Source organism: Patescibacteria group bacterium, from assembly GCA_040387855.1.
GTDB lineage: Bacteria > Patescibacteriota > Minisyncoccia > Phycocordibacterales > JAKAEA01 > JAZKCY01.
Genome location: JAZKCY010000001.1, coordinates 57,086 through 170,722, shown reverse-complemented (window position 1 = coordinate 170,722; position 113,637 = coordinate 57,086). Strand labels below are relative to the sequence as shown.

129 protein-coding genes, 5 tRNA genes and 1 other RNA gene (2 of these 135 only partly in view) are annotated in these 113,637 nt (G+C 39.6%); 56 read left to right on the top strand and 79 right to left on the bottom strand.

The annotated features are described in order from the left end of the window. Positions 1-1,416: the 3' portion of a trehalase family glycosidase gene (locus V4519_01010; protein MES2436569.1), read on the top strand. 84 nt of this gene lie to the left of the window's left edge; the window shows 1,416 of its 1,500 coding nt (coding positions 85-1,500); its start codon lies beyond the left edge, outside the window; it ends in the stop codon at positions 1,414-1,416. 224 nt (positions 1,417-1,640) lie between these two features. Here the strand turns inward: V4519_01010 and V4519_01005 are convergent, their stop codons facing one another. Then, positions 1,641-2,219: a hypothetical protein gene (locus V4519_01005; GenBank protein ID MES2436568.1), complete on the bottom strand. Its 579-nt coding sequence runs from the start codon at positions 2,217-2,219 to the stop codon at positions 1,641-1,643. A gap of 14 nt (positions 2,220-2,233) precedes the next feature. Between V4519_01005 and V4519_01000 the strand changes: the two genes are divergently transcribed. Together V4519_01000 and recG are read left to right on the top strand one after the other, a co-directional pair. Then, the gene (locus tag V4519_01000; GenBank protein MES2436567.1) at positions 2,234-3,052 is read left to right on the top strand and encodes an A/G-specific adenine glycosylase; all 819 of its coding nucleotides are present in this window, start codon (positions 2,234-2,236) and stop codon (positions 3,050-3,052) included. Positions 3,053-3,057: 5 nt separating this feature from the next. After that, positions 3,058-5,214, top strand: a complete 2,157-nt coding sequence (gene recG / locus V4519_00995) for an ATP-dependent DNA helicase RecG (GenBank protein ID MES2436566.1) — start codon at positions 3,058-3,060, stop codon at positions 5,212-5,214. Between the two features lie 64 nt (positions 5,215-5,278). On the opposite strand, the gene V4519_00990 is transcribed toward recG, so the two are convergent. Next, positions 5,279-6,337: a peptidoglycan-binding domain-containing protein gene (locus V4519_00990; protein ID MES2436565.1), complete on the bottom strand. Its 1,059-nt coding sequence runs from the start codon at positions 6,335-6,337 to the stop codon at positions 5,279-5,281. 74 nt (positions 6,338-6,411) lie between these two features. Here V4519_00990 and V4519_00985 point away from each other — a divergent pair. Continuing rightward, positions 6,412-6,485 (top strand) — tRNA-Ile (locus tag V4519_00985). A gap of 46 nt (positions 6,486-6,531) precedes the next feature. Here V4519_00985 and ftsH read toward each other — a convergent pair. Then, positions 6,532-8,463, bottom strand: coding sequence for an ATP-dependent zinc metalloprotease FtsH (gene ftsH, locus V4519_00980; protein MES2436564.1), 1,932 nt, complete (start codon positions 8,461-8,463; stop codon positions 6,532-6,534). Positions 8,464-8,521: 58 nt separating this feature from the next. Between ftsH and smpB the strand changes: the two genes are divergently transcribed. From smpB to V4519_00960, 4 genes are all read left to right on the top strand, one after another. Further along, positions 8,522-9,004 carry an SsrA-binding protein SmpB gene (smpB, locus tag V4519_00975; GenBank protein MES2436563.1) on the top strand — a complete coding sequence of 161 codons (483 nt, stop codon included), beginning with the start codon at positions 8,522-8,524 and terminating at the stop codon, positions 9,002-9,004. 97 nt (positions 9,005-9,101) lie between these two features. Next, positions 9,102-9,513: a transfer-messenger RNA gene (gene ssrA, locus V4519_00970) on the top strand. Positions 9,514-9,701: 188 nt separating this feature from the next. Next, positions 9,702-9,947 carry a GIY-YIG nuclease family protein gene (locus tag V4519_00965; protein MES2436562.1) on the top strand — a complete coding sequence of 82 codons (246 nt, stop codon included), beginning with the start codon at positions 9,702-9,704 and terminating at the stop codon, positions 9,945-9,947. 54 nt (positions 9,948-10,001) lie between these two features. Beyond that, positions 10,002-10,673, top strand: a complete 672-nt coding sequence (locus V4519_00960) for a hypothetical protein (GenBank protein ID MES2436561.1) — start codon at positions 10,002-10,004, stop codon at positions 10,671-10,673. Between the two features lie 103 nt (positions 10,674-10,776). Here V4519_00960 and V4519_00955 read toward each other — a convergent pair whose 3' ends face one another. Together V4519_00955 and V4519_00950 are read right to left on the bottom strand one after the other, a co-directional pair. Next, positions 10,777-12,069: a peptidoglycan-binding domain-containing protein gene (locus V4519_00955; protein MES2436560.1), complete on the bottom strand. Its 1,293-nt coding sequence runs from the start codon at positions 12,067-12,069 to the stop codon at positions 10,777-10,779. Continuing rightward, complete coding sequence (locus tag V4519_00950; protein MES2436559.1) at positions 12,066-12,494, bottom strand: hypothetical protein; 429 nt, start codon at positions 12,492-12,494, stop codon at positions 12,066-12,068. The genes V4519_00955 and V4519_00950 overlap by 4 nt, the downstream gene beginning before the upstream one ends. 613 nt (positions 12,495-13,107) lie before the next feature. Between V4519_00950 and V4519_00945 the strand changes: the two genes are divergently transcribed. From V4519_00945 to V4519_00900, 10 genes are all read left to right on the top strand, one after another. Further along, positions 13,108-13,428: a hypothetical protein gene (locus V4519_00945; protein ID MES2436558.1), complete on the top strand. Its 321-nt coding sequence runs from the start codon at positions 13,108-13,110 to the stop codon at positions 13,426-13,428. Between the two features lie 155 nt (positions 13,429-13,583). After that, positions 13,584-14,189, top strand: coding sequence for a hypothetical protein (locus V4519_00940; protein ID MES2436557.1), 606 nt, complete (start codon positions 13,584-13,586; stop codon positions 14,187-14,189). A 130-nt stretch (positions 14,190-14,319) separates the two neighbouring features. Then, positions 14,320-15,090 carry an alpha/beta hydrolase gene (locus V4519_00935; protein MES2436556.1) on the top strand — a complete coding sequence of 257 codons (771 nt, stop codon included), beginning with the start codon at positions 14,320-14,322 and terminating at the stop codon, positions 15,088-15,090. Between the two features lie 105 nt (positions 15,091-15,195). Further along, positions 15,196-16,269: an acyl-CoA desaturase gene (locus V4519_00930; protein MES2436555.1), complete on the top strand. Its 1,074-nt coding sequence runs from the start codon at positions 15,196-15,198 to the stop codon at positions 16,267-16,269. A gap of 166 nt (positions 16,270-16,435) precedes the next feature. Continuing rightward, positions 16,436-17,062: a hypothetical protein gene (locus V4519_00925; GenBank protein ID MES2436554.1), complete on the top strand. Its 627-nt coding sequence runs from the start codon at positions 16,436-16,438 to the stop codon at positions 17,060-17,062. A gap of 111 nt (positions 17,063-17,173) precedes the next feature. Beyond that, on the top strand, positions 17,174-17,656 hold the full coding sequence (locus V4519_00920) for a DUF2975 domain-containing protein (GenBank protein ID MES2436553.1): 483 nt from the start codon (positions 17,174-17,176) through the stop codon (positions 17,654-17,656). Positions 17,657-17,663: 7 nt separating this feature from the next. After that, on the top strand, positions 17,664-17,867 hold the full coding sequence (locus tag V4519_00915; protein ID MES2436552.1) for a helix-turn-helix transcriptional regulator: 204 nt from the start codon (positions 17,664-17,666) through the stop codon (positions 17,865-17,867). 11 nt (positions 17,868-17,878) lie between these two features. Beyond that, positions 17,879-18,082, top strand: coding sequence for a hypothetical protein (locus V4519_00910; protein MES2436551.1), 204 nt, complete (start codon positions 17,879-17,881; stop codon positions 18,080-18,082). An 81-nt stretch (positions 18,083-18,163) separates the two neighbouring features. Next, positions 18,164-18,550: a hypothetical protein gene (locus V4519_00905; GenBank protein MES2436550.1), complete on the top strand. Its 387-nt coding sequence runs from the start codon at positions 18,164-18,166 to the stop codon at positions 18,548-18,550. 136 nt (positions 18,551-18,686) lie between these two features. Next, positions 18,687-19,982, top strand: a complete 1,296-nt coding sequence (locus V4519_00900) for a sodium:proton antiporter (protein MES2436549.1) — start codon at positions 18,687-18,689, stop codon at positions 19,980-19,982. A gap of 22 nt (positions 19,983-20,004) precedes the next feature. Here V4519_00900 and V4519_00895 read toward each other — a convergent pair whose 3' ends face one another. From V4519_00895 to V4519_00885, 3 genes are all read right to left on the bottom strand, one after another. After that, positions 20,005-21,153, bottom strand: a complete 1,149-nt coding sequence (locus V4519_00895) for a glycosyltransferase family 4 protein (protein ID MES2436548.1) — start codon at positions 21,151-21,153, stop codon at positions 20,005-20,007. Positions 21,154-21,225: 72 nt separating this feature from the next. Further along, on the bottom strand, positions 21,226-22,245 hold the full coding sequence (locus V4519_00890; protein MES2436547.1) for a hypothetical protein: 1,020 nt from the start codon (positions 22,243-22,245) through the stop codon (positions 21,226-21,228). 55 nt (positions 22,246-22,300) lie between these two features. After that, positions 22,301-22,516, bottom strand: coding sequence for a hypothetical protein (locus V4519_00885; GenBank protein ID MES2436546.1), 216 nt, complete (start codon positions 22,514-22,516; stop codon positions 22,301-22,303). Positions 22,517-22,709: 193 nt separating this feature from the next. Between V4519_00885 and V4519_00880 the strand changes: the two genes are divergently transcribed. From V4519_00880 to V4519_00865, 4 genes are all read left to right on the top strand, one after another. After that, a complete protein-coding gene (locus V4519_00880) occupies positions 22,710-22,907 on the top strand; it encodes a cold shock domain-containing protein (GenBank protein ID MES2436545.1) in 198 nt (65 codons plus the stop codon). A gap of 117 nt (positions 22,908-23,024) precedes the next feature. Then, the gene (locus V4519_00875; GenBank protein ID MES2436544.1) at positions 23,025-23,657 is read left to right on the top strand and encodes a PH domain-containing protein; all 633 of its coding nucleotides are present in this window, start codon (positions 23,025-23,027) and stop codon (positions 23,655-23,657) included. 44 nt (positions 23,658-23,701) lie between these two features. Beyond that, positions 23,702-24,484, top strand: a complete 783-nt coding sequence (locus V4519_00870; GenBank protein ID MES2436543.1) for a DUF817 domain-containing protein — start codon at positions 23,702-23,704, stop codon at positions 24,482-24,484. Next, a complete protein-coding gene (locus tag V4519_00865) occupies positions 24,481-24,846 on the top strand; it encodes a VanZ family protein (protein MES2436542.1) in 366 nt (121 codons plus the stop codon). The genes V4519_00870 and V4519_00865 overlap by 4 nt, the downstream gene beginning before the upstream one ends. A gap of 22 nt (positions 24,847-24,868) precedes the next feature. Here the strand turns inward: V4519_00865 and V4519_00860 are convergent, their stop codons facing one another. The 3 genes from V4519_00860 to V4519_00850 all read right to left on the bottom strand — a co-directional run bounded on the left by V4519_00860 (position 24,869) and on the right by V4519_00850 (position 27,411). Further along, complete coding sequence (locus tag V4519_00860; protein MES2436541.1) at positions 24,869-25,042, bottom strand: hypothetical protein; 174 nt, start codon at positions 25,040-25,042, stop codon at positions 24,869-24,871. Positions 25,043-25,115: 73 nt separating this feature from the next. Then, on the bottom strand, positions 25,116-26,075 hold the full coding sequence (locus V4519_00855; GenBank protein ID MES2436540.1) for a CvpA family protein: 960 nt from the start codon (positions 26,073-26,075) through the stop codon (positions 25,116-25,118). Beyond that, the gene (locus tag V4519_00850) at positions 26,065-27,411 is read right to left on the bottom strand and encodes a hypothetical protein (protein MES2436539.1); all 1,347 of its coding nucleotides are present in this window, start codon (positions 27,409-27,411) and stop codon (positions 26,065-26,067) included. The genes V4519_00855 and V4519_00850 overlap by 11 nt, the downstream gene beginning before the upstream one ends. Positions 27,412-27,440: 29 nt before the next feature. Here V4519_00850 and V4519_00845 point away from each other — a divergent pair, with 29 nt between their 5' ends. Then, the gene (locus tag V4519_00845) at positions 27,441-28,121 is read left to right on the top strand and encodes a histidine phosphatase family protein (protein ID MES2436538.1); all 681 of its coding nucleotides are present in this window, start codon (positions 27,441-27,443) and stop codon (positions 28,119-28,121) included. Positions 28,122-28,125: 4 nt separating this feature from the next. Here the strand turns inward: V4519_00845 and V4519_00840 are convergent, their stop codons facing one another. Beyond that, positions 28,126-28,494: a YggT family protein gene (locus V4519_00840; protein MES2436537.1), complete on the bottom strand. Its 369-nt coding sequence runs from the start codon at positions 28,492-28,494 to the stop codon at positions 28,126-28,128. A 73-nt stretch (positions 28,495-28,567) separates the two neighbouring features. Between V4519_00840 and V4519_00835 the strand changes: the two genes are divergently transcribed. Then, positions 28,568-28,939 (top strand): response regulator, encoded by a 372-nt coding sequence (locus V4519_00835; protein ID MES2436536.1) that lies wholly within the window; start codon positions 28,568-28,570, stop codon positions 28,937-28,939. Here V4519_00835 and V4519_00830 read toward each other — a convergent pair. After that, a complete protein-coding gene (locus tag V4519_00830) occupies positions 28,936-30,078 on the bottom strand; it encodes a HAMP domain-containing sensor histidine kinase (protein ID MES2436535.1) in 1,143 nt (380 codons plus the stop codon). The genes V4519_00835 and V4519_00830 overlap by 4 nt on opposite strands. A gap of 92 nt (positions 30,079-30,170) precedes the next feature. On the opposite strand from V4519_00830, the gene infC reads away from it, so the two are divergent. The 3 genes from infC (at position 30,171) to rplT (ending at position 31,299) form a co-directional block, all read left to right on the top strand. Further along, positions 30,171-30,683, top strand: coding sequence for a translation initiation factor IF-3 (infC, locus tag V4519_00825; protein MES2436534.1), 513 nt, complete (start codon positions 30,171-30,173; stop codon positions 30,681-30,683). 74 nt (positions 30,684-30,757) lie between these two features. Further along, complete coding sequence (locus V4519_00820) at positions 30,758-30,946, top strand: 50S ribosomal protein L35 (GenBank protein MES2436533.1); 189 nt, start codon at positions 30,758-30,760, stop codon at positions 30,944-30,946. Positions 30,947-30,957: 11 nt separating this feature from the next. Continuing rightward, entirely contained in the window at positions 30,958-31,299 is a 342-nt protein-coding gene (gene rplT / locus V4519_00815; GenBank protein MES2436532.1) for a 50S ribosomal protein L20, read from the top strand. A 71-nt stretch (positions 31,300-31,370) separates the two neighbouring features. Here the strand turns inward: rplT and V4519_00810 are convergent, their stop codons facing one another. From V4519_00810 to V4519_00645, 34 genes are all read right to left on the bottom strand, one after another. Then, the gene (locus V4519_00810) at positions 31,371-31,808 is read right to left on the bottom strand and encodes a hypothetical protein (GenBank protein MES2436531.1); all 438 of its coding nucleotides are present in this window, start codon (positions 31,806-31,808) and stop codon (positions 31,371-31,373) included. A gap of 50 nt (positions 31,809-31,858) precedes the next feature. After that, on the bottom strand, positions 31,859-33,250 hold the full coding sequence (locus V4519_00805) for an MBL fold metallo-hydrolase (protein ID MES2436530.1): 1,392 nt from the start codon (positions 33,248-33,250) through the stop codon (positions 31,859-31,861). Continuing rightward, entirely contained in the window at positions 33,226-33,639 is a 414-nt protein-coding gene (locus V4519_00800; protein MES2436529.1) for a hypothetical protein, read from the bottom strand. Before V4519_00800 ends, V4519_00805 begins: the two co-directional genes overlap by 25 nt. Positions 33,640-33,917: 278 nt before the next feature. After that, on the bottom strand, positions 33,918-34,523 hold the full coding sequence (locus tag V4519_00795) for a nucleoside-diphosphate kinase (GenBank protein ID MES2436528.1): 606 nt from the start codon (positions 34,521-34,523) through the stop codon (positions 33,918-33,920). A 7-nt stretch (positions 34,524-34,530) separates the two neighbouring features. Next, the gene (locus V4519_00790; protein MES2436527.1) at positions 34,531-37,308 is read right to left on the bottom strand and encodes a DUF87 domain-containing protein; all 2,778 of its coding nucleotides are present in this window, start codon (positions 37,306-37,308) and stop codon (positions 34,531-34,533) included. Positions 37,309-37,350: 42 nt separating this feature from the next. Further along, the gene (gene map / locus V4519_00785; protein MES2436526.1) at positions 37,351-38,121 is read right to left on the bottom strand and encodes a type I methionyl aminopeptidase; all 771 of its coding nucleotides are present in this window, start codon (positions 38,119-38,121) and stop codon (positions 37,351-37,353) included. 6 nt (positions 38,122-38,127) lie between these two features. After that, positions 38,128-38,718, bottom strand: coding sequence for a nucleoside monophosphate kinase (locus V4519_00780; GenBank protein ID MES2436525.1), 591 nt, complete (start codon positions 38,716-38,718; stop codon positions 38,128-38,130). A 42-nt stretch (positions 38,719-38,760) separates the two neighbouring features. After that, positions 38,761-40,035, bottom strand: a complete 1,275-nt coding sequence (gene secY / locus V4519_00775) for a preprotein translocase subunit SecY (GenBank protein MES2436524.1) — start codon at positions 40,033-40,035, stop codon at positions 38,761-38,763. Further along, positions 40,032-40,472, bottom strand: coding sequence for a 50S ribosomal protein L15 (rplO, locus tag V4519_00770; GenBank protein MES2436523.1), 441 nt, complete (start codon positions 40,470-40,472; stop codon positions 40,032-40,034). Before rplO ends, secY begins: the two co-directional genes overlap by 4 nt. 7 nt (positions 40,473-40,479) lie before the next feature. Further along, positions 40,480-41,166, bottom strand: a complete 687-nt coding sequence (locus V4519_00765) for a 30S ribosomal protein S5 (protein ID MES2436522.1) — start codon at positions 41,164-41,166, stop codon at positions 40,480-40,482. 6 nt (positions 41,167-41,172) lie between these two features. Then, on the bottom strand, positions 41,173-41,523 hold the full coding sequence (rplR, locus tag V4519_00760) for a 50S ribosomal protein L18 (protein ID MES2436521.1): 351 nt from the start codon (positions 41,521-41,523) through the stop codon (positions 41,173-41,175). A 5-nt stretch (positions 41,524-41,528) separates the two neighbouring features. Then, positions 41,529-42,056, bottom strand: a complete 528-nt coding sequence (rplF, locus tag V4519_00755) for a 50S ribosomal protein L6 (GenBank protein MES2436520.1) — start codon at positions 42,054-42,056, stop codon at positions 41,529-41,531. 4 nt (positions 42,057-42,060) lie between these two features. Continuing rightward, positions 42,061-42,447, bottom strand: coding sequence for a 30S ribosomal protein S8 (gene rpsH, locus V4519_00750; protein MES2436519.1), 387 nt, complete (start codon positions 42,445-42,447; stop codon positions 42,061-42,063). 30 nt (positions 42,448-42,477) lie between these two features. After that, a complete protein-coding gene (locus V4519_00745; protein ID MES2436518.1) occupies positions 42,478-42,663 on the bottom strand; it encodes a type Z 30S ribosomal protein S14 in 186 nt (61 codons plus the stop codon). A 57-nt stretch (positions 42,664-42,720) separates the two neighbouring features. Then, positions 42,721-43,305, bottom strand: coding sequence for a 50S ribosomal protein L5 (rplE, locus tag V4519_00740; GenBank protein ID MES2436517.1), 585 nt, complete (start codon positions 43,303-43,305; stop codon positions 42,721-42,723). A 5-nt stretch (positions 43,306-43,310) separates the two neighbouring features. Continuing rightward, on the bottom strand, positions 43,311-43,577 hold the full coding sequence (gene rplX / locus V4519_00735) for a 50S ribosomal protein L24 (protein MES2436516.1): 267 nt from the start codon (positions 43,575-43,577) through the stop codon (positions 43,311-43,313). Positions 43,578-43,588: 11 nt separating this feature from the next. Then, positions 43,589-43,963: a 50S ribosomal protein L14 gene (rplN, locus tag V4519_00730; GenBank protein MES2436515.1), complete on the bottom strand. Its 375-nt coding sequence runs from the start codon at positions 43,961-43,963 to the stop codon at positions 43,589-43,591. A gap of 10 nt (positions 43,964-43,973) precedes the next feature. Continuing rightward, the gene (gene rpsQ / locus V4519_00725; GenBank protein MES2436514.1) at positions 43,974-44,237 is read right to left on the bottom strand and encodes a 30S ribosomal protein S17; all 264 of its coding nucleotides are present in this window, start codon (positions 44,235-44,237) and stop codon (positions 43,974-43,976) included. 4 nt (positions 44,238-44,241) lie between these two features. Next, positions 44,242-44,424 (bottom strand): 50S ribosomal protein L29, encoded by a 183-nt coding sequence (rpmC, locus tag V4519_00720; protein MES2436513.1) that lies wholly within the window; start codon positions 44,422-44,424, stop codon positions 44,242-44,244. A gap of 55 nt (positions 44,425-44,479) precedes the next feature. Beyond that, positions 44,480-44,905, bottom strand: a complete 426-nt coding sequence (rplP, locus tag V4519_00715) for a 50S ribosomal protein L16 (protein MES2436512.1) — start codon at positions 44,903-44,905, stop codon at positions 44,480-44,482. Positions 44,906-44,914: 9 nt separating this feature from the next. Beyond that, a complete protein-coding gene (rpsC, locus tag V4519_00710) occupies positions 44,915-45,571 on the bottom strand; it encodes a 30S ribosomal protein S3 (protein MES2436511.1) in 657 nt (218 codons plus the stop codon). A gap of 3 nt (positions 45,572-45,574) precedes the next feature. Continuing rightward, positions 45,575-45,937 carry a 50S ribosomal protein L22 gene (rplV, locus tag V4519_00705; GenBank protein MES2436510.1) on the bottom strand — a complete coding sequence of 121 codons (363 nt, stop codon included), beginning with the start codon at positions 45,935-45,937 and terminating at the stop codon, positions 45,575-45,577. 5 nt (positions 45,938-45,942) lie between these two features. Continuing rightward, positions 45,943-46,296: a 30S ribosomal protein S19 gene (gene rpsS, locus V4519_00700; protein MES2436509.1), complete on the bottom strand. Its 354-nt coding sequence runs from the start codon at positions 46,294-46,296 to the stop codon at positions 45,943-45,945. Positions 46,297-46,472: 176 nt separating this feature from the next. Further along, on the bottom strand, positions 46,473-47,156 hold the full coding sequence (locus tag V4519_00695; GenBank protein ID MES2436508.1) for a hypothetical protein: 684 nt from the start codon (positions 47,154-47,156) through the stop codon (positions 46,473-46,475). Between the two features lie 84 nt (positions 47,157-47,240). Then, entirely contained in the window at positions 47,241-47,690 is a 450-nt protein-coding gene (locus V4519_00690; GenBank protein ID MES2436507.1) for an AAA family ATPase, read from the bottom strand. 8 nt (positions 47,691-47,698) lie between these two features. Next, positions 47,699-48,646 (bottom strand): hypothetical protein, encoded by a 948-nt coding sequence (locus tag V4519_00685; protein ID MES2436506.1) that lies wholly within the window; start codon positions 48,644-48,646, stop codon positions 47,699-47,701. 63 nt (positions 48,647-48,709) lie between these two features. Further along, positions 48,710-49,621, bottom strand: a complete 912-nt coding sequence (locus V4519_00680; GenBank protein MES2436505.1) for an MYG1 family protein — start codon at positions 49,619-49,621, stop codon at positions 48,710-48,712. Positions 49,622-49,749: 128 nt separating this feature from the next. Continuing rightward, positions 49,750-50,601 carry a 50S ribosomal protein L2 gene (gene rplB, locus V4519_00675; protein ID MES2436504.1) on the bottom strand — a complete coding sequence of 284 codons (852 nt, stop codon included), beginning with the start codon at positions 50,599-50,601 and terminating at the stop codon, positions 49,750-49,752. Positions 50,602-50,648: 47 nt separating this feature from the next. Beyond that, positions 50,649-51,020, bottom strand: a complete 372-nt coding sequence (locus tag V4519_00670) for a 50S ribosomal protein L23 (GenBank protein ID MES2436503.1) — start codon at positions 51,018-51,020, stop codon at positions 50,649-50,651. A gap of 11 nt (positions 51,021-51,031) precedes the next feature. Further along, positions 51,032-51,685 (bottom strand): 50S ribosomal protein L4, encoded by a 654-nt coding sequence (gene rplD / locus V4519_00665; protein ID MES2436502.1) that lies wholly within the window; start codon positions 51,683-51,685, stop codon positions 51,032-51,034. A gap of 20 nt (positions 51,686-51,705) precedes the next feature. Next, positions 51,706-52,326, bottom strand: a complete 621-nt coding sequence (rplC, locus tag V4519_00660) for a 50S ribosomal protein L3 (GenBank protein MES2436501.1) — start codon at positions 52,324-52,326, stop codon at positions 51,706-51,708. A gap of 22 nt (positions 52,327-52,348) precedes the next feature. Then, entirely contained in the window at positions 52,349-52,711 is a 363-nt protein-coding gene (rpsJ, locus tag V4519_00655) for a 30S ribosomal protein S10 (GenBank protein ID MES2436500.1), read from the bottom strand. Positions 52,712-52,764: 53 nt separating this feature from the next. Next, positions 52,765-53,958, bottom strand: a complete 1,194-nt coding sequence (gene tuf, locus V4519_00650; protein ID MES2436499.1) for an elongation factor Tu — start codon at positions 53,956-53,958, stop codon at positions 52,765-52,767. A gap of 185 nt (positions 53,959-54,143) precedes the next feature. Next, positions 54,144-56,705 carry a hypothetical protein gene (locus tag V4519_00645; protein ID MES2436498.1) on the bottom strand — a complete coding sequence of 854 codons (2,562 nt, stop codon included), beginning with the start codon at positions 56,703-56,705 and terminating at the stop codon, positions 54,144-54,146. A gap of 71 nt (positions 56,706-56,776) precedes the next feature. Between V4519_00645 and V4519_00640 the strand changes: the two genes are divergently transcribed. Further along, complete coding sequence (locus V4519_00640; GenBank protein MES2436497.1) at positions 56,777-57,604, top strand: DUF1402 family protein; 828 nt, start codon at positions 56,777-56,779, stop codon at positions 57,602-57,604. A 63-nt stretch (positions 57,605-57,667) separates the two neighbouring features. Here V4519_00640 and fusA read toward each other — a convergent pair whose 3' ends face one another. The 5 genes from fusA to V4519_00615 form a co-directional block, all read right to left on the bottom strand. Further along, positions 57,668-59,818: an elongation factor G gene (fusA, locus tag V4519_00635; protein ID MES2436496.1), complete on the bottom strand. Its 2,151-nt coding sequence runs from the start codon at positions 59,816-59,818 to the stop codon at positions 57,668-57,670. Positions 59,819-59,899: 81 nt separating this feature from the next. Further along, positions 59,900-60,226: a hypothetical protein gene (locus V4519_00630; protein MES2436495.1), complete on the bottom strand. Its 327-nt coding sequence runs from the start codon at positions 60,224-60,226 to the stop codon at positions 59,900-59,902. 65 nt (positions 60,227-60,291) lie between these two features. Next, positions 60,292-60,762, bottom strand: a complete 471-nt coding sequence (gene rpsG, locus V4519_00625) for a 30S ribosomal protein S7 (GenBank protein ID MES2436494.1) — start codon at positions 60,760-60,762, stop codon at positions 60,292-60,294. Between the two features lie 12 nt (positions 60,763-60,774). Further along, positions 60,775-61,188: a 30S ribosomal protein S12 gene (rpsL, locus tag V4519_00620; protein MES2436493.1), complete on the bottom strand. Its 414-nt coding sequence runs from the start codon at positions 61,186-61,188 to the stop codon at positions 60,775-60,777. Positions 61,189-61,260: 72 nt separating this feature from the next. Next, entirely contained in the window at positions 61,261-61,866 is a 606-nt protein-coding gene (locus V4519_00615) for a site-2 protease family protein (GenBank protein ID MES2436492.1), read from the bottom strand. A 62-nt stretch (positions 61,867-61,928) separates the two neighbouring features. Between V4519_00615 and V4519_00610 the strand changes: the two genes are divergently transcribed. Continuing rightward, complete coding sequence (locus V4519_00610; GenBank protein ID MES2436491.1) at positions 61,929-62,171, top strand: bL28 family ribosomal protein; 243 nt, start codon at positions 61,929-61,931, stop codon at positions 62,169-62,171. Positions 62,172-62,215: 44 nt separating this feature from the next. Here V4519_00610 and V4519_00605 read toward each other — a convergent pair whose 3' ends face one another. Both V4519_00605 and V4519_00600 read right to left on the bottom strand, forming a co-directional pair. Continuing rightward, positions 62,216-62,521: a MazG nucleotide pyrophosphohydrolase domain-containing protein gene (locus V4519_00605; protein ID MES2436490.1), complete on the bottom strand. Its 306-nt coding sequence runs from the start codon at positions 62,519-62,521 to the stop codon at positions 62,216-62,218. Between the two features lie 23 nt (positions 62,522-62,544). Beyond that, complete coding sequence (locus tag V4519_00600; GenBank protein MES2436489.1) at positions 62,545-63,411, bottom strand: MBL fold metallo-hydrolase; 867 nt, start codon at positions 63,409-63,411, stop codon at positions 62,545-62,547. A 464-nt stretch (positions 63,412-63,875) separates the two neighbouring features. Between V4519_00600 and V4519_00595 the strand changes: the two genes are divergently transcribed. Continuing rightward, the gene (locus V4519_00595) at positions 63,876-64,472 is read left to right on the top strand and encodes a Fe-Mn family superoxide dismutase (GenBank protein ID MES2436488.1); all 597 of its coding nucleotides are present in this window, start codon (positions 63,876-63,878) and stop codon (positions 64,470-64,472) included. Between the two features lie 243 nt (positions 64,473-64,715). Here V4519_00595 and V4519_00590 read toward each other — a convergent pair whose 3' ends face one another. The 4 genes from V4519_00590 to recJ form a co-directional block, all read right to left on the bottom strand. Continuing rightward, a complete protein-coding gene (locus V4519_00590) occupies positions 64,716-66,236 on the bottom strand; it encodes a ComEC/Rec2 family competence protein (GenBank protein ID MES2436487.1) in 1,521 nt (506 codons plus the stop codon). Positions 66,237-66,280: 44 nt separating this feature from the next. Beyond that, a complete protein-coding gene (gene rnhA, locus V4519_00585) occupies positions 66,281-67,009 on the bottom strand; it encodes a ribonuclease HI (protein ID MES2436486.1) in 729 nt (242 codons plus the stop codon). 39 nt (positions 67,010-67,048) lie between these two features. Then, the gene (locus tag V4519_00580) at positions 67,049-67,471 is read right to left on the bottom strand and encodes a hypothetical protein (protein MES2436485.1); all 423 of its coding nucleotides are present in this window, start codon (positions 67,469-67,471) and stop codon (positions 67,049-67,051) included. A gap of 63 nt (positions 67,472-67,534) precedes the next feature. Next, entirely contained in the window at positions 67,535-69,247 is a 1,713-nt protein-coding gene (gene recJ, locus V4519_00575; GenBank protein ID MES2436484.1) for a single-stranded-DNA-specific exonuclease RecJ, read from the bottom strand. A gap of 29 nt (positions 69,248-69,276) precedes the next feature. On the opposite strand from recJ, the gene V4519_00570 reads away from it, so the two are divergent. After that, complete coding sequence (locus V4519_00570) at positions 69,277-69,645, top strand: HIT domain-containing protein (GenBank protein MES2436483.1); 369 nt, start codon at positions 69,277-69,279, stop codon at positions 69,643-69,645. A gap of 20 nt (positions 69,646-69,665) precedes the next feature. On the opposite strand, the gene V4519_00565 is transcribed toward V4519_00570, so the two are convergent. Genes V4519_00565 through V4519_00530 form a run of 8 tightly spaced genes read right to left on the bottom strand, consistent with a single transcriptional unit; the run spans position 69,666 to position 77,922 of the window. Further along, a complete protein-coding gene (locus V4519_00565; GenBank protein ID MES2436482.1) occupies positions 69,666-70,781 on the bottom strand; it encodes a phosphoglycerate kinase in 1,116 nt (371 codons plus the stop codon). A gap of 3 nt (positions 70,782-70,784) precedes the next feature. After that, a complete protein-coding gene (gene tpiA / locus V4519_00560) occupies positions 70,785-71,558 on the bottom strand; it encodes a triose-phosphate isomerase (protein MES2436481.1) in 774 nt (257 codons plus the stop codon). Positions 71,559-71,576: 18 nt separating this feature from the next. Then, positions 71,577-73,487 carry a choice-of-anchor R domain-containing protein gene (locus V4519_00555; GenBank protein ID MES2436480.1) on the bottom strand — a complete coding sequence of 637 codons (1,911 nt, stop codon included), beginning with the start codon at positions 73,485-73,487 and terminating at the stop codon, positions 71,577-71,579. After that, a complete protein-coding gene (locus V4519_00550; GenBank protein ID MES2436479.1) occupies positions 73,484-74,002 on the bottom strand; it encodes a hypothetical protein in 519 nt (172 codons plus the stop codon). The genes V4519_00555 and V4519_00550 overlap by 4 nt, the downstream gene beginning before the upstream one ends. Beyond that, entirely contained in the window at positions 74,002-74,490 is a 489-nt protein-coding gene (locus V4519_00545) for a hypothetical protein (protein MES2436478.1), read from the bottom strand. Before V4519_00545 ends, V4519_00550 begins: the two co-directional genes overlap by 1 nt. 1 nt (position 74,491) lies before the next feature. Beyond that, positions 74,492-74,965: a prepilin-type N-terminal cleavage/methylation domain-containing protein gene (locus tag V4519_00540; GenBank protein MES2436477.1), complete on the bottom strand. Its 474-nt coding sequence runs from the start codon at positions 74,963-74,965 to the stop codon at positions 74,492-74,494. Continuing rightward, positions 74,949-76,166, bottom strand: coding sequence for a type II secretion system F family protein (locus V4519_00535; GenBank protein MES2436476.1), 1,218 nt, complete (start codon positions 76,164-76,166; stop codon positions 74,949-74,951). The genes V4519_00540 and V4519_00535 overlap by 17 nt, the downstream gene beginning before the upstream one ends. 1 nt (position 76,167) lies before the next feature. After that, positions 76,168-77,922 carry a GspE/PulE family protein gene (locus V4519_00530; protein ID MES2436475.1) on the bottom strand — a complete coding sequence of 585 codons (1,755 nt, stop codon included), beginning with the start codon at positions 77,920-77,922 and terminating at the stop codon, positions 76,168-76,170. Between the two features lie 193 nt (positions 77,923-78,115). Here V4519_00530 and nusA point away from each other — a divergent pair, with 193 nt between their 5' ends. From nusA to V4519_00515, 3 genes are read left to right on the top strand one after another with little or no spacing between them, the layout of a single operon-like run. Next, positions 78,116-79,318 carry a transcription termination factor NusA gene (gene nusA, locus V4519_00525; GenBank protein ID MES2436474.1) on the top strand — a complete coding sequence of 401 codons (1,203 nt, stop codon included), beginning with the start codon at positions 78,116-78,118 and terminating at the stop codon, positions 79,316-79,318. A 5-nt stretch (positions 79,319-79,323) separates the two neighbouring features. Continuing rightward, on the top strand, positions 79,324-79,860 hold the full coding sequence (locus V4519_00520) for an inorganic diphosphatase (protein ID MES2436473.1): 537 nt from the start codon (positions 79,324-79,326) through the stop codon (positions 79,858-79,860). A 10-nt stretch (positions 79,861-79,870) separates the two neighbouring features. Beyond that, positions 79,871-80,935: a trigger factor gene (locus V4519_00515; GenBank protein ID MES2436472.1), complete on the top strand. Its 1,065-nt coding sequence runs from the start codon at positions 79,871-79,873 to the stop codon at positions 80,933-80,935. A gap of 48 nt (positions 80,936-80,983) precedes the next feature. On the opposite strand, the gene V4519_00510 is transcribed toward V4519_00515, so the two are convergent. Continuing rightward, positions 80,984-81,292, bottom strand: a complete 309-nt coding sequence (locus V4519_00510; GenBank protein ID MES2436471.1) for a hypothetical protein — start codon at positions 81,290-81,292, stop codon at positions 80,984-80,986. Positions 81,293-81,317: 25 nt separating this feature from the next. Next, entirely contained in the window at positions 81,318-82,061 is a 744-nt protein-coding gene (locus tag V4519_00505; protein ID MES2436470.1) for an RsmE family RNA methyltransferase, read from the bottom strand. 121 nt (positions 82,062-82,182) lie between these two features. Between V4519_00505 and clpP the strand changes: the two genes are divergently transcribed. From clpP to V4519_00485, 4 genes are all read left to right on the top strand, one after another. After that, entirely contained in the window at positions 82,183-82,758 is a 576-nt protein-coding gene (gene clpP, locus V4519_00500) for an ATP-dependent Clp endopeptidase proteolytic subunit ClpP (GenBank protein ID MES2436469.1), read from the top strand. A 220-nt stretch (positions 82,759-82,978) separates the two neighbouring features. Continuing rightward, positions 82,979-84,508 carry a ribonuclease Y gene (gene rny, locus V4519_00495; protein MES2436468.1) on the top strand — a complete coding sequence of 510 codons (1,530 nt, stop codon included), beginning with the start codon at positions 82,979-82,981 and terminating at the stop codon, positions 84,506-84,508. A 109-nt stretch (positions 84,509-84,617) separates the two neighbouring features. After that, positions 84,618-84,890 (top strand): HU family DNA-binding protein, encoded by a 273-nt coding sequence (locus V4519_00490; GenBank protein ID MES2436467.1) that lies wholly within the window; start codon positions 84,618-84,620, stop codon positions 84,888-84,890. Between the two features lie 102 nt (positions 84,891-84,992). Beyond that, positions 84,993-85,553 (top strand): hypothetical protein, encoded by a 561-nt coding sequence (locus V4519_00485; GenBank protein MES2436466.1) that lies wholly within the window; start codon positions 84,993-84,995, stop codon positions 85,551-85,553. Between the two features lie 82 nt (positions 85,554-85,635). On the opposite strand, the gene V4519_00480 is transcribed toward V4519_00485, so the two are convergent. The 6 genes from V4519_00480 to V4519_00455 form a co-directional block, all read right to left on the bottom strand. Next, positions 85,636-85,706, bottom strand: a tRNA-Gly gene (locus V4519_00480). 26 nt (positions 85,707-85,732) lie between these two features. Beyond that, positions 85,733-86,059 carry an RNHCP domain-containing protein gene (locus tag V4519_00475; protein MES2436465.1) on the bottom strand — a complete coding sequence of 109 codons (327 nt, stop codon included), beginning with the start codon at positions 86,057-86,059 and terminating at the stop codon, positions 85,733-85,735. Positions 86,060-86,065: 6 nt separating this feature from the next. Continuing rightward, a tRNA-Pro gene (locus V4519_00470) sits at positions 86,066-86,138 on the bottom strand. Positions 86,139-86,182: 44 nt separating this feature from the next. Further along, on the bottom strand, positions 86,183-86,611 hold the full coding sequence (locus tag V4519_00465) for a YraN family protein (protein ID MES2436464.1): 429 nt from the start codon (positions 86,609-86,611) through the stop codon (positions 86,183-86,185). 354 nt (positions 86,612-86,965) lie between these two features. After that, positions 86,966-87,036: transfer RNA gene (locus V4519_00460), tRNA-Gly, on the bottom strand. 4 nt (positions 87,037-87,040) lie between these two features. After that, positions 87,041-87,112: transfer RNA gene (locus V4519_00455), tRNA-Arg, on the bottom strand. A 61-nt stretch (positions 87,113-87,173) separates the two neighbouring features. Here V4519_00455 and V4519_00450 point away from each other — a divergent pair. Continuing rightward, the gene (locus V4519_00450) at positions 87,174-88,655 is read left to right on the top strand and encodes a CCA tRNA nucleotidyltransferase (GenBank protein ID MES2436463.1); all 1,482 of its coding nucleotides are present in this window, start codon (positions 87,174-87,176) and stop codon (positions 88,653-88,655) included. Positions 88,656-89,061: 406 nt separating this feature from the next. Here the strand turns inward: V4519_00450 and V4519_00445 are convergent, their stop codons facing one another. Together V4519_00445 and xerA are read right to left on the bottom strand one after the other, a co-directional pair. Continuing rightward, entirely contained in the window at positions 89,062-89,832 is a 771-nt protein-coding gene (locus V4519_00445; protein MES2436462.1) for an exodeoxyribonuclease III, read from the bottom strand. A gap of 305 nt (positions 89,833-90,137) precedes the next feature. Beyond that, positions 90,138-91,088, bottom strand: coding sequence for a site-specific tyrosine recombinase/integron integrase (gene xerA, locus V4519_00440; GenBank protein MES2436461.1), 951 nt, complete (start codon positions 91,086-91,088; stop codon positions 90,138-90,140). 70 nt (positions 91,089-91,158) lie between these two features. On the opposite strand from xerA, the gene rpsO reads away from it, so the two are divergent. The 5 genes from rpsO (at position 91,159) to V4519_00415 (ending at position 95,255) form a co-directional block, all read left to right on the top strand. Continuing rightward, a complete protein-coding gene (gene rpsO, locus V4519_00435; GenBank protein ID MES2436460.1) occupies positions 91,159-91,431 on the top strand; it encodes a 30S ribosomal protein S15 in 273 nt (90 codons plus the stop codon). Positions 91,432-91,532: 101 nt separating this feature from the next. Further along, the gene (locus tag V4519_00430; protein ID MES2436459.1) at positions 91,533-92,171 is read left to right on the top strand and encodes an NYN domain-containing protein; all 639 of its coding nucleotides are present in this window, start codon (positions 91,533-91,535) and stop codon (positions 92,169-92,171) included. 21 nt (positions 92,172-92,192) lie between these two features. Then, complete coding sequence (locus tag V4519_00425) at positions 92,193-93,218, top strand: hypothetical protein (GenBank protein ID MES2436458.1); 1,026 nt, start codon at positions 92,193-92,195, stop codon at positions 93,216-93,218. Between the two features lie 43 nt (positions 93,219-93,261). Beyond that, positions 93,262-93,624, top strand: coding sequence for a TraR/DksA C4-type zinc finger protein (locus tag V4519_00420; GenBank protein ID MES2436457.1), 363 nt, complete (start codon positions 93,262-93,264; stop codon positions 93,622-93,624). A gap of 71 nt (positions 93,625-93,695) precedes the next feature. Continuing rightward, positions 93,696-95,255, top strand: a complete 1,560-nt coding sequence (locus V4519_00415; GenBank protein ID MES2436456.1) for a YifB family Mg chelatase-like AAA ATPase — start codon at positions 93,696-93,698, stop codon at positions 95,253-95,255. A gap of 6 nt (positions 95,256-95,261) precedes the next feature. Here V4519_00415 and V4519_00410 read toward each other — a convergent pair whose 3' ends face one another. Next, a complete protein-coding gene (locus V4519_00410; protein MES2436455.1) occupies positions 95,262-96,368 on the bottom strand; it encodes a M23 family metallopeptidase in 1,107 nt (368 codons plus the stop codon). Positions 96,369-96,609: 241 nt separating this feature from the next. Between V4519_00410 and V4519_00405 the strand changes: the two genes are divergently transcribed. The 3 genes from V4519_00405 to rsmA are packed head-to-tail and all read left to right on the top strand — an operon-like array spanning position 96,610 to position 100,312. Next, on the top strand, positions 96,610-97,530 hold the full coding sequence (locus V4519_00405) for a hypothetical protein (protein ID MES2436454.1): 921 nt from the start codon (positions 96,610-96,612) through the stop codon (positions 97,528-97,530). A gap of 42 nt (positions 97,531-97,572) precedes the next feature. Further along, positions 97,573-99,522, top strand: coding sequence for a UvrD-helicase domain-containing protein (locus tag V4519_00400; protein MES2436453.1), 1,950 nt, complete (start codon positions 97,573-97,575; stop codon positions 99,520-99,522). Between the two features lies 1 nt (position 99,523). Beyond that, positions 99,524-100,312 carry a 16S rRNA (adenine(1518)-N(6)/adenine(1519)-N(6))-dimethyltransferase RsmA gene (rsmA, locus tag V4519_00395; protein ID MES2436452.1) on the top strand — a complete coding sequence of 263 codons (789 nt, stop codon included), beginning with the start codon at positions 99,524-99,526 and terminating at the stop codon, positions 100,310-100,312. On the opposite strand, the gene V4519_00390 is transcribed toward rsmA, so the two are convergent. Next, entirely contained in the window at positions 100,304-100,693 is a 390-nt protein-coding gene (locus tag V4519_00390; GenBank protein ID MES2436451.1) for a hypothetical protein, read from the bottom strand. The genes rsmA and V4519_00390 overlap by 9 nt on opposite strands. Before the next feature lie 8 nt (positions 100,694-100,701). Next, a complete protein-coding gene (locus tag V4519_00385) occupies positions 100,702-101,814 on the bottom strand; it encodes a peptidoglycan-binding protein (GenBank protein MES2436450.1) in 1,113 nt (370 codons plus the stop codon). A gap of 92 nt (positions 101,815-101,906) precedes the next feature. Here V4519_00385 and V4519_00380 point away from each other — a divergent pair, with 92 nt between their 5' ends. The 9 genes in view from V4519_00380 to V4519_00340 are tightly spaced (at most 49 nt apart) and all read left to right on the top strand, a layout consistent with a single transcriptional unit that may run on beyond the window. After that, a complete protein-coding gene (locus V4519_00380; GenBank protein ID MES2436449.1) occupies positions 101,907-102,926 on the top strand; it encodes a hypothetical protein in 1,020 nt (339 codons plus the stop codon). Positions 102,927-102,930: 4 nt separating this feature from the next. Continuing rightward, a complete protein-coding gene (locus tag V4519_00375; GenBank protein ID MES2436448.1) occupies positions 102,931-104,847 on the top strand; it encodes an immunoglobulin-like domain-containing protein in 1,917 nt (638 codons plus the stop codon). Between the two features lies 1 nt (position 104,848). Next, positions 104,849-107,824: a hypothetical protein gene (locus V4519_00370; GenBank protein MES2436447.1), complete on the top strand. Its 2,976-nt coding sequence runs from the start codon at positions 104,849-104,851 to the stop codon at positions 107,822-107,824. Between the two features lie 2 nt (positions 107,825-107,826). Further along, the gene (locus V4519_00365) at positions 107,827-108,693 is read left to right on the top strand and encodes a hypothetical protein (protein ID MES2436446.1); all 867 of its coding nucleotides are present in this window, start codon (positions 107,827-107,829) and stop codon (positions 108,691-108,693) included. A 40-nt stretch (positions 108,694-108,733) separates the two neighbouring features. Then, positions 108,734-109,186, top strand: a complete 453-nt coding sequence (locus V4519_00360; GenBank protein ID MES2436445.1) for a PrgI family protein — start codon at positions 108,734-108,736, stop codon at positions 109,184-109,186. Between the two features lie 49 nt (positions 109,187-109,235). Further along, on the top strand, positions 109,236-109,874 hold the full coding sequence (locus V4519_00355) for a hypothetical protein (protein ID MES2436444.1): 639 nt from the start codon (positions 109,236-109,238) through the stop codon (positions 109,872-109,874). Between the two features lie 13 nt (positions 109,875-109,887). Continuing rightward, positions 109,888-111,693 (top strand): DUF87 domain-containing protein, encoded by a 1,806-nt coding sequence (locus V4519_00350; GenBank protein ID MES2436443.1) that lies wholly within the window; start codon positions 109,888-109,890, stop codon positions 111,691-111,693. 10 nt (positions 111,694-111,703) lie between these two features. Next, positions 111,704-112,837, top strand: a complete 1,134-nt coding sequence (locus V4519_00345) for a hypothetical protein (GenBank protein ID MES2436442.1) — start codon at positions 111,704-111,706, stop codon at positions 112,835-112,837. 28 nt (positions 112,838-112,865) lie between these two features. Next, a protein-coding gene (locus tag V4519_00340; protein MES2436441.1) for a hypothetical protein crosses the window boundary here: on the top strand, positions 112,866-113,637 show its 5' portion. It continues 221 nt past the right edge of the window; 772 of the gene's 993 nt are visible here — the first part of the coding sequence; it begins with the start codon at positions 112,866-112,868; the stop codon falls past the right edge of the window.

The following is a 113,637-nucleotide window of genomic DNA, read 5'->3' as shown; positions in this document are numbered from 1 at the left end:
CATCTTGCAGATGCAGCAGTAGATCCAAAAACAACACCAGGAGACAACGGTCGTTGGAATGTATTCATCCCAAAGAGTGAAAATGCTGGACGCGTCATGGATGTGCTTCGAAAACAAATGAGTGAAGCAAATCTCGGTCGAATAAATCTCTGTAATCTACCTGAAGATGGCGAGGTCCAAGATCATGGATTACTCTATTTACCAAAATCATATGTAGTACCCGGTGGACGATTTAATGAAATGTATGGCTGGGATTCTTATTTTATTATTGCAGGACTCTTACTTGATGGTGAAATAGAACTTGCAAAAAATATGGTTGATAATTTTATTTATCAAGTTATTTATTATGGAAAAATCCTAAACGCCAACAGAACCTATTATTTAAGCCGTTCCAATCCACCATTTTTGAGCAGAATGGTTCTTGAAGTGTATGAGAAGACTGAAGATAAAGAATGGCTCGCAAGCACACTCTCAGCCCTAGAAGACACTTATAAGTTTTGGATGGAAGAACCGCACATAACTCCCGAAACTGGTCTTTCTCGCTATTATGATACTGGTAATGGCCCAGCACCTGAAGTAATTTCTAGTGAACGAGATGAAAAGGGTTTTACACACTATGACCGAATCTTAGATTACTTTTTAACCCATGATCATGATCGATATGATGTAAGTCTTTATTATGACAAAGAAAATCATCAATTAACTGATCTTTTTTATAAGGGCGATCGTACCATGCGAGAATCGGGCTTTGATCCATCTGATCGATTTGGTCCGTTTAACATTGATTGCATGTCATACAATCCTGTGTGTCTCAATTCCCTGCTGTATCAGTTTGAAAATGACATGATGCACATCCTAAAAATTCTCGGGCTTTCTGGTATTGATGTATGGCGAACACGAGCACTTACTCGTGCTGCTAAAATTCAAACAGTACTCTGGGATGAGCAGGATGGGCAGTTTTATGATTATCATAGTACTCAAAAAAAACTCAGAAAATATTTATTTACCACAACGTTTTACCCTATGTGGGTAGGAGTTGCAACAAAAGAGCAAGCAGCTCGATTGGTAAAGTCTCTTCCACTCTTTGAACGTGATGGAGGGTTACTTTGCAGCAATAATGAAAGCGGAATGCAGTGGGATATGCCTTTTGGCTGGGCACCTTTAAACATGGTAGCAATTGAAGGGTTACGAAAATATGGATATAACGAAGAGGCAGATCGACTTAGTGAGAAATTCATCTCTATGTGTCTCAAAAACTTTACACTCTACGGTACTCTTGTAGAAAAATATGATGTAATTTCAAGTTCATCTCAGCTCCACGGTATTGATTATGGGTATAGTACCAATGAAATAGGTTTTGGATGGACCAATGGAACTATTCTGAGACTTCTCTCAGCATTACAGAAGAAAAACTAACCAAACAAAAACCCCTTCAACATATGGTTGAAGGGGTTTTGTTTAAAATAGATACTATTCGCAACCAATGCAAATTCCTTCTTCAGCTGGATCTGTTGGAGCATAGATCTGTCCTCGAGAAACAACCTGTGATGGTTCCTGTGCTGATGAAATTGGGTCTGTTTGCATAAAAGTGATACTAATTACTAATTTAATACTGATGTGCTAACCAGTATATCATACGATTATAGACGTGGGATTGAGGGCAATACTTTCTGTTGATAAAATTCCACAACTAAGGCTTTAAACTTGGCAATGTCATCTGTATTTTCAATCTTTATATCAGCTTGCGCTCCTATTTTGGGAATATCCGTTTCTGTTGAAATCAGTTCATCTTGAACAAATTCTTCAAAAGAAGTTGTGGCCTCTCCAACCTTCTCTTTTCGCTTCACCGTTCGATCATAACGAGTCTTACTATCAGCAGTAATATATACAAGAAAATTACATGGGAATGATCTAACCATTTCAAGATCACTCATCCATCGCACAGCATCAAATACCACAATATCTGCATCCATCTGCTCAATCCTCGTGCGTAGTGCATTGGTAAGCGTCCCCTTACCAAAACCTTCATCCATAACAATAGCTACATGCTGCAAATTGTGCCGAGTTTTAGGCAAATGCCACATATCAAGTGTCTCTCCTAATATATCTGAGGATCTTACGCGTTTAATTCGGTAGTCATTGGTACAGTGCTGCAAGCATTCTGCAAACGTGTCTTTGCCACTACCCTTTTCTCCGACCAGGCCAATAAAGATTTTCATGATAGTATTCTGCCATGACTCATGAGAAATTCAAAAAACTCATCTGGGATTATTATGCCGCCAACAAGCGCATTTTTCCATGGCGCACAACCACAGATCCCTACGCTATTTTGGTTTCAGAAATAATGCTTCAACAAACCCAGACAGAACGAGTTATTCCAAAATACACAGCATGGCTTGAAGTATTTCCCACAGCAGAAGTGCTTGCAAAAGCTCCATTACAGCAAGTTCTTACCTATTGGCAAGGCTTGGGTTACAACAGACGAGCATTAGCATTGCAGCGTGCAGCACAAACTGTTGTACAAAAGTATTCTAAAAAATTCCCAACTACGTATGCAGAACTATTAGATTTACCTGGCATTGGGCCATACACTGCCGGTGCAGTCCTAGCATTCGCATTTAATAAAGCTCATCCAATTATAGAAACCAACATTCGGACAGTGTACATTCATGAATTTTTCTCCAAAGAGCATGGTGAGATTCACGACTCAGAAATTTTAGAGTTAGTTAGAAAAACTTTAGATCAAAAAAACCCCAGAGATTGGTACTATGCACTCATGGACTATGGTGTGATGCTCAAAAAGGCTCATGGTAATGCAAATAAACGCAGCAAGCACTATACGAAACAATCTAAATTTATTGGCTCTAATCGGCAAATACGAGCTGCTATTGTTCGAGCTATTACAAAAAGCCCTCAGACAGAAAAAAGTCTTATAAAGCAACTAGAACTAGAAAATATCAGTACTACTCCTGAGATCATAGATAAAAATTTGCTGAAGCTTTGTGATGAAGGCTTTATTGTAAAACAAGGTCAAAAATTTGGTATACTCTAGGGGCAATGGAACTCACGACACCGATTGAGAAAGCCTTCCGAACATTAGATATCCAAAAGAAAGCACTTCAACGACTTGGTCTTAAGACTATTGAAGATTTGCTCTACTATTTCCCCACCCGCTATTCTGAAGCTGGAGATGTTAAAAATATTTCTAATTTGGTTAAAGGAGAAACAGCTTCTATTTATGCAAAAATTACAGGGGTAGAATTAAAAAAAGGTTTTCGTTCTAAGATCCCCATGGCCAAAGCTACGCTTGAAGATGCGACAGGAACTATGGGAGTAGTGTGGTTTCACCAAGCATATATTGCCAAGATGATTCCCGAAGGATCATATGCTCGCTTTACAGGAAAAGTAAGTGAACGAAAAACAGGAGGCTTCTATCTTTCAAATCCTGAATATGAATTTACCGATAAGCCTCCAGCAGTTGCAGGCACTTCCCTTTTTGGCGAATCACACGAGCAAGGTGGTCTCTACCCTGTATATCCTGAAACTCAGGGAATTACTTCACGATGGATCTTTCATGCTATTCAAAAAGTATTTTCTGCAAATAGTTTAGATTCATGTGAAGATCCAATTCCACAAGAAATTCTAGAAAAATATAAATTACCTGGATTAAAGACTGCGCTTATCTGGATTCACACTCCCCGCAAATTGAGTGACTCTGAAGCAGCACGAAAACGTTTTGCTTTTGAAGAAGTGTTTATGATCCAGCTCTTAAAACAAAAAGATAGACTCGAGAACGAAAATAATCCTGCATTTATTATCGAAAAAGAGTATTCTGATTTAGAAAAGTTCACTTCACGTTTTCCGTTTAAAGAAACCGAAGCACAAGCAAAAGCCATCTCACAAATCATCGATGATTTTAAATCAGGTCATCCTATGTCACGACTTCTTGAAGGAGATGTGGGATCTGGAAAAACAGCAGTGGCAGCAACTACCACTTATGCAGCAGTAACCACTCGTCCAAAGGGACAAGTTTTCGGGACTCTTCAAGTTGCCTACATGTGCCCTACTGAAATCTTGGCCAAACAACATTTCGAATCATTTATTAAATATTTTTATCATTTAGGAATTAGTATTGGACTCATCACTTCATCTGGTTGCAAAAAGTTTCCTTCAAAAGTAAATCCTGAAGGATGGACCGACATTTCTCGCACCCAACTTTTGAAATGGGTAGCCAATGGTGAAATTCCCATTCTTATTGGAACGCATTCTCTTATTCAAAAAGCCGTGCAGTTTAAGCATCTGTCATATGTAATCATTGATGAGCAACACAGATTTGGTACCAAGCAACGACAAAAACTTGTAAACAAACAAGCCCAAATTCCACATCTGCTTTCAATGACTGCAACCCCTATTCCCCGCACGCTCGCTCTTACTGTCTTTGGTGATCTTGATTTAACGCTGCTTGATCAAATGCCGGTAGGACGAAAGCCAATAATTACTGATATTATTCCTCCAACAAAGCGTGCGCAAACGTACGAAAGGATTCGGGAAGAAATGAAAGCTGGCCGACAGCTTTATGTGATATGTCCGCGCATTGATGAGCCAGATCCATCAAAAGAATTTGCTGTCGAAGCAAAATCGGTAAAAGAAGAAGCAAAGCGACTTAAGAAAGAAGTCTTCCCTGAGTACAACATAGACATTTTGCATAGCAAGATGAAACCTGATGAGAAAGAAGATGTGATGCAAGATTTCTCTGACGGCAAAATACATATTCTTGTTGCCACATCGGTAGTTGAAGTGGGAGTAAATGTTCCTAATGCTACTATTATTATTATTGAAGGAGCAGAACGTTTTGGTCTTTCACAGCTGCACCAATTACGAGGTCGTGTTATTCGATCCAATCATCAGGCATACTGTTATGTCTTTTCTGAGACATCATCACAGAAATCAATGGACCGACTCAATGCATTAAAGACTGCAAAAAACGGATTTGAACTTTCTGAATTTGATCTTCAACTCCGCGGTGCCGGGCAGCTCTATGGTCGTAAGCAATGGGGTGTTTCTGACCTGGCGATGGAAGCAATGAAAAATCTGAAAATGGTAGAAGCAGCCCGTACCGAAGCTCGGACTCTTCTTGAACATGATCTTACGCTCTCCCACTACCCCATCTTAAAAAATAAAGTCGCACGACAAGATGACATCCACTTTGAATAACTAAAACCACTCACTAATTATTAGTAAGTGGTTTTAGTTTTAACTATTTAATGTTCCAGAGAATTTACTCAACAACAGTAAAGTGTGATGCACTCTTTGCACAAATAGTTGTGCCTGTTATGCAAACTTCAGCTGTATAATTTCCAGGAGAAAAAATCGCATCTTTGTTTGCACCTTGATTTAGATTGATGGTGTAAAATGGATTTGCAATATCAAACGGCGCATTTTTAATTGAGAGTACTGGTTCTGCTTCACATGGTGTAGTAATACATACTATGGCTGGTCGGATTTTAATATCTACTCGTGAGTATGGTGTTGCATTAGACATCATCCATGTAACCTTTTGTGTAGTTCCCATCTTCCATGTCTCTCCTCCCTTTGGGTAAGTCACCATTAGACTTGTTTGTGATGCTACTACAGTAAGAGGAACTTTTGCTGCACCGTATCCTGTGATACTTGCTTCAAGAATGTGAGTTCCCACAGGTACCTGATATTCTTCTTTTGGAAGTGTAACTGTCCATGTCTTTGATTCCCCTGCTGCAAATGTTTTTGTACTAAGCATCAAGATACAAAGTCGAACTGGCACTTGATCGTAATCACCAATTTTAAGAGCTGTCTCACACCCATTGGTAAACTCCATATTCTTTGGAGTTGATGCCATATTTTTTGCTGTAATAGTTACAACAATTGGTTCACCAGATACATATACAGATTTATCTGTAGTTGCACTAATAGAAAAATCTTTTGATACAACTGGTGGAGTTGGCATATCATCTGTACAACTTACAGCTTTAAGCTTTGCTCGAGTAAGAGGTCCAAAATATCCAGTTGCTGAAACTCCATTTGATTGCTGGAATTTTCGTACTGCTTCTTTGGTAAGTGATCCAAAATACCCTGTTGGATTAACATTTAAGAATCCTGCTGATTGTAGATACTGCTGTAATCGAAATACATATCCAGTTGGAACTTTATCTCGTGAACCTACGGTTAAATTTGAATCAATCCCAACGCACATTCGTCGCTCAAAATCCGGTAAAGGACTAAGGGCGTGAGCCGTAGAGCCTACTGAAAACAAGCTCATGAGTACGGCAATACCGGCAATGATAATAATATTGTTTTTCATATGCATATACTACGCAAGCCCGGCTTTCAGGTAACATTGATTAAAGCTTCTTTTTCCTATAGAATCAGCCTATTCCACCCTTAGCTCAGTTGGTTAGAGCACCGAGCTTATACCTCGGTGGTCCTTGGTTCGAATCCAAGAGGGTGGACATTTTTCAAAACAAAACCCTGCATCTCTGCAGGGTTTTGTTGTTCTTATACTTTAGCTATAACCTCTTCTTGTCTCTTTTTTAGATTGATTCCGTTTGCCACAAGGATCTGATCAAATTCTTCTCGTTCGATTGTTTCTGTTTCAATCAATCGTCGAGTGATTATCTCAAGCACATTTCTATGCTTCACGATAATCTCTTCTGCTTTCTTGTAAGCAGTGTTCATAATCAATGCTACTTCCTCATCAATCTGACTAGAGATTTTTTCCGAGTGAGTATGGTCTTCAACACCTCGTCCGAAGAGTGCTCGTCCTCCCTCTCCTTCAAGAGCAATAGGTCCAAGCTTCTCAGACATACCGTATCGAGTCACCATATCTCGTGCAAGTGCTGTTGATACTTGAAGATCGTTTGATGGACCTGTAGTTGTATCACCGTAGATCATCTTTTCTACAATGAATCCTCCAAGGGTCATTGCAATATCGTCGATGAATTCTTTTCGTGACTGCATTCGTCGATCTTCAAGTGGAAGCTTCAGGGTGTATCCCGCTGCTCGTCCTCGAGAGATGATAGAGATTTTGTGCACTGGGTCTGAGTGTTCGAGTACTGATGCTACGAGTGCATGTCCTGCTTCATGATATGCAGTGAGTTCTTTTTCTCGCTTGTTTAAGATATGACTCTTTCGTTCCGGTCCGAGCATAACTTTTTCGATAGATCGGATAAGATCGTATTGAGTGATCTTTGTTCGGTTTTCACGAGCTGCAAGGATAGCACCTTCGTTCATAAGTGAGTAGAGATCGGCTCCAGAAAATCCTGGAGTTCGTTCTGCAATCACTTCAAGATTTACATCTTCACCAAATGGTTTCTGGCGAGCATGAATTTTAAGAATTTCTAATCGGTCATGTCGGTCTGGCGGATCAATCATCACACGTCGGTCAAATCGTCCTGGTCGCAACAGCGCTGGGTCGAGCACGTCTGGTCGGTTGGTTGCGGCCATAACGATAACTTTTTCGTTTGGTTCGAATCCATCCATTTCAACGAGAATCTGGTTGAGTGTTTGTTCTCGTTCATCATTTCCTCCTCCTACTCCTGTTCCTCGAATTCGTCCTACGGCGTCAATTTCGTCGACGAAGATAATTGCAGGTGCAGCTTGTTTTGCGAGTTTGAAAAGATCTCGTACTCGTGAAGCTCCTACTCCCACAAACATTTCAACGAATTCAGAACCTGAGATTGAGAAGAATGCTACTTGAGCTTCCCCTGCCACTGCTCGAGCGAGCAATGTCTTACCAGTTCCAGGTGAACCCATCAAAAGAATACCTTTTGGAATTCGTGCACCAATCTCCAAGAACTTTTTTGGATTCTTTAAGAAGTCTACAATTTCTGCGAGTTCTTCTTTTGCTTCTTTAGCACCGGCAACATCCTTAAATGTCACTCGCTGCTTTTTATCATCTGGTGGGATAATTCGAGCCTTTGATTGTCCGAAGGTGAATGCTTGTACACCAGCTCCCTTCACTTGGCGAGTGATGAACCATGCAATCAAGATAACAATCAAGATTGGGAGAATAATCGGCGCAAGATTGAGAACCCAAAATGCTAAGCCGTTTGGATTTTCAACTTGAATAGCAACTTGTGAAAGCTGCTGCGGTGTAACTCCGTAGTTTACCAATGTGTCAGTAAGCGCAGTACCGTCTTCCTTCTTTGCTGTCTTTACTACCTCATTCTTAATATCGTAATGCGCGTTTACCGTATCACCATTTACCACAACTTTCGTTACCTTTCCTGACGTAATATCATTTGCCAACTGAGACAATGATATTTCTTCCGCCTTTCCTCGTCGTTCTGCTACTACTGAGTAGAGCAAGATCAACATGAAGAGGATAAACAGACCCGTCAACATATTCTTCAAAAACTGATTTCCCGACGGAGCCTTGGGCTTTTGAGGCGATCGCGGGCCTGGCGTTTGATTATTATTTCCGTTCATAGGTGATTATTATACATTAAAAAAGCTATCCCGTTACCGTATATATATGTATGGACGCATGAGCTCCCCTATACTTTCGGCCATGCTCTGTTATCATAATTATGTGAGCACACTCATCCACAACCGAAAAGTCCACTTTACCTACGAAATCCTCGAGCGCTTCGAGGCTGGTATTGTGCTATCTGGTCAGGAAGTGAAGTCACTTCGCAAGGGCCAAGGGTCACTTGAAGGCTCATATATCATCATTCGTGGTGGAGAAGCCTATATAATGCACATGCAAATCCCTCCATATCAGGTAGGAAATGTAGATGATTATGATCCTCTGCAAAACCGCAAATTGTTGCTTACACGCAATGAAATAGCCAAACTTGCAGGCCTCGTTAAAGGATTGACAATAGTGCCAATTACAGTGTATAATAAAGGACACAAGATTAAGGTTGAAATTGCAACAGTTCGAGGAAAGAAGCAGTTTGATAAACGCGAATCAATAAAGAAACGCGATACCGAACGTCAGATACGAAGAGAGTATAAAGATCGTTAGTCTTGTAAGCACTTTGAAAACTAAATACTTTGCGGCCAGTCGTTCACTGAAAGCTATTCACTTCCCTCTATATATGAGTGTGAGTGAATGTCTCCCAGGGGATGATCGGCCTAGACAAGAGTTTGTTTCTTATCTGCGCAATGTAGAGCACCGTTAACTCTTAAATCTGACGGAAACTTCAAGTGCAAAATCAGCACGAACAGCAGTTGCTTCGCCTTACGCAAGTAACTTCGCTTTCGCTCTCGCGTAAACCCCTTTAAACGGTAGCCAGACGACGCCACCTTAGTTTTTTCTCAACTTACTAAGTGTTGGTGGTATATCGTTGAGATAGATCTTTCACTCGTTCCGATGATTGATCGAAATAAAGGGACTCGGCAACGTGGGAATTTTGATTATCTTTTTACCCACTGCGTTTAAACCCACCTTCGGGTGGTTAAGATTCTCTATACATTGTAGACCCATTTAAGAACTTCTTTTGCACGCGGGTTCGATTCCCGCCATCTCCACTCGATTCGCCGCGCAAGAACGCAGGATCACTCGTGGCAAGCCACCTAAAACACTATTGTTAAAACAGTAGTGTTTTTTGTTACTGCGAATCGAGTGCCCTGAGCGACGAGTCTTCGAGGAGTCGAACGGGCTTTTCTGTGTTTATCTTTTCTTTATATCTGTTTCACCTTCCCTGTTTCATACTCCTCTCATGTACTACGTCTACATGATAAAAAACTCCTATAACAATTTATATATTGGAGTAACCGATGAACCACAAAGGAGATTAGCTGAGCACAACTCTGGGCGAGGTGCTTACTACACAAAATTTAAATCAGAATTCAAAATAGTGTTTCTTGAAACACATGCAACATTGGCCTCTGCTCGCAAAAGAGAAATTCAGATTAAAAAATGGCGAAGAGATAAGAAGGAGAAGCTAATAAGCATGTGGACATGATGGGAATCGAACCTATGAATTTGCTGATTTTTATCACAGGAGTATAATCGCAGCATGGGTAAACTCCCAGAAAAAGAAACCGTTGGCGATCATGCAATGTTTATTACAAAAATTGTAGCTTCCATGATTCCTGCTATTGGTGGGCCAGCATTAGAACTACTTGGTTTAGTAAATACTCCGCTCGAAACCCGAAAAACCCAATGGTTTAATGAAATGGCAGAGAGAATAAACAGACTTGAAGATGAATCTATATCAAAAGAAAAGCTGATGAATAATCCTGAGTTTATTACAGTCTTCATTCATGCATCCCAAATTGCTATTAGAAATCACGAACAAGAAAAACTAGATGCTTTAAAAAACGCAATAGTTAATACAGCAAGAAATATAACCATAAGCAATAATATGAAGCTGATCTTTTTATCATACATTGATAACATTACTCCTTGGCATATTAAAATTTTGCATTATTTTAGTGACCCTAAAAATGCTTGTATAACTAATGGAGTAAACCTTGATAAATATTCAATGGGTGGCGCAACAACATTTATGGAAGAAGTATATCCTGAACTTCGTGGAAAAAGAGAGTTCTACGATTTGATATATCAGGACCTTGAAGCAAAAGGGTTAACTTTAAAAGGCACGCTCCATGCCACGACTAGTAGTTCAGGTATGCTTGCGAAAAGGACAACAAACTTTGGTGATGAATTCTTAAGTTTTGTTTCTTAAATATAAGTTTTAATACCCCACCATATAAGGAGATTCTAACTTCATTAAACACAAAAGACTCAGATTTTCATCTGAGCCTTTTGTGTATTTAAGTTCTATACTCTTATTGACTTACAAAAACAGTAAGTGATTTTGAAACCTTTTGTCCTTTTTTACTTTCACACGTGAGCATATAGGTACTGGTAGCATTTAAATTCCCAGTACTTACGGCACTCTCAATTTCCACACTAGTATTTGCTGCGAAGTTAGGACCACTCATTGTACAAAATGCTGCATTTGTAGTTTTCCAAACCAATGTAGTAGATCTGATGTCACTTGTAATTTCATGAGATGTTCTAAATTCTGTAATCTCTGGAGCATCAATAAGTGTAAATGATTGATCACTGTCATCATAGCCTAAGGGTAGATATTCAGCTTCAGTATAATCTTGTCCTTCAGCATAATAGTAAATTCTCATTTTATATTGCCCAGGAGGAATCGTTTGATCAATAGTATTTTCAGTCATAATCATTGGTCTATCTACCACTGATTGGCTGTTTTGTTTTGGGACATATCCACCAAAACCATATCCCTTAAGTTTTGCACTATATATTGGGCTATTGGTATTAGTTCCACTCATAGGCATAAGCACAAGTTCAATTGCATTATAGGGAGAAGGTACCTTCCATCGAATAACAGGAATCTGTGAACCTATTGAATACACCTCACCTCCATTTGGAGTTATCACTGTGACATTTGCCGATGCTGATGTAGTTAAATTTTGTTTACATGGAATGCCGATAGAAGTAGCAGGTGCTGAACTTGAAAGACATTCAGCATCGAATGGTTTTTCCTGAGAAGGAGGTGCTGCTACCAATTGGGTATTTGTACATCCATTTTGTAAGTATGCTCGGGTCTTATTTTCAAAGTTTCCAACTTTCTGCGGAATACTTAAGTCGGTAGGAACAATTGAAAACTTTGCATGAAGTCGAGCTACTGCTTCGCGAGTAAATTCATCATAGACTCCCTTTTGAATATAATCTGCTCTTACGAGTAATCCCTGATCCATAAGATATCGTTGAAGTTCATAGACATCATCCCCCACTGATCCCACCACGAGGTTACGTTTGAGTGCTGCACAACTTATAGTTATTTTTTTAACAGGAGGTGGTGTTACTTTAACTTTTGCAGTTGTAGTAGCAGTAACAGTTGTCGTTGCTGTTTTAGGAGATGGTGAAGACGTACTTGGTATGTTTTCAGTACGTGGAGTTTCATTCAAAGGATTTTCATTTATTAATGTTTTTTTGATTTCTTTTTTGTCATTAACATTTGTATATACATATGCACCACCTCCAAGAGCAGCAACTACCAAAAAAATTATTATGACTGGAGCAAAACCTCTTTTATGATTTTTCATTTTTTTGAATTAGTATCAATAACTTTACCAATGCCGCTTTTGATATTTACAACTATATTAATTATCAACAAAATAATACCTACAAGTATTAGGGCAATACTTAGAAAACCCAATATAAAATTTGAAATTCCACACAGATCACCACAACCGCCATTTACTATTTTTTTAATAAAATAAAAATCAAAAAGATTGTAGAGTATCGCCAGTAATCCTCCAACGAGAAGCCCTTTACCAGTAGCAAATAACTTTGATGTTCTTTTAATGTATTTTTTTATAAATATTGCCGGCACAAATATAGTAATTAATAGCAGTAATAATCCTTGAATAAATTCAAAGATATCTTCTGCGGGTGCAGAGTAAAAGATATTAATATACCCTAACAGTAGAATTGTAATAATTACAATTACACTAATTATTTTCTTCATTTTACAATTATCTAATAGTTGAGCATAAAAAGCTATTTGATAATCTCTTGCCAATTCCCTCCCGTGACGTATTATCTTCTCCAGGAGGGATATTATGATTCTTACGTTGCTCACTGTCGTTCACGACGTTCCATTGGACCAGCGGCGAATGTTGTCGCCGATCATCTTCGGGATCATAAAAGCCCGAGGGTTCATCACGCTTAAAGTTGTACCATGGGATGTGAAGCTCAGTTCCCTGCCACACCACAAGCCGTGCCTTATCGACGCGACACTCTATACCGGATATCATCATCCGCCAACCTGGCCGAGAGGTTATCCTGATCTTGCGGATGCGTGTGAACCACTCGGGCATGTGGCGTTTAGCAGGGACAAGATTCTCAACCCGAACAGTCCAAAGAAGTGGTTCGATTATGATGTGCACAGCTATTTGGAAGTGCTCATCAATCGAGCCCGCAGTCTCACCCCGGCATGCTAGCGGGGCTTTTTATTACTTGCAGTCTTCTATTATTTTTTATATAACCAATGGCAGAAACCTTGGGAGCCCAAGGTAAGAACAGATTCCTATGCAGCCACCATAAGGTGGTAAGGAATAAACGTGAAAGTGTTACCCGCTTTGCATCGATTCAAAGACATTCCAGAACCATATGCGAGTTGGGGCTGGCATGAAGTCGGAGAGGTCATCGAGATCATCCGGAGATTCCGGGCAGATGAACGAGGGGTGATGGGTGTACATCCCAACGACCCTGATGAGCTCTACTCCGAGTTCATAAACTGCAACCCCAACGAAATGGGGCTGACCACCTACACCCCTGAGACGGGTAAGGTCGTGAACTTCCCCCACGAACGAACACCCGGGGAATTCAAGACGACACATTTCGTGCCTGCGAGATGGTTCACGATGATCAGGTTGTCGCTTCACATGCAAGATGAGTAGCCGCAAGAAAGCCGCGAGAGATTCAATTCTCTCCTCGACTCTCTTGCGGATTTTTATTTCTTTTAGATACTTTCACAATAAAATTGACAACTCATGTATTTTATTATAATTTCCTCTTAGAGTTCTCATCAAACAACCCTTGCCTTGGAGGCATTGTGAAATCGGGAAATCCTCAAGTGCGCTTGATCGGAACGGGGTTCACTGGTGACCAGAGGGAATGGTATCTTCAGGCACCAGAAGGAGCACGTAGGCTGGGTGAAGACATTGCCGGCGACTTTCTGGCTAAATTCGGTGTTCATGGAGGGAAAGCCGAATTTAAGGATGACACATCCTTAGTGCTGTCCTTACCCGTGACAGCACAGCATAAAGTTGAGACTGATGCGGACGATTTCGTGCGGGTCTTCGGCGACAAGCAACCTGGGGCCCCTACGTATTTCAAGATGCGCTCCGGTCCGTGCAAAGTCGTGGCGATGTATGAAATCCCTGACAGGGTCTTGTCCAACGCCACCAAGCTCGGGATGTTACCTCACTTCAAGAGCAGGCTGGAAGGCATCGGTGATTCCGAGTTTTCCTGCATCTTAAGGATCGAGGTCAAGGTGGAGACAAATGAGACGGTTGTCACGATTCTCGACATGGGGCAGATGGGATTCGGACACGTGAAGCTTTCGGGCGTAGACGTGCCAACAATTCTTAGAGGTTTCGATGTCATGGTACGTCATGTCGAGAAACTTCCGACCCAATTTCCTCTTAGTGAGGAATGAAGGGAAAAGATCGGTTAGGATCATCCAACCAACTTATTGCGAGAAAGCCGAGAGATTCACATCTCTATGCATCTCGCAGTTTTTTATTTATGAATATCCTACAAACAAAAAACACTTTATAATATATTTTATGCAAACCGCTATCCAACCTACCCCTAAGAAAATGAAGCTCTGGAGGAAAATAGTTCTTACGCTTATAACGCTCCTATTGATCGCTGTTATTTCTTTTGTAATCTGGGCAAAGCAAATTTACAAAGCCGATCAAACTAAACTTCAAGAATTTTTAAATACAAATAAAGATCTTATAACAGTAACTGAGCATCCAAAATACTGGGAGATTGCTCCTAATGCGACAACATCTACAAAAGGAGTTATCTATTATCCTGGAGCAAAAGTTGATCCTCAAGCTTACTTTTATAAATTAGAAAGTATTGTCACCAGCACTTCTTCTCCTTCTATATTGTTTGTTACTAAACCTCCTTTAAATCTCGCGATATTTAGTATTGGCCAAGCTGGTAAAATAATTGATACACATCCTGAAATAAAAACATGGACTCTTGGCGGTCATTCAATGGGAGGAGCAATGGCATGTGAGTATGCAAAAAATCATGCAGAAAAGTTTGAGACATTACTCTTAGTAGGAACCTACTGCAACAGCGATGTATCAAGTAAAAACTTTAAGGTAGTAAATATTCATGGTTCTCTTGATGGTGTATTAACTCCTGAAAAACTCTCAGCATATAGCAGCAATCTTCCAACGTCACAGAGAGACTTCCCTATTGAAGGAATGAATCATGCTCAAGCTGGTAATTATGGAAATCAAAAAGGAGATCTCATGCCTACAAAGAGTGATGAGGATGTAAAAAAAGAAATTGAAATGATATTGAATTCTGAGGTATAGGTACTTTTTATTTCTTTGCGATTCTGCTTTCAAATTAATATACATCCAAGATGGTATACTTTGGTTGGACCAGCACCAATTGCATTACAACGAAAGGAGGGTGTCATGATCACCCCAGTCAAGTTTCGGAAGCGTAGCGATTTTTTCTCTGACCTCAAAAAAACGGTGGATCGCTACTTTGCGATGACCAAGCGCAGTCGCCATGCTACTGCCGACCTCTACGTGAAGGCGGTCACGCTCATGCTGTGGCTAGCAGCGAGCTACATCGTGCTCGTATTCTTTGCCACCGCGTGGTGGCAAGCGATGTTGCTCGCCATGAGCATTGGATTGGCGATGGCAGGAATCGGGTTTTGCATTCAGCACGACGGGAATCATCAGGCGTTTTCAAAACACCGATGGATCAACCGTCTCGCTGCATTCTCACTCGATGCCATAGGGGGAAGTTCGTACGTGTGGACGCACAAGCACAACATCGTCCATCACACATACACAAATATTGCGGAGCATGACGATGACATCAATACTGGGATCTTAGGGCGTCTCGCGCCCACGCAACCCAGGCTTTGGTTTCACCGCGTGCAACACATTTATTTGTGGTTTGTGTACGGATTGGTTCCTGTGAAGTGGCAACTCTTCGATGACTTCCTCAACGTCATACGTGGACGGATCGGGAAATATCCGTTCGCGCGCCCACGAGGAGTGCATCTAGCAACGTTCATTGGAGGCAAGCTTCTGTTCTATACATGGGCGTTTGTCATCCCTTCGCTCTTCCATCCGTTCTGGCAGGTAGTGCTCGTGTACCTTTTCGCCAGTTGGTGTATGGGTGTGGTACTTGCCGTCGTATTCCAACTTGCCCATGTAGTGGAAGAAACAAAGTTCCCGCTTCCAGACCCCGAACAGGGAGCAATGGAAAATGCGTGGGCGGAGCATCAAGTGCTCACGACGGCCAACTTCGCTCCAAAAAACAAAGTGCTCACCTGGTTCCTAGGAGGATTAAATTACCAGATCGAGCACCACCTCTTCCCCAGGATTTCCCACATCCACTACCCCAAAATTTGCAGGCTCGTACGACGGGTCTGCAAACGCCACGAACTGACCTACCACTCACACGACACGATGTGGTTGGCCATTGTGTCCCACTACAGACTGCTCCGTTCTTTAGGTAAACCTCAAACTTGATTCGCCGCCTGTCTACACAATGTGTATGTAGTGCGGTTTTTTATTTAAAAACTATATTTGACTTATATTATTAAATATGATGTAGTACTGATGATCCGTTCTTTACTGGCAAGAAGTAACTGCATGTGCAGAAACTAAAAGCCAGTGCGCCCTGCAAGGAGAAACCATGTCACTGCTTCCCCGTCTGTCGTTCCTCATCGTCATGATCCTCGGCCTCACCATCGGCTGCGCGCCCCACAACGAGGGCGAGCGGTTGATGAAGGAGGCCCAGGAAAAAGCGATGACGAACCCGATCAAGGAATCGGGACCAGAAGTTCGAACGAAAGAATTTTCGGTTGCCGTTGATCGGACACTCAGCTCGCATGAGTATATCGAGCGTGGTACGTATGTGGAGGTTAACCCGCGAATTCCGCGTACAATTTCGGACACCACTCGAGCGAGCGCTGAAGAAACGATGGTCATGTTTTCGTTCGAACGCAGTATGCGTACGAACGACATCCTAAAGATCATCGTCGACAACGACTGCCGTCCGGCAAATCTCGTCGAGCTCTTGGCCTTCGGCGCCAAATACCCCGAGTTCCAGAACGACCACATCGTACTGGCACTTGGGGAAATGGTGTTTGATAAAACCAACACGAGCCCACCCCACGTTGGGTACAACCCAGTACTCATGAAGATTAGTAACAAGCGAGTACTCCAACTCGCTCCAAACTACTTCATGACCGGAGGGCAGGATCTCAGGGTCCCTTGGGAGAATACATGCTTCGCCGCAGTTCGCAATACATCGAAATAGCACTAAAGTCATTAGTGCTTTTTTTATAGTCAAAATAATAAAACAATATATATTTATTGACTTACGATATACGCCATGCTAAGCTCTTTATCATCAACTAATCATAGTTTTATGAATAAAGGATCAACATTATTTTTAAAAGCAGTCATTATCGTATTTGGACTCGCGGTACTCGCCCTCTGCATTTTTGCATTCCCTCACATATATAGAGGAATGGCACTTGAGTGGCCAGGAATTAAAGAGTCGCAACCTTTCGCATTTGTAGGACTATATCTCAGTGCTATTCCCTTTTTCATCGCACTCTATCAAGGTCTCAAGCTTTTAACATACATTGATAAGAACACTGCGTTCTCTCAGGAATCAGTGAATGCTCTAAAAACAATAAAGTACTGCGCAGGTAGTATGACCTTGTGTTATGTATTTATTATGCCGCTCGCATTTTTTATTGCTGATGGAGATGATGCACCTGGACTCATTCTTTTTGCAATGACGTTTGTATGTTCACCACTTATCATTGCCACCTTTGCAGGTGTACTACAAAAACTCTTACAGAATGTTGTTGATATTAAAAAGGAAAACGAATTAACTGTATAAACTATTTATGGCAATTATTATCAACATTGACGTTATGCTTGCAAAGCGAAAAATGAGCGTTACTGAACTCACAGAAAAAGTGGGCATTACTATGGCCAATCTTTCTATCTTGAAAAACGGCAAAGCAAAAGCAGTACGACTTACAACTCTTGATGCAATCTGCAAAGCATTAGACTGCCAGCCAGGTGATGTTTTGGAATATAAAAAATAATTACTACTTCTATGCAACCTATTGCTACTAAAATATTTATCTACGCATCTATAGCTTTCGGTATTATTGGCATCCTTCTAATTGCAACAACTCCTCCTGATGGTGATGGAAGCACCGTCTTCAACATTGTGCTTATTAGATTACTTCAAACTACTGTGTGTATTATTTTACCTTCATTTGCACTCAGTGTTGCCGGCAAATATCTAGTTAAATAAATCGACTGGCCTTTTTATTGGATTTTAGTACTATCATCTACGGTACCTTTACTGTACAAAACCGAGGAGGTATTGATGTCTGTGAAACTGCCAGCGGTTGAGTGTCTGTGGGTGTATGGAAGAAACAATCCCACGACCTCGATGATTTACTTCCAACGCGGACAGGCAAAGTTTAACCCAGGCCCACTGCCCACGTGGAAACCGGAAGTTCCCAACGACGAGCTACACTCGTTCAAGGCGTGGGACATGTGGATCGCTTTTGTATGCGGAATCATCATCGGTTCCGGTGAAGACTGGGCAATCATCAAAAATGATCCTGCCTGCTTCCGGATGATCAAGAAGTCGGTGTTTGATATCCCAGAAGTAAGAGATCGACATCGAGATTTCAAGGAAGCACATGTCTTACCGATTGAAGACATGCAGAGGTGTTCAGAGCTTTTGCGGATAGAAATCGGGCTAAGTATTTAACACCATGAGTGCGCGACAAACCATCGCGCTTCATGGTTTTTTATTTGCTAGTATATTGACTTTATATATATAATGTGGTATTTAAAAGTCTGACCGTCGATTGAACGGATTCAATTGTTCTTACAGAGAGGGTGTCGTGATTTCATCACTTGCAGCAAGTTCGTGGATTCCAACACTGTGGTCGGTAGTGCCGTTTGCGGTGCTGCTCGGCCTCATCGCAGTCCTTCCCCTCGTGAGCTTTACCAAGCATGCGTGGGAAAAAAACTGGGTGAAATTGTGCGTGATCCTCACGCTCGGCTTACCAGTTGCCATCTACGTGGCACAGCACGATCGAAACTTGATCGTGCATGCGGGGATCGAATTTGTGCAGTTCATACTGCTCCTCGCTGCGCTGTTCATCGTTGCCTCAGGCATCCACATCAAGGGTGATCTGCGAGCAACGCCGGGCCGCAATGCGATGATGCTTGCGAGCGGATACATCATGGCGAGTGTTGTGGGCACAATGGGTGCCTCGATCCTCATGATCTATCCACTATTGCGAAGCAACCAAGAACGAAAACACGTGCGGCATACTGTCGTGTTTTTCATCTTTTTGGTAAGCAATCTCGGAGGGTTACTCACTCCCCTCGGTGACCCACCGCTCTTCCTCGGCTACTTGCGAGGAATCGAATTCTTCTGGTTTGCCCGAAATCTTTGGGTCTACTGGTTGGTGAGCGGCATCGTGTTGCTCGCTGTGTACCTCGTGATCGACAAGTACTTTTACAACAAGGAGTCCAACGAAGATATTGCTCAAGACAAAGAGCATGTGGAGCCACTCATGCTCATCGGCCTTGGCAATGCAGTGCTCATGATGGTGATCGTAGGCAGTGTCATTGCGGTAGCGAGCCCGTGGCGTGAAGTGATCTTCGTGATCACCATCGTCATATCACTCGTGTACTCGAAGCTCGCGCCAATTGCAAAAGAGGCGCGACAAAAAAACAACTTCGAGTTCGGACCGATAGTGGAGGTGGCAGTCGTATTCGCCGGGATCTTCATGACAATGGTCCCAGCACTGCAGCTGCTGCAGCATTCAGGTTCGTCGCTTGGAGTGAGCGAGCCAGCACAGTACTTCTGGGCAACCGGTGTGTTCTCGTCGGTGCTCGACAATGCGCCGACGTTCCTGGTATTCATGTCGATGGCCGAATCGACAACGGGTTCGACCTCGCTTCCCCACCTGACAGCACAATCACCAGACCTCGTGAAGGCCATCAGTCTTGGCGCCGTGTATATGGGGGCACTCACCTACATTGGCAATGCGCCAAACTTTATGATCTTCGCCATTGCCAAACGGCGCGGGATCTCGATGCCTTCGTTCTTTGGCTACATCATCTGGAGCGTGAGCATCCTGGGTGTATTGTTCATCATCATCACCTTCATGCTCAAGTTCTTCTAATCCGCGACTCGTTCGCGGTTTTTTATTTCTCTATAACACTCTTAATTACCAAAATTATTTCTTGCGAGATATATTTTACGTCTACTCTTTTTCTTAAATTATTTATCTGTCGTATGAGAATCTGCTGGCCACACAATTCTTTTACTCTTTTAATAACGGCAGCTTCATCATTAAAATCAATAACACATTTTCTCAAATTAGACTCATTGAGCACTTCAGCGCATCCCATATTATTGTGTACAAGAACGGGAATACCAATACATGCTGCTTCGATTGGGACATTACCAAATGTTTCAAATAATGACGGGCATATAATTACCCCTTGAGTTGCATAGAATATCTTCAATTCACTAGGAGTCATACTTGGCAAAACAGTGATAGTCTTTGGGATTTTTCTACGATCAATAGATTGTACGTTTGTTACGATGGTTGCCTCATGCTTCCACTTACATTTTAAAAGCGCTTTATGTATTTTAATAAAACCTGCAGGATTTTTGATTTGAGCAAATCGGCCAACAAAAGCAATTCTATTTTCAACAGAAGATTCTGGTGATTTGTGCTGAGTAAACAATGGAGAAATTGGATTTGGAATCACCAATGCATTTCGTACTTTAGTAGAATTCACCACAGATCTTTGTACTTTTTCTTTACAAATAGTTGATGGGAAAATTACTTTGGTTGCATTGTGTACAACAGCTCGTTCCATATTCCACATCAAGTTCTTTTCTTTTACCGCAAAATGAGAGGTCTCTTGAGAAAGTACACCCGCATACCAAAGCACTACAGGGATCTTCTCTTTTTTACATGCGATAGATATGAGCCAGGGCATGTAATATGTGCCATTTAAAAGAACAACGTCAGGTCGTTCTTTTTGTAAAATTTTTCTGATGAGTAAGATTATGGGAGCAAATCTCTTTTCTAGATCAGCGAGATTCTTAGATCGCTTTATCATGACTCCAAGGGGATAATCGCACACGCTTATTACATGATGAGAAAACCATTCAGGACTCAAGTGTCTAAATAATGATGCTGATTTAAAGCTTCTGTTGCTATTTAATTCTATTCCAACAAAAGACACATCATTTGACCCATGAAGTTGATTGAGAAGACTAAGGTTTGTTGTGGTAATACCTCCCATTTGTTCACGGGTGATATTAATAGCTATTTTCATTACACACTAAAATACCACACTTTAAGTAATATGTCTAGATTAGAGTCTTTTATTACCTATTGGCCCTCTGATTTATACAAACTCTACCTTTGGAATATATCCCTTTCTATATGTATAAAAGATAGCTATCGCAATAAGGATGAGTATAACAATGCATGGATGAACCGGCGAGAATAGCACCGCAAGATCCCAAAGACTTACCCACTGCACCGCCACATATCCATTTACTGTTTCTACATTATTTGTAAATTGAGTATCTTGTTTTACAACACCATCTACTGTCTTTTTAGCCTGTTCAATATATGCAACGAGATTTGCATTCTGATTTGCATATGTTCTATTTTCTTTATTTAAGTTTTCTTGAAGTACTGATAGTCTGTAATTGAGAGTAGACTCTTCTGTCTGTAATGAAGCATACTCGTTTTCATCTTGAGCTGTGTTCATTCTTTGTCGTACTGAAACAAGTTGGCTTTGTACAGAAGTTGTATCTCGTTTGATAGAAGCACTAGCTTGAGCATGCTTAGCATCCAACGTCTTCTTTTCTTGTTCAAGCGTTGCAAGCGATGTCGTTGCTGCTTGCATATTTTGTTCTATCCCCTGCTTCTCTCCCAAAAGATTTTGTGATGAAACGGTTTCAGTATACAGCTTTGCATGCGTGATACTTTCGATCTGAGCTCTAAAATTTTCAAAAGTACTTTTTGGAACAACAAATGAAACATAGCCATGTTGTGGTGATGTTGATTCAGAATCAATTCGTCCCTCCACTTCTCTGATAGCGCCCTTCACATCTTTTACAACATCAGAAACATCACGAGTCTTAATATTCCCGTTGTAGCTTACTTTAAGAAATTCCCGTGTATCAGTAATGTCAGATGTGCCATTATATGGTCGTCCATATCCACCATCGTAAGGATATGATGTTGGTGATGAAGCGACACCAGGGATTTCAGAGTTGCGAAGTTCAACAGGCTTTAATCCCATAGTGCTCATAGACATTTGAGCAGCAAACAAGATAAGAGCTACAAGTACAATACTTCCAAACAAAACTTTATTACGAGATATTCGAACAACTTTTCGTGGTCGTGGTTCCATGATGATGAATTATGTATATTCATAAATCATATCATACTCAACAGTGGGACAAGAACTACCCTACCCATTCTCCACCCTTACCACTCTCTTCTATTTCTTTTCTTAACTTTTCTATTCTTTGTTCAACATCTGGTTGTGGAGATGCTGGATCATTTTCTTGCTCTTCTTCTCCTTCCTTTTCTTTTTTCTTTTTAATCTCTTCTTGAAGCTTCCTCTCGAAGTCTCCTGTCCCACCCATTGGCGGGATTGGTGAGGGTCCAAATTCACTCATAAAGTTACTAGTTATTTATAAAATGTATATATAGTATATCTAACTCTATATGAACGCCTCAAATTTCACCATATTATTTATAGATTGACAAATTTCATGTACTATGATAGTATTACCAATAACAAAGAGCTTGATTCGAAATCGTCGATCAAAAGAACATTCTATTTGTTTATTATCAATCACAATCAAACCAATGAAAGGATCAATCAAAAAGATCATGGACAAAGGATTCGGTTTCATCGCTCCAGAAGAAGGAGGAAAGGACATTTTCTTTCACTCTAATTCTCTTGTAGGCGTTAGTTTTGACGAACTACGAGAAGGTGACGCTGTTTCTTTTGATACAGAAGACACACAAAAAGGAAAGAACGCTATCAACGTTCAGCGAGCATAAAGCTCCCCTCAAAGAATCCCCTGCCGAAAGGTTGGGGATTTTTTGTTGCCTCTTTTGTTGTACAATAGACACATGCTCGAGTTTGAGAAAAAACACAAACGCGGAAAAAATACTTTTATGTATTTATTCTACTCATATGGATGGTGGCTTACAGGTATTGGTCTTGGTCTAATCTATCTCTCATGGGCAATGTATTTTGGCCACCTCAATACAGCAGCCACAGAATTCTTAGGAAACCATCCCGAATGGTTTATTGATGTAGGAATGCTTTCACAATGGTGTGTGCTTTTTGGTATCTCTTTTATCTTTGTTGCCTATCTCCGAGCAAATGTAATGTATCGTTCATATAAGTTTATTCTTGATGAGTATGCACTTCATCTCCACCGAGGAATTCTTTTTATTCATGAAACTACTATTCCCTATCAGCAAATTAGTAACGTACACATAGATCGCCCTTACCATTTTAGAATGTGTGGTCTTGCTCGACTTGATATCGTAACAAGCTCAGATAACAGCCGTGAAGAAATGCAGGCAAAAAACAGAAAGTTTCTTATTCCTATTATTGATATTAAAGTTGCTCGTAAACTTTCAAAAATACTATTAGAAGGTACGGTACACAACAATCAAGCACGATTTCGAAAAGATCTTAAAACCTTGGATTCCAAACAAGACATAGTTGAAGAAGAGGACACTGATGACTCAGATCATGATTTTGAGGATGACGAGGATGTACGCCAGGTACTGCGATAACCCTTGTAACATAGTACCTTCATGGATAGTTATATCTAATATCCATGAAGCATATTCAGGAATTTTTTATATTCGGACTTAAAGAGGCACAAGCCTCTATTTTTGCTGGGTCGTTTTTTGTTCTCCTTTTCTTATCAAACCATCTTCCCCTCTTTGGTCTAGCCCGCTATGACTTTCTATTCCTCGCAGCAGTTGGAATTCAGATTATTTTGTATCTTACAAAACTTGAAACAAAAGATGAGATAAAAGTTATATTTTTATTTCACGTCATTGGGTTTGCGCTTGAAGCTTATAAGACGCACCCATCAATTGGATCATGGAGCTATCCTGAAGAGGGTTTATTTAAAATTGCCGATGTGCCGTTATACAGTGGATTTATGTATGCTGCAGTGGGAAGCTATTTAGCTCAAGCATGGAAAATATTTAAAGCTGAACTTACTAGCTATCCATCATATATTAGCAGTTTACTTATTGGCATTATTATTTATATAAACTTCTTTACCAATCACTTTATTCAAGATATTAGATTTGTGCTTATTCCACTTATATTTATATTTTTTTGGAAAACAAAATTTCTGTTTACCGTAACTACTAAGCGCAGAAGTATTCCATTAGGCATAGCATTCATGCTTATTGCATTTTTCATATGGATAGCAGAGAATATTTCGACCTATCTTGGTGCTTGGAAATATCCTGATCAGATTCATGCATGGCAGGTTGTTTCATTCCAAAAGATAAGCTCGTGGTTTTTAATGGTTATTATTAGTTTTATTATTGTGGCCTATCTTAAACACGTTAAAAGATATAGAGTATCTAAACCTATATGAAATTATTTGCACTAGCATTTTTTATCTTTCTTGTTTGCTTCTCTATTTTTGCCTATGTAGGCACCATGCCTACTGCAATTAAAATGATCCCCTATTATGACTCTGTAGGACATTTTCTGTTATTTGGAATCCTTGCTAGTGCAGCAGATCTAGCATTGCAACGAAAAACCACTAAGATTTTTGGCTTTACTCTATCTCTTGGTATCACACTTGTGATTGCTTTCGCTCTCATAGATGAGAGCCTTCAGGTACTTTCTAGTTCACGTACCTTTGATCTTCATGATCTATCATTTGGTTTAGTTGGGATTCTTAGCTTTTATCTTTTGGGAAAATTATTCTCAACAAAAAACCCTCACATATAGTTGAGGATTTTTTATTCATGAGCTAGAGTCTCATATCCATAAAAGGTTCATCTTCATACCGTTCACCGGTAGCTTTTTCCTTTATACTTTGCATATCTGCCTTTGTTTGCTCGTAATCATTGTGGAGAGCTTCCTTAGGATTGTCTTTCAAATCTCGTAAGGTATCTTTTGCATGCACTTTATTATCATCTTTCATAAAAATGTAGTTAAAATAATAATCGCTCATAGAATATGAGACGAGCTCACGTGCGAAATATTACTTTAAAAAACTAGTTTGCAAAATTTTGTGTAAACATTTTCCCATAAATGCCTCCACTTATGACTCCAATGCCGACTCTGCCAAAATTTGGATCCAAAATATTCCTTTTGTGTCCTGGTGAATTCATAAGTCCGGTATGAGCAATACCAACAGTCTGAGCAAATGCTAAATTTTCTCCAGCAGTAATAAAGCTAGCTCCTCCAGCTTCCATACGATCGAATGGATCTGCTCCATCAGGATTTTCATGCGCAAAATACCCACGCTGCCACATATCACGAGAATGCTTTCGAGCGACTTCTACAATAGTACGATCGATAACAAGCGGCTGAGCGCCCACCTTCCTACGTTCCTCATTTACGAGATCAAGCATAGCCCGTTCTGCTTCTTCATCGATACTTACGGTTTTTGGCTTAAACGGAATTGAAACACTTTCATCTGGATTTGGACGAACACTAAAGTGAGTAAGCGATTCTTCTATACGGTTTCCAAACAACCGCTGAGCATAATCATCAAGCTTCGGAATTGTATTCATCACATATCCTCCAATCTGTGACTGCGATACGTTTTGCTTGATAGATGCTTGTACTGGCAAAATTGTTGAAAGCAATACCAGTAAGCCAATGAAAAGAAATCCATCTACAATTGCAGGTACAACACCAGCTATTTTATTTATTCGAGACAAACGCCATGCTTCAGGAATAAACTGGAAGATTCTTCGTAGTATCATACCCAAGAGGAGCTCTGCTAGAATAAATACTACAATAAAGCTAATTATATACACTATTTGAGATGGGACAGTTGTGATTCGTGCTACCAAAAGTCTACCTACATGTTGATATATGAGGAGCGAAATAAATAGGCCTCCTCCAAAAGAAACCAATCGTGTAAGTAACACTAAAAATCCAAGCTTGTATCCCCTGTACAAGTAGTACCCTAAGATTAAAATAAAAATAATGTCGCTATAATTCATCGTTGTATCGAATTGCACCATATGTACCTGTGTTTACATATGAACCTGGTAAAATCTCTCCATCTTTAACTAGTATATTTTTCAGATACCGCAACTGATCTTGTAACGTTGTGGTGATATCAGCAACTTTTTTTAACGCATCAGTATTTTCTGAATCCCCTTCACAATACCCATAATCAACATCTCTCTGAAGTTGGGCCAATTCTAAAGAGAACGAGTAGATACTTTGCCACATACATCCTGCATCTCCATCACGATATTCCATATAAATTTTCTGAGATGCAGTATCAAATCCCAAAATCTTTCTAGCAGCCACACCAGATGTAAGGAGCTTAACCTGTTCGGTTGTTAGTGAATATGCATAGAGATCAAGATTACACTGTGCACGGTATTCATTGCAATTGTCTCCAGCGAGGTAAAAAACTGTATCTTTATACACAAAAAAATCATTAAGTCGTGGTGAAGTAAAATATTCAACGGAGGTTACACCAGCAAGGCTTAGTGTTCTTAATTCTTTGGTAAGAAGGTTGAATGAAGACAACATACCTGTGGTGTTAATAAAGTAGAATTCATCACCTACAAGTTGACTTTGCGGATCATATGAATAAAGATCTACATATGAAAGCACAGTTTCTTTCTTTTTAGTGTCTGTAAATACGAGCACACCACGAGTGTTTTCCCAATTAGGATTACTGCCAAGCACATACGAGCTTGTGCGCAATGTAATTGTCCCCTGAGATGTATATACAATAGTGTACGGTTCTCCTGAAAGATTAATGCCAGATTTAATGAGACTTAAAAAATCAGTAATACATTCAGGATTAAGTGAGTTACCGTCTTTGCCTTTTACGGACAATACATTTGAACTAGTAGCTGTAGGAAAGTGCTCTATATATGCACCCATAATTGCAATCTCACTTTTAGAATCTTGAGGTCTCTCTTGATATGAAGTTAAGGTAAAATGGGAATTATCTATATATACATCACGTGAATCATTTTCATAAAAAGTCTCTGCAGATATATCAAGTCCTCCTGAATATTTTTCTTGTAATGCTTTTGTATCAAGTTTATTCATAGCTACAATACATCCACTTTTATGTTCTAAGGCAAATTGATCTTCCCCACTAAGCATCCATTGAGCTGGATAATTAACCGTAAAATTATATTCTGTATTTTTGTACTCAGTAGTTGGAATACTAGCTTGCTCTATAGGAGGTTTAGCCTTTGGTTCATTTGGAGCGACAAAATAATACATCCCTATTCCTGCAACTAGTGCAATAATAAGTAATGCGACAAGAGCAACTTGTGCTTTATGTTCTTTATAATATTTCAGCATATGTATAAGAGTACTATATAATACAAATAATGCGACAAAAAACATTTTACTTTGTACGACATGGAGAGAGCTTACTAAATTCAAAAGGCATCCGTCAGGGATCTGATGGCGGGCTTAGTGAAAAAGGCAAAGCTCAAGCACAAGCAGCAGGACAAAGTCTTTGTCATCTTCCTATTGATGTTATTCTTGTGAGTCCCTATGAACGCACACGAGAGACGGCAGCTATTATTAATCAGTCATTTCAACCTCCTAGAAACCTAGAATTTGTCGAGCTTCTCAAAGAACGACGTAATCCATCTGAAATTATTGGTAAATCCGTGGAAGACCCTGCAGTACGCCGAATTGTAGACACTATAGATAAAGCCTATCATAGCGATGAATTTAGATTTTCTGATGAAGAAAATTTCTTAGATCTTAAAGAACGCGCACGTAAAGCACTCTCTTACCTTGGCAAACGACGTGAGAAAAATATTCTTGTGCTCACACACGGAATATTTCTCCGTATGCTCATTGCATATATGCTTTATGGAGATGACCTTAATGCGTCATCATACAATGTGATGAGTTTCCAAAACGGAGCAAGTAATGCAGGGGTAACTATATGTCAATATGAGCGAGGCTGGTTTGGACCACCAAAAAATCAGCGTTGGAAGCTGATTTCTTGGAATGATCACACTCATGAACGAGGGATCCAAAGTCACACTATTTAATTAATTATACTTCTACGTCTTGCTTATTGAGCTTAGATCGAGCTTCATTTGTTGTGACAGGCTTGTTCATGACAATAAGTCGTACAATTGCCCATGCAATGAGCCAATATACAAACATAGCAAGCAATGTTGTCCATTCAAATGTTGAGCCTGCTACTTTTGATACTCGAAATACATTTAAAAATGGTGCGACAAACGGGTACGATAATGAGTAAATAAAGCTTGTAAAACCTGCAGCAGCATTTGCTCCCAATAATTTAAGTACAAATCTGAATAGCAATAGCGCTTCAAGTACATTTAAGATATACCAAACCACTTGTGTACCTCGATATAACGGCCGAACTCGTGCGTCTGATGTTGTTACATATTCCATATCTCTTCTATAACGAATGAGAATTGCTGTTCTTACAGAGCATGCTACAATATTACTACTAATATATTTACCCATGGAAACTGCAAATTCATTAAAAAAAGTGCTTCTCGTAGAGGATGATCCATTTTTACAATCACTTCTTGCACAGCGACTTGCAGCTAAAGGTTATAAACTCTTTTCAGCTAAAGAAGGAACCGAAGCATTAGCTATTGCAGAACGAGAAATGCCTGAAGTAATTCTCCTTGATATCCTCCTTCCTGGAATGAATGGCTATGAAATTCTAGAAAAGCTCAAGACAAATGCAAAGACCAAAACCATAAATGTAATTATGGTTTCAAATTTAGGCCAACAAAGCGATATTGATAAAGCGATAGCTCTTGGAGCTTCTAAATTTTTTGTTAAAGCGAACGTAACTCCTGAAGAGATTATTTCAGCAGTAGCTTAAGCCTTTGCAGGAAGGGGTAACACAATGTGGAAGACTGTACCTACACCTTCTTCAGTTTCAAACCAAATTTTTCCTTGATGCTGTTCAACAGCATTTTTTGTCATAAACAGACCAATACCACTACCGTTTGGTTCTGCTGAAACTGCATTGGCCGCCCGATAAAACTGTGAGAATATTCTCCCCTGTTCATTTGGTGGGATACCAATTCCATTATCTTTTATAGAAATATCAACAGTATCAGTATCTTTTGTAAGTGTAATTTCAACGAAACCATTAGGCCGATTATATCTTACGGCATTATCAAAAAGGTTTGTAAGAGCCATACCAATCTTTGATTTATCAAGATTGAGCATGATCTCTTGTTCGTATGTTGTATTATGAAAAGCAATCTGGACATTCTTCTCTCGCGCTCGCAACGTTTCTCCTGCAATCGAGGCATTGATAAGTTCAATAATATTTATTGGCTTAAACGAATAGCCATCAATTGGATTATCCTCTTTGGCAGAATTGAGAAGGTCATTAACAATCGTAACAATTTGATTTACGGCAACTTTACTTTGATCAATCAGATTTCGTGAGTCAGTGCTCATATTCTGATCCTGAGCAAGAATATCGAGTGCCCATTTTACACCTGTAGAAGGAGTACGAAGCTGGTGGGCAGCTACCGTCACAAAATTTGATTTCATATCAGACACATCTTCGGCATGCTGTTGCGCTTCACGGAGTTTTCGAAGCGTCGCATTCAAAATAAGAATGAGATTTCCTAATTCATCTTGTCTTGTAGATGCTATATCCACGTGAGTCTGCCCTTCTGATACTGAAGTCAGTGCCTGCATTGCATCTCGAATTGGCTTTGTAACATAGCGAGATAAGAAAAACGCCATGAGCGCAGAAAGAATTATGATTACAGGCAATACAGGTACAAGTTCTATATTAAGAAACTTTAGTACCTCCTGAAGGAGCTGATTCTTTTCTGATTCAAAAAAACCTGAGAAATATCCAATAACAATAATTACAACAACAAGTGAGAAACACAGGAGCATAAAAAAGATCTTTACTCCAATCGATTCTATAAAAGACACACGGTGAAAATATGGTTTAAGTTCACTACGAGGCTTTTTTTGTTCCCCTGATTCCATTACTCATGAGTATATCACAGAGCATTCCTTCATTGCCACTCAAAATAAATTGTGCTATAGTATGCCAACGTTATTAATTAACACTTACCCATCTGAGTACGCAACGAACACGAATCAATCACCAAATTCAATCCCCGGAACTCCGGGTTATTGGTGAGCAGGGAGAGAATCTTGGTGTTATCTCAACACGAGAAGCATTGGAACGGGCAAATTCAGCGGGACTTGATCTTATTGAAATTAGCCCCAATGCAAAGCCTCCTATTGCAAAGATCATGGACTACGGTAAGTTCCAGTATGCTGAAAACAAAAAGCAGAAGGCAGCTAAAGCAAAGTCTAAAACTACCGAGACTAAAAATATTCAAGTTAAGGTAGGAACTGGTGAACATGATCTTGATCTTAAGGCTAAAAAGGCCTCAGAATGGCTACGAGAAGGCCATCGAATTAAGATCGACCTCTTCCTTACTGGACGATCTAAGTTTATGGAATTCAACTTCCTCAAAGAGCGAATGGAACGGGTTCTCCATCTTATTACTGAAGAATATAAGATTGCCGATTCTCCTAAAAAGAGCCCAAAAGGCCTAACCGTAGTTATTGAAAAGAAGTAAAAGAGCCCTATACTCCTATATATTGACTAAATAAGCCTTTTATGCGAGTATACTAGTCACGTTAGAACAATTCCATGAAGACCAACAAATCATTTACAAAGCGAATAAAAGTGACCAAAAACGGTATACTCGTTATGCGAAAAGCCGGTCAAAACCACTTTAACGCAAAAGAAGGCCGACGATCACAAATGCACAAGCGACGAACCATGTCTATGGTTATGAAGAATAAGGCTATGTCTCGTTTCCTTGCAACCAGTAACTAACATCCACCACCATGTCACGAGTAAAGAAAGGCGTTAATGCGCTTAAAACACGACGAAATATATTAAAGCAGGTAAAAGGCTACCGCTTTGGACGAGGAACCAAAGAAAAGCAGGCATATGAAGCTATTTCACATGCTGGAGCTTATGCATTTGCTCACCGACGAGACAAGAAGGGTGACGCACGACGACTCTTTAATGTTCGAATCAATGCAGGTCTTGGTGAAGCAGGTTCATTTAGTAAGTTCATGGGAGCTCTAAAGAAACTTAACATCAATCTAGATCGAAAGGTTCTCTCACAGATCGCAGCTGATCATCCAGAAACATTCCAGAGAATCGTAGCTAAGGCTAAGTAATATCTTCCCTCTTAAACAAAAACACCCTGAGAAATCAGAGTGTTTTTGTTTAGCTGTATTTTCAGAAAGTCTTAGTAATTTTCTGGAATAATTCCTGCGTCTACAAAACTAAGATTATTTTCAATAGTGAATAATTCACCTGTCTTTGGATCATTCGAAATTAAACTGAACTTATATTCAAGTCCAGTTCCTGATTCATCTCTCTTCACTTCAATATGTACTTTTCCAGCTGCAGCAGTAACTCCCGGGTGGAATGTACTCACATCACTTACAGTATAATCATAGGTTAATGGTTCACCTTCATTAAGCATCTTTCCAATTCTTTCCTTATGCTTTGGACCATTAATCACTGGAGCTTCTATTGGTAGCCCGTCTGGTTCTGTTTCATAATGTTCTCCAGACATAGGTCCATTAGACATTAGCGCAATAACTCTCTCTCGAGCATGATCCATATCATACTGAGATATTTCAACTTTACTTGATCCTAAAGGCATTGATTCTGCTCCCATATATATCTAATTATAGTGATTAAAACCGATGAGGTAATTATATGCTCCTATTAATTTAGATCAAGTTCCACCTTCTCCCCTTGTCGTGGGAACTTTGCATTTACATTTAAGTAATCTCTTAACCGCTGCACTAAAAACAGCGCTGACTTTGGTTCACCCATAGCAACAAATACTTGCTTTACTGTCCCAGCAGTTTTTTCTACAAACTCTATTAAGTGATCAGAATCTTTATGAGATGAATAGCCCATAATGCTTTTTACTTCAGCATTAATGCGAATAGTCTGTTCATCAATGGTTACTTGCCGCGCCCCATCATGAATTTGTCGGCCCAAAGTACCTGCAGATTGATACCCTACCAAAAGCAGTGTTGTGTCATGCTCAGGTAAATAGTGAAGTTCATGGCCCACTACACGACCTCCATTACTCATTCCAGAACCAGCAATAATAATCTTTGGCCCAGCAATATGATCTAACCGTTCTGATTCATGCTTTTGTAAGGTGAATTTAAGTTTTGGGAAATCAAACAAATCATCTCCTTCTGCAATATACTTTTTAGCAGAATCTTTGAAATCATCTTTATAGAGCTTATAAATCCCCGTAATCTTTGCAGCCAATGGTGAATCAATAAATACTTTTATATCTCCAATATTTTCGCGTTCTATAAGGTGATTAAGTTCATAGAGAATATCTTGGGTTCGCTCAAGCGAAAATGCTGGAATAATAAGAGTGCGCTTGCGGTGGATGACATCTCGGATAATATCAGCAAACTTATTTCTACGCTCTTCTTTAGGTTCATGATTGCGATCTCCATATACAGATTCCATGACCATATACGTAGCATCTGTTACTGGATCAGTATCTCGCAAAAAGAGCGATGGTGAATTTCCTAAATCTCCCGTAAATACTATTTTTTTAGCGCTTCCCTTTCGCGAAATCTCAAACATCGCAGCACCCAATATATGGCCTGAATCTTTAAGATACACATTTATTTCAGGAGTAAGTGCAAAGTTTGTGTAATATGGAATTGTTTTCCAAAGACGCATTGCTTGTTCTAAATCTTTTTGCTCATACATCGGAAGAACGCCATGTCGCTGAGAACTTTCCATCATGAGGCGCATCGCATCAGGAAGCATCACTGATGTAATATCTTTTGTTGCAGGAGTAGAATAGATAACTCCTTTAAAGCCATCTTTAACAAACTTTGGAATTCTTCCAATATGATCAATATGGCCATGCGTAATAAGTAGGATATCTACTGTTGCTGGATCGTAGGCAAATGGATCACGATTTCGAGCATCTGCCAATTCACTCCCCTGCTCAAGACCACAATCAACAGCAATTCGTTTTATTCCTGTGGATGTCTCTATCTCTAATAAAAAATTAGCTCCTGTAACGGTGCCTACTCCACTGGCAAACGTTAAGAAAGCTTTTTGTTGTTCCATAATTGTTCTCTGCGAAAAATAATAATACTCATTACAATGGCAATAATTCCACCAGCAATATCACAAATAAGATCTCCAATACTATTACTTACAAAATGAAGATCGCTCAATGAGGTTGCTCCAATTCCATATTCAAAAAACTCCCACAAAATACCAATAATAAGAATAGCAGCCAATCCTACACTCGCAATCTTAAAGGTATCAGCTTGGGTATACTTTTTAGTAAACTGAAGAGTTACAAATGTTACCCAAAAGCCTGAAAGTGTATGCACAATACGATCATACCAATATAATCTCCAGTAAAACTGAAACTCAAATCCAGCCAAATGCAGCGTTGCAATAATTGCTACGACTATCAACAGAAATATGAGAGTATTCAATCGCTGCATAGGATTATTATACCAGAAACTAAAAATCCCATCCTGAGCAAAGCTAAGGATGAGATGTTTAGTAGGCCGCCGGGAGTATTCACCCTAGCGGTAAGCTAAGTGGGTGCCTGCAGCTAACATTCTTCGGTACCAACGTCTTGCGACGAGGGCGCACCAGATTGCAGCGATGTTAGGCTCCCTAAAGAATACTTAATAAGAATGAATATCCCGAGCGACCTGTACTCATTATAAGTTTTTAAAATTTCTTGAATACTTACCAACAAGAATTAAATATGTTTCTATTCTAAAACTCCACCCATCTTTATGTCGTACAAAATTTGTTCCTGTACAAGCTTATAATCCATGATTTCATCAGGATTAAACCAGTGTTTGATTTCTTCTTCTGCTTCTTTTGGAGTTCCTGATGCATGAATTAAATTTCTAATAGATCGGCCATCAGCATCAGTCATTTGATATGAATCCAACACATAATCCCCTCGAATTGTTCCTACATCTGAGGTTAGTGGTTCAGTCCCACCGGTTATCTTTCTCACTATTTTTACCGCATGAGCGCCTTGCCACACCATGGCTACAAGTGGCCCTGCTGTCATATAAGTCTTAAGCTTTCCCAAAAGTGCACCGGTCACTTCCAATGGATCTTCAGTTGGTGGAGTGAGACCTTTATCTTTATAGCCTTTAATTGTTTTCTCTCCAGTAATACGTCGCCATTCTGGATCAAGGGTATAATGAGCTTCAATATGCTCAGGCGTAGCCATCATCATTTTCATGGCTACTAATTTAAGTCCAATTTGTTCGTATCGCTTAATAATCTCCCCTATCAATGATCGCTGGATACCATCTGGTTTAATAACCACAAGTGTTCGTTCGTATTTTGGATGTGACATGTACCGATTATAACTTTGTTGCTGCTGCTGGTGCAACTGGAGGCACAGGATCTGGCTTTTTATACTTAAGCATAATGTCAGCCTCTACATCTGCTCGATCACGGCCATATTTCAAACCTGAAAGTTCTTTGAGTTTTTCAAGATGATCTTTCTTACCTTGTGGAGATGCTTGTGCCTTAATATCAAAAGGTTTTACCGGCTTTCCGCGAACAAGTATCTTGAGATATGCATGGTAGTTCTCAATATTCATAATATCTTTTGCAGTAAATTCAGGAGCAAATTGTTTTTCAAGAAATTCTGCATCATCTGCACCCACTCGATATACCGCCATATTTCCTACGTTTCCAAACACGGAGTCTCGAATACCTTCATCTAGTTGGGCGATAAATTGGTGAGCAACATTGAGTGAAAGCTTGTACTTTCGAGCTTCAGAAAGAATAGTTGAAATAGAATCGGTAGTTACGTTTTGGAACTCGTCGATATAAAGATAAAACGGAGCTGGATTTAGATGAAGTGAATCAGCTCGTGAAAGTGCGGCCATCAAGATTTTCCCCACAATAATAAGACCAATGAGATTGGCATTAATATCTCCAAGTCGTCCCTTGGCAAGGTTCACTAAGAGAATCTTCTTAGTATCCATAAGCTCTCTAAAATTGAAGCTTGATTGTTCCTGAGACACAATTGGTCTCATGATGTCGTTTGAGAGGAATACGTCGAATTTAGAGGTAATATACGGCACAATATTACCAAGGGATGCTTCTCCTCCAGCCTTCTCGGCAATCTCTTTCCAGAATTGCACAACAATAGGATTTTTACATCGCGCAATTTTCAGCTGTCGATATGCTTTATCGGCAAGTACACGAGATACGTCCAAAAGAGTAGAACCAGTATCTGGGTCTTCAATCACAAGCATTGTTGCATTTCGGAAGTACTGTTCAAACATTGGACCTCCCGATGTTTTCATATCGAAAAGCTTGTTAAAAATAGACATCATTTCGTTGACCACGAATGTCTTCTGTTCTGGATAACGTCTATCATACTCAAGCATGTTGAGAGACATTGGTCGCTTTGTATCACTTGGATCAAAGTAAATAATATCTTCATATCGTTCTGGAGGAATAATAGAAAGAATATCCAAAATATCTACGCCGTGAGGGTCAATCATACATACTCCCTCTCCCTGGAGAATATCTTGAGCAATCATATTCTTGAGGATAGTTGATTTACCAGTTCCAGTTTGTCCGATCACATACATATGTCGCAATCGATCTTCTTTAGTCATGAATACTTTAGTCTCAACATTTCGGAATCTATTTACACCAAGTAATGTTCCATCTTGAGGCATATCCATAGGTGCAGGAGCTGATGCTGCCATACTTTGCTTAAGTTGTGGAGATGATTTGATAGTTGATCCTGGAAAGTGAAAAAGTGTTGTAAGTTCCTTAAAGTTTATAGGTAGTAAATGGTCTGAAGTAAAAGCTCGGTATGAAAAATCTTTTGCCATTGCAATAAGTTTTTTACCACTTTGTCGCTTAAAGATAAGTTTATTCCCTTGCGTATTTTCCACCTGACGGAAACTTGATTCAATGTCCGAAATTATTTTATCTGCGTCAGAAATAGTAGGTGCTGATGCAATAATACGAATATTCACTTCAGCAATTGGACTAGAAATTTTATTCTTTAATTGCTCTACTGCATTTTCATCAACAGTTTTTGATGTATCTTTGTCTTCATCTTTTTTACTTCCGAAGAACACATCTTTAAAACTGCCAAACACTTCTTTAGCTATAGATTTTGGAAGTGCATCCTTAAGCTTTGTCCCCTTTTGTACTTGCTCAAGGGTCATTTTGTATTGCTTTACATATTCATCTGCAACAGGCGGTCGAATTATAAACTGAATTGCGGCACCTTCGCCGTCTTTTTTAATTTTAGAAAACGTATTCAACACTACGTTCATTGGATCATGATCAAATGTTTCGTATGTTTTGATAGGTAATGCAGCATGCGAATCAAATTCTGCAACTGATCCTACCGTTGCTCCTGCTTCATTAAAGATATTGTAGTCATCGGGAATTTCTTTGATCTTTGCCAATGGAAACAGTGAAAGGATTTGCTTTTCAAACAAATTCTTTTTTGTATCAGGCACCGATACATATACAATAAATTCTTCACTATGATTTGGGTTGGCAATTTCAATAGAAAAATATCTGCCTGAATCATCACGGTCTTCAATAGCCATCATACCTGAGTAAAACTGCTCCATCGATGAAACAAGCTCTTTAATGCTTTTATTTTCCTGATCTTTTGAGTCAGGAAGAGACACTTCATAGAGTGTCATATTAAGCTCTCTAAACAATTCAGATTTCGGCTTCAATCCATCTATTACTAAACCTTTTTTAACATACTGTACTAAGAATCTATGAAAATCATCCTCAACGTGCGGATCATTCATTTCAGCCACCACATCCATAGCATTTTTAATCCCCTTTTCTTTAAGGATTTTTACAAGTTCTATAATTTTATAATCATGAGTCTCAGGAGCGAGATTGAGGGCTAAGTCTTCTATATAAGTATCGGGTGCTTTGTGGGTCTCGTGTAACACAGCTTGTGTGGGAGCATAGCTGTAATCTTTTACTTTATCTGAAATAACTTCATCACGTGTAACTTCTGCACCTCGTGCCATGAGTTCCCTCTCTCGCACAGCTACCTGATTTCTTAAATATGCTAACTCTTCTTCAGGTGAAGAAAATTTTTGTTCTGGTTGAAGTAGATTTGGATTTTCCATAGGAAAATTATATCACAGCTTCATTTTTTTAAATTTTAAAAACTACAAAGTTGTGAGTATCTCAGCTCCATCTTCAGTAATCACAATAGTATGTTCAAAGTGCGCTGCCATAGATCCATCAGATGTTCGCACTGTATATCCATCATCGTCGAAATCAATATCTGCTGTTCCCAACGTAAACATAGGTTCAATAGCCAACACCATGCCTGGTTTCAAAAGCACTCCTTCTCCAGGGCGTCCATAATTTGGAACAAATGGTTCTTCATGTACAGAATAACCAACACCGTGTCCGGCCAATTCTTCTACGATACCGAGTTTGTGAGGGTTGGCATGTGACTCAATAGCAAAACCAATATCCCCTGTCGTCTTGCCCGGTTTTGCGGCTTTGATGCCCATCATGAGGCCCTCCTTAGTAATTGTAATTAGCTTTTGTACATCTTTTGAAGGTTTACCTACAGCAACCGTTACTGCATGATCGGTAAACATCTTTTTATGAATCAAGCCAAGATCAAGGCTCACTACATCCCCCTCCTCCAAAACTTTAGGCTTTTCATTTGGAATACCGTGCACAACTTCGTCATTTACTGACACACACAAACTTGCAGGAAATGGTCGGTCGGCACCTTTTGGTTTGTAGTTTAAAAATGCAGATTTATCTCCACCTTTTTTAATAAGATTCTCAGCAAAAGTATTTAAATAATCTGTTGATACACCAGCCTTTACTTCTTTTACAACTTCAGCAAGAATAGAGGCAAGGCGCTTACCTCCCTCTCGTAAAATTTCTATTTCTTTTTGAGACTTAATAGTAATCATATAAGCTTACATCCCAGTTTTTTCTAGGATCTGTTTATGCACGTCTTCAATACTCTGATTACCATTAATAGTAATAAACGTATAATACTCATTGTTTTTGAAGTACTCTACTGTTGGTAATACATTTGAGTCATACCAATCAAGTCGTGAATCAATATCTTTCTGTGTGTCGTCTGATCGTCCTCGATGTAATAAGTGATCCTTTGCCCAGTCTCGAGGCACATCAATGAGAAGCACAAAAGGTTTTTCACGCTTATAAAACTTAAGGGCATCATCAAGAATAGGTGCTTCATACGCCCGTCGTGAAAGACCATCGAGAATGAGATGTTCTGATCCATCCATATAGCGCACAAAGTAGTTAGTCCAAATCCAGATTGGAATGAATGAAGGTAGAAGTCCCCCCACTTTCATAATATCAGATGTCATCTTTGCAGTTAGGCCTACTTCGTTTGAAAATTCTCGGAGTTTACTTCCAGTTTCTATATATTCTACTTGAGTTTCTGGTGTTTTCTTTTTTAAATAATCTATAAGAAGTTTAGCCTGTGTTCCCTTTCCAGATCCTGATCGGCCAAAAAATAAAAATGTTTGGGGTGTCATATTCTTAGTATAACAAAAAACCTCATGAAGAGGTTTTTTGAATTAGTATTCTTTCATTGATACCTGAGCTTCGGTCTTTTTGATGAGATCAATAACTACTGATACAACGATGAGTAATCCCGTACCTCCAATTGCAATCGATGAAGCACTTGGTACAAGACCTTGAACAATGAGGGGCACCACAGCAATGATTGCGAGGAAGAGTGCTCCGAAAGCTGTAAGACGAGTCAACATTCGAGACATGTATACCGCTGTTGATTGTCCTGGTCGCACTCCTGGAACAAATGCACCATTTTTCTGAAGATTGGTTGAGAGACTCTGAGGATCAAAGGTTACTGCTGTGTAGAAGTAGGTAAATGCAAAGATAAGAATAAAGTAAATACTTGCATATACCCACTGATTTTGAAGAGTCGTATCAACCCATCGAGATGCGGCCTGAACAGTTGCATTGTCTACCTGAGCCAAGAATCGGAAGATTACTTGTGGCAACAACAGCAATGACATCGCAAAGATAATTGGAATAACCCCAGCCTGATTGAGTCGTAATGGAAGATAGGTTGAAACACCTCCATATACCTTATTACCTCGCACTCGCTTAGCATAGGTTACTGGAATTGGACGTTCTGCTTCAGTGATAACAACAATCGCATAGATCATAGCTACAGCAGCAATAAGAAGTGCTATGTACACAGGAAGTTGTGACTGATCAAACTGGTATGCAATTTGTGTGACACTTAATGGCAATGCAGCAATGATACCTCCGAAGATAAGGAGAGATACTCCGTTTCCAATACCGAATTCACTGATTCGTTCTCCAAGCCACATAAGGAATACTGATCCTCCTGTGATAATCATGAGGTTTCGAATCATATCAAATACGGTCAATGTATCGATAACACCCTGTCGTTCAAAAAGAGTAAGGAATGCAAAACCTTGGATAAGTGCAAGCGGAATAGAAAGCATTCGTGAGTACTGAGCAAACTTCATTCGTCCTGCAACACCTTCTTCTTGGTACATTGTCTTCAATCGAGGAGACATCAAGGTCAACAACTGCATGATAATAGATGCAGTAATGTAAGGACCAACTCCAAGCATCACAATTGAAAGGTTTGACAAACTACCTCCAGAGAAGATGTTTAAGAATCCGAGAAGCTGGTTTCCAGCAAAGAGTGAGTTTAATCGAAGTGTATCAATACCAGGAATTGGAATAACTGAAAGTAATCTAAATACGACAAGAAGACCAAGGGTTATAAAAATCCTTCGTCGTAGTACCTTGTCTCCTATAATTAATCTTAATTTTGACCAGAGTGAGTTCATGAAATGTTTCCGCCAGCTTTTTCAATCTTTGCCTTTACTGATGCAGACACTGCTAGATCTTTAAAAGTGAGCTTCTTTGTAAGATCTCCAATACCGAGAATCTTTACTGTAGGCATTTTACCATTTCGAATAGAAATAATCCCCTTTTCCAAAAGTGTAGCCTGAGTTACCGTATCACCGTTTGCAAATGCTGCCTCAATAGCAACGATATTTACAGGAGTATCTCGCTCGTAAATACTTACGTTGCTGTTCTTACCACGTCCTCGCATTTTAGGAATCTTCTTGATGATATCTCGCATTTCAGGTCGAATCTTTCGTCCTGCTCGTGCTTTTTGACCTTTTGTACCTCGGCCAGCTGTTTTTCCACGCTTACCTCCTCGCGCAACAATCATGCGCTTTTTATTTTCTGTTTTTCTTTTTAACTGATGAATCTGCATGATAGTTTTATTTAGCTTCTACCTTTGCTCCACGTCCCTGCTGAGCCATAATTACTTTTCGATGTGGGGTAAGACTCTTCAATGCATGAATAGTTGCTCGGGCATTGTTTAATCGGTTCTTTGAACCTGAGCGAAGCTTTGCTCCAATATCCTTAAGTCCTGCAAGCTCGATAATACTTCGAACAGAACTTCCTGCTACAATTCCTCGTCCAGGAGCTGGAGTAAGAACTACAACTGATGAAGAAAACTTTGCGGTAGTCTCATAAGGAATAGACATAGTCTTTGTCATAGGAATCTTTACGAGTTTCTTTTTTGCACTCTTCATAGCCTTTTCAATAGCAAGTGCTGTATCCCCCGCTTTTCCAAGTCCTACTCCTACTTTACCTTTTCGGTCTCCAATAACGAGCGCTACTGAGAAACTAAATCGTCGTCCTCCAGCAACCACTCGGGCTACTCGTCGGATATCAATGATCTTCTGATCATATTCAGGCTTCTGTTTTTCAGGTCGTCCTGCAAATCGTCGAGGATTCTTTTTGAAATCTGGTCGTCCACCTGCTGAAGTAGGTCCATCTCGTCGAGGACCTCGCTGTGGAGGTCGAGCACCCTGAGCATTGTGAACACCTGAAGAGGTTCCAAACTCTGCTTGTGTATTTGGTGTTGCGGGTGTATTAGGTTGTTTCTGTTCTTCTGACATATATATTTAGAATGAAAGTCCTCCTTCGCGTGCTCCTTCAGCAAACGCTTTAATCTGACCAGTGTAAATAAAACCTCCTCGATCAAAAACTACTTTTGAAATGTTTTTGCTAAGAGCAAGCTTTGCAAGTTCCATACCTGCAGCCTTTGCTTTTTCAAGCATTCCCTTTCCAGCAACCTTCTGAGTTGAAGCTGCTGCAAGAGTAGTACCTAGATCATCATTAATGATCTGAGCATATACCTGCTTGTTAGACTTATACACTGAAATTCGAGGTTTTTCCTGGGTACCAGAAATTTTCGCTCGGATACGTCCGTGTCGTCGTGCTCTTTTTTCGTATTTAATAGTGCTCTTATTCATAAATGTTATGCAGACTTCTTACCTACCTTTCGACGAATAACTTCATCTTCATATCGGAACCCTTTACCTTTATATGGTTCTGGCTTCTTCCAAGCTCGAACAACTGCTGCAAATTGTCCTACTTCTTCTTTATTTGCACCTGTTACAGTTACAATACCTTTATCTGAGGTTACTTTCAAGGTAGTAGGGATTGCCATCTTTACTGGATGAGAAAATCCAAGAGCCATCACCAAATCAGTTCCCTTTACATCGGCTTTATATCCAATTCCTTCAAGGATAAGTTTCTTAGTAAAACCTTCTGTTACACCCTTTACCATATTTGTAATATGAGAAGCGTATGTTCCCCAAAAAGCCTCTGGTGCAGATTTCTTTGGTTCAATTACCACAGTTTTATCTACAACTTTTACTTCAACAAAAGATCCAAACTCTTTTTCAAGTGTTCCTTTTGGTCCTTTTACAGTAACTTTACCACCGGCTACGGTGACTTCAGTCTTTTCAGGAATTTCTATTATTTTTTTGCCGATTCGTGACATATAATTACCAGATTTTAAAGAGAAGCTCACCTCCCACCTTCTGCTTTCGAGCCTCAGCGTCAGTCATAATTCCCTTAGGAGTTGTGAGTACAAGTACTCCGTGTCCTTGCTTAACAGATTTCAAATCTTTAACACCTCCATACATTCGCTTTGAAAGATGTGATACTCGCTGTACCCCTTTTACTCGAGGACCATACTGATCATAGATAAGACCAATCTCAAGTGACTTCTGCACTTTCTTTCCTCGCTTTGTACTATTTTTAACAAATCCTTCTTTTTCAAGAAGATCTACAATAGCGAGTTTGAGCTTTGAGAACGGAACTGAAACAGTTTCCTTTTCTACATCGCTTGCATTTTTTATTCGAATTATTAAATCTGAGATTGTGTCCATAAATTTATTTGAATCAGTACAGTTACAGTATTACCAAGATGATTTCTTAACGCCTGGAATCATTCCTTCGTTTGCCAATTCACGGAAACAGATTCGGCACATATCAAACTCTCTCATGTACCCGCGCTTTCGTCCGCAACGGAAACATCGACGAACAATTCGTGTGCTAAATTTTGGTGGTTTTTGTGATCGTGCTATAACGGATGTCTTTGCCATAAAGTGAATGAAATACTAGCAGAAAATGTTGTTGTGGTCAACGTTCTGCCTTGTATACTATTTTTTGTCTTTTTTCTTAGCTTCCTTTGCTTCCTTAACGTCGTTCTCAGCCTTCTTGAATGGGAAACCTAAGAAATCAAGAAAAGCCTTTGTTTCCTTCTTATTGTCTGATGTGGTTACTACAGTAACCGCCAAACCAAACACATCCTTTACATCTTCATCAGTTGTTTCTGGGAAGATAGTATGCTCTTTGATTCCTACGGTATAATTACCCATATCATCAATTCCCCGTGCTGAAATTCCTCGGAAGTCTCGTGTTCGAGGAAGCGCAACATTTAAGAATCTATCGAGGAAATCAAACATTCGCTGTCCTCGTAGTGTCATTTGATACCCAACGGTATCTCCCTGTCGGCTCTTAAAGTTTGAAATTGATTGCTTCGCACCTCGTGGAGCAGCTTTCTGACCTGTAATTTTTCCTAGTCGATCAGCAATAAGCTCAATCTTCTTTTTATCTTTCTGAGAACCAATACCTGAAGATACAACTACCTTCACCAATCGTGGTGACTGCATCTTATTTTTGTATCCGAAAGATCCCTTGAGGGCATCGAATGATGTATTATTTTTTTCCTTAACAGACTTCATGATATTTATTTAGTTTCAGCTTTAGCCTTCTTAGTAGTCTTCTTTGGCTTAGCATCATCAGCCTTTTTCACGTTTGAAACATGAATTGGATGAGGCATTTCAACAATTTGACCTTTTTGTCCTTGGCGAGTTGCTCGCTTGTGGCGCTTTTTGATATTTACTCCCTCAATAAGAACTTTGTCTTCCTTTGGGAATGCCTTAACTACCTTTCCAGACTTTCCTTTGTCCTTACCGGTAAGCACTATTACATTATCTCCTGATTTGATCTGCATATATTTGAATATTAGAGCACTTCAGGTGCTAATGAAATTACTGCTTGGAATTTTCCAGAAAGTTCTCGTGGCACTGGTCCGAAAACTCGGGTTCCTACTGCACCGTACTCTTTCTTGGTCTGGTTAATAATTACAACTGCGTTTTCATCGAATCGGATGTATGAACCATCTTCTCGTCGAAATGCTTTCTTCTGTCGCACAACAACAGCTTTTAATACATCTTTCTTCTTAACTGACTTTCGAGGTTCAGCCTTTTGCACAGAAAGAACCACGATATCGCCAATTTCCGCATAGCGCTTTTTTGAAGATCCAAGTACTTTGAAAATTCGGCCAATCTTGGCACCTGTGTTGTCGGCTATTTTAACTATTGAGCGGGGCTGTATCATATACGTTTTGCTATTGCTGCGCTGACTTTATTTCTAAAATTCGGAAAGACTTATGTCGTGAAATAGGTCGTGTTCCAATAATAACCACTTTGTCCCCTACTTTTGCCTTATTGCCTTCGTCGTGCACCTTATACTTCTTTCGTGACTGTACGAATTTCTGGTACTTTGGGTGCTTTACATATCGTTCTACGACAACCACGACAGTATCCTTCATCTTATCTGATGAAACAACTCCTTCAAGTGTCTTTGCTTTTGTTGTGTGTTCGTGTGTCATAAACTTATGCGTTTCGCGCGTTAAGAGCAGTGAGAATTTGTGCAATTTCTTTCTTTATTCCTCGTCCTTCTTTTACATTTCGAGTCTTTGAACCTGAAAGGTTGAATCGAAAAGATTGAAGAGCCTTTCGTTTCTCAACGAGAGTTTTCTGAAGATCTTGTGCACTTGTTTTATTAAATGATGACATTGTGGTTGATTCTAGCTATTTTTTGACATTAGTCAATCGTAGCTCCTAAATTCGACTATCCTTCTCGACTTACTACCTTTGTTTTAAGAGGAAGTTTTGTTCCTGCCTTTCGTAGAGCTTCTCGAGCTGTCTTTTCATCGATACCATCGACTTCAAAGAGTACTCGTCCAGGCCATACTTGCACCTGATATCCTACTGGGTCTCCTTTACCCTTACCCATCTTCACTTCAGCAGGCTTCTGGGTATATGGCATATCTGGGAAAATTCGAACCCAAATCTTCCCAGTCTTTCCAAGTGATCGAGAGATCACCTTTCGAGCAGCTTCAATCTGATTTGATTTTACTCGCTGTTCTGAAACAGCTTTGATACCAAATGATCCGAATGAAAGCTTATTGCCTCGTGTATCCATCTTTACTCGACTTGGATTTCGGCGCATTACGTGCCATTTTCTATGTAGTACTTTTTTAGGGAAAAATTGCATGGCAGTATATTATTTCTTAAATATGTCGCCCTTATAGATCCATACTTTGATACCAATATCACCGTATGTCATGTGAGCCTTTTCTCGTGCAAAATCAATATCCGCTCGCAATGTTTGCAAAGGAATTCGACCTCGCTTTAGTTCTTCATATCGTGCCATTTCAGCTCCACCAAGTCGTCCTCCTAGTGCTACTCGCACTCCTTGAACTTCTCGATTTGCCATAACTTTCTCAACAGTCTGCTTGAGTACTCGTCGGAATGGAAGTCGTTTCTCTAAGCTTTCTGCAACCATCATACCTACAATGGCAGCATTTGATTCAGGTGACTTTATTTCTTCAATATCTACTTTGAGTTCCTGTGTGATAGAAACTTTAAGTTTCTTGATAAAGTTCTGAATGTCGTTCTTAAGCTTTACTGAGTTTTCTCCACTTCGACCAATAATCATTCCAGGTCGTGAGGTTTTGATAATGACACGGAGTGCCTTCTCGTTTCGTTCAATTTCGATACCACTTACATACATCCCTCGTAGCTTCTTCACAAGATATTCTCGAAGAAGAACGTCGCATTTTAGAAAGTCTCGGAACTTTTTATCAGTTCCAAACCAGCGAGACTTCCAGTCTCTCAAGATTCCTAAACGATGTGAATATGGATGTACGGTGTGTGACATAAATTATTTAGATTTCTTCTTAGATGCTTTTGGTGCTGCCTCTTCTAGAGTAAGCATTACGTGCGCTGATCGCTTCTTAATTGGAAATGCTCGTCCTCGTGCTCGTGGCATTGATCGATGAAGAGTTACTCCCTGATCAACTCGAATCTCCTTAACAATAAGGTTTTCCTTGTCGATATTAAGATTCTTAGCATTTGCAAGAGCAGACTCAATAAGCTTTGCAAGAGGATCCCCTGCACGTTTCGCAAGAAAATTGAGCTCAGTTACAGCTGCTGTAGCTTTTTTACCACGGACAAGGTTTGCAACGATGCGGACCTTACGGGTTGACTGTCGATAATTTGAAAGTTTTGCGGTTACCTTGGCCATAGTAATTATTTTTTCTTAGCACCGGCATCAGCTGTTGCAGCCTTAGCAGATTGCGCTGCTGCAATTTCTGATTCCTTCTTTTTCTGTTCAAGCTCCTTCTGCATCTTACCTCCGTGTCGTAGGAATTTCTTTGTTGGAGAAAATTCACCAAGACGATGACCCACCATTTCTTCAGATACCAAAACTTCGATATGATCCTTACCGTTGTGAACGCCAAAGATAAAACCTACCATTTCTGGTGAAATCTGACTTGCACGTGCCCAGGTCTTAATAACCCCAGTAGCCTGTGGCTTTTTGCCCTCAATTTTCTTGAGAAGCTTTTCGTCAACGTATGGTCCTTTTTTGAGTGATCGTGCCATGGATAGATATATATGAAACAAAAGAGCTCTAGTTCAGAGCGTGAGTCACATATTATACGAAAGTGTGGAGCATGTCAAATCTTTCCCAAGTGAAAGGCCGATGCAGTTTATGCATCGGCCTGTTCACCTTTCTAGTTTGGGGTATTGTTCATCAAAACGCTGGGTCGAACATCGACCTAGAGCTCGCCGTCGAGCAGGAGCGCACCCTCGTGGGCGAACAGCCTGTGGTAGGCCGGCGGGGTGAGCCGCAGGGCCTCGACGTAGTGCGTCCCGGTCAGGAGGTACGGCGTGCCCGTGGCCTCTTGCTTGACCTTGCGCTCGATCTCCGTCGCGTTGTGCGTGCCGGCGTTCCGGTAGCGCTTCCGCAGGTACTCGGCCTCCTCCTCCACGGTGAGCCCGTAGGGGTCGAAGTTGCAGTCGAGCCGGAGCGAGCCCTGGAGCATCACCATCCACGGACCGTAGATCGTCTCGATCTCCGTCGTGAGGTAGTTGGCGTCGTTCGGGGCGACCGCGTCGGTCTGCTCCGTCTGCCGCTTGAAGCGCATGCTGACCGTGGGCGGACCCTTGGGGAGCATGAGCATCTTGCAGTAGATCAGGCCGGCGTCAAAGCAGGCGCTGATGATGCTCGGGGCATCGAGCGAGCAGACCTCGCGGGTCCGCTCGACGAGCTTCTCGCCGCGCTCGACCTGCTTGGGCGCCTTGGTCCCCGTGGTGAGGGGGGCGCACTCGCGGATCGGCGGGAAGTTGCTCGGCGGGCGCAGGCCCTCGACCTGGAAGTTCAGCACGAACCGGTTCACGGTGCGGAGGCTGGACATCAGGATCTTGGCGGAAGCGACGCTGGGGGTGGACGAAGCGGTCATGGAATGACCCTTTCTAGTAGGTGAAAACTGACGGAACTGGTACGGTGTATATTATAGCACAGCTATATATATTGTCAAGTGTCTTTATTGCTCTATAAATGTCGTATATCCCTCTTCTAAACGAGGCTTATTTTTCTGTAAATTCTCATACATCATAGTTACATGATCCTCCCGTACCTTTCTATCATCAGTTCTTTGAGCATTTCTTTCCAAACATATTTCTAAAGGTGTATTAAGCCACACCCCTTCAATCGGAAGGCCTGTTGAATGTGCAATAGTAATAGCTCGTTCCCGTTCTTTCGGATTTACAAAGACTCCATCAAATATAATAGTAGACTCACTATCATGAGCTTTAGTGTAGGTACTCTTCCCTGCTCCTGGAATGCCAATAAGCATCACTATCTTTTTAAATTTTCCAGATGTCGCTTCTTGTTCTAAAACAGTAAAACATTTTTCCCACGCAGCAGCCCTTTTTTCAGGAGTCCACACATATTTCCCATTTTCATAATAGTGCTGATCTGGTTCTATAATCATAAAAAATATTATCTATCTCCCAATCCCACTTTCACCAATTCAATTATTTCTTTTCGAGAGAGTACAGTCTTTTCTATTTGCCCTGGATTGATCCCTCCGTTTTGAAGTGAGTTTGTAGCAGGATCATAATACCACTGAGGGACCTTATCAAAGCGGCCTGTCTGAGAAAGAAGATCATTGGTGTAGAGCTTCACGTCACCACGTTTCATAAGCTCTGAGCGGCGTATGACAGCAATGAGAGCATGTAAATCAACACGCTTGGCAGGACGAGTCATAATATTTATATGTCCTGTGCTCATATGAATAATCGCAACATCATATGCTCCGCCCATTTGAGAACGAAGGTATCCTGAAAGGCTGATATTATCTGAAGCAATATAGATGCACTTAATATTTTTGCCATGATGCTTGAGGCTAAATATATCCACCAATCCAGCTGTGGTTTTTTCTTCAACTTCTTTTGGTAACCCTACTGTACGCTGTTCTTCTTCTAAAACGTGAGCATCAAAAAGTTCGGCAATTATTGGGTACACAGAATTTGGCTCTGAGTTATGCTTTTTATTTAAATTTATAAGGAGCCCTGGCAATCCAAAAGCTCTATCTAATGGATCATTTGAAATAATGCCTTTACCAAAAAAGTCACATCGCTCCACATATTTTCGAAGCTTTTCTAATGCTGGATTATCTATAACACCCAAGAATTTACATACGAGATCGGTTGAAGTAATTTGTACTTCTGAGCCATGGTGATCAAATTTACCCTTTCCAATATCAACAAGTACTATCCCCTCTTTTTCCAAAGCTTCTTCAGTAAAACCTACAGGTATAACAGATCTAATTTCTATCTTTGCGTTTTCAATCCCTGGAAATTTTTCTCGGCCATATTTCTTTAATATAAAAATTGCTGATGCAGTATCGTTTTGAATTCTTGTGGGAATGTAGATAGTAGTAAACATAGATATATCGTATCACTGTAGAGGTATAAAAAAAAGGAGCAAGACCGACGAGTCGATCTCCTCCTATATTCGAAGCACGATTTCTGCTAAAGCCACGGCGCCTTCCATGCTTTGGGCACTGGCGAGATAACCCTTAGCGTTGCAGAACTGTGCGTCTGCCACACCCGAGGCTTTCACCATGTCCGCGCCGTTTTTGCCAGCCCATAAACGAGGCAACGGTCTCTTCTGCAGGTTGACCGACTGAACTCTCCAGCCGCTCTCGTCTTCGCTCGGAAAGACGATCACCGAGATGTTCGGGGCGTACTTCTGCATAACCTTGGGCCAGTCGTAGGCGATGTCGAGCACGAGCAGCCCCGGCGTATCCGCAACAGCGAGCATTCGCTCGATATACGGAGGAATGATCCGGAGATCGGTCGTCACGAGTGCGACTTCCGCGACAATACGACGCCTGGCCTCCTCCACCACCTCTAAGAAGACAGCGTCCGAATTTACGTCACTAAACGGCGGCGGGTTGCGACGACGGATGTCGTCGGAAATGCCGTAGACGAGCCCCTGGCCAGCCTTGATGTGCTTGTCGTAGCCCACATCCCGTGCGTCGATCGGCTGGAACAGGATCCTGTCGACCTCTGCATGTACCTCGGCATCGTCGTTGCACAACTCATGGCCGAAGTGAGCCCAGATAAGCCCGGCCGATGCATACGGCACACCGTTGTCCCGAACACCGGCTCCACCGTCTTGATGGTGGTCGAAGTCCATAGTGGCTGAATCGTACATGTAGCCCACGTCGAAACGCAGATCACACGTGGCGAGCACTGCAGGGTCTCGGCTCCGCCGAAACTCGTTAACCATGCCGCGGGCAGCCAAGACGCCGGCAGCATGGATTTCATCACCATGAAACCGTCCGCTGTGAGTGCATGCCACCAGCTTCTCGCCTGACCAACGAATCGGAAGCTTGTCGTTCACGAGTTCTCCCATGTTTTAAACATGTGTCTCCCCTTCCATACTCACGCGAGCTGGATTCTGTGCGTAGTTATATAGTATTTCTGTGTTTTGTCAACAAACAAAAAACCCCAACCAGATGGTGGGGATTTTTGTATGGAGTATTATTTGTTGTCCTTCTTCTTTCCAACTTTTCGTCGAGAAACAATGAAGACGTTTGAGTACTTCTTTGCTCGTCGTGACTTCTGTCCCTTTCCTGTTGGCTTTCCGTATACAGACTTTGCTCGTCGAGTTCCTCGTCCCTGTCGTCCTTCTCCTCCTCCGTATGGGTGGTCTACTGGGTTCATGGCAGTACCTCGAACTGTTGGTCGAATTCCCAACCATCGACTTCGTCCCGCTTTTCCAAGATTAACAAGTCGGTTTTCATCGTTTGATACGGTTCCTACTGATGCAAATCCTGTATCAACAACTCGTCGAACTTCACTTGAAGGCATTTTGATGAATGCAAATCCTGCATCATGACCGATCACTTCTACGAAGTTTCCTGCTGATCGAGCAATCTTTGCTCCTCCGTTCTTCTTTAATTCTACGTTATATACAAATGTTCCTACAGGGATTTTGCTTAATGGAAGTCTGTTTCCAGGCTTTACATCTGCCTTCTCAGATACAATGAAAGTATCTCCTACTCGCATTGATTTTGGAGCGAGAATGTATCGCTTTTCTCCGTCTGCATATACTGCAAGTGCAATAAATCCTGTTCGGTTTGGATCATATTCGATAGTTGCAATCTTTGCAGGGATTTCATACTTGTTGTATGAGAAATCAACATCTCGATAGAGTCGCTTGTGGCCTGAACCCTTATGTCGAGTTGTTACTTTACCATGATGGTTGCGTCCTACTGATCGCTTGAAACCATGAGTAAGTGACTTCTGTGGTTCTGACGCTGTTAAATAGTCTCCATAGTTGATGGAGGTCATATTTCGGCGTGATTTTGTTGTTGGTCGGTATGTTTTCATGGTGTTCGCAGGTATATCGGGTGTCCTGGTCCCTTAGGTTTTTATTATTATACAAACTCGATAGTGTCTCCTTTCTTAAGGAACACATATGCCTTCTTTGCTCCCTTCTTGATCCCCCACTTTCCTCGTACAAAGACCTTCTTTGCAGGTACAGATGAAACTGTCACTTTAACAGGAGTTACATTGTAGAGTCCCTTTACAGCTTCAGCAATAGTTTTCTTTGTTGAATCTGATGATACTTCAAATGTATATACTCCAAGTTCTGACATTACAGAAGCTTTTTCTGTAATTCGAGGTCGCTTAATGATGTGAGAAAGACTTCGTGATCCAACTCGAGTAGCATCAACTGTTGCAACTGCTTTTGTTTCAGCTACGTCTTTCTTTGCTTCTGTTTTCTTTTTTGATCCAAATAATGCCATGTTTGTAGTAATTATTTAGTGAGAGTTTTAAGAGATTCTTCTGGATTAGCAATCACTAGGAATTTATAATTCAATACATGGAGAGGATTGAGATTTCGTACATCTCCTACTTCTACGTTTCCAAAGTTATTGAAACTCTTTTCAGTTGCAACACTCTTTCCAGGAAGGGCGATAAATGCTGCATTTGTTCGCTTCTGTGTAAGTCGCTCGTATCCCTTGATACCACTTAGTGACTTCATAACAGTAAGAGCTTCAGTTGTCTTTGGAGCTGCTAATTCAAGTGAATCAACAAAAAGAATTTCATTGTCCTTAAATTTCTTTGAAAGGATTGCAAAGAGAGCCTTTGCTTTCATCTTTCGATTGATCTTTCGATCAAAGTTCTTATCATTTCGTGGTCCGTGTGCAACACCTCCACCTACCCAGATAGGTGATCGAGTAGAACCGTGTCGTGCGCGACCAAGACCTTTCTGCTGCCAAGGCTTCTTACCTCCTCCTCGTACTTCTGCTCGAGTCTTTGCATGAGCAATAGGATTTCGTGCATTAGACATCATAGATGTCACAACTTGGTGAACTAAGTCAGCATTCCACGGAGTAGAAAAGATATCTTCAGGAAGTGTGAAGTCACCTTTCTCTTCGCCTTTTATGTTGTAAATTTTTGTTTTCATAAATTTTGATTAGAGAAAGATTATCCTCGGATTTCAACAAGAGTACCTCGTCGACCTGGGATTGCTCCTTGAAGTGCAATCAAACCTGCTTCAGCATTGATCTGAGCAATTTTGAGATTCTTAATAGTAACGCGATCAGATCCCATTCGGCCTGCCATTCGCATACCTAGGGGCACACGTCCTCCGTTTCGAGTTCCTCCAGAAATAGATCCTGGCTCTCGTTCAGAGTGCTTCTGACCGTGTGATCGTGGACCTCCACCGAATCCGTGTCGCTTCACTACACCCTGGAAACCTTTACCTTTTGTAACAGCTGAGATAGTAACAACATCACCTTCTTTGAAAGATGCAAGATCAATCTTGTCTCCAACATTAAATGTAGGAGCAGCATCACCCTTAATTCGAAATTCCTTTACGTATCGGAAATTTCCAAGAGTTTTGAAATGTCCTTTCTGAGCTTTGTTGATATTCTTTTCGTGTCGCTCACCAAAACCAACCTGAATAGCCTTATAACCATCAGTTTCTGGTGTCTTCACTTGAGTTACAGTAGCAGGTCCTGTTGAAAGGATTGTTACTGGCTGCACCTTGCCCTCAGTATTGAAGAGCTGTGTCATATTCTGTTTTATTCCTAGAATAAATTTCATGTCGGTTTATTTACAGCTCTCCTTAGATAATCTTAACGTCGATATTGACGCCAGATGGCAAGTTGAGGTTGGTAAGAGATTCAATGATCTTAGCTGAAGGATTGATAATATCAATCAATCGCTTGTGAGTTCGCATTTCAAACTGCTCTCGCGCGTTCTTATATACGAATGCAGATCGGTTCACGGTGTACTTCTTGATTTCTGTAGGAAGTGGAATAGGTCCAACAACCTGAGCATCATAACGAAGTGCTGTATCCATAATTTGTTTTACAGATACATCGAGAATCTTGTATTCGTAGGCTCGTACGCGAATACGTAGTCGCTGAATACCATCTTTCTTAGGTGCTGCTTTTCGGGATGTTTTTTTTGTCGTTGCTTCAGTCATGATGCTTTGTTGTTAATGAACTTCAAGTTTCGATATGAAACTCGAACCTATACTTATGCTACGATCTTTGTTACAACTCCCGCTCCCACAGTCTTTCCTCCTTCTCGGATAGCAAATCGTGTGTTGTTTTCAAGAGCAACTGGTGCTACAAGCTTTACCTTAAAGGTAACTGTATCTCCTGGCATAACCATTTCTACTCCTTCTGCGAGTGTTACTTCTCCAGTAACGTCAGTTGTTCGGATGTAGAACTGTGGCTTGTATCCTGTAAAGAATGGAGTGTGTCGACCTCCTTCTTCTTTCTTCAAGATGTATACTTCTGCTTCGAAGTCTGTATGAGGAACTACAGATCCTGGCTTAGCAAGAACCTGACCTCGAGTGATGTCTTCTTTCTTAAGACCTCGAACGAGAATTCCGGCATTGTCTCCTGCCATACCTTCATTCAACTGCTTGTTGAACATTTCGATACCAGTAACAGTTGTCTTTGCTGTAGGCTTGAGTCCAACGATTTCTACGTCTTCTCCAACCTTAATCATTCCTCGTTCAATTTTTCCAGTAACCACAGTTCCTCGTCCTTCAATAGAGAAGATGTCTTCTACTGGCATAAGGAAAGGCTTTTCTGTGTCTCGAACAGGAACAGGGATGAATTCATCCAAAGTCTTTGTAAGTTCTAGAACTTTCTGTGCCCATTCATCATTAATATCCTTTGCTTCAAGAGCCTTAAGGCCTGAACCTCGGATAATAGGAGTATTTTTGCCGTCGTAATCATTTTTTGTAAGAAGATCTCGGACTTCTTCTTCAACAAGGTCAATAAGATCCTGGTCATCAACCATGTCTACTTTGTTGAGGAACACGATAATCTTAGGTACACCCACCTGGTGAGCAAGAAGAATGTGTTCTCGTGTCTGTGGCATAACTCCGTCAGTTGCTGCTACTACAAGGATAGCACCGTCCATTTGAGCGGCACCAGTAATCATGTTCTTGATGTAGTCGGCGTGACCTGGAGCATCAATGTGAGCGTAATGTCGATTTACTGTTGAGTACTCATTGTGTGAGAGCGCAATAGTAATACCTCGTGCCTTTTCTTCAGGCGCTGAGTCGATATCATTAACGTTCTTCATCTTAACTGTCTGTCCTGAAAGACCGAGCACGTTAAGAATAGCCGCGGTAAGAGTTGTCTTTCCGTGGTCAACGTGTCCGATAGTACCCACGTTAACGTGTGGTTTTGAGCGATCGAATACTTCTGCCATAAAATTATTAAATTAAGTAATAAATGAACTAACTATTAATTCTTTTGCATCCAAACTGTCCAAGATAGATACAAAAAACGACGCAAAAATGCGATAGGTCTCATAGTAGCAGAACAGGAAATAATGTCAAATGAAAAGCTCGTCTTTAAAGACGAGCCTTTCAAACTTTAGATTCTAGCTAAAATTTATCTAAACAAATTATTGAGAGCATTCACAATATTTGCCACTTGTTCGCTGAAACTATAGTCAGCAGCAGTAGTAGTTGAAGTTACAACCTTAAATGTAAGTGCTACCGCGGTTCCAGCTGTGCCCTGAGCGCTTATTTTGCTGTAAGGAGTAGCTATAACAGTGTATGTGCCAGCAATAGGTGTCCAAGGGAGATAATTACCATTGGTATCGCCTTTTAGAGCAAATGGCGCTCCACTCTCTGTATAGGTTGATGACTGTGCACCTGATGTGGTGAATTTAACACTTGCAGTTCCTCCGGCAACATTTGCTCGGATGTTGAGATTTTTTGTAGGAAGTGTTGCAAGATTTAGTGTGACCCCATTGCTGATAGTTTCATACCCAGCGATTACTTGATCTGTATCAGCATTAATCAAACTGTAACCTGTGATAGTAGGAGTTGTAGGTGCTGGAGTTACATTTGATGTTGTAAAAGTAAAATACTCATTACTTTTATCACATTTGAAATTTGCGCAAACTTCAATCTTAAATTTATTTCCTGATGTAATATTATAACCAGGAGGTACAATAGCAACAAAGGTTTGCTGTTCTGTTGTTTCCCCCATGACAGCATTTCCATTAGAGTATCTTAAATCATACTCCTTATTACTTGGTGAATTTGATTCATCAATAAGATTTACAAAGTGTTGAACTCCGGGTATAGGTTTAAACTTGATTGCGAATGATGTATTGCCATTTATACTCTCACCTCCATTTGGTGAAAAAACAGTGACAGAAGATTCTGGCATTGGTCCTGATTTTACAACAGTTACACTATTTGTCTTAAAGTTTTCGAGTCCTGATGTTTGAGTTACCACAGTTCCACCAACAGTAAACTTTGTACTTGTGAGAGAAAAATATCCGGTTGAGATACCAGTCACAGGGATTGCAAAAGGTTGAATTACACCAGTTACCTGAATTGTGTATTCACTTCCTTCAGCGAGAATACTTCCCGTTGCAGCTCCAGTTGCACTCGTCATAGTGACGGTCTTGTTTGTAATTGTGATTGGAGAATATGCTGAAGAATTAAGTTTTAATTCAAAATCAGATGTTGAAGGAATTGCAGCTGATCCTCCTACAGGCTTTACTTTAAATGCAATTGTACCTGTAACTGCACTTGTCTCACCTGTTGATATACTTGTTAATGTTGAAGCAGTTCCAGATACAAAGGTAAGATTTGCCTGTGATCCAGTTGTTGAACTTGTAAAGTTTTGTACATTTCCAGTCACTCCAGCAGTAGGGATCGTAATGATTGTATCACTTAAATATTGTGCTGACGTAACTACACTTTTTGATGTAGCTCCATTTGCTGTAGTAGGAGCAAAATCTGCTTTAATAGTGAATACTCGAGTTGTATCTTTTGCAATTACAATGTTTGATGTAGGGAAATTAAATGTAACGTTTGCTGCTCCTGATCGTGAATCAATAAGAGTATTTCCATCATAGAGATACACAGCAGTTGGAATCTCTCCCGTGAAGCTAACACCTGTAGAAATAAATTTTGTATCAGCATTTACAGCTCGTGCTGCAAACTTCTGCATTTCTACACCTTGTGCGCCATATACTGAATGTACTGTGTGAGTTGTTATTGAAGGAGTACCTGCATCAAGACTTACTGTAATTACACCTGTTGTAGAAGGCACGCAAGGAGCACCTGTAAGAGAATTATACATCGCTCCTGTAGGACATCCCGGTATTGTAGGATTAGTAGGTACTGTTCCAGGAATTTCAAACCACATAGTATTACTTCTTCCGGTCACTGGATGATTGATTGCAATAGAATGACGTCCAGGCGTAAGCTTTGCTCCTACATAATTAAATGAAACAGCTGCTCCTTTATTTCCTAATGAAGGTCGTTTTCCGTAGAGCACTACTCCATCAATTAATACTTGATTTTCGAATCGAGCAAAACGCTGACCGTTGATAGACACAGCATTGTTACCAACATGAACAAAATCAATGTATGGAGAAACTTCTCCAACAATAGTTACTTCATTTGATTTATTTACAGGTGCAGAAAAATAGTCATCGGTACCTGAAGTACTTGCTGGCGCATACACATTAGCAATCTTCGCATAGTATCTTCCCGCAAAAAGCTGCTTCGGATTATATTTTGTAACTTGTGTAAACTCTGCTTGTTGATTTGCTGGAATAGTAAAGATAGTTCTTCCGTACTGGTCTTGAGTCTTTGTAACATTTGCTGGAGGAGTTACCGTTCGACTATATGAATTTGCATTTACCCAATTACCTGTCTTCATAAATATAAGCTGATCTGCAAAACCAGTCTCATATACTTTTCTTTCTTGAGATCCTGAGTTAACAATAATTTTAAAAGTTGCAACTAATGAAGGATCCATTTGTGCACTATTGTATTCAAGTCTAAGCACAGCACTTGGAATTGTGACAAAGCTAGCTACGGGAGCTGGTACATCAACAGTTTGTGCTTGCCCAACATTAAGTGGACCAACAACAAAAGCGCATATGAGAAGGCTAATTCCTATGCGGGATAATAATGCTTTCATAAAAGATATTCTCAACTGATTATGTATAATAGTAAAATCATAGCATCTAATAAGAAACTCAACTATTGAATATGTGGATAAGAAAAATATGGATTATACTTGTGTACCTCTTTGCACTCATTGGTTTTGTACTCGTTGCAGGATATTTCGCCGTTAAATGGCAATGGACAAACTCAAAAAGCATTATTGATCAACAAGATACTTTTTTTAAAACTTCATCTTCTACACCCACATCACAAAATACCCCACAATGGGCGGAAGGTGATGAATGGAAGGTATTTAAAGAAGCAGTTATTCGCGATAAAGAATCTATAAATAAAGCCGCTAAAGCATCAAATACAAGCCCTCGATTGCTTGTAGCAGAGCTCGCCGTAGAGCAGTTACGCCTTTTTCATACAGAACGTGAGATTTTTAAGTCTGTTTTTGCTCCTTTGAAACTTTTGGGTAACCAAAGCCAGTTTTCGTGGGGTGTGATGGGCATTAAACAAGAAACGGCCATACATATAGAGCAAAACCTTAAGAATACACGTTCTCCTTATTATTTAGGGCCATCATATGAAAATCTACTTGATTTTACTGCAACATCTACAGATGACATAAATACAGAGCGTTTTAGCCGTATTATTGATGAAAACAGTAGGTATTATAGCTATCTTTATGCAGCTCTTTATAACAAACAGGTCATTACTCAATGGGAAAAGGCCAACTTTGATATTTCTACTAATCCGGGAATAGTAAGTACCCTTTATAATATAGGCTTTTCGCACTCTAAGCCAAATGCATCTCCTAAAATTGGAGGCGCAGAGCTTGATATCTTAGGTAAAACTTATAGTTTTGGCGGATTAGCCCAAGAATTTTACTATTCAAGCGAATTACACGAGCACTTCCCCGCTCTTTAATACAAAAAACCACCCTTAGCAGACTTGCTTAGAGTGGTTTTTTATTTGTTTACTTAGTTTTTACTATTTTCGAGCTTCGATAATAGTCTTTTCTACGTTTCCTGGCACGATTTCGTAGTTACTAAATTCCATATCTACACTTCCTCGTCCCTTGGTCATTGATCGAACCTGACTTACATATCCGAACATTTCTGAAAGCGGTACTTTAGAAGTAATAACTTTAAGTCCTCCTGGGCGCTCAGTATCTCCTTCAATAAGACCTCGTTTTGCTGAAAGACTTCCAGTAATATCTCCAAAAAATTCTTGTGGAACTGTAACCACTACTTTCATAATAGGCTCCAAAATAACAGGTTTTGCACGCTTTGCACCGTCTTGGAAGGCCTGAGATCCTGCAATCTTGTATGCGAGTTCTGAAGAGTCCACATCGTGGTATGAACCGAATGTAAGTTCACAAGAAACATTTACCATCTTGAATCCTGCGAGAATTCCACGATCCATAGCTTCGTGCACTCCCTTTTCTACTGCAGGAATAAATTCCTGTGGAATAACTCCTCCCTTAATAGAATCGATGAATTCAAAGTCTTCATATCGCTTTACGTTCTTTGGCATCTTAGCACCCTCTACAAGCGGCTCCATTGGCTTAAGAGTGATTCGAACGTGTCCGTACTGACCTTTACCTCCAGACTGTTTGATGTACTTGTGTTCAGCCTCTGAAGTACCAGTAATGGTCTCTCGATATGCCACTTGTGGCTTACCTACGTTTGCTTCTACGCCGAATTCTCGTTTCATTCGATCAACCATGATTTCTAGGTGCAATTCACCCATACCTGAAATAATAGTTTCTCCTGTTTCTGTATTTGAACTGATCTTAAAGGTTGGATCTTCGTCAGAAAGCTTTTTCATAGCTGTACCCATCTTTTCCTGATCTGCCTTTGTTTTAGGCTCGATTCGCTGTGAAACCACAGGTTCTACGAACTTAATAGGGTCAAGAATAATAGGATTTGCTTCATCTGCGAAGGTATGAGAAGTTTTTGCAGTTTTAAGACCTACGGCTGCGGCAATTTCTCCAGCAAACACTTTTTTCACTTCTTCTCGCTTATCTGCTTGAAGTCGTACAATTCGGCCTAAACGCTCTTTATCTCCAGTAGATGCGTTGTAAATATAAGATCCTGCTTCAATTGTTCCTGAATATACTCGGAAGAAGGTAAGCTGACCTACGAATGGATCGTTTTGAAGTTTGAATGCAAGAGCGGCAAAAGGTTCTTCATCTGAGGCGTTTCGGAAGATTTCGGTAGTTCCATCCTTTGGATCAAGACCTCGAACTGGAGGAACATCCTTTGGACCTGGAAGATAATCGACAACTCCGTCGAGTACAAGCTGAACTCCCTTGTTTTTAAGGGCAGATCCAGTAAATACCGGAATAAGCTTTACCTGAAGGCAAGCCTTTCGTAGAACTGCTTTCAATTGATCAATAGGAAAGTCAGTTTTTCCATCAAGGTATGCTGTAAGCATCTCGTCATCTTGTTCTGCAATCTTTTCAACAAGAATAGCTCGATATTTCTCTGCTTCTGCCTTGTAATCCTCAGGAATTTCTTTTTCGATGATCTTAATACCCATATCTCCTTCGAAATAGTAGGCCTTCATTTTGAGAAGGTCGATAACAGCTTCGAAATCTGATTCAGTTCCAATTGGAATTTGAACTCGAACTGCGTTTGGATTGAGTCGATCAATAATAGATTGGAATGATCGATCAAAACTTGCACCCATTCGATCAAGCTTGTTGATGAAACAGATTCGAGGCACATTGTCGTCATCGGCATATCGCCAGTTGGTTTCTGATTGAGGTTCTACACCTGCCACACCGTCAAATACCACTACGGCACCGTCGAGTACTCGCAATGAGCGCTTCACTTCTGCGGTAAAGTCGATATGTCCAGGAGTATCAATAACATTGAAACGATGCTTCTTTGAAACATCATCTCCCATGTATGAAGGATTCCAGAAACAAGTAATAGCAGCGGCGGTAATAGTAATACCTCGCTCTCGTTCCTGTTCCATCCAGTCGGTAACTGTTTCTCCTTCGTGAACTTCACCGATTTTATGGCTCATTCCTGTATAAAACAAGATTCGTTCTGACGTAGTGGTCTTACCTGCGTCGATGTGGGCAATAATACCGAAATTACGTACTCTTTCTAACGGATAGTCTCTTTGCATATAAACTGATTGATAATAAAAATTTTGAGGTGTGGCCTCTTAATAAGTAAGGGTGATTGTAATATAAACAAAGCGAAAAGTCTATATTATATCCTCAGGTTGTCGAATTAAAGTTAGTTCTCGCTTTTTTAATACATCATTAATTGAACCAATTACATATCCAACCAAGAAATATGCAATAGTATTACCTAAAACACCCATAATAATACCCAAAGACGGAAAACCTGTAGCTAAAAGTATTCCCGGAAGAGATATTACTAGTAGAACGAAGCCTGCCATAGAGAAATCACCTAATCCATCTACGTTTTGTACCGTCGCAAAATGAGTGATTATCAGCAATCCAGCAATCATTAAGTACAGAGCTAATGTAATTAATCCAAATTTATAGCGGAATGGTAGGTTTTTCATACCTCAAGTATAACAAAACCCCGAGAAATCGGGGTTTTGTGTGGGGATATCTAAATTTCAGGAGATTACCAAGCAAAGTGGGCGAATGCTTTGTTAGCGTCGGCCATCTTGATAGTGTTTTCACGCTTCTTGATAGCTTCACCTTCATTCTTTGATGCTGCAATGAGTTCATCAGCGAGCTTTTGAGCCATAGGAGCGCCCTTTTTGCCTCGTGCTGCGTCGATAATCCATCGGAGAGCAAGTGCTTGCTTTCGTTCCGGTCGAACTTCTCGAGGAACCTGGTAGTTTGCACCTCCAACTCGTCGTGATCGTACTTCCATTGCTGGTCCTACGTTTCGAAGCGCTTCTTCAAATACGATAAGTGGATCTTCTACCTTAGCCTTTTCCTTAATAACATCAAAAGCTCCGTAGACAATCTTTCGAGCTGCATTCTTCTTACCCATTTCCATTACGCAGTTCACCAATTTAGCAACCTTTTCTGAGTGATAGATAGGATCTGGTGGAAGAATATGCTTCTTTTTAAGTTTTCGTCGCATGATTAATTAATGTTATTTAGTCTTAGGCTTCTTAGTTCCGTATGCTGATCGCTCCTTTCGTCGCTTTTCAACGCCTGCAGTATCGAGAACGCCTCGAACAATAGTGTATCGAATACCAACATCCTTTACCTTTCCTCCTCGAAGTAATACTACTGAGTGTTCCTGAAGGTTGTGTCCTTCTCCTGGAATGTAGGCTGTAACTTCCATTCCGTTGGTAAGTCGTACTCGGGCAATCTTTCGAACCGCTGAGTTAGGCTTCTTAGGAGTCTTTGTTGTTACCTTTGTGCATACACCTCGCTTAAAAGGAGATGGGAAATATACAGGTCGGTTCTTAATCGTGTTGAAAGAACGTTGTAATGCAATAGCTTTTGGCTTTCGCACAACCTTCTGTCGGTTTCGTTTGATGAGTTGATTTACTGTTGGCATATTTATTAAAAATGTAGACAGTACTGTACTACAGGCGATTTAAAAAAGCAAGCAAACTGCTTTAAAATACGCCTACAGATTCAATCCTGTTAACACCTGTGTTAGGTAAAGTATAGCAGATCCAAGGATATTTCCAAATGTAGGGACAAGAATCAGTATAAGGATCAAAATCATTGAATATTGTTCAAGCTGTCGGCGGATATGCATCCATTTAAATGGTAGAAATGCAAAAAGCACCTTTGAGCCATCAAGTGGTGGAATGGGAATCATATTAAACAGCGCCAAACCAAGGTTCACAATGATAATTTGTTGAGCAAGACTCATAAATACTATATTGCCAATCTCTAATCGTATAAAGACTACAAAAAACAATGCTATGAGAATATTAGATAATGGCCCAGCTAGAGCCACAAAAAGCTCTCCCCATCGCTGATTCCTGAGGTTATAAGGGTTATAAGGTACCGGTTTTGCCCAACCAAAAGGAAACCCTGCAATACTAGTAACAATTGGAACAAGCACAGAACCTATCGGATCTAAGTGTTTTAATGGATTTAACGTAAGTCGACCTTCGTATTTTGCTGTGGGATCTCCCTGCACATCAGCAGCATAGCCGTGAGCTACTTCGTGAATGACAACCGACATTAAAACGATAATGATGTAAATAATGATTAATTCCATTGCTCTGTCTTGCGTTATTTATAACCTCATGATACTATCATTTGCACTAACTTACCACATATATGGCAAAGACTTGTCCCGTAATGAAAATAGGATCTCGAATGGGTGGAGGATACTCTAACCGAACTCGAGCAACTCAGTACAATCCAACTGGAAAAGTACGAAAGTACCCAAACCTTCAAAAGAAGAAGATCTTTATTCCTGAAATGAATAAACACATCATCTTGACCCTTTCAACTAAAGCAATCAAGACGATCAACAAGAACGGAGCATACGCAACACTTAAGAAAGCAGGAGTATTATAGAAGAAACAAAAAATCCCCTCTCCGGGGATTTTTTGTTGGCTAAATTATTGTGAATATCTATCTTTATCTCGTGTAATAACTTTATCAAAGCTTTTCCGAATAGCAGTATCTAAATTAATGTTATGACTATTTGCATAGCAAATTAGTGTATAGATAATATCACCCAACTCTTCTTCGACATCTTGCTCTAGCTCAGTAGCCTTTTTCTTTTTGGGACCATACGTGTGATTTACTAATCGAGCGAATTCACCTCCTTCTTCAAAGAGCCGCGCTAATATCTCATGTGGCTTCCAGTAGTCCCACTTATTATCTTTAAACCATTGATCAAGTTCTTGTTGATAGCGTTCCATTCCATAACTATACGCTCATCTTTTTATTTCTCAAATGATGTCGCAACGTTTATTCCATCAAGTTTTAAGGTAATCATTCCATGCTCATAAGTACCGAAAACAGGCACACCGAGTTTTTTAAAAACATCAGTTGTCTCAGAATGCGGATGTCCGTACCTATTTTTCTCTCCTGCTGAAATTATTGCGAACCTAGGATTAATAGCCTCTACAAATTTCTCTGATGACGATGTCTTAGAACCATGGTGACCGACTTTAAGCACATCGCTTTTTAAATCATGTGGATTTAAACTTACTAAATATTCTTCAGAACTTTTTGGAGCATCACCAGTGAACATAATTTCATTATTTTTATACACTAATTTTGCAAGGACTGACCCATCATTAGTTGTCTCTTTTGAGACATCTTTATCTGGATACAAAATGTGAAGATCTGCTCCTCCTCCCAAATGGATAATCATATTTCTTTTCAGGAGTGTGGTTGAAGCATGTTCATGTGCGACTTCTTCTTTAAAAACTTTATATGTTTGTGAGGGTGAATATGTTCCTGGCTCTGCAACATATTTCACATCATATCCTTTTAGTACATCGATGAATCCTGCATAGTGATCGGTGTCAGGATTGGTTACTAAAAGCATATCGAGTGACCGATCATAAAATGGAATTACTTTTCTTAATTCTCCAAGCACTGCATGAGGTGGTCCACCATCAATCATAATTTGATTACCTGTTGGCGACTGGATGTAGATTGCATCACCCTGTCCAATATTTAAAAACGATACTGTCACCTCTCCAGAATTTCTTTCACACAGATAGACATACCAAATAAAAATATTTGAAAGTAATAAAAGGCTTACAAAAATTATTCTTGAGTATTCTTTTAATGTATTCACTCACTAAGTATAAAAAATGGAGATGAAGAAAAAATAAAAAAGCTCACGCCTAGGCGTGAGAGTTTGTGGTCTGAGACCAAGTTGTCGACTCTTCTATCAACCTACCGTTCGCATCGAAGAGTCCGATAATTGCGAGCGGTCCCTGCGTTGATGGCGTGGTCACAAGTTCGTGAACTTCACGGCCATCCTCGAGTTTATAGGTGAAGAGATCTTCTTTTCCTTCACCGCAAACATCGAAGCTGCCGTGTCGCTCGCGTTTGGTTGCACTCGCTAGGAGTGCCAATGACCAGGCATTGAGCCGAAATGAACGGTCGTCGGTATGTGGTAGAGACATCCTATCTCCCAAGAACGTGAAGTGATTCCCCTCTGTGCGAGGATATCACATTTTTTAAAAAATAAAAGTGAAAGTATTCTTTCTTGTGAGAGTCTGTTAGGATATACCCATTACCAATTAGCTCACGCACATGAATCAGTACCAAGAACAAAAATTCAGTATCGGTGAATTGAAAGGAATCTCAGCAAAAAACATTGAGGAGCATTTGAAGCTCTACGCAGGGTATGTAAAACATGCAAACCTCATCCTTACCAAGATTGGTGAATACATGAGTGACTCAGAAAAAAATGCCTATGTCCTCAGTGAACTCCAGCGACGTTTTAGTTTCGAGTTCAATGGACTTCGAAATCACGAATATTATTTTAAGTCTCTTGAAGGAGGAGCAAAACCTCTACCTCAAGGATCACTCCTAAAATCTCAGATCGAGAAACAAGCTCCCTCATTTGATGCATGGCTTGTCGGCTTTAAGGCAATTGCTATGACAAGAGGAATCGGTTGGGCAATGTTGTACTGGGATCCTCACATGCAGCAGCTCACACACGCATGGGTTGATGAGCAGCACCTTGGTCAGCTCAATGGCCTTCCCCTCGTACTCGGCCTCGATATGTGGGAACACTCTTTCTATCTAGACTATCAAACAGCAAAAGCAAAATATGTTGATGCGTTTTTCGAAAATCTTAATTGGGAAATTATTGAAGAAAACTTTAAGAAGGCATCACAAGCCTAAACAAGTTACACAACTGCTGTGTAACCAAACAGATGCTCCTCATGATGAGGGGCGTCTGTTTTTTTATGTCACACGGCACTTAGCACCCCCTCCCCCGACATTTTGTATTTTTATGGATAGTTGTGAGTACCGTTACACATCACTTTATGTTTTCTTTATCAAAAGTTTATTTTGTTTATATTAGCCATCTATTTATTTTTCACCTCTCCCCCGACCAATTTTTTTTGTGAAGAAAAACATTGATTAGTATGTTTCATCCCGAGCTACATTTTCGTAAAACTTTTTTATGATCACTGCGTAACAACCATATGACACTACTAGTAACCACAAAGGGAAGAATGGAAGAGTAACGGATGCAAACGGAAGTGCCGCAAATATGTGCACTGTTGTGAGAGTGTATCTTAAAAAGACAAATGCGAGATACCCAAGTAACGTTGCGAGTAACGGAACAAACATACCCACCATACCTGTTATGAAACATACGAGCATAGTAAGTGGAATAACTAACGTAAGCAGAACATTTGCAGGTAATGAAACTACGCTAAACACTCCTGATGTATACAGAAGAAACGGTGTAACAAATAATTGAGCTGCAATTGTGGCAGTACTGATTTCTCGCAATTTATAACGTTCTGTAACCCAATGCATGTGTTTCTCAACAATTGGTGAAACATAGATGAGCCCGATAGTAGCAAGAAACGATAATTGAAATGATGGATCGAATACGAGAAGCATCGGGTTTACTACAACCATGCCGCATCCAGTAATACACAGTGCCCGAGTGACTGTGTAACGTCGATGAAAAAGTTTTGAGAATACTACTAAGATTGCCATCACTGCACCTCGCACCACGGTAGCAGATGCTCCCGCCATAATGGTGAATAACACGATTCCAAGAATCCCAAGTGAAGAAGCAATAATAAAAGGTAGTGAAGCACAGATGATCATAATTCCTTCGGCAACGATCGTCATGTTGTATCCAGAAAGTACAACTACTTGAAGTGTTCCGGATTTTTGAAAATCTTCTTCCACTGACTTTGGTAGTGCTCGTTTGCCTGCGATGGTGATTCCTGCTCCAAGTCGCGATTCGGGAAATGGTATTGCTTGGTCAATCGAATGTATATATTTTTTCTTGAGTGCTAGTAGCCAACTGGCAACAGCATTTCCATTATCATGAGAAATAATTTCCACCTGACTTTGAGGCATGATGTAAAATATTTTATCTTTTGCTAAAAAAGAAATGTAGTTAAATTCTCTGCCTGTATCTCCTTCAAAATTTTCAGGCTCTTGAAGCACCCCCTTAATCTGAACTTCGTCACCATATGCGACACGTGAGTATGGAAAATCTGAAACAAGAATCTTTGTCGGCTTTATCAGTTTTTCTTGACCCAATTCTCGTAACTCTAAAATAAGTCTAACTGATGTGCTTCTCTCTTCTGGATCACTCACAACTACTCCCTTCCCTTCTATTTTCTGTTCAACAAAACTTTTCAAAACAGCATCACCACTGTCATGTTCAAAAATGTTGTACCGAACTATTCCAATACACGCACTCATCACCAACGCAATGATGAGCGACGTGTGCGAATAAACTTTTACATTTCGTCGTTCGTGAATTTGATGCGTAAAATACATCCATATCAAAATTAATATAGATATGCCGACCGAAATAAAACACACACCATTCTCTATGCGAACAAACGAACGAATGAGTACACCAGAGATGAATCCAAAAATTACTGGAAGCAATAACGAGTGCCTCATACGAAAAACTTTATCTCTTTCGAGATAAAGTTTTCTTAAAGAAATTATTTAGATTTTCTAAACGAGGCAATTATAGTTTCCTCATCTTCACGTGAAAGTGCTTTTTTAAATTTTGCTGGTTTACCTTTTACTCGAGCTTCACATTCTGCCCATGTGCGATGAGTTTTGATTTCTCCATTTATCATGCTGATGTATGAATATGCTTTTGCATTTGAATGCGCGCGTTTAAAATCTTTTACTTGTTTCACTACTCTGTTTGGAGTAATAGTAAAAATATCTACCTTGTAATCACCTGCCGCTCCATTGAATAATTTAATTTCTTTTTCAAATGTATATGCTGTTGCGATTTCATCTACTCGTTCATTTCCAGGCACTCCACTATGTCCTGAAACATGTCGCCAGGTTGTCGTGCTATGTGAACTTCTACTCTTTTCTAGATTAAAAAGTTCTTGCCATAAATCTTTGTTGATGACTTCAGTTTTAGTTGCAGTCCGCCAATTATTCTTAACCCAGCCATGCACCCATTTTGTAATTCCTTGAATCACATAACTCGAGTCGGTATGGATTACTGCTGGTGATTGAAAATTTTTTACATGCTTCAAAGCTTGAATAGCGGCTTGAAGTTCCATTCGATTATTTGTTGAGTGACTTTCTCGTCCTCCTAATTCTCTAACATTTGCATCAGGTGTTGCAACAATTGCTCCCCATCCCCCAGGACCTGGATTACCTGATGAACTGCCGTCGGTATAAATAATTATTTCTTTCGTATTCATAATTGAAGATAGTATAGCATCAATAAAAAAAGAGAGCTGTTAGCCCCCTTGCTTTGCTGGTTTCTTGTTCTCTGCGAGCTCCACGATTCGCGCAGCGATCTCACCGAACGCCCGCTGCTGTGTCGGGTTGAAAGGTGCCCTCAAGACATGCGTCTCTTGGGCAACCTTCGACTTGCACATCAGCTGTGTGGGCTTACCCCATCTCTGCAAGTAGCCCTGCCCGGTAAGCCCGTTTACGATCTCGGTCATCCGCCGCGAGCTGGTCTGCTCCGGACCGATCCGAAACGGAATGAACATCGAACCACTGTACTTTCCGGCTGCCTCGCCAAGAACCTTCAGGAGACTTACCTCCGTGAATATTGCACTAGGAACGAGGTATGTGAGAATCCCGAGCACGAGCTTCCGATCGTCGATGCCAGTGGGAACCCTTCCGACATCAATCGCACTAAGAACAGTTGCCATGCGGTCTCTCCGGTTGGAACTTCTGAACCTCGACAACTATACCTAATAGAAATATTTGAGCAACTAGATTAGATCTACAATTCTCATCCGTAATTCTGTTTTTCCTCCGAACATAGACTTTTCAAGTGTAGCCACGAGATCGATATTCTTCCCTTCTTTGGGAGTATTTGCAAAATCTTCAGGTTTCATGAAAAAGCCAATAGATTTAATTATTTTATTATTTGAATTTTTGAACGAAAGCTCAAGATGTTCTTGATGTTTCCCAAACATCTTTACCCCAGAAATAGTAACTTTGGGAAACAAAAAAGTGGGCTTTGGATTACCCATTCCAAAGGGTGCTAATTTTTCTATATGATTATACAGCTGCCATGTTACCTCATCGAGGGTAAGTACAGCATCAAGCATTTCTGGTTCTGGTTCAAGCTTGGCCGTATTCATTGCCGCAAACGAGCTAACTAATGCTTCTTCTAAATGATGAATCTTTTCATGATCCACTGAAAAACCTCCCGACATTTTGTGCCCTCCACAATCAATAAATGCATGGCGTGCACCAGCCATAATTTGTGTGAGATCTGAAACCCCATCAGATCGGCATGATCCTTTAATATGAACTCCTTCCTCTCTTCCCCACAAAAAGACCGGTTTATTATGTTCTTCGGCAATAGTATTTGCAGCCAATCCTAAAATTGCAGGCCGCCATGCAGGGTTTCCCAAAACAATCACTCTCTGATTTCTAAAATGTTCTTCTCGTTCCAGCATGACCTTTTTTACTTCTTTTACCAACGTAGCAACTAGTGTTTTTCGTTCTTTATTTATTTCATCGAGATGCTTAGCAAAACCATGTGCTGTAGGTTCATCAGTTTCAGAAAGCAGCATAAACGCATCTTTAGGAATTCCCATGCGAGATGCAGCATTAATACGTGGTGTTATCATAAAGCCCACATCATCTTCTGTAATATATGCCTGATTCATCTTCATGATAGAAAGAAGCTTAATCAAACCTGGCCTGCGGGACTTTCTCAAAACTTTTAGGCCATAATATGCAAGTACTCTGTTTTCACCATGAAGTGGCACCATATCTGAAAGCGTTGCCAATCCTGCCATATCCAAAAACCATTTCTCAGCTCCCTCTTTTAGATCAAAACGCTTTTTCTTCAAAACTGCCTGGACTAATTTAAACGCCACACCAGAACCACACAGATAATCAAAAGGGTATTCACAATCTTTCTGTTTTGCATTTACTATTGCATACGCAGGAGGAAGCTCGGGCCCAGCTTCATGATGATCAGTAATAATCACATCTATTCCAAAGCTATTTGCACTTTTTACTTCATCAACATCCACGATCCCACAATCTAATGTAATCATGAGATTAACGCCCTGTTCTTTAAATTTATCAACTGCTTCTAAGTGAAGTCCAAAACCTTCAGTATGACGATGTGGAATATAAACTTCAAAATTTGTAAAACCTATAGCCTTAAAAAAGTCATGCATAATAACTGCAGCAGGAATTCCATCAGCATCATAGTCACTATAGATAAGTACCTTTTCGTTGTTCTCTATCGCCCGTAAAATTCGTTCTACCGCTTTATCCATATCTTTATGAAGATATGGATCATGCACTCCAGTCTCAAAATTTGGATTTAAAAATGTATGTGCAGCTTCAGGAGTTGTAACATCTCTATAATAGAGTAATTTTCGTATGAGTTCTGGATATGCTAGAAGAGCTTGATCAATGTCTCTAGGAATGTCATTACGTACTACATACTTTTTCATCCAGGCATTTTAGCATTATAATGATACCCATGGACACTTGTATTTTTTGTAAAATCATTCGTGGTGAAATACCGTCTCATAAAGTATATGAAGATGATCAGTTTTTTGCCTTTTTAGATATTCACCCTCAATCTGCTGGTCATGTTCAAGTAATTCCTAAAGATCATTACCGATGGGTGTGGGATGTGCCAAACGCGGGAGCATACTTTGAAGTAGCACAAAAGATTGCTGTGGCTCAGAAGAAGGCTTTTGGGGTAGAAGCAGTATGGAGCAAGATTATGGGAGATGAAGTGCCCCATGCTCATATTTGGGTCTTCCCGAGTGTTCCTGAAATGAAAGGCAAAGGTGATGCTCAAGCATTTGAAGAAAATGCAGAAAAGATTAAAAAAGCACTCTAGTGAGAGTGCTTTTTGCTATATTATTTTAAGGCTTGAAGTCCGGGAAGTGTCCCCGCTCCTAGAAAGTCGAGCATCGCTCCTCCTCCCGTTGAGACAAAACTAAATTTATCTTCTATTTTAAGATCCATAATTGCAGCAAGAGTATCTCCTCCTCCCACCACGGTTAATGCATCACTTTCAGAAATCATTCGAGCCAAACGTAGCGTTGGTTCTTTGTACCCCTTCTCATAATTTCCAAGTGGTCCGTTCCATAAGATACACTTCGCCGCTTTAATTTTTTCCTGAAGCTGCACCAAGGTCATTTCACCAACATCAAGCATTGCTTCATTATCAGACAGCTCATTTGGTTGTTTTTCTGCAGTACCTGTTTCAGATACGGCAACAACATCAGCAGGAAGCATGATCTTTTGATCTACTGCATATCCTGAAAGATTAATGTCAGATTTTGATACTAATGAAGTTCCCACATTAAAGCCTTTTGCTTTGAATAAATCGTTTGCTAGTGCTCCACCAATAAATATTGTATCGGCAATTGGTAAAAACTTTTCTACCAAAGGAAGCTTAGTATCAAATTTTGCACCTCCTAAGATAAACAAAAATGGATGTGGTGGATTGAAACACTTAGTAAGATTCTCTACTTCTTCTTCAAACTGAAAGCCAAGATACCCTGGAAGAAATGCAGGAACACCAACAACAGACGCATGCTTTCGGTGAGATACAGAGAATGCATCATTTACATATAATTCCCCAATAGATGCAAGCTTTTCTACAAAGTCTGGATCATTTTTTTTCTCACCATCATACAATCGAAGGTTTTCAAATAATATTATTCGTCCTTCAGGAAGAGCTGCAAGCTTATCCTTTCCCTCTTCTACACAATCTTCACAAAATTCTACTGGATGTGTCTTTTTAAGTACTTCATATACTGGTTTTAATGAATCACTTTCTCCTTCGATATGAGCAATAATTCCAATACGTGCCCCACCTTTCACCAAAAAATCTAATGTGGGAATAGCCTTTCTGATTCTGAAATCATCAACTACAGCGCCATTTTGTACCGGGACATTAAAATCAAATCGTACAAGTATTCTTTTTCCCTTAATATCACCAATGTCCTTAAGTGTTTTATATTCCATATATTAGATAGAGTTAGCAATAGCGAGAATCTCTCCAAAACTCTTTGGATCAAGTCCTTGTCGTCCCACAAGCAAACCATCCACTTCTCCATCCTTCATAATGCCCAATGCGTTTCCAGGTTCCACTGCACCTCCGTAAAGTAGTGGAACTGATACTGACTTTGTTACATACAACTCAATCAATGTCTTCTTTATAAAAATACTCATTTGGTGAATATCATGAGCGTCCATTGCCGTTGCAGCACCAATCGCCCATACAGGTTCATATGCAATAACTATTTTTGAAAGATTTGCCTTTGAAACTCCATTAAGCGCCTGATGTATCTGATCTTTAATAACACTTAAATATTTACCTTCATCATCTCGAGTTGTTTCACCAATACAAATAATAGGAGTAATTTTTGAGGCAAGAGCTACAAGAACTTTTTTATTTACCGCTTCGTCTGTTTCACCCATCTTTCGTCGTTCTGAGTGACCGATAATAGTATGAGTTACTCCCAAACCAGCAAGCATTGGAGCAGCTACTTCACCAGTATAAGATCCTTTTTGTTCTGTTGAGATATTTTGCGCGCCAATAGCAACTATTCCCTTTCCATTCTTAGAAAGGACATATTGAGTGTATACAAATGGCGGGCAAACGACGGTAGTTACATTTGATAATTTCTTTGTCGCTCCAACCGTTCCTTTAATAATCGCTTCAACATCTTTAAGAGTCGCAGGATTCATTTTCCAATTAGCGACAATAATCTTTTTTGAATTTTTCTTGCTCTTTGTCATTTGAGCATTGTACCAGGTTTACTGTATTTCTTTCCAGCTCGATATATTCCAGCCACCAGATGGGCCACTTGTAAAGCTCATATCAGCAAGTCCTGTTTCGTACGTTACGGTTGCACCTCCGTTTATAACGATCTTTTCAGCAACAAGAGATTTAGCACCTCCTCCACCGGTCATACTCAATGTTCCCCATTGTGCATTTAAAACTACAGCTCCAGCACCTCCACCAAGATCTACCGCATTATGTGTTCCACAATATGAAGCCGCCGGGCAAATACTTGTAGTTACCAACAAAGGGAAACTTCCTGTTGTTCCAGAACCTGCAAAATTTCCTCCACCATCAAGATCTATATAACCATCAGTTACTACTACCCCACTACTTGATCCGTAAGTTGAAGCAAGGCTTACAGAAGCTCCACTTGAAACAGTAATATTTCCGACTACCCACGTTGTCCCTTTAATTACGTGTCCAGTTGACCCAATAGTAAAGTTTCCCCCAACTTTCATAGGGCCAGCTTTCAATGTTCCTCCAGAGGTCACTGTTACACTTCCATCTACAATCACACCTGTTAAATCAGCTGTCCCTCCTCCGTTAATAAGCAAATTGCCGGTAACTCGCTTTAGTGTAGTTGTTGTAGTACCTGCCGATCCAATTGTAAGATTACCTGAGTATGTCCATCCTGTACCAACATCTATAGATTGCTCTTTCCAATCAGCAATATTTGCATCAGATATTGGAAATGTAGAAGGAGATGGATCGGGCTTCGAGGTATTACATGTTTTATTATTATATGTTCCAGTCTGGCAATAAAGGGCTCCTGTTACAGATGCTCCCTGCACAGTATTTGCCCAAGCTTCTCCACCAATTGTAACTCCTCCTGCATAAGTATCTCCTCCAATTACTGAATTAAGTCCTCCAAGGTACATTTTAAAATAGATATCTAAGCCAGATGGAGTGGTAGTTGTCCAACTTGTCCCATAACGACCGATTTTTGCTTCTTTCCCTGATCCATATGAAGAATTCGCACCAATACTATAATAGTTACTTGCGTTTTGTGTACTATTATCTAGAACCAACCAATACGTTTGTGTTGGATCTAGTACTGGATTTGAAGGGAAACTTACTTCTGCCCATCCAAATGAAGTAGTTACTTGTGAAGCTGCGAGCGTACCGTTTGAGGTAAGCATATTTGAAGTACTTGGTGAACCACTGCTGTCAGTTACAATTCTCACGGTGGCATCAGACGGTGTTCCTACTTTTTTAATATATAACTGTATTTTATTTAACGGTGAAGAGGTTGATACAGTAAAACTCTGAGCAATATCTTGAGAAGCTGTAACATTTCTAAAAGAAATACAGTTTGAAGTAGTACAGGTTGCTATTGTTGATGGAGAATCATTTGTTTGATCTGCATTTAAGGCAGCACTATTTGCAGCAATTGCAGAACCAGTAATATTTACACTTCCAGTTGCAAGAATAGATCCATTAGCTTGAACGTTTCCATTTATTCTGGCGCCTCCACTCATCACATATCCCCCTACTCCTGCTTGGATACCATAATTAAATGATGCTCCTTCGCCGGTAATGAGCTGTGCCTGCATCTTTCTAACTATTCCACCTCTATTTGCTGTAGTCTCAATAATTCTTCCATTTGATGTTGTCGTAAGCGCAATAGTTGTAGTGTAGCCATTTACAACAACAGTGTCACCAGACACAAGACTCTTATTTGTTTGAACACGATAAAACGCATCCTCAAGTGCACCTTCTGCAAGATAGAAACTTTCTTTTGATCGGACAGTATCTTGAGCAATTTTTACTTGCTTTAATATTGGTGTAGCGATTCCTAATACTATCGTAGAAGATATGACCAAGAAAAAGATAACTGCTGTAAGCATTGCAAACCCAGCATGTGATGAATGAAGCTTTATCATGATCCTTTCAAAATAATTGTTGAATGATATGTCTTTGATTTGGTCACATTCCCTTTTGTTGCCTGTAATGTCATATCGATTTTTACGGCGTCGGTAGAGCTGCTTGTAAGCTTCCTAAATATCAATGAAGTTACCGTTACATCAGAACCGGTGAGCGGCCCATAATAGGCATTATTCACATCCATCTTTACACTATTTGCTGATATATAAAATCTTGTAGTTGTAGAAACGCTATTTTGAGTTTGCGTAATTGAAAGCACACCAGGCGAACTTCCCATAGTACTTAAGCCATCATTTACTTGTGTTCCTGCTCGAATATCACGAGTCATTCGTTCCATTGCAGTAATGGCAGAACGCTCAAGTACTCGCAATGCCGAAACTTGTCGATATGAGGCACTAAAAGAGACAAGCACACTCACTATTATTATGAATATTCCCGATAAAATACTTATGTAAATAAGCATTTCTATAAGTGAGAATCCTGTACTTGTTTTTTTATGAAATAAATTATGCATTAATTGCTATAAATATCGGCTATATACGTTGTCATGCTTTTTGTTGTCGTTGCCTTTCCTTCTCGATATGAGAGATTTACGGTAATTTTTTTTGTATCAGCATCATACGTACCAGTGGTTGCAATTCGGCCGTTACTATCTCGAACAACATCTGTTATTGCGAATGTTCTTAAAAATTCAGCATCAATATATTGCATAGTGGTAGTTGCCTTCCAGTATGCAGCTGATGTATCCCATGCAAGATAATAGGTTGTAGTTGTGGAAAGCGGTTGAACATTTGTTGTCCAACTTTTATCACGAAGATATGTAACTGCTTCTAAACCTTCTTCTGCAAGATATGCGGCTTGTACATTCCTTTGATGTGCAAGCGCATATGAGATATACATACCAAACGCAGAGATAAGTGAGAGTATTCCTGTCACGATAATTGCAGAACCGATTACAATTTCGATTAGACCCATTCCACGGTTACGAAAATGACGCTGCATGTTAATTAGATTCAACTAATCCTGTTGCATATATTGTAACAGTTTTTGGACTAGAAGTAGCTGGGGACAAAAGTGTGATTGTCCCTGTATGAGATGCTTCTCCACTCAAACGAGAAAATACAATACTAGTACTACTACTAGTAAGACCTATGTTTGAAATTGAAACTTGTGGATTGAATGTATATACATTATTTGATGAACTTACTGCTGAGTAAGTAGTTCCTGTAAATAGAGTAATTGAGCTTGTTGCAAAATATACTCCGTACTGACTCGCATTATGTGAAGCGAGTGTCTGACTTCGAGCCTGACGCAACATATCCACTACAACCTGAGTATCTTTTTCAAGTGCCTCTTTTCGATTAAAACTACTAAGGCCAGTGATAATAATTGATGTAAGAATACTAATTATCGCAAGAACTATAATGAGTTCTATGAGTGAGAAACCTTTTTTGTTTTTATTAAAGATTGTTTCCAAGTGAGTAAATTGGACTCATCATCGTAATGGCAAAAAATCCCACTACAAGACCGATAAATACCATGAGAAACGGCTCAATGATCGATGACATATCTTTTGTCTTTTGATCTACTTCTGATTCATAAAAATTGGCTACACCCAAAAGCATAGGAGCTAGCTGACCCGTCTCTTCCCCTACTGATATCATCTCACCAACGAACGATGGATACAAATCCTCACGGCCATTAAAGACATGGGCAATTGTTTCTCCTTTTTGAATTTTTTCTTCTACGATACCTAATACTTCTTTATAATATGAGTTTTGCAACACATCAGCAGTGATTCGAGTTGCGACAACAACATCTACACCTGCTGTAAGTAACGATGATAATGTACGAGCAGTTCGCGCTGCATTTACTTGTTTTACAATCACACCAATGACTGGAATTCGTAAAAAAGCCCAGTCTAAAAATCGCTTTCCTTTAACACTCTTAAGCATCATATAAACTGCTGATGCCACAATGATAAATAATCCTGCAACAATAAAATAATGGTCTTTCAAAAAATCACTGGCAGCAATAACCATTTTTGTTGAAGCTGGCAATTCGGCATTCATTTCTTTAAATGTTGCTGAGAGTGTTGGCACAACATACGTAAGCATGAACACTCCAATACCTCCAACCGCAACAAGAATTACCGCTGGATACATGAGAGCACCTCGAATCTTTTGAGTGAGTTTGTACGAACTTTCCATCTGATTTGAAATCATTCGTAATGCTTGAGCTAAAGATCCTGACTCTTCCCCGGCTCGCACCATTGATGTCATCAAATTATTAAAGACCCCAGGATAATCTTTCATACTTTCACTCAGTGTACGCCCCTGACTAATGCTCTTTGTTATAGAGGCAATAATATCTTTAAACTTTTTCTGTCGAGTCTGTTTTTCGATGACATTTAATGCACGTGCCATTGATAGACCTGCTTCAATCATAGATCCTAAATTTCGAGCAAAAGTTATTTTATCTCGAGTTTTAACTTTGCGTGAGATAAATGGAATACTAAATCCTGCTTTTTTTTGTGAATCATTCACTTCTTCTGCGGCGACAAGGGTTTCTCCCTTCTCTCGAATAATTGCATATAAAGCAGCTTGATCAGAAGCCTGAACGGTTTCTTCAAGATGCTCGCCTGTTGCATTAATTATTCGTACTTTAAATGTTGCCATATTATTCACTAACTACACGGAAGACTTCTTCAATTGTCGTACTTCCAAGCACAGCTTGAAAAATCCCGTCTTCAATCATCGTAATCATCCCTTCCTTCTGTGCTTGTGCCTGAATGTCTTGTGCCGTTTTACCTTGCAAAATAAGTTCACGAATAGTATTTGTAATCTTTAAAACTTCGTGAATACCTATTCGGCCTTTAAAGCTTTCTTCCGGATCTGTGCCAGGTTTTGGTCGATAGAAAGGCACAGTATTCCATGTAGCTTTTGCATCAACAACTTTTTCTTCTTTAAGAACATTCAACACATTATCCATATTGATAATAGTTTGTAGTCGTTCTAATTCTGCTGGAGATAAGAAGTATTGTTCTTTTTCTCCAACTAATTTTCGAATAAGTCGCTGGCCAATAACTACACTCACAGTTGAAACGATAAGAAACGGTTCAACCTTCATATCCATTAATCGCGGAATAGCACCAGCTGCAGAGTTGGTGTGAAGGGTTGAAAGCACCAAGTGACCTGTAAGAGCAGCATTGATAGCCAAAGATGCTGTTTCATTATCTCGAATTTCTCCCACCATAATGATATCCGGGTCTTGTCGCACAAGAGATCGAAGTCCTGAAGAAAATGTAAATCCAATTTCAGGTTTTACCTGTGTTTGATTTACGCGTTTCATTTGATATTCAATAGGATCTTCTATAGTTGAAATATTTACATCTGGCGTATTCAAAATATCAAGCACGGTATATAGAGAGGTGGTTTTTCCAGATCCTGTTGGCCCAGTTGTTAAAATCATTCCACTGGCAAGTTGCGTTGCTGCATGAATTTGCTCAAGCCCTCGTCCGTGAAAACCTAAGACTTCAAGCGTAAAACCTGATACATTTTCTCGAAGTAATCGCATTACAGTCTTTTCTCCGTAATACACAGGAAGCATTGAAACTCGAAAAGATACTTTTTCGTTATTTACCTCAACTTTAAAACGTCCGTCTTGAGGCAAACGCTTTTCATCGAGCTTTAGATTTGATAGCACCTTCAAACGAGCCGTGATCGAGGCTCCAGCACTTTTAGGCAATACCATGGCATCTCTAAGCATTCCGTCGATTCGATATCGCACAATAACCTCTGTCTCTTGAGGCTCAATATGAATATCAGATGCATTTTGTAAAATCGCATGCTTTAAAAGTGTGTCTACTACTCGAACTACGGGTAGATCTTCAGCAATTTTCTTTAAATCGCTTTCACTTTGATTACCATCAGCTGATTTTTCAGCAATTGTTTTGAGTGTTCCTGCTTCTTTTTGAATAATATCTCCGAATTCAGCTTTAAGGGTCTTTTGATACTGCAAAAGAGCCGATTTCATTGACTCATTATCAGTAAGTCGAGGCAAAATGCGTAGTCGCGTCTTCTTTTTAATAAAGTCGATAGCAGAAAGATCTTCAGTATCAAGCATGGCAACCTCCATCGTATCCTCAGTCGCTTTAAAGGCTACAACATTGTGAGTTCGGGCAATCGGCTCAGGAATCATTGAAAGAACCTCAAAATTGAGCTTTTGTCCTTTAAGGTCAACGAATGGAATACCCAAAACATAAGCCTGCATCCGGCGTAATTCGTCATCTGTGACTTTTCCTTGAGCCACAAGAACATGTCCAACTGAAGCATTTGTCTTCTTAGCTTCAGCTTTAGCAGCTTCAATATCCGTTCGGGATACTAATCCAGAATCTAAGATGAATTCTAATAATTGTCCGTCTTCAATGTGCATAGAAATAGGCGTATGATAAGTATATCAGAGCTTGCTGTAATTAAGGGTGTGTATAACATCTATATATAGAGTATTGCGGATATTATTTGACAAATAGCTTCAAAAGCCATATTATATTCATATTCTAGTTCGCCTCACGGCGGACTCGTTTTGTTAAAGGGCTACAACTTAATAGAGAAATAATTATAAAAATATGTTCGATTTAAAGGTAATTCACTCAGTTTTAGACCAGCTTGAAGAAGAGCGAGGTATTCCACGTGAGAAAATCATAGAAGCTATCGAAGCTGCGCTTGCTACTGCATACCGAAAGGATTATGGTAAAAAAGGCCAGATTGTTCGGGCTAAATTCGATTTAAACACTGGAACTACTGAATTCCTCCAGGTTAAGATCGTTGTTGATCCAAAAGACATCATCATGCCAAATGAAGATGGTACTTTGCCTGAGATTCCTGAAATTGCTGAAGGTGAGCCAGATAAGATTGTGTTTAACCAAGAACATCATATTCTCCTTGATAATGCCCGAAGAATTAAGAAAGATGCCCAAATTGACGAAGAAATCGTCTTTCCCCTTGAAATGAAGGATGATTATGGCCGTATTGCATCTCAAACTGCAAAACAGGTTATCATCCAAAAGATCCGAGAAGCAGAAAAAGTGTCTGTGTTAGGTGAATTCGGTAAACGAGAAGGAGAAATTGTCTCTGGAACAGTACAGCGAATTGAACGAGGTAATATTTTCATTGATATGGGCCGTGCTTCAGGACTTCTTCCCTATGAAGAACAGATTCCTGGTGAACGATTTCGACAAGGAGAACGAATTCGAGCCTATTTATACCGAGTAGAAGAAACTCCACGAGGTATTTTCCTTCGACTTTCACGATCACATCCAAAATTCTTAGTGAAACTCTTTGAATCTGAAGCCCCAGAACTTGCAAACAACACTATTGAAATTAAAGCAGTAGCTCGAGAAGCCGGATCACGAACAAAGATTGCTGTGCACTCAAATGATGGTCATATTGACCCTGTTGGATCTCTTGTAGGTCAGCGAGGAGTGCGAGTTTCTACGGTTATGAGTGAACTTGGCGGAGAAAAGATTGATATTATCGAATGGTCTTCTGATACAAAGCGATTTGTGGAAGATGCACTTTCACCTGCAAAAGTAATGAGTGTTGAAGTAAACGAAGAAACAAAGACGGCTCAAGTACAAGTTTCTGAAGATCAGCAATCACTCGCTATCGGTAAAGGTGGACAAAACGTACGACTTGCAGCAAAACTTACTGGTTGGAGAATTGATATTCAGTCAGTTAAGGGAGATAATATTGGAACTGCAGCGGCAGGAGTTCATGCAGATATCGACGAAGTACCTGAACTTCCCAACTTCTTAAAAGATAATAATTAAATCATATGAATCTTTGGCACGATGTAACCCTAGGTAAAAATGTACCTGAAGAATTTAATACTATTATTGAAATTCCAAAGGGATCATTCAATAAGTACGAAATCGACAAAGAGACAGGACTTATTGCCCTCGATCGAGCAAATTACTCATATGCTCCCTATCCAACAGACTACGGCTTTGCTCCTCAGACTCTTTGGGAAGACGGCGATGCACTCGATGTACTTGTTCTTACAACATTTCCACTTTCTCCAGGAATTCTCGTAAAAGTACGCCCTGTAGCTGTAATGGAAATGATTGATTCAGGTGAATCAGATTACAAAGTTATTGCAGTGCCTGTAGATGACAAGCGATGGGATGATGTACAAGATCTTGCTGATATAAACAAGCATACGCTTAAAGAACTCACCCACTTCTTTGAAACCTACAAAGCACTTAAAGGTAAACCTGCTCCAGTAGAAATTAAAGGAATCATGGGAAAGAAAGAGGCCCTCGATGCAGTTACAAAGTCAGTTGAACTCTATAAGCAGAAATTCAGTAAATAAGCAGGTATATATGAATTACGAACACATCAAAGTATCAAAAGCAGAGAATTCTCAAATGGAAATTACTGGCTCTATTCCAGCAGATAAGCTTGCCATTTTCCGCAAGAAAGCTATTAAAGAACTCAACGAACGAGTAGATATTCCAGGCTTCCGAAAAGGTCATATTCCTGAGAAAGTTCTTATTGAGCGTGTGGGTGAAGTAGCAATTTTAGAAGAAGCGGGAGAGCTTGCCCTTAAAGCTGTAGTGCCTGAAATTATCGAAAAGAATGTACCAAATTATATTGGTCGTCCTCAAATTTCTATTACAAAATTAGCACCAGGCAATCCCCTTGAGTTTAAAGTGCTCATTGACGTAATTCCAGAATTTAAACTTCCTGATTACAAAAAGATTGCGAAAAAAGAAATGTCTGTAAAAGACGAAGCAATTGAAGTTGGAGATCCTGAAATTGATAATGTGATTGAAGAAATTGTGAAGCAGCATGCTCATAATGAATTTCATCGAGCTCACAAAGATGATGCTTCTCACAATCATACAGATGAAGAAATTGATACATTCAAGCCAAAGTTTGATGATGAATTTGTAAAGAAACTTGGTAACTTTGAAAACGTTGCAGACTTCCGAGTGAAAGCAAAAGAAAACATGATTGTTGAAAAAACAAACAAGGCAAAAGATAAGAAGCGAACTGCAGTTTTAGAGAAGCTTGTTACTGAAACTGATGTAAAACCTCCTCAGGCACTTATTGAAAACGAATTAAACCGAATGTTTGCTCAATTTGAATCTGATGTACAAGGTGTAGGATTAAAGATTGATGACTATCTCAAACACATCAAGAAAACTCCAGAGGATCTACAGAAAGATTGGATGCCTGATGCAGAAAAGCGAGCAAAGCTCAACTTAATTCTTGAAGAAATTGCAAAGACTGAAAAGCTTGATGCTGATAAAGAAATCGTTGATAAAGAAGTAGCACATATCACTAGTCATTATAAAGAAGTTGATCCCCTACGCGCACGACTTTATACTGAGCATATGATGCGAATTGAAAAGACAGTTAAGTTTCTTGAAGAGCAGAAATAACAAATAAAAAACTCTGGAGTTAATCCAGAGTTTTTTATTTGTTATGTATTATATTAACTCTTCGTTTTCAACTATTTCTTTCACAGTCGCAAATGCTCTATCAAAATTCATTGTATTAGACTCTCCACCATTTCTATTTTTCAATTCCTCTAAGAGAGCCTGATAGTCGACTGTTTTTGATGCCACTAATTCCTCTGCTATTGCTGTCATATATGCAGCCTCAGTTACTTTTTCCTGAGAAGTACGTAAATCTTCCCGGCCATGAATTTTACTTCCAATTAAATTATAGAGTGATCGAATGACTTCATCATCTTCTGGTAATCTAAGTATATTCGATTCTGGAATCTTTTCTGACATAGTATTTTTAATTAGCTTAGAGACATTATAGCAAAACCAATGAACTTATTGCTATAGCCGCAGTCTCTGCGCGCAACACTTGATTCCCTAAAGAATAAATTTGCACTGAATGTTGTTTAAATAGTTCTACTTCTTTTTCAGTCCATCCGCCTTCTGGTCCAACAAAAATCCCAATCGGTTCTTCAGGAAGCTTGAGTGATGCATTTCTATCTGCATGCTTATTTTTAATTTCAGAATAATTAAACTTTGGGAATTCTTGTCCGATATGAAAAGCATAGATAGGAAATGTACCTGCATACTTTTCCAGTGTTTGTTCAAGCGTGTGCACATCATATAAGACAGGCATAACTCCACGCTCTGACTGCTCAGATGCCTCTTTAATAATTTTCTGTGCTCGTTCACTATTTAAGTCTTTCTTTTCAGTCCTGTCTGAAACAATTGGGACAAAATGTGAAACTCCAAGCTCAGTACACTTTTCCAAAATCCATTCATAATTATCCTTCTTTATAAGCGATGCAAAAAGCCACACCTCTTCTTTAGGTACATTTATTGCAGCTGATTGATCAATAATCTTGATTTCTCCCTTTCCTCTGGCCAATAGCACAACTTCTGCCAAATATTCAAAACCAGAATTGTCCAACAGCATTATTTGATCCCCTACCCGCAATCGAAAAACGTCCTTGAGCTGATGAATCAAATCATCGTCATAAAGGGTAATGTCTTTTTTATTTCGGAGCTGCTCTTCAATAAAGAATCTTTGGAGTTTCATAAGGACATACTACCAGAAACAACTAAATTTGCATTTCACCTTTCGCTTTCATATACTAAGCCCATTCAGTTACGATATATAAGTATTTACTAATATACCAATTCGGTTATAATATACACATATGAGCTATTTAATTCCAACAGTTATTGAAAAGTCTCCCAATGGAGAACGAGCATACGATATTTATTCACGTTTATTAAAAGAACGAATTATTTTCCTTGGTGGTCCTATTGATGACACTGTAGCAAACATCGTGGTTGCTCAGTTGCTCTTCCTTCAGTCAGAAGATTCAAAGAAAGACATTTCTCTTTATATAAACTCTCCCGGAGGATCTGTAACTGCAGCACTCGCAATGCTTGATACAATGAATCACATCAAGCCTGATGTTTCTACCGTATGTATTGGTATTGCAGCATCTGCAGGAGCACTTTTGCTCTCAGCTGGTACTAAAGGCAAGCGATTTGCCCTTCCCAACTCTGAGATCATGATTCACCAGCCATCAGGAGGAGCAGAAGGCCGAGCATCAGATATTGAAGTAACAGCAAAGCAAATCTTAAAGACTCGAGAGAGACTCAATCAAATTATGGCAAAGAATACTGGTCAAACAGTTGCCCGAATTGAGAGAGACGTTGAACGAGATTACTTCATGGATGCAGAAGAAGCCAAGAAATACGGTATTATCGACAAAATCATCTAAATCAAAACCCATACAGATTTACTGTATGGGTTTTTGTATAAAAAAGCCTATTCTCGACAAAAAGCTAGATCTCTTGTATGATAAAATCATTAGTAAATATTAATTGGTGGCCTTGCTGTTGATTGCCTTCTGCGTGCTGAACCCCTCTATTCCTTTCTTTACTGAACTCAGACTAACAGACGCATAAAGATACAGCTTGCGGTGAGACCACTGTGAAACAATGTCATTACAATTAGCGCTTATGCTTTCGATTGCGATCGGATGCATTGGACTCGTAGGGGGTTATTTCCTGCGATTGGCTATAGCTCTTAGTAAAAAGGGTTCAGTTGAATCCGAAATCAAGCGAATTCTCTCAGATGCTCAAGAAGAATCAAAGAGAATTACTGCTGATGCTGAGAAAAAATCAATCGATACCTTACGAGAAGTACGCGCAGAAATAAAGGAAAAAGAAGATAAACTGAAGAAAACTGAGGACCGTCTGATTAAAAAAGAAGAACTTTTAGATAACAGACAGGTTGATATTGATCAGGAAGTTGAAGTATTAAAGCAAAAGATAGCTGAAATTAAGGCTATTAAGGAAAAAGCAGACAATCTCGAGGCACAAAAGCATCGGGAACTTGAGCATGTAGCACGAATGACTGAAGGAGAAGCCCGATCCGCCATAACGGTCATTGTAGAAAAGAAATATGAAGAAGATATTTTGGTACGAATGCAGAAATTAGAGATGCAGGGCCAAGAAACTCTTGAAAAACGTGCCCAAGAAATCTTAACCACTGCTATACAGCGCCTTGGTAATTCAATGTCATCAGATGTTATGGCAACAAGCGTGCCAATTCCTAATGATGAAATCAAAGGTAAGATTATTGGTAAAGAAGGCCGAAATATTAAAGCTTTCGAACGTGCAACTGGTGTAGAAATCATTATTGATGATACTCCTGGTGCAATTACTATTTCATCATTTAATCCTGTCCGACGACAAATTGCTCGTGTTGCCCTTGATTATCTTATTGCTGATGGCCGTATTCAACCTGCAAAAATAGAAGAAATGGTTGAAAAAGCAAAGAATGAAATTAATAAAGTTATTAAAGAAAAGGGTGAACAGGCAGTATATGAATGTGGAATCTTCAATTTAGATCCACGAATTGTACATATTGTAGGTCGCCTCCATTTTAGAACAAGTTACGGACAAAATGTTCTCGCCCACTCAATTGAAATGGCCCATATTGCCGGAATGATTGCTGAAGAACTTGGTGCGAATGTTTCAATCGCCAAAGCCGGCGCACTGCTACATGACATAGGTAAGGCTGTTGATCACGAAGTTCAAGGAACACATGTTGAAATTGGTCGCCGAATACTTCAAAAGTTTGGTGCACAAGAAGAAATCATTAAAGCAATGCAAGCACACCATGGAGAATATCCATATGAAACGGTTGAATCAGTTATTGTGCAGGTCGCAGATGCTATTTCTGGATCACGTCCAGGTGCACGACGTGATACTGTTGAAAATTATCTTAAGAGATTAGAAGATCTTGAAGGAATTGCTAATTCATTTAAGGGAGTTGAAAAAGCCTATGCTCTCCAAGCAGGCCGAGAAATAAGGGTATTTATCACTCCTCAAGATGTTAATGATTTGGAATCTAAAACTATCGCACGAGAGATCGCACAACGAATTGAAAACGAACTAAAATATCCCGGAGAAATTAAAGTAACAGTCATTCGAGAGACCCGCGTCATCGAATTTGCCAGATAGCAAGTTATATTTTATAGTTTTTTCAGAGCTATCCTTATTATAAGCCATATTATATAATATAGAACATATCAGGGTCGCATCGGTAATTAGAAACGTAATAATTATTACAATGAATAAAGCAAGTATCGTAGATGCAGTACACGCAAAGCTTGGAGGAACAAAGGTTCAGGCAGAGCAGGCAGTTGAAACAATGATTGAAGCTATCGTAGGTTCTCTAAAGAAGGGTGAAGAAGTTTCAATCGCAGGTTTGGGAATCTTCTCAGCAAAGCAGCGACAGGCTCGAAAGGCTCGAAATCCTCGAACTGGAGAGATGGTAGATGTACCAGCAATGCGAGTTCCTAAGTTCCGAGCAGCAAAGGCTCTTAAGGACGCTGTAAAATAAGACTCCATCTTATTTTCACAACAAAAAACCCCTCGACTACGCTCAGGGGTTTTTTGTTATTTGTTTTTATTTAAATAAATATCTCTGCTATACTATTTCATTATGGATACACCAGTATTTTTTGTTTTTCTTTTTATACATATTGTTTCTTTGATTACAGGGTTTGGTGCTGTTATTGCAATTGATTTTAGTGGAGTACTATGGATGTTGAAAAAACTTCCTTTAAAAACTGTTGCTCAGATTGCTGAAGTCACTCAAAGACTTATCTGGATTGGCTGGGTTGGTCTCGTTCTCTCTGGTATTGGTCTTATTACACTTAAAGGCTTCATAGATAACCTTACATGGATAAAGCTCTTCTTTGTAGCAATGCTTGGCTTAAACGGAATATTCTTACACTTTATTAAGAAAGCGACCGACAGACTAGGAGATGTTAATGATCTTCCGCCTAATTTAGTATTTAAAACTGGCCTTGCTTCTACTATTTCTCAGCTTGGATGGTGGGGTGCACTCTCAATTGGTTTCGTTCACCGCCATATCTGGCACTATATTTCTGGCCCTAAAAATCCATGGATCTATATGGTAGCCATTATTGTCCTCATTGCTCTAGCAGCAGTAATTGGAAACGCTGTTACACGTAAAACATCACTTCCCCCTCAAGTTTAACAAAGAATAACGTTTCATGAATAACAAAAGACTCACTAATTAGTGAGTCTTTTGTTTTGTGCTTTAGCACGAGCTTGTCGAGTGCGGGATAGGGGAATCGAACTCCTGACCACAGTTTGGAAAACTGTTGTTATACCATTTAACTAATCCCGCAATGCAATTACTATAGCAGATCTTCCCTATTTATCAAGGCCTAGAAGCTTTCTATTAGCCTTCTCTACAATTTCAAAGGCAACATCAACATTATCCTGAGATGTAAGCCTATTTCGCTTTTCAAGGCCACACACAACACACTTACTGGTAAGGATAAACAAGTCTTTTTCTTGAACACAGTAGATGGGCTGCATCATACCCTGACACTCTGCTCCCCTATCTCCCGGGTTATTATCCACATGTTTACTCCACAAACAAGAAGGACAATGATTCGTAAAACCATTGCCGTTAACCTCTTTACCACAATGTTCACAGGTAAAGTCTTCTACTTTTTTCTGAAACTTAGCAGACATACAATGTCGGAGCGCCGGGATTCGAACCCGGAGTCGCCTGTTCCCAAAACAGGAATGTTAGCCGTTACACCACGCTCCGATGTTCATACAGACTAGCATATAACAGTATTTTTATCAAAAGACTTATAGAATAATATCCTCAAGCATTTCGATTACAGACTTCCCTGTCTTTGAGTCTAAGTAAACAAGAGCTACATCAAACTGCCAATCCGCATCAAAAAGTTTCTTGTGTAACAAATAAGCCTGAATAACCCTACCCAACTTACGTAGTTTCCATGCGTGAACATTATCTTCAGGTCGATATCTATCTGATGTTCTACGTGTAACAAAGCTATCCATTTCACATGAAACTGTTTTTACCTCAATAAAATGATACTTTCCGTCCTTACTACCCACAATATCCAATTCCCCATATGGTTTTAAATAGTTACGATCAAGTATCTTAAATCCCTGTTTCATAAGAAACGTACACACAATGTCTTCACCACTATCCCCAATTATGCGTTTATTGGTTCTTGTATCTGCTTTTGACTCCACATCATCGTTATTCATGAAACAACTATAATTTGATGTACATGAAAACTAGCTCTAGTTTAGATAAAGGTTTCATGAATAACCAATATAGACTGTTTCACGTGAAACATATTGTGTGTATGTGTGTATAACTCTCTAAGTCATCTATTATAGACAGTGTCTGATAATTGTGGCCATACAAGGCCATATTTTTGAGTAAAAGCCATATTGACTCATCTATATGACATTGTCTTTTATACACATATCCACATAGTTATCCACAGTTTTGAGGGTAACTACGGCTAACTGTATATAACTCTTAAAAACTAAGGGACTTGATAAAGACAAAGCCGAGTAGTACACTCGGCTTTAATCTTTAGACACGGGCTAGGGTGCGGGCAGGGAGAATCGAACTCCCGTCTCATCCTTGGCAAGGACGTGTTCTACCACTAAACCATGCCCGCAATGTGCACTCGGAGGGATTCGAACCCCCAATAACGGTTCCGAAGACCGTTGTGATATCCATTTCACCACGAGTGCAATTACTACATCATACGGATTATTAGCAAAAAATCAAAAGATATCTTACTATACAACCATAATGTCCCTACAAACCTCACTTATTGAGAAAATCCCAACGGAAGTTCAAGCTGTAGCAACGACGCTTCAAAAGGCAAATTTTGAAGCATATTTGGTTGGAGGATGTATTAGAGATCTACTTATCAACAGAAAGCCAAAAGATTGGGATATTACAACTAATGCAACTCCAGAAGAAATTATAGGACTTTTTTCAGAGACGTTTTATGAAAACGCTTATGGGACAGTTGGTGTAAAGACAGAAGGGGATAAGGTAGACGAAACAGTCAAAGTCATAGAAGTCACCCCATATAGATTAGAGACAAAGTATACAGACGTGCGACGTCCAGACAGCATAACTTTCAGCAAAGATATAAAGGACGACCTTAAAAGACGTGACTTCACTATTAACGCTATAGCCTTAGATCCTTCTAACGGACATATTATTGACCTTTATAAAGGACAGACTGATTTAAAGGACGGAATTCTACGTACTGTTGGTAATCCACATGACCGATTCCAGGAAGATGCTTTGCGTATCTTGCGGGCTATCCGACTTTCATGTGAATTGAATTTTACTATTGAGTCCGATACAGAAAAGGCACTTGTGGATAACTCTGACTTATTGATCCATATATCTAAAGAACGAGTACGAGATGAATTCTCAAAGATGATTATGTCTGATTATCCACAGCGGGGGATGGAACTTGCTCAAAAGTATAATGTTCTACGGTTTATATCTCCGGAATTTGAAAAAAGTATTGGAATAGAGCAGGGAGGTGTACATAAGTATAACGTGTGGGAACATTTAATCCGTTCATTACAGTTGAGTGCAGATAAAAAATGGCCTCTCGACGTCCGATTAGCCTCACTGTTGCATGATATAGGCAAACCAGACACAAGGAGACCAGGGGAGTCGAAATGGACGTTTTACGGGCACGAGGTAGTGGGGGCACGAATTGCCAAGAGAATCCTCATGGATCTCAAGTTTCCACAGAAACTTATAGAAAAAGTGGTGAAACTTGTTAGATGGCACATGTTTTTCTCAGATACTGAGACAATTACTCACTCCGCCGTACGAAGAATGGTGGCAAACGTAGGGAAGGAGAATGTTTGGGATCTTATGAACGTACGAGTAGCAGATCGGATAGGGACGGGGAGACCTAAGGAGAATCCTTATAGATTACGTAAATACCAGGCAATGATTGAGGAAGTCATGCGGGATCCAATATCTGTAGGCATGCTTAAGATAGACGGGAAGAGGATTATGGAGGTTACTCGTGAAACACCAGGACGTAAGATAGGGTATACACTCCATGCGCTTTTAGAAGAAGTATTGGAAGATCCAAAGCTAAATACGGCTGAATACTTAGAAATGAGAGCAGGAGAGCTTATTAAGCTTCCAGAAGAAGAGCTTAAAGCATTAGGTGAGAAGGGGAAACAAATCCAAGAACAGGTAGAAGAAGAGAAAGTGGGGGAAATCAGAAAGAAATATCATGTAGAATAGTGAATTTAAAAGAGAAGCAACAAAAAAGAGCTAGGAATAACATTCTGAGCTCTTTTTTGTTTGAATATATGATAACAACATATCCAGATATGAAGAATCCTCGTTGCTGCTAGATAGCGGCGACGAGGATTCGATTTCTTTAGGGTGATCAAGCGATGGAGTTGAAGGATTGGTTAGGTTTCCGAGGAGGAAGTGAAGATTGAGGGGGTCTGGCATAATGAGCCGAACAACTCTCTAATCTTACTCCGCTACGACTGGGAAACTGACTAATCCGTCAACACTCATTGAGTGATGCACTGACTATTGACCTGGTATGATCATATCACTACCATAAAAAGTGTCAACAATATTACACCACACACAAAACGAAAGCGAGCTCATGTCAACACATGAGCTCGCTTTACCCTTATTTCTTAAGCTCCATTTCGAGAGGACAATGATCGGACCCTCGAATTTCGCTATGAATCTTTATTGATTTCACATCTTTCAGGAGTTCTTGTGAGACAAAAAAGTAATCAATTCGCCATCCCACATTTCGTTCTCGTGCTGCAGACTTTTGATCCCAATACGTATAAGCACCTGTTTTAGTAGGATAAAAATGTCGATATACATCAACATATCCTGCATTAACTACCTCATCGAGCCATGCGCGTTCTTCCGGTAAGAACCCGGTGTTCTCTTCATTTTCCTTAGGACGAGCAAGATCAATGGCTTCATGAGCCGTATTAATGTCACCGCAAAAAACAATCTTTTTGCCCGTCTTCCTAATAGACTGTATATGATTGAGGAAAGCATCGTAAAATTTTAATTTAAAGTCTAATCGCACGGGTCCACCGCCACCGTTAGGAAAATAGACGTTGAACAACACAAAATCTTTGTAATATAAGCCAATCATGCGCCCTTCTTGATCGAGTTCAGGGATATTCATTCCCAATTCTATTTTTAGAGGCTCATGTTTAGTATATATAGCCACGCCACTATAGCCCTTTCGGCCCTTTGAATGATCAAAATATGAGTAATATCCTTTAATATTCTGAATTTCATCAATAAGTTGATCTCGCTCTGCTTTTACTTCTTGTAAACAGAAAAAATCAGCATCCTGATCAATAATCCACTTAAAATTACCCTTTTTATGTACTGCTCGGATCCCGTTGACGTTCCATGAGATAAAGTTCATACTCGGCATTATATGTCATTTCCTATTAATCAAACAATAGTCGATTTTTTGATGCTTTCTCGAAAAGAAGTGCAACTGCTTATATTTCTGAAATCCAACCCACATGCTCAAATCTCAGATATAGCTAAAAACAGTGGAATACCTAGAATGACAATATATTCGTCATTAAAAACCCTTAAAAAACGTGGTTTAGTGCACTATGAGGTTAAGGGCAAACGAAAACTTTGGCATATTGTTTCACCCAAATTGCTTCAAGAAATCTTGGTAAATCTCGTAAAAAATCTTAGCTAGTAATCATCTAAGCTTTAACTCTTATTCCCTGAATGAAACTTCTTATGGATATCTTTTAAATGTTTGTCAGTTACGTGGGTATAGATCTGAGTGGTTCCAATATGAGCATGGCCAAGTAACGCCTGTACTGAACGTAAATCTGCGCCATTGGAGAGCAAATCTGTAGCAAAGCTGTGACGAATAACGTGCGGTGTAACTTTTTTGGAAATTCCTGCCATTATTGCGTACTGTTTGATGATACGTTCTATGGAACGTGGTGTTAATCGCAAAGATTCAGCATTTTTAGCATTTTTACCAACTTGAATGAATAATGCATCATCCATATCGGTGCGTTTAGCTAAATAAGCCTTAAGTGAAGCCCTTGCTTCAGTAGAAATAAAGACGACTCGTATCTTTTCACCTTTACCTCGAATAGAAAACTCATCTTTTGATATATCGAGATCATTTGAAAGGGAACATAGCTCTGAAACTCGAAGACCAGTTGAAAAAAATAGCTCTAATATGGCTTTATCTCGCAATGCCCTGAGTTCATCTTCAGGTTTTTCTATCGTAACTGCGGCAGGAGCATTTAATAAACGTTCAAGTTCCTCATGAGAAATAATATCAATGCTTCGTTCTGGTACTTTGGCTAAGTCTATACGTTCTGGCTGCAAAGAGGGAACGCCCATACGAACTAAGTACTTTAAGAATGCACGTAACGCTATCAAATAGTAATTTTGTGTCTTCTTTTTGAGAGTTTCTGATTTACCCTGAACTCCTGACTCTTTTGTACCTGAAGGCTTGCGGTTAAGCCACAATCTATAGTTGTGAAGTACAGAATCAGTAATATCTTTAGGATTAGTGAGCTTAGTATGGCTTAAAAACGTAGTTAAATAGAAGTCATAATTGCGAACCGTCTTTAAACTACGGCCCTTTTCTATCTCAGTGTATTCAAGAAATTGAGTTTTTAACTCAGAAAGTGTCATGGGTCTAGTATATCAGAAAATAGTGCTAGAGGCTTGCATTTTTCATGGCTTTATGCTATTATTCCTAATCATGTTAACCAAGACCAAAAAGCAGAAAATCATCAAGGATATGGCCGTACACGCCACAGATACAGGATCTCCTGAGGTCCAGATTTCCATTTTGACTAAGCGAATTGAGGAACTTACCGATCACCTCAAGACACATGCAAAAGATAAGCATTCACGACGAGGACTCCTCCAAATGGTTGCCGATCGAGCGTCACATCTCAACTATCTTCAAAAGAAAGATGCTAAGCGATACGGTGCAATCACCAAAAAGCTTAACTTAAAGAAGAAAGCGTAATATACTAAGAGCGTGATCATATGGTCACGCTCTTGTATTTTTAATACAAGTTTGAAGTGACATTTTTATAAACAGACGGTACTTATCATTTTTATATATTTATGACAGTTATTAAACACAAAGAGCAACGCGTTGGTGTATTTATCGATGCACAAAATCTCTATCACAGTGCAAAAAATCTTTATCAAGCTCGAGTTAACTTTGGCCAAATTCTGAAAGATACGTTAGCAGGACGATCACTTATCCGAGCGATGGCGTATGTTATATCAACTGAAGCAGGGGATGAGCGAAACTTTTTTGATGCATTAAGTAAAATGGGGATTGAAACCCGAACTAAAGACCTTCAAATATTTTTTGGAGGTGCAAAAAAAGCAGATTGGGATGTAGGACTCGCTGTAGATGCAATTAAAATGGCTCCAAAGCTTGATACTATTATTCTAGTATCAGGAGACGGCGATTTTGTACCATTGGTAGAATACCTAAAAATAAACCAAGGTTGTCAGGTAGAAGTTGTATCATTTGGACAATCATCTTCTCAACGATTAAAAGAAGTCGCAGATGAATTTATTGATCTTTCTGAGAACGTGCGCAGATATCTCATTGGTCCAGCTGCTCGCAACGAAAGAAGATTTAAAATTCCTCGCCAGCAAAATAAGAATCAGAATACGTCTAAGGCAACACTTAAAGAAGTTGTAGAATCAACACAACCTGAGGACACAATACCACCTGAAGCAAAATAGTTGTGATATAGTATAGGTGACATGAATGAAGAACCATTGAATGCAAATGGAATTGCAGGTAAACCTCTTTACCCAACAATTGATGCTGACACAAATGTTCTTAAATCTTTTAACGCTGCTAACGAAGCAGATGTTCCTCTACCTAAACCTACAATTCAAGATTCTATTGATACACTTCATAAGCCTGCAGAACTACAAAATTTACGCACATATCAAAGTGATGTAGCAGAAGCAGTACGTAAACAAGGAGCAACTGTTGTTAAGATAGCTGTCGCAGAAAAACAGAAAGAAGCTGTTCAGCCCACCTATACAGATCCAAAACGCAATGCCTTTCTACTTATTTTAAGTATTATCCTCATGATTGGAAGTGGTATGGCTGTAACCGTCTATACTATTATTCATGTATTTCTTAAAGCAGAAGTAGTAGTACCCTATACAGAAGAATTACTTTTTTCAACTGAATCAACACAAAGTATTGTTTTACAATCTAATGATCAAATTCCAGATGCATTGCAACGAGAGGGAATTCAAGCAGGCGCGGCTCTAAATACGTTAGTTCGATTAAAATTCCTTACGGCATCAACTACTATTCCAAGCACAGACACAGTCGAACCTTCAATTCCAATAAATGGTCCTCGATTTGCAGCATTAGTATCTGCACGTTTACCCGATTCACTTATTAGAACCATACAACCGCTCTATAGCTCAGGAATGTATCACGAAGCAGATGGAGATAAAGCTTATATAGTATTTAAAGTTAATTCTTATCAAACAGCTTTTGCAAGCATGATACAGTGGGAAGCATCAATGTTTGATGATTTAAACCCGTATCTTTCACTTTTTAATTCTACAACAACAACCTTTGGGGGTGAATCATTTCAAGATATTGATATACGAAATAAAGACGTCCGAATACTTAAAGACATGAATGGAACGCCTTTACTTATGTATTCATTTTCTGATCAAAATACATTAGTACTTACTACTGATGAGGACGCATTAAAAGAAATATTTAGCCGTCTTTCTACGTATCAGTTGGTACGGTAGATTAAACATTGCACCAATTTATTAGATTGTTACGATATATACTATGAAAAATGATATACATTTCTTTAAAGACAAGCTTCAAAAAGAAAAAACGTTAGTTCTTGAAGAATTAAAAAGTATCGGTGTTGTTAAAAACACACAAAATCAAGATGATTGGGAGGCACGGCCTGCAGATATGGACACATTACGAGCTGATCCCAATGAAGTTGCAGACCGAATTGAATCCTACGAAAATAATAATGGCATGGTAAATTCTCTCGATCAACGATTAATGGAAATAGACAGTGCTCTTTCTAAAATCGAAAACAATACATACGGAATTTGTGAAGAGTGCAGTAAAGAAATTGAAGAAGCTCGACTTGAAGCAAATCCTGCAGCAAAAACGTGCATTGCCCACATGAAATAAATATGAAGTAAAACCTCTAAAAAATTAGAGGTTTTATTATTTCTTTATACTAAATAAAGTAGTCTATACATATGAGTTTTGCAAAAGTGTATAGTGCTCAAGCAAGTTTAATTAAAGCGACAGTTATTTCAATTGAGGTAGACCTTTCCAAGGGGTTACATTCTTTTACTGTAGTGGGATTACCAGATAAAGCGGTTGAAGAATCAAGAGATCGTATCGCGGCTGCAATTAAAAATTCAGGTTTTGACTCTCCCAAAAGCAAAAATCAAAAAGTAGTAATTTCACTTGCTCCTGCTGATATAAAAAAAGAAGGTCCTAGTTTTGATGTTCCAATGGCTTTAGCATATTTATTAGCATGTGATGATATTCGATTTGATGCAGAGAGAAAGTTATTTCTAGGAGAGTTATCATTGGATGGTCAGTTACGAGCAATTCCTGGGGTCTTACCTTTGGTCAGAGAGGCGAAAGCACAAGGCTTTACAGATGTCTATTTACCCAAAGCTAATGCACGTGAAGCAGCGTTAATTTCAGGAATAACTATATATGGAGTTGAACATATCAAAGATATTATTAATCATATCTGTTCGAAAAGAAAAAAAGATATACACCTATTAGAAGAAGTTCAACTTAAAGCCCAAGAACCAACTATTCTTTCGGAACAACAATTCATATGTGATATAGATTTTGCTGATGTACAGGGTCAAGAAGGAGCAAAGCGAGCGCTTGAGATAGCAGCTGCAGGGGGACACAATATCGCTATGTTTGGACCCCCAGGGACAGGGAAGACTATGCTTGCTCGAGCTTTTAGACACATCCTACCCAATCTTACATTTGAAGAAATGCTTGAAGTAACTTCTATACATTCAGTTGCTGGAATACTAAAGGAAGACATTATATTTCATCCTCCATTTCGGGCACCACATCATACTGCTTCCTATATTTCTATTGTCGGAGGTGGATCTGTTCCAAAACCCGGTGAAATAACTTTGGCTCATAGAGGAGTACTTTTCATGGATGAATTTCCAGAATTTGATCGTAAAGTTATTGATGCGCTTCGTCAACCACTTGAGGAACGAGTGGTAACAATCTCTCGAGCGCGTGGAACTAATACATTTCCTGCACAAGCAATTCTAATTATCGCCATGAATCCATGTCCTTGTGGAAATTATGGAATTAAACACAAAGAATGCATATGTACTCCTTATGTACTTGCACGCTATCAACGTAAAATATCAGGACCGATAATTGATCGAGTTGATATGTGGACTGAGGTTTCTGTAATCAATCATTCTGCACTCAGTGAATCAGTATCAACAAATGTACCCACTGAAATTATAAAAGAGCGAGTGAAACGTGCCCGGACTATCCAAGCTGAACGATTCAAAAATCATTCTCGTTCCATAAAGATGAACAGCGAAATGAGTGCTCGTGATATTGGTAAATATGTTGATCTAACCCCTGAAGCAAAAGCAATTCTTAACAACTCATCAGAACGATTACATTTGTCCGGACGAGCTCATCATCGAATGATGAAACTGGCTCGTACCATTGCAGATTTACACGAAAAAACCGCCGTTGATCACGAAGCGGTTTTAGAAGCATTTCAGTATAGACCTAAGAAAAATTACTGAGAATTATTAAAATGGATTACTCGGTCCGTTTCGAACTTCAAAGTGAACATGACATCCAGTAGCACCATACACTTTTCCAGTTGCACCCACAGTTCCAATATACTGTCCTTTAGTAACTTGTGAACCTTCACCAATTGCAACAGTTTGCATATGGGCATAGAGTGTTTGACTGCCGTTTGAATGACTTAGTACGACATAATTTCCGTATCCACCATTGTATGCACCATTTTCCTTTGCAATAACGACTGTTCCAGCAGCAGCAGCATATAATGAAGTACCACATGAGTCAGCAAGATCAACTCCGTTATTACCATGTAATCCCTGGGTTCGCACTCCGGCCTTAATAGGACGAGTATAATATCCACTAGATGGAGCATTATCAGCACTAGCAATACCAACACCAATAGCAACAGAGGCAACTTTCTTAGCAACAGAGGTCTTAGCAGGAGTCTTTGTTGTATTAGCAGCTAATGTTGATGCAGCCTTTGATGTAATTTCACCATCGGGAACGACGATTACTTCACCAATCTTAAGGGAATCATCTACTGCAAGATCATTATATGCTAATACTTCCTGGAGATTTCCCTTATACTGTAACGCAATAGATTGTAGGTTATCTCCCTTTTTAACAACATGCTTAACTCCTGAAATAGGTAATATTACGAGCGTTTTACCAACAGTGAGCATACTATCTTTCTTAAGACTATTCGCCCAAATTACAGTATTTACTGAAATGTTAAACTTTTTAGCTATTCCACTCACTGTATCACCAGACTTAACTGTATAGGTGGTAATACTATTGTTTTCTGGAATAACAGGGCTAGAAACCTCAGCTTTAGTCAAAATTTCCGGCTGAGAAACAAGAGCGTTATCATCAATTAAGGCAACAGAAGAATCTACCGTTGTTGAAACAGTTGGGTTCATAGGTGCCTCTAATAGAGACATTTTCTGAGAATTTGGTGTTAAGCCATCATCAGCGGCCTGAACTTGGGTACCAAATACACCTGACATCGCTGAAATGATACTTGCTTCTGCTGTTCCTGATACGCCAATCATCATCGATGGAAGGGCCAATCTGGATACAAGTAATCCAATAACAGCAAACTTTGTCACCTGGGCAATCGTAGATTTTGGTCTAGCTTGGCCAGGATCCTGTGGGGTCTGTAAAATAAGCCTAAAATTAAGGGTAGAATTCGGTAGTTGCTGATAAATGGCTTTAATTAGCCATAATTCGAGCTCAGAGTTCGGGAGGTTGAGCGCAGAAATTGCGCCTGGAGTAACTATAGACTATACAGATGGGAAGTCAACCAGCTATCCACAGGTCGAGCTTGGGTACTCGTGGTACGATTTAGAGATGTCAGAACGCCGAGATTTTTTTGGAACTGCTTATGTGGATAGTGATCGTGATGTTTTTGGCTACGAAGAAGTTGATTTTGAAAATCAAGATGTTCAACCAGAAGGGCACCACAAAAAAGAACGCACAGAAAAAAGAAAAATCAATCATCCACATTCTTCACACAGAACAATGGATGGAATTACTGCTCGCAAAACACGATCTAAAAAAAGTCACACTGTAATTGAGCAAGCTATTGAACCAATTGTCACTGAAAAACTCTTGTTTAAAAAACAACAATTTCCAAAACCAGCACTAGAAATTGCATCTACTCAAAAAGGACCATCACTCACTGAAAGAATTGAAGCATTGAGAACACAACTCGATCCAGTTCTCAACACGGATTCAGATTTTCATATTTTTAAAGAAAATGATTTTGTAGGAAACACTCCAGAGTCAATTGCTGCAGAAGTAGTTTCAATTTCTGAAACCATTCACGCATTAGAAGCAGAGCGAGCATTGTTAGAACAAAAATTTCTCGCTCTACCTGCATATGAAACAGCAAGAGTTGCAGCATATAAGGCTAAAATAGAGACTATAATAAAACAGCGGGACAGCCAAGTTAGATTAAAAGATACCCTCGTTGAAAAACTAGAAGCATTAAAATCTCATGAATCAAGTAGTACACTTGATCAAAAGGTAGATGAATTATTTGTCGGGGAAAAAGCAGAAGAAGGAAATAATGGGGAACATATGCCGTTACCCGAAGCTCGAGGTAGTTCCACAGCTCCAGTATTTCAGCAAATAGAAGTTCCTCCCAAAACTTCTATTTTAAGAACCATACTACGAGGATTCCTCAGCAAAAAAGCATTTGAAATCATAAAGCGAGATCCGACACACCCAAAAAACAAAAAAAATGCCAACAACAAACCGCTCGAATAGGCGGTTTTTTGTTTTTGGTTTTATGAGTGATATAGTTTCTACATGAATTATTTAGATGGTCTTAATACCGAACAACGAGAAGCGGCAATTCACAAGGATGGGCCGCTTCTTATTCTTGCTGGAGCGGGAGCAGGGAAAACAAAAACTGTTACTTTTCGAATTCTTCACTTAATTAAACAAGGAGTTTCACCACGAGATATTTTAGCAATTACATTCACAAATAAAGCAGCAAAAGAAATGAAAGAACGCGTTGAGAAACTCCTTCATGAAGATAAAGAATTAAATTTGCCTCTCTCATTCCATGACAAACCATTTCTTAGTACCTTTCACTCATTAGGTGTTCATATATTAAAAGAGAATGCTAAACACATTGGTTTGCCACGTCACTTTGCAATATTTGATAAGAATGACGCAAAACGAGCCATAAAGGAGGCATTGGAAGGTGCTGGGTATGATCCCAAGCAATTTGAACCTGCGAAGGTTATGAATGCCATTTCAAAGGCTAAAGGAGATCTGGAGACAGCTGAAAGCTTTAGTGGCAAAGCCGGGAATCAATACTTCCTCCGAATTGTATCTGATGTATGGAAACGTTATGAGGCAATCCTATTAAAAGAAAAAGCATTGGATTTTGATGATCTGCTTCTTAAGACTGTTCTTCTATTAAAAAATAATAAAGAAGTACTCGAGCACTATCAAAGTATCTGGAAGTATATTCACATCGATGAGTACCAAGATACAAACAAAGTGCAATACACTATTGCTCAGCTTCTTTCAGCTAAAAGCAGAAATATTTGTGTTGTGGGTGATATAGATCAAATGATTTACTCATGGCGAGGTGCAGATCTTAAAAATATTTTAAACTTCGAAGCAGATTACCCAGAAGCAAAAGTAGTGCTCCTTGAACAGAACTATCGATCTACCCAAACTATTCTTAATGCTGCAAATAAAGTTATTGAGAAAAATAAAAATCGAAGAAAGAAGAACCTTTTCACTCAAAATGGAGCAGGGGATCCGATTGGTATTTATAGTGGGTATGATGAATCGGATGAAGCAGACTTTGTAGCTGAAAAGGCAGCCCAACTTATTCAAAAAGGAATTGATCCTCGAGAGATCGCTATCCTCTATAGAGCAAACTTTCAGTCTCGAGCATTAGAAGAAGCACTACTTCATAATTCACTTCCTTATCAAGTTCTTGGAGTTAAATTCTTTGAGCGAAAAGAAGTTAAAGATGTGCTTTCATACTTGCGAGCGGCCCTTAATCCAGAAGGATTATCTGACTTAAAAAGAATCATTAATGTTCCAGCTCGAGGCTTAGGAAAAGTCACTTTGGTCAAACTTTTTGCTGGGCAAAAAGATAGCTTGCCTGCAGCAACAAAAGCAAAAATTGAAAGTTTTTATAGTGTGCTCGATGAAATCCGCCAGGCAGCAAGTGAAAAAAAACCAAGTGAAACAATGAAGTTTATAATCAGAGTTTCTGGAATAGAAGACATGTTAAAGGCAAGTAAACTTGAAGAAGATGTAGAACGTTTAGAAAACATTAAAGAACTTGTAACACTCGCAACAAAGTATGATGAGGTTTCTATCGAAGAGGGAATTGATCAACTCCTTGCAGATGCAGCACTTGCAAGTGATCAAGACACACTCATTAAAGATCAAAGTGCCATTAAACTCATGACTGTTCATGCATCAAAAGGCCTTGAATTTGACTATGTTTTTATTGCTGGCCTTGAAGAAAACTTGTTTCCACATCGAAGAATGGGCCAAGACGATAGCAAGATAGACACAGAAGAAGAACGGCGCCTTTACTACGTAGCGCTCACCCGAGCTCGCAAAAAATTGTATTTAAGTTATGCTGGTATGCGAACCATTTTCGGATCTAAGCAGATGAACATCCCGTCAGAGTTTGTTATGGAACTTGATGACGAGCTCACCGAACCAGAAACACGCAAGGGAGAGAATCGCAGAGCGCTGAAGACCGTTTATTTCGATTAACATGATTCCAGCAAAAAAATCACTTGGACAGAATTTTCTTAAATCGCAAGGAGCGCTTAGAGAAATTATTCAAGCTGCACGCATTGAAAATACAGATGTAATATTAGAAATAGGACCAGGGAAGGGGGCTCTTACGAAATTACTTATTGAGCATGCTGGAAAAGTTATCGCTATAGAAAAAGACACTCGGCTTATTCCATATCTTAAGGAAGAATTCAAAGAAGCTTATGAGCAAAAAAAGTTAGAAATACATGAACAAGACATTCTAGAGTTTGATCCAGCATATTTAAAAGCTGATGGGCAATACTACAAACTTGTAGCAAATATTCCGTACTATTTAACTGGAATTATTTTTAGGAAGTTTTTGGAGACCCACTATCAACCATCACTTATGGTTTTACTCGTCCAAAAGGAAGTTGCGCAGCGAATAGTAGCTCGAGATGAAAAAGAAAGTATTTTATCGCTTAGCGTAAAAGCCTATGGAACCCCAAAGTACATTGGTAAAGTAGCTGCAAAATATTTTTCACCACAACCTAAAGTAGATTCTGCTATTCTTTTAATAGATAGTATTTCACGAGACTTTTTCAATACTATTACAGAAGAAGAATTTTTTACTGTTATTAAAGCAGGTTTTGCTCACAAGAGAAAAATGCTCGCTGGTAATTTACACACAGCTTTTCCTGAAAAAGACATTAGTAATGCCCTTATAAGCGCTGGAATCAATGAAAAAGCCCGCGCTGAGGACGTCGGGCTTTTAGCTTGGAAGAAACTTACTGAGATTCTACGGTGATGTTCCAATCGTAGACTCATCAAAGGTATACATATTTGGGATAGTTATAGTTGTATATACAAGATAAATCTGACACTGTGATGAATTGCTTGCTAATCTTCCCGTTGACCAGTTACCAGAATGAATAAAAAAGTTAGCATATCTAGTCAATCCTGAGTAGTTTGTGGTTGTAATTGTTGCTCCGGTTGGAACTCCTCCTGTACCTTGTAAATAAAAAGGAATTACTAAATACCACATATTACTTGTTGATGTACAGGGCAAAAACACTGTATGAAATCCACCGTAATACATACCTTGTGCATTAGCTAAAGGTGCGACTGAGAAAAAAAGAGCAATTATAAGGCCAACAGTTAGGAGTATGTTTTTTTTAATGATTTTCATATTCATATTTAGTAACTTAATCTAAAACCAGAAGGGTGAACAAATACACCATTCGCATTCACAATAGTGATAGGAACCGACATATCTGTTTGGTTTCTGCTATATTTTGCAATTTCTCTCATGTTTTCAGGGGTAAAAGCAAATGAAATCGTGGTGCCATCTGAAGAAACCACTCCTTTTTGAATACCATGAATAGTAATAACGTCATTTGATGATGTAAAACCAGAGCCTTTTAACGTAAGAGTTTGCCCATAGGAAATCTTTGCAGGCTCAATAGAATCTATTTTTACATGGCTTTTACCGTCGTTTGTAACAACAATAACTCCCGTATTACTTAATCCCTTACTATTTCTTATAGCGATATCATATCTGCCAAAGGGAACTGGAGGGACTTTTATGTTTAGAATACCTCCATTTGAAGCCACATTCTTAACGGCATAGGTATCTCCTATATATAGAGTGTTATTTGAGGTAAATCCTGTTCCATTAAGGGTGAGGGTTCCACCCACACTAACGACAGCAGAAGAAGCCCCCTGAAGGAAAACTTCACCCATAGCAGAAGCTGGTTTATTTACAATATCGCTTAAATCAGGGTTTTTACCAGTACTAATTGCATTATTAACCCTAGAAATAACAGTTTTTTTGACTTCATCAAACTTATAATCAGTAGCATATATATTGATTCGTTCAGCGTAGGGAACATAAAAGGCTGCAAGTGGATCAATTGATTGTTGATTTAAGCCATTTTGACTAGTAACTGTAGTGGTTTGTCCACCAGCGCTTAATGAATTAAGCTTTTTTATTGTTGCAGCACCCACAAAGCCAGTACCTTTTGTTAAGCCAGCAGGCAAAAGTACCTCTGAAGCATACTTATTCTGAAATTTTATCACTGCTTGGAAGGTCATTTGGCCAAAATAAGTAGTTTCTTGTCCTGAAGAACCAACTCCAGTACTGCTTATTCGTGTTTGTGGATCTTGATTAAGAATCTTTTGTAATTCCTTAACATCAGGATGTGTTTGTCCGACTTTTAAGGTTTGTGAAAAAACATAGGCTGACACACTTTTAGAAAAAATAAATACAGTGGTGGCAGCAAAAAGAAATATCCCAACTTTTTTTATCATAGAAAAAGTATAACACACTCTATTTATCCCCAAGCTGAGGTATAAAGTTGGAAGCGAAGCCTGCTATAATGATAAGGCATAATAATATCACTTTGGTACTGCCATCAAAAAAGGTAATAACATTATTTGGAGCCTGCGGCATCGCCGTTGGGAGTATTGCTTTTGCTGCTATCTATTCATCAAAAATTAATTTAGAAAGTCAGCCCACAAATCTCATTGCTGATACTTCAAATGTAATTAAAAACCAAATTCTAGAAAATGACACAGACAATGACACACTAAAAGATTGGGAAGAGGTACTATGGAAAACAAATCCAAAGCTTGCTGATACCGATGGAGACGGCACTTCAGACGGAGCAGAAGTAAAAGCTCAAAGAGATCCAATGATTGCAGGGCCTGATGACAAGCTTGCAACAGCAATATCAAACACGACCACAACAGCAAGTAGTACAGCAGCATCTGGAGAAATCGACAGCTCAATCACAGCAAGATTTGGTAGAGACTTCTTTGAGCAATATATGAAACTCAAACAGACTTCAGGCGAAGTAAATGAAACTGATCAAACAGCACTCATTCAACAAGTTCTAGCCACTTATGAAGGATCTGTAAGCGGTGGTCAGAGATTTACAATAAACAATATTGCAGTTATTGATGATACGAGCACTAGTATAAAAAATTACGGAAATACAATTGGAAGTATTTTTGCGAAAAACAGCATTAATCAAATGGAAGGGGACATAATTATTAATGAACTTTACCTTGCTGGGCAGGCTTCAAATACACAGAGTCCAGAATATTTAGAAAAGATCCCTAAAATCATTGCTTCATACGAAAATATTATACGAGAGTTAAAGACAACTTCAGTTCCTTATAGTATGAGTACATTACATGTTGATCTCATGAATGGATTTTTAAATGCTGTTTATTCTGATCAGCTCATTATGCAAATGTTTACTGATCCAGTGTCTTCAGTATTCGGAATCCAAACATATATTAAAACTATGGAGCAAATTCAGGTCTCTTTAAAATCGATGCAAGGAGTATATACAAAATTTAATGTTACCTATAGACAAGATGAGCCTGGGTTTCAAATGGCATTAGGACTATATTAACTATATGAAAAATTTATTAACGATACTTAAAAAATCAACAACCCTACTTCTTATAGTAGCTATTGTTGCATCTATAAGTTTTATTGTTGATAAACCAAAGGAAGCAAAAGCCGGCTGGGCAGAATGTGGAGGATATTTCGTAGTAGCACTAGGATGGTCAAAAGGTGAATCTGCAGCAACAAAAGCATATGGAGTGCCTGTAGCAAAATTAGAAGCAATTAGTGCTGCAGTAAAGGATGGCTCAGTTTATGCCGGCTTTTTTAAAGATTGCATTTTAGACAGTTTGCTGCAACCTGTTGTTAAGATGGTTATCGCTAAGGTTACTGATTCTCTCGTAACATGGATCAATAGTGGCTTCAACGGAAGTCCATCATTTGTAACTGATCCACAACAACTTTTTATTGATGCAGCAGACCAAGTGGCAGGTGAGTTTATTTTAGGAAGTCCCTTAGGCTTCATGTGTAAACCTTTTCAAATAGATATAAAAATAGCTCTTGCTCTCAACTATTCCTACCAAAATCAATATGCTGAACAAGCCCAATGTACGTTGACGCAGGTTGTTCAAAATGTAGATAAATTTTATCAAGATTTTGATGAGGGTGGATGGGCAGGATGGTTTGAAATGACTCAAAAGCCTAAGAACACCTATCAGGGGGCATATCTTAGTGCCCAATCAGAACTTGCTGTTCGAATTGGTGACAAAAATTTATTAGAAGAAATGAAACTCAATTGGGGAGGAGGCTTTCTATCATGGACAGAATGTAAGCGAAAAGATAATACTACGTATACAGAATACGGGGGGTCAAAAAACCCACCAACTCAACCTGGTAAAAAACCAGCTCGAGTATTTAAAACAGATGAAGGTGACAATTGTGAAATCAAAACTCCAGGAAGTACTATTGGTGAATCTCTCAATCAGGCATTGGGAATAGAAAAAGATCAACTAGGATTTGTTGATAGTTTTGAAAAACTTTATTATGCATTGGCAAACCAAATCTTTACTCGAACAATAGCCGGAGCACACGGTCTTCTTGGTTCAACCGGACATGGTAATACAGGAAATGGGGGAACAACTCGACCGTTTGATAATCTTCGAGATGATTACTTAAAGGGTTTTACAGATCTTGGAAACGGAGCTGCTGATGCAGCCCGAGAAAACGCTGAAAATCAAAATGGCTCAACAGTAGAGGAAGATGAAAATATAAATCCTGAAGAAAACGTTGCCGTAAAAGGAACTGGCCATGTGAAAGATGGGGCGGGAAGAACAAGGGTTGATTACGATAAATTGATAGACGGGGATAAAACTGATGAAAGTGATTCTGGTTTTCTTGATGAAGAAGATGGTGCGTCATATGACGGAGCTCGAACAGCAGCTGTAGACGATCCATATTTGGAAGTCCGTCTTACTAAAGACTATACGTTTGGAAAAATCATAATTTACCAACGAAATTCAAATCCACCACTCAACGATCAAGAAATCTCATTCCGTGTGGATATTCTCGATAAAGATGGAAAAATAGTTCATAGTTCAGAAGCAATCAAACATGACTTTATTGGTCAGGCAAACATCTTCTTTGTTCCTGCCGTGAAAGGACGAGTTGTGCGTGTACAAGGAATTGGAAGAGGTCCATTATATATAGGTGAGATTGAAGCATATCAGTATGCAAAGCCAAAGATTACATTAAAAGCAGATAGTCAGGGACGAGTTTCATACACAACTATTAATGTTGGTCAGCAATTTATTGATCCAGGTGCAACTGCAGTAGATAATAATGGTGTAGATATTTCTGCAAATATTACCGTAGAAGGAACAGGTACAATAAATACAAGTCTGCCAGGAGTTCACAACATTACATATAGTGTTACCGATGTGAATGGTTCAAGTTCAAAGATAGTTCGACAAGTGCAGGTTATTCAATAGCATGAAGAAATTATTTCTACTCATTAATATATTCGTACTAGCAATTACACTCTTTGTTGCTGGAGCAAATAGTGCACAAGCTGACATTTTCTATGACTTCCGTATAGGAAATAAAGTACCTGGTTATCAAGACACTATTGGAGGTGCACGAGTTCTAATACCCGGAGCATTAATTGAAGGGGAACAAAAAGGAGGAAATCAAGGTGGTAGATTTGCCCATGGATATGAAGTACGACCACACTGTACAAATCCTCCCAATGATATGTGTATGCAGTTTTTAACTCAATATGACAAAGTTCACAATCTTTATGTAACCTCAGCAAAGCAATACAATAATGCTATTACGTCTGGAAATAAAGATCTTGCAGAGAGAATGAGACCTCATATGCAGGCACTTACCAATTATATGAATGACATGCAGGATTTCAAGATCACCCAAGATCCTGCTCAAATGGCTACTAACATTAATTGGGTTAATTCTGCACTTGCGAATGGTACCAACGATAGAAATCAGATGGCCAAGATGATAGATCCAACTGATGAATCGGGTGCAAAATTTGATAAAGCTGGACAGGGTATGGCCCTTGCTGAAGCAGCATGTAGAATCGAATTGAGTACAACTCCAGTAAATCTTGAAGCCTGTCTTAAATATGTCGCAGCCTGGATGGCATTCACTGCAATTTCAGCAGCAGCATGGTTTGTAGGTATTACAGGTCTTGCTTTAAACTACACAATTCAATTTACGATCACCACAATGGCTGACAAGGTTCAGACTTTGAGTGGTATTAATTATGGCTGGGCACTTATTCGAGATCTCTGCAATATGACGCTCATATATATACTCATATATATAGCAGTTAACACTATTTTAGGATTTAGCAATATTGATACAAAACGAGTACTTCGTAATCTGATTATCTTTGGAATTCTTATCAACTTCAGTCTGTTTTTTACAAAAGTTCTCATCGACGGATCGAATATTCTCACGACACAGTTCCACAAAGAATTTGCAAAAAGTACTGAGGGGACAGGAAATGCAGATACTATTGGAAATATTTCTAATAAAATGGCAGGGTACTTAAACATTACATCTCTGTATGATCCCAAAAACGGCCATGCTAATCTTTTGACTGGAGGATGGAACTCAATTCTTATTTTAGGAATTGGTGGATCTGTATTTCTCGTTGCCGTAGGGTTAACATTTCTCTATATTTCAGCACTCTTACTCATTCGATTTATTGTATTACTTTTCCTTCTTATCCTTTCTCCTATAGGATATTTCGGTTATATTCTTCCTGCAACAAATGGTTGGGCAAAGAAGTGGTGGAGTACTCTTATGTCTCAGTTGGTATTCGCACCACTGTACATGATTCTCATTCTATTAGTATTCATTTTAGCTGAGCAACTTAAAATTAAAGGCAAAACTGATGTAAATACCAGTTCTGGATCAACACAAATTGCAGGAACACTTGCAAGCGGATTTTCACCAAAAACAGGTGAAACAAACGAAGCATCACAAATCTTTAATTTCGTATTACTTATTGGTCTTATAAATGCAGCAGCAGTTTTAGCAACATCAGTTGCATCTGGTGCTGGAGGAATGACAGGAGCAGCATTTAATAAGGTACAAGGTATTTCATCAAATGCAGTTCGACGCATGGGACAAGGTACAATAAACGGAGCTCGGGGAGCAGCGCGGGGTGCACGAGGAGCTGCAGGTATGGCTACCGCTGGATTGGGAGCATCTGCAGGTAGAAATACTGTAGGTAGATATGCTCAATATAGATTAGGTAAAGAAAAATCAACGCTTGAACTTGCTGCAAAAGCAGGGGATTCACGAGCAAAGCAGCGTTTGGAACTTCTTCAAAAGCGAGCATCTTCAGAATACGATCTCCGAAATGTTGGTGGTATGAGCAAAGTGCTAGGAAAGGGAGGCAACAAGGGAGGTTATGCTGGTAGAGCAGAAGAACAAGATCGAAAGATAGAGGCTCGAAGAGATCGAGGTGGTGCAACTCGTGTGGGTGCAGCAATACGAGCACGCTTTGGATCCAAAGGAATGATTGGTGGTGATGATTGGAATAATATTGAGGCATCACAAAAAGCAATTAAGGATCTTAAGGACGTTGAAAGAAAGGCGATTGCTGCCGGGGCAACACCTGAACAAGTTGAGAAAGCAAGCAAAGCAATTAAAACAGAAGAAGACAATCTTAAGAAACTCCAACGACGAGCTGTTCGAAATATTGAGGAAAAACGAAATACATATGCTGCACAGCTTGGAAATAAGACTTGGAAACAACAGATAGCTCGTGTTGTTAACTATACTGCAACAGGTGCTGTAGCAGGACAAATAGCAGGTGGTGGTGGTGCAGGTGCAGCACTTGGAGCGGGAGTAGGAGCTACTGCTGGTGTTGCACGTGGAGCAATCACGGTAGCTCGAGGTGGTGGAGGTATGGCTGGCTACAGTAGAGTAGCTCAGAAACATATGGATCAAATGAGAAACACCAAGAAATCAGATGAAGACAAGCTCGCAGATCTTCAGGATGCACTTGATGATGCAGTTGCAGATAATAAATCTGAAGAAGAAATCAAGAAAATCATTACTGATGCTAAGGCTAATCCAAACATGATCAAGGGATTGAAAGCAGGAACTCTCACACAAGAAAAAGTCGCGACCCTTCTTACGTATGAACAAGCTGAAGCTGCACGTAAGTCAGGAAAACTCACTCCAGAACAAATACTTGAAATTGGTCAACACCTTAAAAAGACTGCTGATAAATATAGTGACAGTAGTGCGGGTACACCTTCTCGTGAACGAGCTCAGCTTGAAGCAGCTGTTGCAGCAGGTACTGGGGTTACTGGTACAGATGATGCTTCAAAGGCATTACTCAAGGCACGAAAGACTGCAGAGGTAGAGCTCAAACGAATGAGAGACATCCACAAACAACTCACAGGTAAAGGTAAGGAAAATTGGCTATAATTATGAAATACACCTCCGAACAACTAGATGCAGCATTTAATGAACTTCCTCCATCACTTCAGGAATTCATTATGTCTGAAGAAGTAACATCAGAAATTTACGGTATTGCAGATGATTTCTACATTCCCCCAATTAAGTTAGGAGATTTTGATCAACTAGTATTTGCACTTCTTGTTGGAATCATGCCGGTTCAAGAATTTCTTGTTGAAATTCAAAATGGATACAATCTTAATGAGGATGATGCGCAAGATCTTCTCATTGATATCGATGCAATACTTTTAGAACCAGTATTTATGCTCATGGCTGAGGCTATGGGAGAAATAGGGGATACTGCACAAGCAGTGAATCCACTAAGTACAGGTGCTGTTTCACCATCTTCTACACAACAAACTGCACCTCGACCAAAAATCACTCTTAACTTTCCAGACTCACCAACCGTTGGGGGATATAAGACTGATGGCCCAGTGCCATTAATGCCCAAAAACAGACCTTCAACTGATACAGCACACTCAAGTCCTAGCACAACATATCCTAAAATCACTATAAATACAGGCGTTCCAACACCTCCACCCGTATTTCCATCCACTCCTTCAGACCACTTATTGAGAGATCACTTTATGTCAGGACCGGCGCCAATCCCAACTCCACATATTGAACCTGTAAAACCAGTATCAACACCAGTTCAAGTTCCAATACAACGAATTAATCCTGAGCCACCACAAAATATCCCAACAGGTCCTACACCTACAAGTATATTTCAATCAAAACTCCAAGGAACATCACGAGTTCCAACAGAAGAAATGAACTTGGGCGCGAAGAATAAACCTAGAGATGGATCTGATCCCTACAGAGAACCACCCACAGCATAATAAAAATTAAATATGATATAATGAACCGCATAGAACAACTATGCGGTTTCAAATTCCTCAATTTATAGAAGTTGAAGATAAGATCTTTGGGCCACTCACCCTCAAACAGTTTATTTATCTTGCCGGAGGGGCAGGGATGTCTGTTATTGCCTATCTTTTTATACCAAGCTTCTTACTAGCACTCGTAGTTATACTTCCAATCTGCGCAATTTCAGGAATGTTTGCATTCTATAGAATTAACAACAAGCCTCTCATTGTAGTATTAGAATCAGCATTTAATTATTTAGTAAATCCCAAACTCTATATCTGGAGACATGAACAACGCCAAATAATGGCAGCTAAAAAAGATGCAGCTGTAGATTCAGATCCAACATCTGCATTTATTCCAAAGCTTTCAGATAGTAAACTAAAAGATTTAAGCTGGAGTCTCGATACAAAAGAAGCCTTAAATCCCGTTACAAAAGAGGGAAGTAAGAGTCCACTCCAAAAGTAATTCACATTTTATATACGAGAGTAGTTCATGATCATGGTACAATGTAATCATGGCTTCACAACCTGGCAAGGCAACTCAAGAATTTGTTCCCATTAAAGAAATACGTGATGGATATGCAATCCTTAAAGATGGATCTATGCGAGCTATTGTTTTAGCATCTTCAGTAAACTTTGCGTTGAAATCTGAAGAAGAGCAAAATGCCACTCTCTATCAGTTCCAGGACTTTTTAAACTCATTAGATTTTTCTATTCAGATCTTTGTACAATCACGAAAGCTTGATATCCGGCCATATCTAGCCCTTCTTGAGAACCGCCTTAAAGAACAGGTTATTGATCTTTTGAAAATTCAGACCCAAGAATATATAAACTTCATAAAGAACTTTACTGAAACTACAAATATTATGACTAAGAGTTTCTTTATTGTTGTTCCTTATAGCCCTTCTATTAGTCAGGGGGCTAGTCCATTAAGCTTTTTCAAGCGAAGTAAGGGAGCCGCAGAAGTAAAGCGCCGGGATGATGAAATATATGAAGAAAATAGAGCACAGCTCGAAGAGCGTGTATCAGTTGTAGAGCAGGGACTTGTGCGATGCGGGATTAGAGTCGTGCAGCTCGGAACAGAAGAGGTAGTAGAGCTTTTCTATAAGTTATTCAATCCTGGAGACACAGAAAAGCCAATCAAAATAAACTAGCATATTAACGAGAATGGGACTATTTAACTTATTTAATAAAAAAGATTCACAGGCTGATATTAGTTCTGCGTTACCTCAGCAAATTTACGAAGCATCTGCATTAGAACTTAAAGATATTATTGCTCCTTCTGCATTAAAAATTTCACCTCGATCCCTAAACTTAGGGGACAAGATAGTTCGAACATTTTTTGTTATTTCATATCCACGATTTCTTTCTGAAAACTGGTTCTCTCCAATCATTAATCTCGATCGGATTTTTGATATTTCTATTTTTATTCACCCAATTGAGACAGCTACAATCCTCCGACACTTTCAAAAGAAGGTAGCAGAAATTCAAAGTCAGATTTCTATTCGAGAAGAGAAGGGCCTAGTACGTGACCCTATGCTTGATACTGCATATCAGGATCTTGAAAACCTTCGAGACAATCTTCAACAAGCACAAGAGAAACTCTTTGATGTTGGCCTTTATTTGTCTATTTATGGTGAATCTGATGCAGAACTCGATAAGATAGAGTCAGAAATTAAATCTATTCTTGAATCAAAGCTTGTATACATTAAACCTGCTCTGTTTCAACAAGAACAAGGCTTTAAAAGTATGCTCCCACTTGGAAACGATGGTCTTGCCGTAAATTCTAAAATTAACTCAACACCACTTTCAAGTATTTTCCCATTCGTATCATTCGATCTTACTTCAGATAAGGGAATACTCTATGGAATTAACCGTCATAATTCTAGTCTTGTGTTGTTTGATCGTTTTTCTCTTGAAAACTACAACTCAATCACATTTGCTAAGTCTGGATCTGGTAAATCATACGCTACAAAGCTCGAAATTGTGCGTACATTAATGTTTGATGCTGATGTGATTGTAATTGACCCAGAGCGAGAATATGAATACCTTGCAGAAGCTACTGGAGGCCGCTATTTCAATATTTCTTTAAACTCAGAGCACCATATCAATCCATTTGATCTTCCACCTATCCATGAAGATGAATCATCTTCATCAGTATTGCGATCAAATATCATTAACCTCGTAGGACTCTTCCGAATCATGCTTGGAGGTCTTTCACCTGAAGAAGATGCAATTATTGATCGAGCAATTACCGAAACATATGCTCTTAAAGATATTACACCTGAATCAGATTTCTCAAATATAGAACCACCTCTACTTTCAGACTTCGAATTGGTGCTTGCAGGTATGGAAGGAGGGGAGTCACTGGCTCAACGAATGACCAAATACACAAAAGGAACATGGTCAGGATTTATCAACCGTCCTACAAACGTAGATATGAACAAAAAGTTCATAGTGTTCTCAGTGCGAGACATGGAAGACGAATTGAAACCAATCGCAATGTATATTGTGACTCACTACATTTGGAATGCAATTCGACGTGATATTAAAAAGCGATTGCTTGTTATCGACGAGGCTTGGTGGATGATGAAATCAGAAGATACGGCTTCATTCTTGCTTTCTTTAGCAAAACGAGGACGAAAATATTATCTTGGACTCGCGACAATTACTCAAGACGTAGATGACTTCCTAAAATCTCCTTACGGTATGCCAATTATTACCAACTCATCTATCCAAATGCTTTTGAAGCAGTCTCCAACATCTATTGATAAGCTTCAGGCAACGTTCAATCTTACAGATGAAGAAAAATATCTTCTTTTAGAATCAGGAGTAGGGGAAGGGATCTTCTTTGCCGGTGTAAAACACGTAGCTGTCAAAATTATTGCTTCATATACAGAAGATCAAATCATTACCTCAGATCCATCTCAAATCCTCGCTATTCGAAAAGCAAAAGAAGAATTGGGAAATTAAACATTAGTCTATGGATGGAATAAAACGATCAGAACCATCTGAGTTTGAAAAAAGCCCACGCCAACGGGAAGCTCATCACATGTCTCAACGTGTAGATCATGCAGGCAGAAACGTTGAACGTGTTGGTTCAATGGTGCAACATTCAGCTGCAACTGCAAAACATGCAAGCCAAGCAGGAGAGATTGCAGGAAAGGGAGTGAAAAACGTTGGTAAAGGTGTACAAGCAGCAGCAAAAGCCACTGGAGCAGGCAGTGATGCACTCATGAATGCAGGTAAAGCTGCTAGTGCTACTGCAGTAGGTGCTGTCGTGGGTGTGCCTATGATTGCTGTAGGAGCATTGGGTAAAGGAGCCTCAATCGGTGCACAATTTGCAGGAAAAGGACTGGAGGCTGGAGGAAAATTAGCAGAAGAAACAGCAAAAGCCACAAAAAAACTCAGTGCATCTGCCGAAAATGCTGGAAAAAACATAAAGAGTGCTGGATCACGAGTGCGCGGTGCTGCTAAGAAAATGGCTAAACACATCCATTTTACTCCCAAAGGCTTCATGAAAAACATGTCGATTACTGCTCGATTGGCAGTTTGCTCAGTTATTTTCTGGGCAATCGGACTTCTACCACTTATGGGTACCCTTACAGGTATTATGTATTCTATTCTGTGGGTTGCCGTACTTTTAAAAAAGTTTGGGAAATTAATATTGATGCCAAAAATCTTTGGTGTATATATTATATGTTCAATATTGAGCTGGCTGCCATTTATTAGTTGGATTCCTTGGACTATTGTAGGTACGATAATGACAACCTTCATTGCTACACGTACAAGGAATAAAATGATAAAAATGAAAGCAGAAGCAGCTGCTATGCATGCTAAAAATGAGCAAAAACGGCAGATGGCTATTGAATATAATCAGCAACTTCAAGGCATGCAAGATGAAGAAGATGATTATGCAGTTGAACGGCAGCGAGAAAATACTTCTTATTATGATGGAAATAGTGGGTCACGATCTTCTCAGTCGTCTGAGCGTCCCATGATGCGTCAACAACCACTCCAAAATATTCGACAACCTCAACAACAGGGTAAACCAATGCAAATTCGACCACAGACATCTCGACCTATGCCAGCATTGGGGAATAAAAGAGCAGCGTAACAGCGGACACTAGTGTATACTTATTTATATGTTTAAGAAGGGTTTAAGTACCTTAATTATTGTTTCTATTTTTAGCATGAGTTTTGCTCATGTTGGTTTAGCACAGACACCACCTTCATTTAGTGAATCAATTACACTTCGAGCTAGTCCACAAACTCCAAAGCCCGGTCAATCAGTAACATTTACCGCAGAATCATTTTCATTTGATCTCAATACAACATTAATTACCTGGGAAGTTAATGGCGTAAAAAAACTTGAAGGAATAGGGGAGCGCTATTTTACATTAGAAGGTCAATCTGCTAATTCTAAGACAATAGTTACTGTTGTGGCAGGAAATGCTGATGCAAGTTTCATCATCCAACCATCAACGGTAGATCTTATTTGGCAAGCAGATTCATATACTCCACCTTTTTTTAAAGGGAAAGCTCAGTTTCCATATCAAGGCAATGTAGTAGTAACTGCAATTCCAGATATTCGAGTAGGCAATAAACCAGTTGATCGAAAAAAACTTGTTTATCGATGGCAGTATGATGGAAAACTCATAAATGATGCCTCTGGCTATGGGAAAGACACTATTACAGTAACAGGCGACATAGTAATCAAAAACATAAATATTTCTGTATCTGTATCCACATCTGACGGATCACAAATTGCAACACAGTCTTTAAATCTTACACCCGTACAACCATCAGTAATATTTTATGCACAGAGTCCGCTTTATGGGACCCTCTACAACAGAGCACTAAGTACACAGGGTAGTCTTGAGCAAGAAGAAATAAGCCTTCGTGCCGTACCTTACA

What these genes read in the sequence shown, in the direction of transcription:
- rpsG (MES2436494.1), bottom strand. Translation starts at nt 60,762, where the DNA reads ATGCGACGAAAACTTAAAAAGAAGCATATTCTTCCACCAGATCCTATC.
- xerA (MES2436461.1), bottom strand. Translation starts at nt 91,088, where the DNA reads ATGACACTTTCTGAGTTAAAAACTCAATTTCTTGAATACACTGAGATA.
- V4519_00680 (MES2436505.1), bottom strand. Translation starts at nt 49,621, where the DNA reads ATGGGAGAACTCGTGAACGACAAGCTTCCGATTCGTTGGTCAGGCGAG.
- V4519_00915 (MES2436552.1), top strand. Translation starts at nt 17,664, where the DNA reads ATGGCAATTATTATCAACATTGACGTTATGCTTGCAAAGCGAAAAATG.
- rplP (MES2436512.1), bottom strand. Translation starts at nt 44,905, where the DNA reads ATGCAATTTTTCCCTAAAAAAGTACTACATAGAAAATGGCACGTAATG.
- V4519_00885 (MES2436546.1), bottom strand. Translation starts at nt 22,516, where the DNA reads ATGAGTGAATTTGGACCCTCACCAATCCCGCCAATGGGTGGGACAGGA.
- V4519_00935 (MES2436556.1), top strand. Translation starts at nt 14,320, where the DNA reads ATGCAAACCGCTATCCAACCTACCCCTAAGAAAATGAAGCTCTGGAGG.
- tpiA (MES2436481.1), bottom strand. Translation starts at nt 71,558, where the DNA reads ATGACAAAGAGCAAGAAAAATTCAAAAAAGATTATTGTCGCTAATTGG.
- rpsO (MES2436460.1), top strand. Translation starts at nt 91,159, where the DNA reads ATGTTAACCAAGACCAAAAAGCAGAAAATCATCAAGGATATGGCCGTA.
- V4519_00590 (MES2436487.1), bottom strand. Translation starts at nt 66,236, where the DNA reads ATGAGGCACTCGTTATTGCTTCCAGTAATTTTTGGATTCATCTCTGGT.
- rplF (MES2436520.1), bottom strand. Translation starts at nt 42,056, where the DNA reads ATGTCACGAATCGGCAAAAAAATAATAGAAATTCCTGAAAAGACTGAA.
- V4519_00790 (MES2436527.1), bottom strand. Translation starts at nt 37,308, where the DNA reads ATGGAAAATCCAAATCTACTTCAACCAGAACAAAAATTTTCTTCACCT.
- V4519_00520 (MES2436473.1), top strand. Translation starts at nt 79,324, where the DNA reads ATGAATCTTTGGCACGATGTAACCCTAGGTAAAAATGTACCTGAAGAA.
- V4519_00640 (MES2436497.1), top strand. Translation starts at nt 56,777, where the DNA reads ATGTGGATAAGAAAAATATGGATTATACTTGTGTACCTCTTTGCACTC.
- V4519_00350 (MES2436443.1), top strand. Translation starts at nt 109,888, where the DNA reads ATGGGACTATTTAACTTATTTAATAAAAAAGATTCACAGGCTGATATT.
- V4519_00840 (MES2436537.1), bottom strand. Translation starts at nt 28,494, where the DNA reads ATGGAATATGTAACAACATCAGACGCACGAGTTCGGCCGTTATATCGA.
- V4519_00685 (MES2436506.1), bottom strand. Translation starts at nt 48,646, where the DNA reads ATGTTTACTACTATCTACATTCCCACAAGAATTCAAAACGATACTGCA.
- rplD (MES2436502.1), bottom strand. Translation starts at nt 51,685, where the DNA reads ATGAAAACAAAAATTTACAACATAAAAGGCGAAGAGAAAGGTGACTTC.
- V4519_00550 (MES2436479.1), bottom strand. Translation starts at nt 74,002, where the DNA reads ATGCATAATTTATTTCATAAAAAAACAAGTACAGGATTCTCACTTATA.
- rplB (MES2436504.1), bottom strand. Translation starts at nt 50,601, where the DNA reads ATGAAAACATACCGACCAACAACAAAATCACGCCGAAATATGACCTCC.
- fusA (MES2436496.1), bottom strand. Translation starts at nt 59,818, where the DNA reads ATGCAAAGAGACTATCCGTTAGAAAGAGTACGTAATTTCGGTATTATT.
- secY (MES2436524.1), bottom strand. Translation starts at nt 40,035, where the DNA reads ATGAACTCACTCTGGTCAAAATTAAGATTAATTATAGGAGACAAGGTA.
- V4519_00535 (MES2436476.1), bottom strand. Translation starts at nt 76,166, where the DNA reads ATGGCAACATTTAAAGTACGAATAATTAATGCAACAGGCGAGCATCTT.
- rplX (MES2436516.1), bottom strand. Translation starts at nt 43,577, where the DNA reads ATGCAGATCAAATCAGGAGATAATGTAATAGTGCTTACCGGTAAGGAC.
- V4519_00960 (MES2436561.1), top strand. Translation starts at nt 10,002, where the DNA reads ATGGGTAAACTCCCAGAAAAAGAAACCGTTGGCGATCATGCAATGTTT.
- V4519_01000 (MES2436567.1), top strand. Translation starts at nt 2,234, where the DNA reads ATGACTCATGAGAAATTCAAAAAACTCATCTGGGATTATTATGCCGCC.
- V4519_00910 (MES2436551.1), top strand. Translation starts at nt 17,879, where the DNA reads ATGCAACCTATTGCTACTAAAATATTTATCTACGCATCTATAGCTTTC.
- V4519_00965 (MES2436562.1), top strand. Translation starts at nt 9,702, where the DNA reads ATGTACTACGTCTACATGATAAAAAACTCCTATAACAATTTATATATT.
- V4519_00645 (MES2436498.1), bottom strand. Translation starts at nt 56,705, where the DNA reads ATGAAAGCATTATTATCCCGCATAGGAATTAGCCTTCTCATATGCGCT.
- V4519_00450 (MES2436463.1), top strand. Translation starts at nt 87,174, where the DNA reads ATGTCCCTACAAACCTCACTTATTGAGAAAATCCCAACGGAAGTTCAA.
- V4519_00510 (MES2436471.1), bottom strand. Translation starts at nt 81,292, where the DNA reads ATGTCAGAAAAGATTCCAGAATCGAATATACTTAGATTACCAGAAGAT.
- V4519_00895 (MES2436548.1), bottom strand. Translation starts at nt 21,153, where the DNA reads ATGAAAATAGCTATTAATATCACCCGTGAACAAATGGGAGGTATTACC.
- rplC (MES2436501.1), bottom strand. Translation starts at nt 52,326, where the DNA reads ATGAAATTTATTCTAGGAATAAAACAGAATATGACACAGCTCTTCAAT.
- nusA (MES2436474.1), top strand. Translation starts at nt 78,116, where the DNA reads ATGTTCGATTTAAAGGTAATTCACTCAGTTTTAGACCAGCTTGAAGAA.
- V4519_00810 (MES2436531.1), bottom strand. Translation starts at nt 31,808, where the DNA reads ATGGGAGCAGAATCAATGCCTTTAGGATCAAGTAAAGTTGAAATATCT.
- V4519_00530 (MES2436475.1), bottom strand. Translation starts at nt 77,922, where the DNA reads ATGCACATTGAAGACGGACAATTATTAGAATTCATCTTAGATTCTGGA.
- V4519_00875 (MES2436544.1), top strand. Translation starts at nt 23,025, where the DNA reads ATGTATTTATTCTACTCATATGGATGGTGGCTTACAGGTATTGGTCTT.
- rpsS (MES2436509.1), bottom strand. Translation starts at nt 46,296, where the DNA reads ATGGCACGATCACTCAAAAAAGGACCATACGTTGACGAAAAGCTTCTC.
- rplO (MES2436523.1), bottom strand. Translation starts at nt 40,472, where the DNA reads ATGCAGATTCATCAGTTAAAAAGAAAAACAGAAAATAAAAAGCGCATG.
- V4519_00515 (MES2436472.1), top strand. Translation starts at nt 79,871, where the DNA reads ATGAATTACGAACACATCAAAGTATCAAAAGCAGAGAATTCTCAAATG.
- V4519_00375 (MES2436448.1), top strand. Translation starts at nt 102,931, where the DNA reads ATGAAAAATTTATTAACGATACTTAAAAAATCAACAACCCTACTTCTT.
- V4519_00545 (MES2436478.1), bottom strand. Translation starts at nt 74,490, where the DNA reads ATGCAGCGTCATTTTCGTAACCGTGGAATGGGTCTAATCGAAATTGTA.
- V4519_00405 (MES2436454.1), top strand. Translation starts at nt 96,610, where the DNA reads ATGTCAGAACGCCGAGATTTTTTTGGAACTGCTTATGTGGATAGTGAT.
- V4519_00370 (MES2436447.1), top strand. Translation starts at nt 104,849, where the DNA reads ATGAAGAAATTATTTCTACTCATTAATATATTCGTACTAGCAATTACA.
- rplE (MES2436517.1), bottom strand. Translation starts at nt 43,305, where the DNA reads ATGAAGTCTGTTAAGGAAAAAAATAATACATCATTCGATGCCCTCAAG.
- rny (MES2436468.1), top strand. Translation starts at nt 82,979, where the DNA reads ATGTCATTACAATTAGCGCTTATGCTTTCGATTGCGATCGGATGCATT.
- V4519_00445 (MES2436462.1), bottom strand. Translation starts at nt 89,832, where the DNA reads ATGAACTTTATCTCATGGAACGTCAACGGGATCCGAGCAGTACATAAA.
- V4519_00835 (MES2436536.1), top strand. Translation starts at nt 28,568, where the DNA reads ATGGAAACTGCAAATTCATTAAAAAAAGTGCTTCTCGTAGAGGATGAT.
- rplV (MES2436510.1), bottom strand. Translation starts at nt 45,937, where the DNA reads ATGGCCAAGGTAACCGCAAAACTTTCAAATTATCGACAGTCAACCCGT.
- V4519_00870 (MES2436543.1), top strand. Translation starts at nt 23,702, where the DNA reads ATGAAGCATATTCAGGAATTTTTTATATTCGGACTTAAAGAGGCACAA.
- rsmA (MES2436452.1), top strand. Translation starts at nt 99,524, where the DNA reads ATGATTCCAGCAAAAAAATCACTTGGACAGAATTTTCTTAAATCGCAA.
- V4519_00415 (MES2436456.1), top strand. Translation starts at nt 93,696, where the DNA reads ATGAGTTTTGCAAAAGTGTATAGTGCTCAAGCAAGTTTAATTAAAGCG.
- V4519_00420 (MES2436457.1), top strand. Translation starts at nt 93,262, where the DNA reads ATGAAAAATGATATACATTTCTTTAAAGACAAGCTTCAAAAAGAAAAA.
- rpsL (MES2436493.1), bottom strand. Translation starts at nt 61,188, where the DNA reads ATGCCAACAGTAAATCAACTCATCAAACGAAACCGACAGAAGGTTGTG.
- V4519_00355 (MES2436444.1), top strand. Translation starts at nt 109,236, where the DNA reads ATGGCTTCACAACCTGGCAAGGCAACTCAAGAATTTGTTCCCATTAAA.
- V4519_00430 (MES2436459.1), top strand. Translation starts at nt 91,533, where the DNA reads ATGACAGTTATTAAACACAAAGAGCAACGCGTTGGTGTATTTATCGAT.
- V4519_00400 (MES2436453.1), top strand. Translation starts at nt 97,573, where the DNA reads ATGAATTATTTAGATGGTCTTAATACCGAACAACGAGAAGCGGCAATT.
- V4519_00570 (MES2436483.1), top strand. Translation starts at nt 69,277, where the DNA reads ATGGACACTTGTATTTTTTGTAAAATCATTCGTGGTGAAATACCGTCT.
- V4519_00865 (MES2436542.1), top strand. Translation starts at nt 24,481, where the DNA reads ATGAAATTATTTGCACTAGCATTTTTTATCTTTCTTGTTTGCTTCTCT.
- rpsH (MES2436519.1), bottom strand. Translation starts at nt 42,447, where the DNA reads ATGGACACAATCTCAGATTTAATAATTCGAATAAAAAATGCAAGCGAT.
- V4519_00670 (MES2436503.1), bottom strand. Translation starts at nt 51,020, where the DNA reads ATGGCATTATTTGGATCAAAAAAGAAAACAGAAGCAAAGAAAGACGTA.
- V4519_00425 (MES2436458.1), top strand. Translation starts at nt 92,193, where the DNA reads ATGAATGAAGAACCATTGAATGCAAATGGAATTGCAGGTAAACCTCTT.
- V4519_00950 (MES2436559.1), bottom strand. Translation starts at nt 12,494, where the DNA reads ATGAAGAAAATAATTAGTGTAATTGTAATTATTACAATTCTACTGTTA.
- V4519_00690 (MES2436507.1), bottom strand. Translation starts at nt 47,690, where the DNA reads ATGATTATAGAACCAGATCAGCACTATTATGAAAATGGGAAATATGTG.
- V4519_00475 (MES2436465.1), bottom strand. Translation starts at nt 86,059, where the DNA reads ATGTCTGCTAAGTTTCAGAAAAAAGTAGAAGACTTTACCTGTGAACAT.
- V4519_00565 (MES2436482.1), bottom strand. Translation starts at nt 70,781, where the DNA reads ATGGAATATAAAACACTTAAGGACATTGGTGATATTAAGGGAAAAAGA.
- V4519_00555 (MES2436480.1), bottom strand. Translation starts at nt 73,487, where the DNA reads ATGATAAAGCTTCATTCATCACATGCTGGGTTTGCAATGCTTACAGCA.
- V4519_00880 (MES2436545.1), top strand. Translation starts at nt 22,710, where the DNA reads ATGAAAGGATCAATCAAAAAGATCATGGACAAAGGATTCGGTTTCATC.
- V4519_00890 (MES2436547.1), bottom strand. Translation starts at nt 22,245, where the DNA reads ATGGAACCACGACCACGAAAAGTTGTTCGAATATCTCGTAATAAAGTT.
- V4519_00745 (MES2436518.1), bottom strand. Translation starts at nt 42,663, where the DNA reads ATGGCAAAGACATCCGTTATAGCACGATCACAAAAACCACCAAAATTT.
- V4519_00490 (MES2436467.1), top strand. Translation starts at nt 84,618, where the DNA reads ATGAATAAAGCAAGTATCGTAGATGCAGTACACGCAAAGCTTGGAGGA.
- recG (MES2436566.1), top strand. Translation starts at nt 3,058, where the DNA reads ATGGAACTCACGACACCGATTGAGAAAGCCTTCCGAACATTAGATATC.
- V4519_00630 (MES2436495.1), bottom strand. Translation starts at nt 60,226, where the DNA reads ATGAAAAACCTACCATTCCGCTATAAATTTGGATTAATTACATTAGCT.
- rnhA (MES2436486.1), bottom strand. Translation starts at nt 67,009, where the DNA reads ATGAATACGAAAGAAATAATTATTTATACCGACGGCAGTTCATCAGGT.
- V4519_00695 (MES2436508.1), bottom strand. Translation starts at nt 47,156, where the DNA reads ATGACCGCTTCGTCCACCCCCAGCGTCGCTTCCGCCAAGATCCTGATG.
- V4519_00860 (MES2436541.1), bottom strand. Translation starts at nt 25,042, where the DNA reads ATGAAAGATGATAATAAAGTGCATGCAAAAGATACCTTACGAGATTTG.
- V4519_00820 (MES2436533.1), top strand. Translation starts at nt 30,758, where the DNA reads ATGAAGACCAACAAATCATTTACAAAGCGAATAAAAGTGACCAAAAAC.
- V4519_00955 (MES2436560.1), bottom strand. Translation starts at nt 12,069, where the DNA reads ATGAAAAATCATAAAAGAGGTTTTGCTCCAGTCATAATAATTTTTTTG.
- V4519_00855 (MES2436540.1), bottom strand. Translation starts at nt 26,075, where the DNA reads ATGAATTATAGCGACATTATTTTTATTTTAATCTTAGGGTACTACTTG.
- V4519_00345 (MES2436442.1), top strand. Translation starts at nt 111,704, where the DNA reads ATGGATGGAATAAAACGATCAGAACCATCTGAGTTTGAAAAAAGCCCA.
- V4519_00390 (MES2436451.1), bottom strand. Translation starts at nt 100,693, where the DNA reads ATGAAAATCATTAAAAAAAACATACTCCTAACTGTTGGCCTTATAATT.
- V4519_00580 (MES2436485.1), bottom strand. Translation starts at nt 67,471, where the DNA reads ATGGCAACTGTTCTTAGTGCGATTGATGTCGGAAGGGTTCCCACTGGC.
- V4519_00385 (MES2436450.1), bottom strand. Translation starts at nt 101,814, where the DNA reads ATGATAAAAAAAGTTGGGATATTTCTTTTTGCTGCCACCACTGTATTT.
- clpP (MES2436469.1), top strand. Translation starts at nt 82,183, where the DNA reads ATGAGCTATTTAATTCCAACAGTTATTGAAAAGTCTCCCAATGGAGAA.
- rplT (MES2436532.1), top strand. Translation starts at nt 30,958, where the DNA reads ATGTCACGAGTAAAGAAAGGCGTTAATGCGCTTAAAACACGACGAAAT.
- V4519_00990 (MES2436565.1), bottom strand. Translation starts at nt 6,337, where the DNA reads ATGAAAAACAATATTATTATCATTGCCGGTATTGCCGTACTCATGAGC.
- V4519_01005 (MES2436568.1), bottom strand. Translation starts at nt 2,219, where the DNA reads ATGAAAATCTTTATTGGCCTGGTCGGAGAAAAGGGTAGTGGCAAAGAC.
- V4519_00850 (MES2436539.1), bottom strand. Translation starts at nt 27,411, where the DNA reads ATGCTGAAATATTATAAAGAACATAAAGCACAAGTTGCTCTTGTCGCA.
- V4519_00610 (MES2436491.1), top strand. Translation starts at nt 61,929, where the DNA reads ATGGCAAAGACTTGTCCCGTAATGAAAATAGGATCTCGAATGGGTGGA.
- tuf (MES2436499.1), bottom strand. Translation starts at nt 53,958, where the DNA reads ATGGCAGAAGTATTCGATCGCTCAAAACCACACGTTAACGTGGGTACT.
- rplR (MES2436521.1), bottom strand. Translation starts at nt 41,523, where the DNA reads ATGAATAAGAGCACTATTAAATACGAAAAAAGAGCACGACGACACGGA.
- V4519_00830 (MES2436535.1), bottom strand. Translation starts at nt 30,078, where the DNA reads ATGGAATCAGGGGAACAAAAAAAGCCTCGTAGTGAACTTAAACCATAT.
- V4519_00485 (MES2436466.1), top strand. Translation starts at nt 84,993, where the DNA reads ATGGATACACCAGTATTTTTTGTTTTTCTTTTTATACATATTGTTTCT.
- V4519_00615 (MES2436492.1), bottom strand. Translation starts at nt 61,866, where the DNA reads ATGGAATTAATCATTATTTACATCATTATCGTTTTAATGTCGGTTGTC.
- V4519_00805 (MES2436530.1), bottom strand. Translation starts at nt 33,250, where the DNA reads ATGGAACAACAAAAAGCTTTCTTAACGTTTGCCAGTGGAGTAGGCACC.
- smpB (MES2436563.1), top strand. Translation starts at nt 8,522, where the DNA reads ATGAGCTCCCCTATACTTTCGGCCATGCTCTGTTATCATAATTATGTG.
- rpsJ (MES2436500.1), bottom strand. Translation starts at nt 52,711, where the DNA reads ATGACTGAAGCAACGACAAAAAAAACATCCCGAAAAGCAGCACCTAAG.
- V4519_00765 (MES2436522.1), bottom strand. Translation starts at nt 41,166, where the DNA reads ATGTCAGAAGAACAGAAACAACCTAATACACCCGCAACACCAAATACA.
- V4519_00595 (MES2436488.1), top strand. Translation starts at nt 63,876, where the DNA reads ATGAATCAGTACCAAGAACAAAAATTCAGTATCGGTGAATTGAAAGGA.
- V4519_00845 (MES2436538.1), top strand. Translation starts at nt 27,441, where the DNA reads ATGCGACAAAAAACATTTTACTTTGTACGACATGGAGAGAGCTTACTA.
- recJ (MES2436484.1), bottom strand. Translation starts at nt 69,247, where the DNA reads ATGAAAAAGTATGTAGTACGTAATGACATTCCTAGAGACATTGATCAA.
- V4519_00780 (MES2436525.1), bottom strand. Translation starts at nt 38,718, where the DNA reads ATGACACCCCAAACATTTTTATTTTTTGGCCGATCAGGATCTGGAAAG.
- rpsC (MES2436511.1), bottom strand. Translation starts at nt 45,571, where the DNA reads ATGTCACACACCGTACATCCATATTCACATCGTTTAGGAATCTTGAGA.
- V4519_00365 (MES2436446.1), top strand. Translation starts at nt 107,827, where the DNA reads ATGAAATACACCTCCGAACAACTAGATGCAGCATTTAATGAACTTCCT.
- V4519_00930 (MES2436555.1), top strand. Translation starts at nt 15,196, where the DNA reads ATGATCACCCCAGTCAAGTTTCGGAAGCGTAGCGATTTTTTCTCTGAC.
- V4519_00465 (MES2436464.1), bottom strand. Translation starts at nt 86,611, where the DNA reads ATGAATAACGATGATGTGGAGTCAAAAGCAGATACAAGAACCAATAAA.
- map (MES2436526.1), bottom strand. Translation starts at nt 38,121, where the DNA reads ATGATTACTATTAAGTCTCAAAAAGAAATAGAAATTTTACGAGAGGGA.
- rpsQ (MES2436514.1), bottom strand. Translation starts at nt 44,237, where the DNA reads ATGACACACGAACACACAACAAAAGCAAAGACACTTGAAGGAGTTGTT.
- rplN (MES2436515.1), bottom strand. Translation starts at nt 43,963, where the DNA reads ATGATACAGCCCCGCTCAATAGTTAAAATAGCCGACAACACAGGTGCC.
- rpmC (MES2436513.1), bottom strand. Translation starts at nt 44,424, where the DNA reads ATGTCATCATTTAATAAAACAAGTGCACAAGATCTTCAGAAAACTCTC.
- V4519_00920 (MES2436553.1), top strand. Translation starts at nt 17,174, where the DNA reads ATGAATAAAGGATCAACATTATTTTTAAAAGCAGTCATTATCGTATTT.
- V4519_00505 (MES2436470.1), bottom strand. Translation starts at nt 82,061, where the DNA reads ATGAAACTCCAAAGATTCTTTATTGAAGAGCAGCTCCGAAATAAAAAA.
- V4519_00795 (MES2436528.1), bottom strand. Translation starts at nt 34,523, where the DNA reads ATGTCACATCCAAAATACGAACGAACACTTGTGGTTATTAAACCAGAT.
- ftsH (MES2436564.1), bottom strand. Translation starts at nt 8,463, where the DNA reads ATGAACGGAAATAATAATCAAACGCCAGGCCCGCGATCGCCTCAAAAG.
- V4519_00800 (MES2436529.1), bottom strand. Translation starts at nt 33,639, where the DNA reads ATGCAGCGATTGAATACTCTCATATTTCTGTTGATAGTCGTAGCAATT.
- V4519_00925 (MES2436554.1), top strand. Translation starts at nt 16,436, where the DNA reads ATGTCACTGCTTCCCCGTCTGTCGTTCCTCATCGTCATGATCCTCGGC.
- V4519_00360 (MES2436445.1), top strand. Translation starts at nt 108,734, where the DNA reads ATGCGGTTTCAAATTCCTCAATTTATAGAAGTTGAAGATAAGATCTTT.
- V4519_00605 (MES2436490.1), bottom strand. Translation starts at nt 62,521, where the DNA reads ATGGAACGCTATCAACAAGAACTTGATCAATGGTTTAAAGATAATAAG.